This is a genomic window from Goodfellowiella coeruleoviolacea (assembly GCF_024171785.1).
Lineage (GTDB): Bacteria > Actinomycetota > Actinomycetes > Mycobacteriales > Pseudonocardiaceae > Goodfellowiella > Goodfellowiella coeruleoviolacea.
Genome location: NZ_JAMTCK010000003.1, coordinates 455568 through 569295 on the forward strand (window position 1 = coordinate 455568; position 113728 = coordinate 569295).

The window sequence follows — 113728 nt, forward strand, 5'->3', positions numbered from 1 at the left end:
GCTGCCAGGCGTCCGGGCCGAAGGTGGGGGCCAGGTGCTGGGTGTCGAAGAAGGCCAGCAGCGCCTGGGTGGTGCGGGCGTCCCCGCCGGCCAGGTGCTCGGCCGCGGCCCGCCAGGTGCGCTGGGCGTCGTAGTCCTGGTCGTTCCAGGCGAAGGAGGCCGCGCCGAACTCGGCGACCTTGCTGGCCGACGCCTGGTTCATCGGGTTGATCACCAGTCCGGTCAGCTCGTCGTGCAGGCCGGGTTCCCGCTTGTCGTAGGGGGCGAGCAGCAGCCGGCCGGTGGTCTGACCGTAGTCGTTGACGGGATAATTATCCCAGACGAACACCTTGCGGCCCCACACCGCGTGCGCCTGGCTGGCCTGCTCGACCGTGATCGACGGCGGCACCACGTCGGTTCCGGTCCACTGCACCACGATCCTCGGGTCCAGGCCGGTGCGCAGCGCCGTCTTGTACGGGGAGTCCTTCAGGTCGGAGTACTCGGTGGGCACCATCTGCAACGGCCGGGTGTCGGCGTGGGTGTCCAGGAAGTCGTGCTGCACGGTGTTGAGCAGGTCGGTCTGGGCCTGGCCGGCGGCACCGGCGGAGGCGGCGCCGTAGCGCTGGCGGTCGGATTCGCAGTTCCAGGTGGTGTAGCTGATGTCGTCCAGCGAGATGTAGAAGCTGCGCACGCCGATCGCGTACACCGACTCCAGTTTGTCGGTCAGCGCCTTGAGGTCGTCCGGGTCGGTGTAGCAGATGGACAGTCCGGGGGCGAGGGCGAAGGTGAACCGGACGTGGTTGTCCCGCGCGGTGCGCACCAACTCGGCGAGCTGGTCGAGCTGGTCGGCGGGGTAGGCGTCGCGCCACCGGTCGCGCAGGTAGGTGTCGTCCTTGGGGGTGTAGACGTAGGTGTTCATCTTCAGCCGGCCGTAGGTGGCCAGCTGGTCGAGCCGGGCGGCGTGCGACCACGGCGCGCCGTAGAAGCCCTCGATGGTGCCGCGCAGCGCCATCAGCGGGTAGTCCACAATGGACACGGCGGCGATCCGGTGGTCGCCGACGAGTTGGCGCAGGGTCTGGGCGGCGTAGTAGACCCCGTCGGCGTCCACCCCGGCCAGCACGGCCAGGCCCCGGCCGGCCGACTGTCTGCTGGCCAGCGCGTAGCCCTCGGCGCGGCCCGCGTCGACCGCACTGCCGCCGGCCGCGCGCAGCGCCTGGGCCACGGCGGCCTGGTCGGTGGTGCCGACCACCACGGTCAGCCCTGCCCCGCCCGCGTTCGGGCCGGCCGGGCCACCCAGCTCGGTTGAGTCGGCCAGGTCGGTGAAGCGCACCTCGCTGGCGCCGGCCGCGGTCAGGCTCTGCCGCACCAGGTCCCGGGTCGGCTGGTCCACCCCGGTGCCGACCAGCACCTGGACCCGGCCCCGCACGGTGACCGGGGCGCCGTTGGCGGTCATCCGCTGGGGCGTGGGGGTGACGACCGGCAGGCCGGCCGCGATGGTGGTGTCGGCGCTGCCCGAATCGGTGCTGACCGGATCGGTGCTGACCGGATCGGCACTGGCCGAGTCGGCGCTGACCGGATCAGTGCTGGCCGGGCTCGCCGTGGCGGGCAGGGCGACACCGAGCACGGCCGTCGCCGAGGCGAGCACCGAACAGACCGCGGTTGACCAGCGGGGACGGGTCTTCCTTCGCATTGCGTGACCTCCCGAGCAGGATCGCGTGCCCGCCAGCTTGGTCTAGACCAAGCGAGCCTGACAAGGGATGGCCAGCAAGCCGCGGTGGCCGATCTGGTCCGATCGGCCCCGCGCTCACGTGCGGTATTCCAGGTGGGAAGGGCTACTTGGGGCGGGGTGCGGCCGGCCCGAGCACGCTCAGCGCGGCCAGCCACGCCGAGCCGGTGGACGCGTCGGTGACCGTGTGCACCTCGCCGGGGCAGCGGGCGGCCAGTTCGACGCGCAGCCGGTCGCCCACCGGGTTGCCGGGCTCGACCAGGCTGCCGACCAGCACCACCGGGGTGTCCTCGCCGGGCGTGCGCGCGGCCAGCGCGGTGTCGGCGAGCAGTTGGGCGGCCCGCGTCACGATCGCCTCGGCCGCCGGGTCGCCGGCCAGCACGGCCGCGCTGACCAGCGGGGCGAACCGGGCGAGCCGGATCGGTGCCTCGGCGTTGACCGCGGTGATCAGCCGCTTCCAGGAGGTCTCGCGCTCGGCCGGGGGCAGGTCGGCCACGCGGGTGGTCATGTCCAGTGCCTGCCCCAGTACCGACCAGGCCAGTTCCCCCAGTTCGCCACTGGTCGCGCCGCCCTCGCCGGGTGCGGTGCCGGTCGTGGCCGGGGCGGGCAGCAGCGCGGCCAGGGTCGCCCGCACGGCCTCGCGGCCCAGCCAGAACGCCGAGCCCTCGTCGCCGAGCAGCCAGCCGTAGCCGCCGACCGAGCCCACCATCTGGCGGTCCTCGATCCGGGCCGCGATCGACCCGGTGCCGGCGACCAGCACGGTGCCGCTCGGCGCGGGCGTTCCCGCGGCGAAGGCGGCCTCGCAGTCGGTGACCACCCGCAGGGGGCAGCGCAGACCGGCGGCGCGCCAGGCCGACTCGAACAGGTCGGCCACGGCCGGGTCGGTGAGCTTGCTCGACCCGGCCATGCCGAGCACGCCCGCGCTGATGCCGGCCGGGTCGATCTCGTCCAGCGCCGCGCACAGCGCCTGCCGGATCTGGTCGGCGGCCTGCTCCGGGGGATGGGAGTTGGGGTTGGCGCCGCCGGCCCGGCCCACGCCCAACCGGCGCCCGCCCGGGTCGAGCACCACCGCCCGAGTTGAGGTTCCGCCCGCGTCCAGTCCCACCACGAATCCACCGTCGATGCTCGCCACGGGCCTGAGTATGGCCAGAGCCGGCCAGCCAGGGGCAGGGGTGGGCGCTGAACGGCCCGGGCTGATCGCCGGTCGGTGCCCGAGCACTGGCTGTGACGTTCGTCACTCTGGGCTGGTCCAGTGTGAGGCGAGACACTGGAATCTCGGTTAGTCATCCGATCACAGGCCGAAGCGGGGCGGCCAGATTGCTGGACTTCCGCGTTGATCGCAGCTATACATCCGATGTCTTGGTTGTGTTGTGTCACTGTGAACCGTTGATCAACGCGGCTCAACAGCGAGGAGGAAGACGCCGTGCAATTACTGCGCCTCGGAGCCGTCGGTGCCGAGCAACCCGCCGTCCGCACCGCTGATGGCACCGTCTTCGATCTGCGGCCCCTCACCGAGGACATCACCGGCGCCTTTCTCGCCGACAACGGCATCGCCCGGGTCCGCGCCGCACTGGACGCCGGTGACCTGCCCGTGCTCGCCGATCCCGGCGACGGATCGGGTCAGCGCCTGGGCGCGCCGCTGGCCAACCCCGGCAAGATCGTGTGCATCGGGCTGAACTACCGCGACCACGCCGAGGAGACCGGCGCGGACCTGCCCACCGAGCCGGTGCTGTTCCTGAAGACACCGGACACCGTGGTCGGCCCCCACGACGAGGTGCTGGTGCCGCGCGGCTCGGTCAAGACCGACTGGGAGGTCGAACTCGGGGTCGTCATCGGCCGCACCGCGCGCTACCTGGACTCGGCCGAGGCCGCCCTCGACCACGTGGCCGGCTACGTGATCTGCCACGACGTGTCCGAACGCGCCTTCCAGGCCGAGCGCGGCGGCACCTGGGACAAGGGCAAGAACTGCGAGACGTTCAACCCGATGGGCCCCTACCTGGTGCCGGCCGAGGACGTGGCCGACCCGCAGCGGCTGGGCCTGCGGCTGTGGGTCAACGGCGAGATCAGGCAGAACTCCAGCACCGCGCAGATGATCTTCCCGGTGGCCGAGATCATCCGGTACCTGAGCCAGTTCATGGTGCTCCGCCCCGGTGACGTGATCAACACCGGCACACCGGCCGGGGTGGCCCTCGGCCAGCCGGAGCCCAAGCCCTACCTACGCGCGGGAGATGTCGTGGAACTCGAAATCGACGGACTCGGTCGGCAGCGCCAGACGTTCGGGCAGGCCTGAGATGGCCCACATCACCGGCGTCGACGTGCTCGACGTCCGCTTCCCCACCTCGCGCGAGCTGGACGGCTCCGACGCGATGAACCCCGACCCCGACTACTCGGCCGCCTACGTGGTGCTGCGCACCGACGAGGGCCCGGACGGCCACGGCCTGGCCTTCACCATCGGCCGGGGCAACGACGTGCAGGCCGCCGCCATCCACGCGCTGGCCCCGCACCTGGTCGGCCGGCCGGCCCCGGTGGACGCGACCGCGCTGGCCGCGCTGTCCAGCGACCTGGTCGGCGACTCGCAGCTGCGCTGGCTCGGCCCGGAGAAGGGCGTCATGCACATGGCCATCGGCGCGGTGGTCAACGCCGCCTGGGACCTGGCCGCCCGCACCGCCGGCCTGCCGCTGTGGCGGTTCCTGGCCACCATGACGCCCGAGGAGATCGTCGGGCTGGTCGACTTCAGGTACCTGTCCGACGTGCTCACCCGGGACGAGGCACTGGACATCCTGCGCGCCGCCGAACCGGGCCGGGCCGGGCGGATCGAGCACCTGCTCGCCAACGGCTACCCGGCCTACACCACCTCACCGGGCTGGCTGGGCTACTCCGACGAGAAGCTGGCCACCCTGGCCGGCCAGGCCGTGGCCGACGGCTTCACCATGATCAAGCTCAAGGTCGGCGGCGACCTCGACGACGACATCCGCCGGATGAAGCTGGCCAGGCAGGTCGTCGGCGACTCGGTGCGCATCGCCGTGGACGCCAACCAGCGCTGGGACGTGGACACGGCCGTGCGGTGGATGACCGCGCTCGCCCCCTACCAGCCCTACTGGATCGAGGAACCCACCTCGCCCGACGACGTGCTCGGCCACCAGGCCATCGCCGAGGCCATCCGGCCGATCAAGGTCGCCACCGGCGAGCACGTGCAGAACCGGGTGATCTTCAAGCAGCTGCTCCAGGCCGGCGCCATCGACGTGCTGCAGATCGACGCCTGCCGGGTCGGCGGCGTCAACGAGAACGTGGCGATCCTGTTGCTGGCCAAGAAGTTCGGCGTCCCGGTGTGCCCGCACGCCGGCGGGGTCGGGCTGTGCGAACTGGTCCAGCACCTGGCCATGTTCGACTACGTCTCGGTGTCGGCCAGCACCGAGAACCGGGTCGTCGAGTGGGTCGACCACCTGCACGAGCAGTTCGTCGACCCGGCGGTGGTGCGCGACGGCCACTACCTGGCCCCGACCGCGCCCGGGTTCTCCGCGCGGTTCACCGACGACACCCTGGCCAACTACCGCTACCCGGACGGTCCAGTGTGGACGGAACAGAACGCGGAGGGGCGATGACGGCCACGGGTGAGACGGCCGCGAGCACACCGGGCGCGGCCAGCGCGCGCGACTTCGCCGGGCTGGTGGCCCTGGTCACCGGTGGCGCGTCCGGCATCGGCCACACCACGGCCGCGCTGCTCGCCGCGCGCGGCGCCAGCGTGGCCTGCCTGGACGTCAACGCCGACCGGGTGAGCGCCCCACTGGTGGGCATCACCTGCGACGTCACCGACGACGCCAGCGTCCGCGCGGCCGTGGCCGCGGTGGTGGAGCGGTTCGGCCGGCTGGACATCGTGGTCAACAACGCCGGGATCGGCGCACAGGGCGACGTGGCCGCCAACGACGACGCCGAGTGGGCGCGGGTGCTGGACGTGAACGTGGTCGGCATGGCCAGGGTGACCAGGGCGGCCCTGCCGCACCTGCGGCGCTCACCGGCGGCGGCCGTGGTCAACACCTGCTCGATCGCGGCGTGGGCCGGGCTGCCCCAGCGCGCGCTGTACTCGGCCAGCAAGGGCGCGGTGTACGCGCTGACCCTGGCCATGGCCGCCGACCACGTGCGGGAGGGCATCCGGGTGAACGCGGTCGCCCCGGGCACGGTGGACACCCCGTGGGTGGGCCGGCTGCTCGACGCGGCCGACGACCCGGCGGCCGAGCGGGCCGCGCTGGAGGCGAGGCAGCCCCTCGGTCGGCTGGTGGCCGCGGACGAGGTGGCCGCGGCCATCGCCTACCTGGCCAGCCCGGCCGCCGCGTCGACCACGGGCACGGTGCTCGGCGTGGACGGCGGCATGCACGGCCTGCGGATTCGGCCGCGGTAGCAGGGGCGGGAGCTGGAGGAACGCGGATCGGTCGGGTTGTCGGGCGGGAGCTGGAGGGACGCGGATCGGCCGACCTGTCGGGTGAGAGCTGGAGGAACGCGGATCGGCCGGTGTGTCGGCCGGGAGCTGGAGGGACACCGTTCGGCCGGTGTGCCGGGCGGAGAGCTGGAGGGACACCGTTCGGCCGGTTCGCCGGGCGAGAGCACGAGATCACCGAATCGAGGAACGAGATGAAGCGTCGCAGCATCCTCACCGCCGCGGTCTGCCTGGCGCTCGCCGGCACGCTCTCGGCCTGCGGTGGCGGAGCCGGTGCCGGCAACGGCAGCGGGGTCGGGCCGATCGGCATCGACTTCCCGCGGGCCGACACCGACTTCTGGAACTCCTACAACACCTACGTGCCCAAGTTCGGCACCGAGTTGGGCATCAACCTGATGCAGCCGACCAACTCGCAGAACGACGTGGCCAAGCTGGTCGCCAACGTGCAGGCGATGACCAGCCAGGGTGCCAAGGCCGTGGTGATGGCGCCGCAGGACACCGGCGCGATCGCCACCACCCTGCAGCAGTTGGAGCAGAAGAACATCCCGGTGGTCAGCGTGGACACCCGCCCGGACAAGGGCAAGACCTACATGGTGGTCCGGGCCGACAACCGCGCCTACGGCGAGCAGTCGTGCAGGTTCCTCGGTGAGAAGCTCGGCGGGCAGGGCAAGGTCGTCGAGTTCCAGGGCTCGCTGTCCTCGGTGAACGGGCGAGACCGGTCCGAGGCGTTCGAGGCGTGCATGAAGCAGAACTACCCGGGCATCACCGTGTTCGCCGAACCCACCGACTGGGAGGGCGCCAAGGCCGCGGCGGCCCTGCAGACCCGGCTCACCCAGCACCCCGACATCAAGGGCATCTACATGCAGGCCGGCGGCGCGTTCCTGGCGCCCACCCTGCAGGTGTTGAAGTCCACCAACCACCTGCTGCCGGCGGACGACCCGAACCACATCGTGATCGTGTCCAACGACGGCATCCCCCAGGAGTACGAGTCGATCCGCAAGGGCGAGATCGACGCCACCATGTCCCAGCCCGCCGACGGGTACGCCAGGTGGGCGCTGTACTACGCCAAGGCCGCGGTGGAGGGCAGGACGTTCAGCCCCGGCCCGACCGACCACGACAGCACCATCGTGGACGTGGGTGGCGGCCGCCTGGAGGACCAGCTGCCCACCCCGCTGGTGACCAAGGACAACGTGGACGACCCCAACCTGTGGGGCAACCAGGTGGGCAAGTGATGAGCACCGCCACCGACCTGCCCCCGGCCGCGGGCGTCCGGTTGGCCGTCCAGGCGCACGGCATCACCAAGCGCTACGGGAGGACCGTGGCGCTCAACCAGGCCAAGATATCCATTGTGGACGGTCAGACGCACGGGCTGGTCGGCCGCAACGGCGCGGGAAAGTCCACTTTGGTCTCGATCCTCACCGGGTTGCAGGCGCCGGACGAGGGCACGGTGGCCTTCGGCGGCGAGCCGGCGCCGCCACTGGGCGACCGGGACGCCTGGCGCGGCCGGGTGGCCTGCGTCTACCAGAAGTCCACCATCATCCCCGCGCTCACCGTGGCCGAGAACCTGTTCATCAACCGGCAGTCGCTGACCGGCGGCTCGCTGATCAACTGGGGCCGGATGCGCCGCAGGGCCGGTGACCTGCTCGCCGAGTACGGGGTGCTGGTGGACCCGGCCAGGCCGGCCGCGGAACTGACCGTGGAGCAGCGGCAGCTGGTGGAGATCGCCAGGGCACTGTCGTTCGGCGCCCGGTTCATCATCCTGGACGAGCCCACCGCCCAGCTCGACGCCGCCGCCATCGACCGGCTGTTCGCCCGGATCAGGGCACTCCAGCACGCCGGGGTGACGTTCCTGTTCATCTCGCACCACCTGCGGGAGGTCTACGAGATCTGCCAGACCGTCACCGTGTTCCGCGACGCCAGGCACATCCTGACCAGCCCGGTCGCCGACCTGTCCCAGGACCGGCTGGTCGACGCCATGACCGGGGAGGCGGTCGGGCTGCGCCAGGTCGCCGACCGCCCGGCCGTGCCCGACTCGGCGCCCGCAGTGCTCGCGGTCAGCGGGCTCGGTCTGGCCGACCAGTTCACCGACGTCGACCTCACCGTGCGGCGGGGCGAGGTGGTGGGCCTGGCCGGCTCGGCGAGCAGCGGCAAGGTCGCGGTGGGCGAGGCCGTGGTCGGCCTGCGCCGGCCGGACACCGGGGAGGTGCGGGTGGCCGGGCAGCTGATCCGGCCTGGCAGCGTGCCGCACGCGCTGGCCGGCGGCATCGGGTTCGTGCCGGAGGACCGGCACAGGGAGGGCCTGGTGCCGCTGCTGAGCGTGGCCGAGAACGGCACCATGACCATCGCCGACCGGTTCGGCAGGTTCGGGGCGATCGCGCCAGGACGCCGCCGCGCCGCCGCCCAGCGGTTCATCACCGACCTGGCCGTCAAGACCGACGGGCCGGACCAGCCGGTGGCCGGGCTGTCCGGCGGCAACCAGCAGAAGGTGGTGATGGCCAGGGCACTGGCCAACGACCCGGTGGTGCTGGTGCTGATCAACCCGACCGCCGGGGTGGACGTGCGCTCCAAGGAGACCCTGCTCGACGTGGTCGACCAGGCCGCGGCCAGCGGCACCGCGGTGGTGATCGTCTCCGACGAGTTGGACGACCTGCGCCCGTGCGACCGGGTGCTGGTGATGTCCCACGGCCGCGTGGTGCGCACCGTGGCCAGGGGGTGGACGGACAACGAGCTGGTGGCCGCCATCGAGGGCATGACCGCCCAGTCGGCAGGCCAGCCAGGTGGGGGTTCCGACGCGGGTTCGGGCGGGAGTCCGGCCGGGGCCGCGGACGTGAACGTGGACGCGGACGTGAGTGCGGACGAGAGTTCGGGTGAGAACAGTGGTGTCTGAAACGCCGATCCAGGCCACCGCCGGCCCAGCCAGGCAGCGACTGTCCCTCGGCCGGTTCCGCGATCTCGCGCTGGTGCCGGCGATCCTGGTGCTGATCGTGGTCGGCGCACTGGTCGACCCGGTGTTCCTGAGCAGCGCCAACCTGATCAACGTGTTGCAGCAGCAGACCGAGTTGAGCCTGCTGGTGCTGGCCGAGTCGCTGATCCTGATCGCCGGCAAGTTCGACCTGTCCCTGGAGTCCACGGTCGGGCTGGCGCCGGCGCTGTCCGTGGCGCTGATCATCCCGGCGGCCAGTCACGGCCTCGGCACGGAACTGCCGGCGTGGACGGCGGTGCCGATCTGCCTGCTGATCGGCATGGCGGTCGGCGCGTTCAACGGGTTCCTGATCCTCAAGCTCAAGCTGTCCGCGTTCATCGTCACGCTGGGCATGCTGATCGTGTTGCGCGGCCTGCAGATCGGGTTCACCGGCGGCCAGAACCTGTTCGACCTGCCGTTGTCGTTCACCTACCTGGGCAGCGCGCAGTGGCTGGGCCTGCCCGCGTCGGTGTGGCTCGCGGTGGTCGCGTTCGCGCTGGGCATCGTGCTGCTGGCCTACTTCCGGCAGGGGCGCGCGCTGTACGCGATCGGCGGCAACGTGGACGCGGCCAGGGCGGCCGGCATCCGCACGGACCGGGTGGTGTGGACCGTGCTGGTGCTCGGCGGGCTGATCGCCGCGCTGGCCGGCCTGCTGATGACCGGGCGGCTGGGTTCGGTGGCCGCGGCCCAGGGACAGAACATGATCTTCACCGTGTTCGCGGCCGCGGTGATCGGCGGGGTCAGCATGGACGGCGGCAAGGGCACGCTGTTCGGCGCGCTGTGCGGCGTGCTGGTGCTCGGCCTGATCCAGAACATCCTGACCCTGGGCGGCGTGTCGGCCCAGTGGATCCAGGCCATCTACGGCGTGATCATCCTGGTCGCGCTGATGCTGGCCCGGCTGACCAGCGGAAAGGCGCAGGATTGACGGACCGGGAGCGGGGCGGGGACCGGGACTGCGACTGGGACCGGGAGTGGGGTCGGGGCCGGGGCGGCGACCGGGGCGGGGACCGCGGCCGGCGCTGGGGGCGGGGACGAACCCGGGGCCAGGGGCGGGCCGTGGTGCCGCGGGATCGTGGGTGGGGCTGGTGACGGCTCCCCTGGGCACACCCCCACCCGCCCTGGGGGGCGACCCCGCGACCAGCCTATCCACCCCCACCCCCACCGGCCAGGGTTCGCCGTGCGGCTGTGGACAACCCCGGTGCCTGTGGACAAGTCGGTCACCGATCGGGTGAAAAACACCGGGCGGGGCCTCGGCTGTGCTAGCAGCCGCGCTGCCGGCGAACCGCGCCACCGCCCCGGCACACCACCGACCAGCAATCCACCAGGGAGGAACGGCCAGTGGAGACCGTCGCGCTGCACACCAGGCTCAAGCCGGGCCGGGAAACCGACTACGACCGGGTCCACGCGCGCATCCCGGTCGAACTGGACGAGGCGCTGCGCGCGGCCGGGGTGCGGTCCTGGCGGATCTGGCGCAGCGGCCAGGACCTGTTCCACGTGGTCGAGTGCGACGACTACGCGCGGATGCGCCAACACCTGCGGGACCACCCGGCGAACGTGCCCTGGCAGGCCACCATGGCCGACCTGCTCGACGTGGCCGACGACTACTCCGGCAGCCGGCCCGACGTGAAGCTCGTCTGGGAACTGCCGTGACCGGCCGCCGGGACCACGGCACCAAGGAGGCACACCAGTGACCAGTTCGGGCGGTCAACCCCGGCGCACCCGGCTCGGGCGGTCCTCGGTCGAGGTCACCGCGCTCGGCCTGGGCACCGCGCCGATCGGCAACCTCTACCACGAAGTGTCCGATGTGGACGCGCAGCAGGCGGTGGCCGAGGCGTGGGCGGCCGGCGTCCGCTACTTCGACACCGCTCCGCACTACGGCCTGGGCCTGGCCGAACGGCGCCTCGGCGCGGCACTGGCCGGCCTGCCCAGGGCCGAGTACGTGGTGTCCACCAAGGTCGGCCGGCTGCTGGAACCCGCCAACCCTCCCGACCCCGGCGCCCCGGCCAGCCGCGACGACCTGGCCGGCGGTGGGTTTGCCGTGCCGTCGGCCGCCCGCCGGGTCTGGGACTTCAGCGCGGCCGGGGTGCGGCGCTCGCTGGCCGACTCGCTGGACCGGCTCGGGCTGGACCGGGTGGACGTGGTGCTGCTGCACGACCCGGACGACCACTGGGCGCAGGCCGCTGGCGAGGGTTTTCCCGCCCTGGCCGAACTGCGCGACCAGGGCGTGGTCGGCGCGATCGGCGTGGGCATGAACCAGTGGCGGATGCCGGCCCGGTTCGTCCGGGAGACCGACATCGACGTGGTGATGCTCGCCGGTCGGCACACCCTGCTGGAGCAGACCGCGCTGGCCGAGTTCCTGCCGCTGTGCCTGGAGCGCGGCGTGTCCGTGCTGGCCGCGGGCGTGTTCAACTCCGGGCTGCTGGCCAGCCCCGAGGTGCCGGACAACGCCAAGTACGACTACGCCGACGCCCCGCCCGAACTGGTGGCCAGGGCGCGGCGGATCGCCGAGGTGTGCGCCCGGCACGGGGTCACCCTGCCCGGCGCGGCCATCCAGTTCCCGCTGGGGCACCCGGCGGTCGCGGCCGTGGTGATGGGCTGCCAGGACGGCGAGCAGGTCCGGCGGAACGTGGACCTGTTCACCGAACCGGTACCGGCGGAGCTGTGGGCGGACCTGCGCGCCGAGGGACTGCTCGACCCGGACGCGCCCGTGCCCACGACCACTGCGCCCACGACCACTGCGCCCACGACCACTGCGCCCACGACCACCGCGCCCACGACCACCGCGCCCCCTGACCCGCCGACCCCCTGACCTGCCGCCCCCTGAGCCCGACCCGCCGACCCGCGCAAGACCCACCGAACCCGCACGACCCGTTGACCCGCCGCGGACCCGCGCTGGGAAGGAGACCGGGATGGTTGTTGACGCCCACCACCACGTCTGGGATCTCACCGTTCGCGATCAGCCCTGGATCACCGGCGAGCGGATGGCCCCGATCCGGCGCGACTTCGGCGTCGCCGACCTGGCGCCGCTGGCCGAGCGGGCCGGAGTCAGCGCCACCGTGCTGGTGCAGACCGTCTGCGTGCCCGAGGAGACCCCGGAGTTCCTGGCGCTCGCCGAGGACAGCGAGCTGATCGCCGCGGTGGTCGGCTGGACCGACCTGGCCGCGCCCTCGGTGGTGGACGACCTGGCGGCGTTGCGCGGGGCCAGGGGCGGCGGGTGGCTGCGCGGCATCCGCCACCAGGTGCAGAGCGAACCCGATCCGGAGTGGCTGTGCCGGCCGGAGGTCCGGGGCGGCCTGGCCGCGGTGGGCGCGGCCGGCCTGGTCTACGAACTGCTGACGCTGCCGCACCAGCTGCCGGCCGCGATCCGGACCGCGGCGGCCCTGCCCGACGTGCCCTTCGTGCTCGACCACTGCGCCAAGCCGCCGGTCGCCACCGGTGAGCTGGAGCCGTGGGCGAGCCGGATCCGGGAGCTGGCCAGGCACGACAACGTGACCTGCAAGCTGTCCGGCCTGGTCACCGAGGCGGACTGGGCGTCGTGGCGGGTGGCCGACCTGCGCCCCTACGTCGAGGTGGTGCTGGCCGCGTTCGGTCCGGACCGGTTGATGTTCGGCTCGGACTGGCCGGTCTGCCTGCTGGCCGCCGACTACCCGCGGGTGCTGGCCGCCGCGACCGAACTCACCGACGCGCTCAGCCCGGCCGAGCGCCAGGCCGTGTTCGCCGACACCGCGCGCCGCGTCTACCGGCTCGACCGAGCCAGCGGACGCGCTGGCTGACCGGGGTCACCGGTCGGACTCGGCGGTCCTGACCGTCCACAATGGATGGTAGGTCGGGGAAGCACGGCCAGGGCGGTGATCGGTGGCCCGGGCCTGTCATCCCGCCCGCCGTGTCGCGCGGTTATGCTCGCGCCGACAACCAGAAACCGTTCTGGTCAGCGCCAGGTTGGTGGTGGAGCGTGCTGACCGGGCCCACCCGTGCGCGGGCACCGCACCTCCTCGTCCGCTGACGGCGCGGTGGTGACCCGCTCCGGCGCGGGTGGTCTCCGATCGGAAGGAACCACCACCGTGGACAACGTCATCGACCCGAGGGCCATCGTGGCCGAGCGGGAGAACCAGGCGATTCTCGACGCGTTCGTCGACCGGCTCCGGCACGACCTGGCCGAGCAGCACCCCGACGTGGACTTCGCGGCCCTGCTCGTCGCGGTTCGGCTGCGGGCCGAGCGCATCGAACGCGACTGCGAGCAGCTGGCCGTGGACGAACTCGGCGCGCTCACCGTGCGGCTGACCGCGTTCGTCGCCGCGACCTACCGCGTGCTGTGCGAACAGTCGACCGACACACCAGGTGAACCGCTGGGCGAACCGCTGGGCGGACGACTGACGGCGGCCGAGGCCGAGCCCCTGGTGAGCGCCGCGTTCCTGGAACCCATGCGGGAACCGGTGCGCCAGGGCACCAGGGCCGCACTGGACACCGCCGAGGACCCGTTCGCGGTCATGGTGTCCGTGGCCAAGCAGCGCGAGCACGGCTACTTCGGCGGCGCGTTCACGTTCGTCCGCTCGGCCGACGACGACCAGCGCTACCACACCGACGTGCACCGGTGCGGCTACCTGGCGGTGCTCACCGCCGGCGGCGCGGCCGAACTCGGCCCGGTGTTCTGCCGGTTCGACGCGGCCTGGATCGACGCCATCGACCCGGAGCGGCACGGCTTCCGCTTCGACCGGCCGACCACGCTGGCACTGGGCGGGCGCAGCTGTCCGTTCCACTTCACCCGCGTCCGCCAGGCCCACCAGCCCGACCGGACCGCCGAGTAACCCCGGACCGACCTGGCCTGGGGTGACTCAGGCCAGGTCGGACAGCCACTGCTCCACGCCGGCCACGTGCACGGTCGACCAGGAGCGGGCCAGTTCGGGCTGGTGGGCGGCCAGCGCGGAGACGATCGCCCGGTGCTCGGCCACGGTCCGCTCCACCGCGCTGGCCTGGGTGATGCCCCGCCAGATCCGCACCCGCACGGTGGGGCCGGCCAGGGTGTCCAGCAGGCGGGCCAGGTAGCTGTTGCCCGAGGCGTGCGCGATGCCGCGGTGGAACTCCAGGTCGTGCTCGACCAGCTCCTCCACCGACCCGGCGGACTCGGCCGACTGGCACAGCGCCAGCAGCGCGTCGATCTCCTCGGGCTGGATGCGCTGCGCGGCCATGGCGGCGGCGGCCGGCTCCAGGATGCGGCGGACCTGGAGCACCTCCAGCACCGACTCGTCCCCCCGGTGCAGCTCCAGAACGAAGGAGAGGGCCCCGAGCAGGTCGTCCGCGCGCAGGCTGGACACGTAGGTGCCGTCGCCCTGGCGCACGTCCAGCACTCGGACCAGGGACAGCGCCTTGACGGCCTCGCGCAGCGAGTTGCGCGACAGGCCGAGCCGTTCGGCCAGGTCGGCCTCCCTGGGCAGCCGGTCACCCGGTTTGAGTTCGCCGGAGACGATCATCTCCTTGACGCGCAGGATCGCGTCGTCCGTGACAGCCACTCCACCCTCGACTCGTCGGCTAGACCTCGGATGTTTGTCTCCAGTATGCGACAGCGGGCAATCGCGGACTGCTCCAGCGGCGCGTCCGCTCCGCTGTCACCCAACAGTGGGTGAACTGGGTCACGAGCAGACCCGATGTCTCCACCTGTCTGGGGGAATTCTGGCCGTAAATCGATTTCACGCAGGCGTTGCGGCTGGTCGGAAGTTGCGCGCTGCTCCATTCGGCGTAGTGTTGTTGGTGCCCGCTTCACCCCGCCCCCTCGGTGGAGCGGGTTTTCTCATGCCCGCACCCGGAGGCTCCCGCCCAGCCCGGGACGCCCAGCCCAGGACGCCAGCCGCGCCAGGCGCTCAGGTCACTGTGCGCACCGGCCACCGCGCCGACCGACGACTACGCCGACCGACGACTACGCCAACCGGCCCTTGTGGCATCCCGTCGAACCAGAAGGATCTGCGGTGAAGGCGGCGACCGGGCCCACGTCAGCACCTCGCGGCGTGGGCCCGGTCGTGTGCTCGCACCCGATCGCAGGAGGAACGACCCGATGGGATCTTCTGGCAGACGCCGGCTGCTCGGCGCCGCACTGGCCCTGGCGCTGGGCGCAGCCCTGCCCGCCGCGGTGCCGTCGGCGGCCGTGGCCCAACCCGCCGACGGCACCGCGTGCGCCTGGCAGGTGACCGCTCTGCCGGTGCCAGCCGGCAGCGGCGGCGTCGTGGTCACCGGCGAGGCCACGGACGCGCTGGTCGTCGGGTACGCCACGATCAACAGGGTGACCCGAGGGGTGATCTGGCGGAACGGCGTGCCGGAGGTGATGCCGGAGTTCGCGGACGGGAGTGAGAACCTGCCGCAGGACATCAACAGCTCCGGCGTGGTCGTGGGGTTCCGGCGGACCACCACCAGCACCTCGCCCTGGCAGTACGTCGACCGGGCCTACCGGTACCAGGACGGCGTGTACCACTTCCTCCCGGGCTACGCGAGCAAGATCGTCGCGAGCCGGGCGGTGGCCATCAACGAGGCCGGTGACGTCGTCGGGATCGTCAAGCCCTACACCGACACGGGCGCGGCCTACACCAAGAGCGTGTTCTGGCCGGCCAGTGCGCCGAACACCTTCCAGGTGATCGACGCCTACTCGGCCCACGACGACGCCCCACTCGGCATCGACGACCAGGGACGGGTGCTGTTCCGCGACGTGCTGTGGGGACCCAACCAGATCGACCTGCCGCTGAGCGGGACCAGGGACGGTGCTGCCGCGCGGGTGTACTCGGCCGGCCGCATCGTCGGGTGGCAGCAGGGGGACGACGACACCATGCACGTGGTGGAGTGGGACCAGAGCGGTGAGATCAGCCGGGTCCTCCCGGGCGACGGCTATCCCGACGCGGTGAACGCGGCCGGCACGATCGCGGGAGTGGCCGCCGATCCCGAGACCGGCAGGTACCGCCCCGCGCTCTGGCGGGACGGGCAGTTCGCCGGCTTCATCTCCGACCCGCGGCCCGACATCATCGTCGGCCTCACCGACGACGAGGTCGTCATCGGCGACTACGTCGCCAACACCACGACCGGGACGCGCGTTCCCGCGCTGTGGCGCTGCAGTTGACCACGCTGACCACGCTGGCCGCGGGGCGCGGGGCGCGCCAGCCGGGCATCCGTCCTGGTGGCGCGCCCCGCCGGCCTCAGCGGGTGCGGGTGACCTTGCGCAGGCCGCGCGGGTGGTCCGGGTCGCCGCCTCGGGCCAGGGCCAGGCCCAGGGCCAGCCGCTGGATCGGCAGCACCTCCAGGATCGGGGCCACCTCCTCGGCGCTCTCGGCCACGTCCAGCCGCAGCGCGGCCGAGGCCCTGGCCGCCGCCGAGCCCACGGCCAGCACGTCGGCGCCGCGCTCGTGCACCACGTCCAGCACCTCGCGCATGGCCGCCCCGCCCTTGCCGGCGCTGGTCACGGCCAGCACGGCGGTCTCCGCGTCCACCGCGGCCACCGGGCCGTGCAGCAGGTCGGCGCCGCTGTAGGCGCGGGCGGCCAGGTAGCTGGTCTCGGCGAGCTTGAGCGCGGCCTCGGCGGCGGTGGCCGACGAGTAGCCGCGGCCGGTGGTGATCACCCGCTCCACGAACCGGTAGCGGCGCACCGCCTCGGCCACCTGGTCGGCCGACCCGGACAGGGTGGTCTCGGCCAGCGCGCCGATGTCGGCCACGTGCTCGGCCGTGCCCTCGCGCACCGCGTCGACCAGCAGGTACAGCGCGAGCAGGGTGGCGCTGTAGGTCTTGGTGGCGGCCACGGCCAGCTCCCGGCCGGCACCGATGTCCACGGCCAGTTCGGCGGCCTCGTTGAGCGGTGAGCCCGGGGTGTTGGTGACCGCCACGGTCAGCGCGCCCCGGCGCCGCGCCGACTCGGTGACCTCGATCAGGTCCGGGGAGCCGCCGCTCTGGCTCACCGAGACCAGCAGCACGTCGGCCAGGTCGGGCTCGGCCCCGTACAGCGTGGTGGTGGACGGCGACACCAGGCCGGCCGGCAGTTGCAGCAGCACCTCGATCAGGTACTTGGCGTACAGCGCGGCGTGGTCGCTGGAGCCGCGGGCGGCCAGCAGGGCGAACCGGGGTCGCCGCTGGCGCACCCGCTCGGCCACCTCGACGATCTCCGACCGCCGGCCGACCAGCCTGGCCAGCACCTCGGGCTGTTCGGCCACCTCGGCGGCCATGTGCCGGCCGGGCTCGGGGCGGTGGTCACCAGGCTGTTCGGTGTCGGCCGAGCCGGTGTCGGCCTGGTCGGTGCCGGCCCGGTCAGGGCCAGCCTGGTCGGGGCCGGTCGGGCCGGGGGTCTCAGTCATCGCGGTCCCTCCAGGAGCGCTCACGCGGCACGCCGGCGGCGGCACGCGCGTCACACGGTCGGCGCGGTCGCCTCGGCGATCCGTTCGGCGGCGGCGCGCAGGCACACACGAGCGCCACCGTGGGTGTCGACTCGGGCGGCCACGCCCAGGTCAGGTCCTGGCACGCCGGTCTCCACGTGCACCAGGTCTAGACCAATCGTAGCGAGTGCGGTGACCGCGCCGCGAACCCAGTCGTGCCGGTGGGCGTCCCGGGTGACCAGCACCACCGGCCGCCCCGCCGCGCGTGCGGCGATCTGCTCGGCGGTGATCCCGGTGGTGGTCAGCACCTGGGTGCCGGGCACCAGCTCGGCCAGGTGCGGGCCGAGGCCCCACGGCACGTCGCCGGCGGCCATCGACGGGGGCACGGCCATGTCCACCACCAGGGGCGGCCCGGCCAGTGCCAGCTCGCCGCGGACCCGGACGGCGGCCCGCGCGGCCCGCAGCCCCAGTTCGGGGTCCACCCCGGCGGCCCCACCCGCCCCGGCAGCCGCGTCCACGCCGGCCGAGGCGGCGGGCCGGCGGTGCAGCGCGGCCACCCGGGTGGCCGCCTCGGCCAACCGCGACTCGGGCAGCCGGCCGGACCGCACCGCGGCCACCACCGCGTCGGCCAGCTGGTCCACCTCGGCGCCGGTCAGCAGCACGCTGCCCACGCACAGCGCGTCCACCCCGGCGGCCAGCGCGCCCACCGCCGCCCGCGCCAGCCCGGCGACACCACCCGGCCCGCACACCGCCTTCATGTCCAGCGCGTCACTGATCACCGTGCCGGTGAAGCCCAGCTCGTCGCGCAGCACCCGCAGCGCCACCGGGTTGAGCGTGGCCGGCAGCGGACCCCACTCCGGCACCACCAGGTGCCCGGTCATCACCAGGTCCACCCCGGCCCGCACGGCCGAGGCGAACGGCACCAGCTCCACCGCGCGCAGCTCGGCGTCGGTGCGGGGGAGCACCGCCAGGTTGTGGTGCGAGTCGGTGGTGGACGCGCCGTGGCCGGGGAAGTGCTTGGCGCACGCGCTCACCCCGGCCGCCTGCGTGCCGCGCACGAACGCGGCCACGTGCGCGGCGGCGCGGTGCGGGTCGGAGCCGAACGAGCGCACCCCGTTGGCCGGGTCGTCCAGGGTGAGCACCAGGTCGGCCGGTGGGGCGAGGTTGACGGTGACGCCGCAGTCGGCCAGCCGCGCGCCCACGGCGCCGGCCACCCGCTCGGTCAGCGCCACGTCGTCGGCCACGGACAGCGCGTAGTTGCCCGGCACCGCCGACCCGCGCCCGGCGTCCAGCCGGGTCACGTCGCCGCCCTCCTCGTCGATGGCCACCACCAGCTCGCCGCGCACCGCGCGCAGCCCCGAGGTCAGCTCGGCGACCTGGCCGTCGTCGGCCACGTTGCGGCCGAACAGCACCACCCCGCCCAGCCCGGCCTCGATCGCGCGCGGCAGCCAGTCCGGCACGGTGTGCCCGGCGAACCCGGGCAGCAGCACGGCCGTGGCCAGCCCGCGCAGTGATTTGTCCACAGTGGACACTGGGCTACCCCTTCACGGCCCCGGCGGCGACCCCGCCGACCAGGTTGCGTTGCACGATCAGGAAGAACGCCAGCACCGGCAGGGTGAACAGGGTGGAGGCGGCCATGGTGCCACCCCAGTCCGTGCCGAACTGGTCGGAGAAGGAGGCCAGCCACACCGGCAGGGTGTAGTTGTCCTGGTCGCGCATGAACACGAACGCGTAGATGAACTCGTTCCACGCGGTGATGAAGCCGAACACCGAGGTGGCCACCAGGCCGGGGCCGAGCAGCGGCAGGGTCACCCGGCGGAACGCCGCCCACCGGCCGCAGCCGTCCACCATGGCCGCCTCCTCCAGGTCCACCGGGATGCCGGCGACGAACCCGCGCAGCGTCCACGCGGTGAACGGCAGGGTGGCGGCGAAGTAGACCAGCAGCAGCGACGGCAGCTGGTTGAGCAGGCCGAGGTCGCGCATCATCAGGTACATCGGGATGAGCAGGGCCTCCAGCGGGGCCATCTGCGCCACCAGCACCAGCAGCAGGAACCCCTTGCGGCCCCGGAAGCGCAACCGGGCCAGCGGGACCGCCGCGAGCAGCCCGGCCACCAGCGAGAACGCCACCGCGCCCAGGGTGACCACCAGGCTGTTGCCCACGTTGGTCAGGAAGTTCGGCTTGGTGATCGCGTCGACGAAGTGCTGCAGGGTGAGCCCCAGCGGCACCAGGTCGTAGGAGCTGGTGATGATCTGCCCGGTCGGCTTGAACGCCGTGCTGATCATCCAGTAGGTGGGGAACAGGAACAGCAGCGCCACCACCACGCCGACCACGGAGACCACGGTCTTCTTGGCTCTCACAGGTCAACCTCCCGGGAGCGCACCAGCAGCCGGATGTACTGCGCGGTGAGCACGAACAGCACGACGATCATGAGCACGCTCACCGCGGCGGCCAGCCCGAAGTGCTTGGCGGAGATGCCGTTGAGGTACTGCAGCACCGACAGCGTGGTGCTGCCGCCGTCCGGGCCGCCCTGGCGCATCGCCCAGACCTGGGTGAACAGCTTGAAGTCCCACAGGATCGACAGGAACGTGCACACCGTCAGGATCGGGCGCAGCGCCGGCCAGGTCACCGCGCGGAAGCTCTGCCAGGAGTTGGCGCCGTCGATGCCGGCCGCCTCGTAGAGGTCGCCGGGCACCGCGAGCAGCCCCGCGTACATGGTGAACGCGGTGAACGGGATGCCCTGCCAGGCCACCACCACGACGATCACGGTCAGGGTGCTGAGCCCCGAGGTGAACCAGGAGTAGCCGGCGAAGCCGTCGAAACCGAACAGCACCAGGGTCTTGTTCAGGATGCCGAAGTTCGGGTCGAAGATCCACTGGAAGGTGGTGGTGGCCGCCAGGTTGGGCATCGCCCAGGCGAGCACCAGGCTGAGCTGGAGCAGCACCCGCACCGCCGGCGGGACGTGCCGCATGAGCAGGGCGACCAGCAGCCCGCCCAGCACGATCGAGGCGACGCAGCCCGCGGTGAACAGCAGGGTGCGCAGGGTGATCTCCCAGAACCCGGGGTCGCTGATGATCTCGACGTAGTTGTCGAACCCGACCCAGACCACCTGGCCGCGCATCAGCTCGCCGAGGTCGAGCTTGCGCACGCTGGTCAGCAGCACGGACAGCACCGGCCATCCGAGCAGGGCGAGGATGCCGAGCACCGCCGGCGCGAGCAGCAGGTAGGGCAGCATGCGCTGCCCGGTGGACTGCTGCCCGCGCCGGCGGGTCGGGGCCGCGCCGGCAGTGGAACGCGGCGCCGGCGGGGTGTTCCCCGCCGACACCGCGGTGTTCGTCGTCGCGGTCATCGCGCTACTTGGCCAGCGCCTTGGTCAGCGCGTCGTTGGCGTCCTTGGTGGCCTGCGGCACGGTCTTGGCGCCGGTCAGCACCGCCGTCAGCATGTCCTTGAGCGGGTTCTGCCCGGCCTCGATGGACGCCCACGCCGGGGTCACCGGGGTGGCCTTGCCGCCGGCGGTGGCCTTGGCCATGGCGGCGCTGACCGGGTCGCCCGCCAGCGCGGTGGTGTCCTTGTCCGCACCGGGCACGAAGCCGCCCTTGGCCAGCTGGGTCTGGTACTTGTCGCTGGTCAGCAGCTTCAGCCAGTCCTTGGCCGCGTCCACGTGCGCGGCGCTGGCCGGGATGGCCAGGTTGGAGCCGCCGAGGAAGACCGGCGCGGTCTTGCCGGCGTCCTTGGACGGGATCGGGAACGCCGAGGTCTTCTCCTTCAGCGACGGGTCGGTCTTGACCGCGGTGGCCAGCTCACCGGGCATGCCGATCCACATGCCGACCTTGCCGGCCGCGTACACGTCGGCCTGCTGCGGGTGGGCCTCGTCGTTGTCCTTGGGCGCGGTCGTGCCGGACGCCTCGACCAGCTGCTTGTAGAACTCCACCCCGGCCTGGGCCTGCGGGGTGTCCAGCGCGCCCGTGTAGGAGCCGCCGGAGCCGGTGGCCAGGTCACCGCCCTGGTCCCAGATGAACGAGGTCAGCGCGTACCAGTACTGGCCGGGCAGGTAGAGCGGCTGGAAGTCGGGGTCGGCCGCGTTGGCCGCCTTCAGCTTGGCGATCGCGTCCAGCCACTCGGCGTTGCTGGTCGGGGTGGCGGTGATGCCGGCGGCCTGGAACAGGTCGGTGCGGTAGAGCACGACCCGGTTGGCCGCGTAGAACGGGATGCCGTACTGCTTGCCGTTCCACTTGCCCGCCTCGGCCAGGCCGGGAATCCACTTGTCCTGGTTGAAGTCCTTGGCCGAGTCGGTCAGGTCGGTCAAGGTGTCCTGCGAGGAGAACTGCGGGTTCTGGGTGTTGCCCAGCTCGATGATGTCCGGGGGGTTGTCACTGGTCAGCGAGGTGGTCAGCTTGTCCTGGATGCCGTTCCAGGCCTGCACCTCGTACTTGACCTTGACGCCCGGGTGGGCGGCCTCGAACTCCTGGTTCAGGGCGCTGATCATCTCTTCGGACGCGGACCCGTCCATCAGCCAGACGGTGAGGGTGCCGCCCTCGGCCGAGTTCCCGCCGCCCCCGCTGGTGCCGCAGGCGGCGACGCCCAGTGTTGCCGCGGCTGTGGCCGCGAGCGCCACTCTTGTCCAACGCTTCACAGTACTTCCGACCTTTCCCCAGGTAGAACCGGTGGCCGGGACTCGACAGGCGAGTCGAGTCCCGACCGCTGACACCCCCGACCAGCGGATGCGGCCCACACCGCGCTGCCCGAACCCGGCCAGCGGCGCGGGCCTGACATGCGACGAGGACCGCCCGGACGGGTCTCACAAGTGGTGTAGACCAATGTGATGCAGCGTGGTTCGCGCCACACGCCGTGTCAAGACGGTTGCGAAGTCGTTGTTAAGTCATCGGAGGTGTCGTGGTCGGGGCATAAGGGGGTGCGATCGCACAACCCGCCGTTGACAAGGCATCCTGGTACTGGGGACTGCCGAGGAGGAGGCCATGCTCAAGGCAACGCCGGGTGCCGGTGTGGACACGAGCGTCAAAGTGCGGGTGCAGCGCGAACCCAAGTACTGGGGACTCAAGCGACACCTGCTGGACCTGCTGCGCGCCATGCCGCCCGGGTCCCCGATACCGACCGAGCGCTCACTGGCCGCCGAGTTCGACGTCTCCCGCACCACCGTGCGCCAGGCCCTGGCCGAACTGACCGTGGAGGGCCGGCTGCTGCGGGTGCAGGGCAAGGGCACCTTCGCGGCCGAACCCAAGGTCGCGCAACGCCTCCAGCTCAGCTCCTACACCGAGGACATGCGCGCCCAGGGCCGCCAGCCCTCGTCGCGGCTGCTCGACTCCACCGAACAGCCGGCCGAGGCCGAACTGGCCCGGCTGCTCGCGGTGCGCCCCGGCGCCAAGGTGCTGCGGCTGCAACGGCTGCGCCTGGCCGACGGCGAGCCCATGGCCATCGAGACCACCCACCTGCCGCTCGGCCGGTTCCGCGGCCTGCGCCGCTACATCGGCGCCGGCGGTTCCCTCTACCAGGTGCTGCGGGAACGCTTCGGGGTGGAGCTGGGGCACGCCGAGGAGACCATCGAGACCGCGTTGGCCAGCCCGCAGGAGGCCGAACTGCTCGGCGCGGACGTGGGCCTGCCCATGCTGCTGCTGTCCCGGCACTCCTTCGACGTGCAGGGCCGGCCGGTGGAGTGGGTGCGCTCGGTCTACCGGGGCGACCGCTACAAGTTCGTGGCCAGCCTCAACCGCCCCTAAGGCACTCGCGGTCCGTCCGGTCCGCCCGGTCCGTCCGCCTCACCGGGCCGGTCCGGGCCGGCCACCCGAGCCGAACCCGGACACCACCTGGTCGATGCGCGCGGCCAGCGCCACGTCCGGCGCGGTCACCGCGCCGCGCTGGGTGCTGAGCGTGAACCGCACCCAGCCCCGGCCCCGCTCGACGTGCGCGTGGTCGTTGAACTCCCGGGCCGCCACCCGCTGCACCCGGTTGACCAGTGGCGTCAACCGGTCGTCCGGCAGGGACACGGTGCGTGAGATCGCGCTGCGGTCCCCGGTCCACCCGGTCAGCCGGCGCAGCGCCGCGGCCACGTCCGCGTCGGAGAGCCGGGTCGGCACATCCGGCCGCGTGCTCTCCGCCAGCCAGGCCGGCTGCCCGGCCGGGGCGAGCACGTCCAGCAGGTCCGTGCTCAACTGGTCGCGCAGCTGGTCGACCAGGTCCGGCTGTTCCTCGCGCAGCACGCCCAGCACGGCCTGACCGAGGTAGCGGGCCCGCTCCGGCGTGGTGTGCAGCCGCTGGCCGATCTCGACCAGCAGGTCCTCGCCGTGCCGCCGCTCCCGCTGCCCCGGCACCTCCACGGCCGGGGCCAGCAGCCCGGGCAGCCGCTCGGCCACCCGGTGCCGGTCCGCGGGCGCCAGGCAGTGCGCCAGGGTGGTCAACACCACCGAGGTGGCGGCGCGGGCCCGTGCGGTGCTGTCCAGCGCGGCCCGTCCGCGGACCGTCTCCACGAGGTGTTGGTAGCGCACGGCGGGACCTCCTAACCCCGTTCGCCCACCGGGGGTACCCGCTCGGCCAACCCGCTATGCCGACCCGCTGTGCCGGCCGACCCGCTGTGCCGACCCGCTGTGCTGGCCGACCCGGTGGGTGCACCGGGACGTCAGCCGGCGGCGCGCAGCGGGAACGTGAGCCCCTCGGGGCTGACCAGCCGGGCGACGCGGCGGCCGTCCTGGTCGGTCCACACGAGACGGTCCGGTCCGTGTTCCCGGACCCGGGCGGCCACCTCGTGCGGGTCGGCGACGGTGACGGCGAGTTCCCACCGCGGGGCGGACCCGGCCGGGCCGGGCGACGCGACGATGTCGGCCGCGTCCAGCACGGCACCGAGCACGTGCCGGTAGAAGTGCCGCGCCCGGTGCGGGTCGGGACAGGCGAGGACCATGCGGGCGGGTCCGCCCACCAGGCCGGGCGGCAGGCGCCAGCCGGTGAACTCCCGTGCCTGCCACAGCGAGACGGCCGCGCCGACCGGGTCGACCAGGGTCGCCATCCGGCCCTGGTCACCCGCGTCGAAGGGCGGGACCACCAGCCGCGCGCCGGCTGCCTCGGCCGCCTCGGCGCGCCGGTCCACGTCGTCCACGGCCAGGTAGTAGGCGATGTGGGCCGGGGTGTCGGGCGGGTAGACCGGGTCGGCCAGGTCGCTCACGCCGCCGATCCGGTGTTGGGCGAGGAAGACCGCGGTGGCGCGCCGCCAGTCCGCCTCGGCCACGGCGAACCGCCAGTCCAGCGCCGCGGTGAGGAACGCGGCGGTGCCGGCGACGTCCCGGGTCTTGAGGTCCATCCAGCAGAACTCGCCACCCGCACCCAACCGGGTCGTCATCGCGCCGCTCCTCCTGGTCCGCTGCCGGGATCCCCGGTTGATACCGACATCCGGACGAAACGGGCAAACCGTTTTTCGGATCGGCCCGACCGGCCCCCGGGTCAGTGGTTGCCCGGCGGGACCGGCGCACCCGACGAACCGCGCAGGAAGTCCAGGTCGACACCGGTGTCGGCCTGGGTGACGTGCTCGACGTACAGCCGCACCCAGCCCCGGTCGGCGGCGGGCTCCGGCGGGGTCCACCCGGCCCGCCGCCGGGCCAGCTCATCCGGGGACACCGCCAGGTGCAGCCGCCGCGCCGGCACGTCCAGCTCGATCCAGTCGCCGTCGCGCACCAGGGCCAGCGGCCCGCCCACGGCCGACTCCGGGGCCACGTGCAGCACCACCGTGCCGAACGCGGTGCCGCTCATCCGGCCGTCGGAGATGCGCACCGCGTCGTCGACACCCGCGTCCAGCAGACGTTTGGGCAGACCGAAGTTGCCCACCTCGGGCATGCCCGGGTAGCCGCGCGGCCCCACCCCGGTCAGCACGAACACGGTGTCGGCGTCGCAGTCCACGGTGTCGATGCGGGCGTGCAGGTCCGCGACGCCGTGGAACACCACGGCCCGGCCGCCGTGGCGCAGCAGCCGGGGCGTGGCCGCCGCCGGCTTGATCAGGGCGCCGTCCGGGGCCAGGTTGCCGCGCAGCACCGCGAGGCCGGCGTCCGGCCGCAGCGGGTCGTCGACCGGGCGGATCACCTCCCGGTCGAACACCTCGGCGTCGGCGATGTTCTCGGCCAGGGTGCGGCCGGTGACCGTGGGCACGTCCGGGTGGGGCAGCAGCGGCCCCAGTTCGCGCAGCACCGCGGGCAGGCCGCCCGCGTAGCAGAAGTCCTCCATCAGGAACCGGCCGGCCGGCATCAGGTCGACCAGCAGCGGGATCGAGCAGCCCAGCCGGTCCAGGTCGGCCAGGGTGAACGGGATGCCCAGCCGGCCGGCCACGGCCAGCAGGTGCACGGCGAAGTTGGTGGAGCCGCCGATCGCGGAGTTGACCACCACGGCGTTCTCCAGCGCCCGCCTGGTGACCACATCGGACAGTCGGACGTTCTCCCGCACCAGTTCCACCGCGCGGATGCCGGACAGGTGGGCCAGGGCGCGGCGCCGCGAGTCCACCGCGGGCAGCGCGGCCATGCCGGGCAGGGTCAGCCCCAGCGACTCGGCCCAGCAGGCCATGGTGGAGGCGGTGCCCATGGTGTTGCAGTGGCCGGCCGAGCGGGACATGCACGCCTCGGTGGCGCGGAACTCCTCGGCCGACATGGCCCCGGTCCGCCGCGCGTCCGCGAACCGCCACACGTCCGTGCCCGAGCCGAGCTGGCGGCCCCGGTAGCGGCCGTTGAGCATGGCGCCGCCGTTGACCACGATGGTGGGCAGGTCCACGCTGGCCGCGCCCATCAGCAGCGCGGGCGTGGTCTTGTCGCAGCCGGTGAGCAGCACGACGCCGTCCAGCGGGTTGGCCCGCAGGGTCTCCTCGACGTCCATCGACACCAGGTTGCGGAACAGCATGGTGGTCGGCCGCATCAGGATCTCGCCCAGCGAGGTCACCGGGAACTCCATGGGCAGCCCGCCCGCCTCGTACACGCCGCGCTTGACGTGCTCGGCGATGTCGCGCAGGTGGGCGTTGCACGGGGTGAGGTCGCTGGCCGTCTGGCAGATGCCGATGACCGGGCGGCCGTCGAAGGAGTGGTCGGGGTGGCCCTGGTTGCGCAGCCAGGAGCGGTGCACGAAGCCGAGCACGTCGTCGCCGCCGAACCACTCGTGGCTGCGCAGCCGGGGCCGGGTGGCGCCGGTGCCGGGGTCGGTGGCGGGTGCCGCGGTGGCCGGCGGGACGGGCGTCGTCGATTCGTCCATGGCGCGACGCTAACCCGGAAACTATTGTCACCACAACAACTTCGGTTCCCGGCTCGCCGGTCGGCAATGCGGGACGGAAAGAACACCATCGGGGCGGTCCAACACCACGGCTGCCCGAATGCGCAACACCGAAAACTACCGCCCAGAAATGCGGGAATGCCCCGATCGGAGGTTGTTTTCCGACGCTTTGTCGCCCGATCGTGGATATGGCGGAGTTAACCGGTCCAGGCATTAATCTGGTGTCCCCACCACCCGAGGAGTGCGCAGCATGCCGGTCTGGCACGGATATGTCGAGTTCCGCGAAATCCAGGACGTGAAGGGGACGAGCGTGCGCGCCCTGCGGGCCGAGCGGCTCAGCCGCACCCCCGACGTGGTCCTGACCAGCCCGGACGAGGTGGCCGCCTGGATCACCGCGCAACGCGTGGTGCGGCGCAGGGAAGCCGACGGCTTCGCCGAGTCCTACAACGCGTGCAGCGACGACCGCCCGAGCATCAACCGGTCCCTGGCGCGACAGGGCCGCAGCGTGTACGCGTCCGTCCGGCTGTCCCGGCACAAGAGCGCCTACCTGGCCGCGGAGGTGGTCCCGCGGTAGGCGGGAAGAGGGGACGAGCCGTGGCCCGGCGAAATCGCGTGCAACCCGGTGAGGGGTGTCCAGCGCCGGAAGCCAAGAAAGGCGGACACCAGTACCGCGAGGTGAACGGCGTCTGGCGGTGCCGGTTCTGCGGAAAGCTGTTGACCTGATCGCCTGCCCCCACCGCCCAGCGCGCCGTTGTCCGCCCGCGTCGGGAAGAACACGCTGACCAGTGGGTGGAATCCGTGAGTTGCGGCGCGCCCTGGCGCGGAGCACGGTGGATCAATGGGCGAGGACGCGACCGGGCGTGAGCCGGTGCGCTGGGCGAGCGCGCGGGCCAGGGGGGTGCTGGCCGCGACCGTCATCGGGTCGGGCATGGCCATGCTGGACGGGACCGTGGTCAACGTGGCGCTGCCCCGGATCGGCGCCGAACTGGCCGTGGGCGTGGCCGGCCTGCAGTGGATCCTCAACGGCTACCTGCTCGCGCTGGCCTCGCTGATCCTGCTGGCCGGTTCGCTGGGCGACCGCTACGGGCGGCGGCGCACGTTCCGGTTCGGGGTGATCTGGTTCGGGGTGTGCTCGCTGCTGTGCGGGCTGGCGCCGAACATCGAGCTGCTGGTGGCCGCGCGGGTGCTCCAGGGCGTGGGCGCGGCCCTGCTCACCCCGGGGTCGCTGGCGATCCTGCAGACCAGCTTCGGCGAGCGCGACCGGGCCAGGGCGATCGGCGCGTGGTCCGGCCTGTCCGGGATCACCACCGCGGTCGGGCCGCTGGTCGGCGGCCTGCTGGTGCAGGTGTGGTCGTGGCGGCTGGCGTTCCTGGTCAACCTGCCGCTTGCCGCGCTGTGCGTCTGGCTGACCAGCAGGCACGTGCCGGAGAGCTGGGCGGGGGACGGGAGCGGGAAGCTCGACGTGGTGGGCGCGGTGCTCGGCACGGTCGGGCTCGCCGGGATCACCGCCGCGCTGGTGACCGCGGCCGACGCCGGGCCGGTGCTGGTGGCGGCGCTGGCCGCGGTCGGGGTGGCCGCGCTGGTGGCGTTCGTGGTGCGGCAGGTGCGCACCGACCGCCCGCTGGTGCCGCCGGCGTTGTTCGCCGACCGCACGTTCTGCCTGGCCAACGGGCTGACCCTGCTGGTCTACGCGGCCCTGGGCGGGGTGTTGCTGCTGCTGGTCCTGCAGTTGCAGATCGCCATGCACTACTCGCCAACGGCGGCCGGCATCGCCGGGCTGCCGATCACCGTGCTGATGCTGGTGCTGTCCGCCCAGTCGGGCAGGTGGGCGCAGCGCATCGGGCCGCGCTGGCAGCTGGTGATCGGCCCGCTGCTGATCGCCGGCGGCATGCTGCTGCTGCGCCGGGCCGTGCCCGGGGCCGACTACGCCACGGGCGTGCTGCCCGGCCTGGTCCTGTTCGGGCTGGGCCTGGCCACGGTGGTCGCACCGGTCACCGCGACCGCGCTGGCCGCCGCCCCGGACGAGCAGGCCGGCGTGGCCTCCGGGGTGAACAACGCGGTGGCCAGGACCGGCAGCCTGCTGGCCGTCTCGGTGCTGCCCCTGCTCGCCGGGCTGGGCGGCACCCGGTACGCCGACCCGGTCGCGCTCACCGAGGGCTGGCGGCTGGCCCTGGTGATCTGCGCGGCAGCGGCCGCGCTGGGCGGGCTGCTCGGCCTGGGGGTGGACAACGCGGTGCTGGGTCGGGCGCCGGCCAAGCCGCGCACCGAACCGCGGCCCGGTGCCACCGCGCCGCATCCCGGCGAGTGCGTGTACTGCGGGGTCGAGGGGCCGCCGACGCACGTTCGCCCGTTCGCCGGACCCCGACCCGGTTGATCAACGGGCGCCCGGCGCCGTGGGTGTCCATAGTGGACCGACAGGAAGGCGTTGTCGGCCGCGGCGGGGGACATGGGTGCGGAGCAGGAGTCGGACCGGGCCACCACCGAGCGCCGGCCCGGGATGGGGATCAAGCCGGTCAGCCTGGTGACCGGGGCGCTGGCGGCGGTGACCGCCGCGGTGGTCGGCGCGCAGCTCGGGGTGGAGGGCACGATCTGGGGCGCGGGCGTGGGCAGCGTGGTGAGTTCCCTGGGGGCCACGCTCTACCAGTACTCCTGGCAGCGCACCCGCGACTCGGTCCGGGACAGCGACTGGTACCGGACGCGTGAACAGCCAGGGGAACAGGCCGGCCGACCGGCCGGGCCCTCGGCGCGGGACCAGCGGGGAGACCGGCGGCGGGTGCCGCTCCGGGCTGGCCGGCGGCCGCCCTGGCTGGTGTTCGTGCTGCTCAGCGTGGCGGTGTTCGTCGTCGGCATGGCCGTGGTGACCGGGATCGAGCTGGCCAGGGGCCGCCCGCTGGGTGGCGGCGACAGCGGCACCACGATCGGCACGGTCACCCGCGGATACGTCGAGCAGCAGCCGACCGAGACGCCACCGACCACCACCAGCGACACCGAACCGGCCCGGCCCACGACCACCACCGGTCACCCGGGGCTGCCCGAACCCAGCGGCACCGGCACGCTCCGGCCGAGCGCGCCCAGCCAGCCCGGTTCGTCGACGAGTTCCCCCGCCCCGGGATCGGGCGAGCGGCACGGCACACCGGCTCCGCAACCGCAGCCGCAACCGCCGCCGTCGCTGGAACCCGAACCGTCCCGGACACCGCCGACGAGCTGACGCACCACGATCCACAGAGGACTGTTGTGGGTTCCTGGTTAAGTTGATCTCCTTGCGGGACAAGGAAACATGATCAACTGTGCGGAGCGAACCATACCGTCGCAAGTGGACCGATGCGGCCGCGCGTGGTGGTTCTCACTCCGGCCCAACCCGGGGAGCGTCCGACCCGTCATCTCCGTTGACACCACGGTGGAACAGCGGCGGCAACGGGAGCGGCGGCAACGGCAGGGGATATGGGCAGCGAGGAGAAGGCCGCGCGGCAGCGCAGGATCGACATCAAGCCAACCCAGGTGATCGCCGGGGCGCTGGCGGCGGTGGCCGCCGCGGTGCTCGGTTCCCAGCTCGGCGTGGCCGGCACCGTGGTGGGCGCGGCCATGGCCAGTGTGATCAGCACGGTGGGCACGACCCTGCTCCAGCACTCCATCGACCGCACCAGGGCCACGGTCCGCCAGGTGAGCGGGAAGGCCGGGGCGGCCGGCGACGCGCACCCGGCCGGGCACGGCGCGTCGACCCGGACCGCGGTGGTGGACCGGCCGCCGGCGGTGGTGTCACCTCGGCACATGTCCGGTGATCTCAGCGCCCCGGACGCCCCGGACGCCCCGGACGCCCCCGGCGGCGCCCCCGCGCCAGTGCGGCGGCGGGCCTGGGTGCCGGTGGCCGTGGTCAGCGCGCTGGTGTTCGTGGTCGGCATGCTGGTGGTCACCGGCGTCGAGTGGATGCGCGGCCAGCCGCTGGCCGGCGGTCAGGGCACCACGCTCAGCCGACTCACCGGCGGTTCCCCGCAGCAGCCCGCCACCCCGGGGCCCGCCACCGGGTCCACGCAGGGGCCGGGTTCGGGGGCGGACCCGCAGCGGCAGGACACCGAATCCGCGGCGCCGACCACCGGCACGACCACACCGACCACCACCGGGCCGACCACCGCCGGGTCGACCGCCACGGGGCCGACCACCGCTGGGCCGTCCACCACCGGGGCTGGGGCCGCGACCACGGGTGAGCCCACCACGCCGGCCTCGACCGACGCGGGAGAGCCGGAGCGGCAGCGGCCGACGACCGGCCAGCAGCCCACCGAACCGGGCACGGGCAACGGCGCAGGAGTTGGTCCGGACCAGGCCGCGCCCCCCGAGCGGATCAACCCGCTTCGCTCGAACGGCGGGTGACTGCGGTGCGTGCGCGCGACGTGGTTGCGCTGCGCTGATCACCCGAGGCGTGATCGTCACCATTTTGGGCGTGTTAACGGTCAATCGCTACAGACCGCATTTGTTTTACGGTGATATATGACACACTCGATTCCTCGGTGGTCATCTCCGTTATAGACAACTCCTCGGTAACTGACTGCACGTGGACGCACACGCTGGTCTGAACGACCGAAGGGAGGGCGCATGGAGTTCGCGGTCGAGTCACACGCGAGCCGCTCCCCACGCGTTCCCACCTCGTCGCCGGCGGTGCCCTGCTGGTTCCTGAACGCCCTGCCCGCGCTGCCCGTTCACCTGCCCGCGCGCCGGCCGCTGCGAAGACCAGCCAGACCCACTGCTCAGCGCTGATCACGCGGCTGATCACGCGTTAAGCGGTGGGGCGACCCCTGCCGCCGCCCCACCACCCGTCCCCCTAGAACTCCCGAGAGCTGTCCCTGCAACAGGCTCCCGGGTTCCCTGCACCCAACATGAGGGAGACGATCAGATGAACCGCATGCGTGCGGCCCGTCTCGTCGGCGCTGTCCTGGTGGCCACCGGAGCGGCCATCACCGTCAGCGTACCGGCGACGGCGCAGCCCACGACGGGCTCGTCCACCAACACCTCGCTCGCCCCCCAGGTCCTGGCCGCGCTCCAGCGCGACCTGGGGCTGACCAGCGAGCAGGTCACCGCGCGGTTGACCAGCGAGGCCAGGGCGACCGAGGCCGAGCAACTGCTGCGCGGCACGCTCGGCGGACTGTTCGGCGGCGCCTGGTACGACGCCGGGCTCGGCCGGCTGGTGGTCGGCGTGACCGACCCGGCCAAGGCCGACCAGGTCCGCGCGGCCGGTGCCGAGCCCACCGTGGTCCGGCACTCGCTGAGCCGGCTCAGCGACGCCAAGGCCGCACTGGACAGGGCGGGCGCGCCGAAGTCGGTCACCGGCTGGTACGTGGACGCCGCCAGCAACAGCGTGGTGGTCAAGGTCAACCGGAACACCCGGGACGCGGCCACCGACACCTTCCTGGCCACGGCGCGGACCCTGACCGACGCCGTGCGGGTGGTCGAGGTGGACCAGGCTCCCCGGCTGCTGGCCGACCTGCGCGGCGGCGACGCCTGGTACATCGGCACCAGCGGCCGGTGCTCGGTCGGGTTCAACGCGGTGGGCGCGGACGGCGGCGAGTACTTCGTCACCGCCGGCCACTGCACCGAGGGCGGTGGCACGGCCTACGGTCCGGACCAGCGCACCCCACTGGGCGCGATCAGCGAGAGCACCTTCGGCGCTGGTGGCGACTACGGCAAGGTCGACGTGACCGCCACCGGCTGGAACCTGCTGGGCGAGGTGAGCGGCTACGACAGCGCGGACGTGACCGTGGCCGGCTCCACCGAGGCGCCGGTGGGCGCGTCGATCTGCCGGTCGGGCTCCACGACCGGGTGGCACTGCGGGACGGTGGAGTCCAAGGACGAGACCGTGCAGTACGCGGAGGGCGCGGTCGAGGGGCTCACCCAGACCGACGTGTGCGCCGAGCCCGGTGACTCGGGCGGGTCCTGGATCAGCGACGACCAGGCCCAGGGCGTGACCTCGGGTGGCTCCGGCGACTGCACCTCCGGCGGCACCACCTACTTCCAGCCGATCAACGAGGCGCTCAGCGCCTACGACCTGGAGCTGGTCACCGGCTGACCGGTTCCCGGCCGGCACCACCACCGGCCTGCTCCACCAGGTGGGTGAAACCCTGCTAGCCCACCTGTGCCAGGTGCCCCCGGGCTGTCACACCGCCCGGGGGCACCTCCCTGTTTCCGGGCCCGCTCCGGAGCGGGTCACTCGGCCAGGTGCACATCCCCGTGCGGCCCGTCGACCTCGGCCGCGGCCAGCAGGGCGGGCACCAGGCCGGGGAACCGGGCGTCGAGATCGGCCTGGCGCAGGCGGACGAAGCAGCGGGTGCCCTCCTGGCGCGTCCAGGTGAGGCCCGCGTCCCGCAGCACCCTGAGGTGGTGGCTGAGCGTGGACTTGGCCACGGGGGCCCGCAGCTCGCTCCAGGCGCGCTCCTGGCCGTCGGAGAGCAGGCGGACCAGGCCCAGTCGGATGGGGTCACCGAGTGCGGCGAGCAGTCGGGTCAGGCTGATCGCGGGGGTATCGGGGTGAACGGGCTGGCGCACACCCCATGATAACTTCGTTCTAAGTTCATCGAACATCGAACACACTGGGGGTGGCCTGTGTCGGCCGACGTGAATCCGACGACCAGCGACCTGACCGACCGCGCCGTGATCGTCACCGGCGCCGGCTCCGGCATCGGCCGGGCCACCGCCCTGGCGTTCGCCCTGGCCGGCGCGCGGGTCCTGGGCGTGGGACGGCGGCCCGACGCGCTGGCCGCCACGGCCGAACAGCACCCGGCCATCGCGGCCTTCCCGGCCGACCTGCGCGCCGAGGACAGCGCCGAGGCGGTCATCGCCGCCGCGGTGCGGCGGTGGGGGCGGGTCGACGTGGTGGTGAACAACGCCGGGGTGACCCTGCCGCTGCCGCTGGCCGAGGTCACCGCCGCCCAGATCGCCGACCTGATGGCCGTCAACGTGACCGCGCCCAGCCTGCTCGCCCGCGCCGCACTGCCGTGGCTGACCGACACCCGGGGCGCGATCGTCAACGTGTCCAGCACGTTCGGCCACCGGCCGGCCGCGGGCGTGGCGCACTACGCGGCGTCCAAGGCCGCGCTGGAGCAGCTGACCCGGAGCTGGGCACTGGAACTGGCTCCGCACCGCATCCGGGTCAACGCGGTCGCGCCCGGCCCCACGGAGAGCGAGGCCCTGGCCGCCGCCGGCCTGTCGCCCGCCGAGGTCGACCAGGTCAAGCGGGCCGAGGCCGCCCGCATCCCCCTGGGCCGCCGAGGGGAGCCGGCCGAGGTGGCCACCTGGATCGTGCGGCTGGCCGATCCGCGCGCCACCTGGCTGACCGGCCAGGTGCTCACCGTGGACGGCGGCTTCGAACTGGCCTGAGCCAGCCCTGGCACCGCGCACCGCGGCCCGTCGCACCCGGAATTCCCTCGGACGTGGTCACCAACAATCCGATCGAGGGTTTTTATGCCACTTCTGGGTGAACCAGTCTTCGGCTCGTTTGGTTTTCGCGGTTCCAGTCGGCACGGTTCATGACCGACAGCGCGGTCGGCGATATCCGCACCGGTCGGCACAATTGTCCTTCCCAACAGATCACCCCCCCCGGCAGAAAGCGGTTTCGGCATCGCTGGTCCGTGACGGACATGTCCGATCCGTGTCGGCCAGCGGTGGTCCTGGCTGCGACCTGCGGCGGGGGAGCCAACAACAACGGGAAGGTTGTCCATCGGTGTTGCAGATCCCACTTGTCGAGCTGGACATCGAGCCCGGCCACGTCGTCGAATGGCGGCCGTACTCCAAGAAGATGCACAACGCGGGCGATCCGGCGCCACCGCACGGAATCGCCTCCTACAACCAGGAAAAGCATTTCGCCGTGGCGCTGGAGGCGCGCAGCGCGAACGATTCGTTCGGTTCCTACATCGCGGTCACCTTCGAGATATCCGGCCCGCCCGACCGCGCGGCGATCGAGGCCGCGCTGCTGCACTTCATCCGCCGCCACGAGGTGCTGCGCTGCGAGTTCCGGCCCCTCGGGGAGAACCTGGCCTGCGACGCCTTCGAACCGGACGACATCGCGCTCGAACCCGTCGACCTGGGGCCGGTCGACTCGGCCAGCGAGCTGCGCGCCTACCTGGCCGACTGCTTCGAGAAGAACGTGGACGCGCTGTCCTGGCCGCCGCTGGTCATGGGCGTGGTGACCAGGCCGGAGTCCGCCACGGTGTACCTCGCGTTCGACCACATCGTGCTGGACGGGGTGTCCACGCCGATCGCGGTGCACGACATCGCCACCGCGTACGCGATGTTCACCGGGGGACAGCGGGTCGTGCTGCCCGAGGTGGGCAGCTACGTCGACTTCAGCCGGGAGGAGCGCCGGCGCACCGCGGCCATGGACGTCGACGACAGCCGACTCGACTACTGGAAGGGGTTCATGGCGCGCAACGGCGGGTTCTTCCCGTCGTTCCCGCTGGACCTCGGGATCGAGCCGGGCGGCATGTACCCCACGGTCAACGACGCGGCGACGCTGCTGGGCGCCGCCGAGGTCGACGCGCTGGAGGGCCGGTGCCGCGCGGTGGGCGGCAAGCTGTTCATGGCGGTGCTGGCGGCGGTCGGGGTCTCGCTGCGCAAGGAGGGCGGGCCGGACGTCTACCGGGGACTCATGCCGATCAGCGAACGCGGCGACGGCTGTTACGCCGGTGCCGTGGGGTGGTTCGTCAACACGCTGCCGATCGAACTCCGCGTGGCGGAGGACCAGGACTTCGCCGAGGTCATGGCCGGTGCCCAGGTGGCGACCGCGGAAATGCTGCGGCACACCGACGTGCCCTTCGTCAAGGCGTGGCACCTGCTCGCCCCGCAGTACGCCCGGCTCCGCTCCTGGCCGTTCGCGGTGAACTTCCTGTCCTACCTGGACTTCCGCAAGGCGCTCGGTGCCGAGCACCACCTCAGGTGGAAGGCCAGGATGCACATCTGGTCGTCCCACAGCAACGGCATGTGCTTCTGGTTCCACCGCACCGACACCGGGCTGCACCTGAACACCGTCTACGCGGACACGCCCCAGGCGCGGCGGACCCGGGCCGCGTTCGGGCGGACCCTGGCGCGGACGATCGCGAACATGGCCCACTCCGGCACGTTCTGACCCGCGCTGGTCACCGCTGATCACTGCTGAACGCCGCTGAGCATCGCTGACCCGCACCGGCCGGCCAGCCGGCGCGGGTCAGCCGACCAGGGCCTGGAGCAGGTCGCGCAGGGCTTCCTGCTGGTCGGGGGTGAGCGGGGTCAGCGGTGAGCGGTCGTCCAGGTGCCTGAGCACGGTGGCGCGCCGGCGCCGGCCCTGCGGGGTGAGCACGATCTGCTTGGCCCGCCGGTCGGTCGGGTGCGGCTGGCGCTGCACCAGGCCCTGCTGTTCGAGCCGGTCGAGCACGAACGTGGCGTTCGAGGCCTCGCAGGACATCCGGTTGGCCAGTTCCCGCGCGGTGATCGGCTCGGACAGTTCGCGGAGCGCCACCACCTGGCTGGCGGTGAGGCCGAGTTCGTCGGCGACCCGCCGCACGTGGCTGTCCAGCCGCTGGGCGAACTGGTGGACCAGCTTGCACACGTCGCGGTCGATCCCACCGTTGGTCGCCGGGTCCCGCTCTGCTGGCATGCCCCGAGTGTAGTGGCGCGGATGCTTCGATTCATGGTAGTTCTAGTTCGTATCATTCGAACTCGAATTACTATGACTCGAACCAGTGTGCTCCTGGGGGTTCCGGTTGCCGCTTCCCGTCCTCTCCCTCATGCTCGTCGTCTTCAGCCTCACCACCGGCGAGTTCCTGATCGCCGGCATCCTGCCGGACGTGGCCGCCGACCTGGCCGTGTCCGTCTCCGCCGCCGGCCTGCTGACCACCGCCTACGCCGTGGGCATGATCGTGGGCGGCCCGGTGGTCACCGCGCTGACCGCCCGGCGGGCCCGCAAGCCGCTCATCGTCGGACTGGTCGCCGTGTCACTGGTCGGCAACCTCGGGTCGGCGCTGGCCCCGAACTACCCGGTGCTGCTGGTGGCGCGATGGGTCGCCGGCCTGGTCGTGGCCACGTTCTTCGCCGTCGCGATCGCCACCGCCGTCGGCATGGCGCCCGAGGGCAAACAGGCCAGCACCGTCGCCAAGGTGACGCTGGGCATGAACCTCGGCATCGTGCTCGGCACGCCGCTGGGCACCGCGGTCGGCCACACCCTCGGCTGGCGGGCCAGCTTCGCCGCGGTCGCCGCGGTCAGCGCCGTCGCCCTGCTGCTGGTGCTGCGGTTCCTGCCGGCCCAACCGGCCGCGGCCACCGGGCCGGTCCGCGCGGAACTGCGCGTGTTCACCAGCCCGGCGCTGTGGTGGGCGATCGCCCTCACCGCGGTCGGCAACGTCGGCGTGGTGATGGTCTTCACCTACATCGCCCCACTGCTCACCGAGGTCAGCGGGTTCAGCGCCACCGCGATCCCGGTGCTGCTGCTGGTCTACGGCGCCGGGGCGGTGCTGGGCAACTTCCTCGGCGGGTGGCTGGCCGACCGCGCGCTGCTGCCCTCGCTCGTCGGCCTGCTCGCCGTGCTCGTCGCCGTGCTGGCGCTGTTCTGGCTGGTCAGCCCCTACCAGGTGGGTGCGGCGGTGCTGACCTTCGGGCTCGGCGTGCTGGCGTTCGCGATCATCCCCGGCATGCAGACCCGGGTGCTGGCCACGGCCGGCGCCGCGCCCACCCTGGCCGTGGCGGTCAACGCGTCCGGCTTCCAGCTCGCCGCCGCGTTCGCCGGCTGGCTGGGCGGCTGGGTGATCGGCGACGGCCCAGGGCCGAGGGCGGTCGCCCTGGTGGCCGCGCTGCTCACGGTGGTCGGCCTCGGCATCGCCGGACACGCCCTGCGCCAGGACCGCCAGCCGGTCACCAGCGCGTGACGCGCCGGCCGAGCACCACGCGAACAGGAGGGAAGACAATGAACTGGCCAACCGGAACCACGCTGGCCGGCAAGGTGGCCCTGGTGACCGGCGGATCGCGCGGCATCGGCGCGGCGACCGTCCGCGCACTGGCCGCCCAGGGCGCCGCGGTGGCGCTCAGCTACGCCGACTCCGCCGACCGGGCCGAGGCCCTGGCGGCCGACCTGCGCCACGCGGGCACGCAGGCCACCGCCTACCGCGCCGACCAGGCCGACCCCCGCCAGGTCAGCGACCTGGTGCAGGCGGTCGCGGCGGACTTCGGCCGGCTCGACATCCTGGTCAACAACGCGGCCACCTACGTCACCGGCCGGGTCGACGACGCCGAACCGGACCTCGCCCGACTCGACCGGCAGCTCGCGGTCAACGTCGGCGGCGTCACCGCGGCCGTGCGGGCCGCCGCCCGCGTCCTGGGCCCTGGCGGCCGGATCATCACGGTGGGGTCCATGCAGGCCAGCAGGGCCGGCTTCGCCGGAGTCGCCGACTACGCCGCGACCAAGGCCGCGATCATCGGCTACACCAGGGGCGCGGCCAGGGACCTTGGGCCCCGCGGCATCACCGTCAACGTGGTCCAGCCCGGCTCGGTCGCCACCGACATGAACCCGCCGGACGGGCCGTTCGCCGACGTCCAGCGCGCGGCCAACGCCGTGGGCCGGTTCGGCCGCCCGGAGGAGATCGCCGCCGGGATCGTGTTCCTGGCCGGGCCGGCGGCGTCCTTCATCACCGGCGCCGTCCTGGACATCGACGGCGGCTACCTGGCCTGAGCAGCGCCGTCGCCCTGAGCCAGCGCGTCCGCGAGCCGCCTGGCCGCCGCCCGCGGGTCCGCGGCCTCGGTGATGGCCCGGACCACCACGATCCGGCTGGCACCGGCCGCGCGCACCTCGGGCAGCCGGTCGTGGTCGATGCCACCGATGGCGAACCAGGGCCGGTCCGGTGCGGCCGCGGCCGTGGACCGCACCAGGTCCAGGCCGGGCGCGGGCCGGCCCGGCTTGGTCGGCGTCGGCCAGCACGGGCCCACGCAGAAGTAGTCCACGCCCGGCTCGCGCGCGGCGGCCTGCGCCTGGGCCGGGTCGTGCGTGGACCGGCCGATCACCACGTGCTCACCGAGAATCCGCCGGGCCACCGGCACCGGCAGGTCGTCCTGGCCCAGGTGCAGCACGTCGGCCTGGGCGGCCAGGGCCACGTCCGCCCGGTCGTTCACGGCCAGCAGCGCGCCGTGTCGCTCGCAGGCCGCGGCGATCACCTCCAGGGCGGCCAGCTCCTGCCTGGCCTCCAGCGGCGCGCCGCCGGTCTTGTCGCGCAACTGCACGACGTCCACGCCCCCGGCCAGTGCCGCGTCCACGAACTCGGCCAAGTCGCCCCGGTCCGCGCGGGCGTCGGTGCAGAGGTAGAGCCGGGCGGTGGCGAGCCGCTGCCTGATCTGGTTCCCGTCAAGTCCTGGCACAGCCGCAGACCGTAGTCCGCCGGCGTGCGCTACGGTGGAGCCCGGTCCGCACGGGAGCCTGGGGGAACCAGGCTGAGAGGAGACTTGACCAGTCTCGACCGTCGAACCTGATCCGGGTCATGCCGGCGCAGGGAGCGTGATGTGTCGTTGGGAACGGTTGCCGTCGTGGGTGGCGGAGTCATCGGTCAGTCCGTGGCGTGGCGCGCGGCCACGGCCGGGCACCGGGTCAGCCTGGTCGATCCGGCGCCGGGCTCGGGCGCGTCCCGGGTGGCCGGCGGCATGCTCGCGCCACTGTCCGAGGCGTGGCCCGGCGAGGAGGACCTGCTCGACCTCGGCCGCGCCGCACTGGCCCACTGGCCCCGGTTCGCCGCGCGCCTGACCGCGGCCACCGGAGGTGATCCGGGCCTGCGCACCGAGGGCACGGTGCTGGTCGGCCTGGACAGCGCGGACCGGGCCGAACTGGACCGGCTCGCCGAGCACCTGGCCGGCCTCGGGCACGCACCGGAGAAGCTGACCGGCCGGCAGGTGCGCGCGCTGGAGCCGGGCATTGGTCCAGAGGTCCGAAGTGGACTGCTGCTGGCCGAGGACCTGTCCGTGGACAACCGGGCGGTGCTGGCGGAACTGGCCGAGGCGGGCCGGCGCGCCGGGGTCGAAGCGGTTGCCGGACGCGCCGTGGCCGTGCGGGGCAACAGGATTCGGCTCGCTGACGGCTCCACAGTGGACGCTGATGTGGTGGTGCTCGCCTGTGGAGCGTGGAGCGCGGGACTGCATCCCAGCCTGCACGCGGTTCGCCCGGTCAAGGGGGAGGTGCTGCGGCTGCGGGCCCGCCCCAGTGCCCTGCCCCCGCCACAGCGGACGGTGCGGGCCCTGGTCCAGGGCCGGCCCAGCTACCTGGTGCCCAGGGCCGGCGGTGGCCTGGTGCTCGGCGCCACCCAGTACGAGGCCGGCCACGACACCGAGGTGACCGTGGCCGGTGTGCGGGACCTGCTGCGCGACGCCGAGCGGGTGCTGCCGGGCATCGCCGAGTACGCGCTGGTCGAGTGCGCGGCCGGGCTGCGCCCGGGCACCCCGGACAACCTGCCGCTGATCGGCTGGCTGGAACCCGGCCTGGTGGTGGCCACCGGGCACCACCGCAACGGTTTCCTGCTCGCCCCGATCACCGCCGAGGCCGTGCTGGCCCTGCTGGACGACCGGCCGCCACCGGCGCCGGTGCTGGCCGCCGACCCACACCGGTTGGCGTTGACCCGTGAACCACTGTCAGGAGTGAGCCGATGAGGGCACGCGTCAACGGCGTCGAGCGGGACCTGCCCGACGGCGCCACCGTCGCCACCGTGCTCGCCGAGCTGAACGCGCCCCCGTCCGGGGTGGCGGTCGCGCTGGACGGCGCGGTCGTGCCGCGCGCGGCCTGGCCCGACACGGTGCTGACCGAAGGCGCGGTGGTCGAGGTGCTGACCGCGGTACAAGGAGGCTGAGCATGTTCCAGGAGATGTTCCAGGACCCACTGGTGATCGCGGGCCGCGAGTTCGGCTCCCGGCTGGTGATGGGCACCGGGGGCGCGGACAACCTGGCGGTGCTGGAACGGGCGCTGCGCGCCTCGGGCACCGAACTGACCACTGTGGCCATGCGCCGGATGGACGCCTCGGGCGGCCCGGGTGTGCTGGAGTTGTTGCGGCGGCTGGACATCGAGGTGCTGCCGAACACGGCCGGCTGCCGCGGCGCGGACGAGGCCGTGCTCACCGCCCGGCTGGCCAGGGAAGCCCTGGGCACCAACTGGGTCAAGCTGGAGGTCGTCGCCGACGAACGGACCCTGCTGCCCGACCCGGTCGAACTGCTCGACGCCGCCGAACAACTTGTGGACGACGGGTTCGTGGTGCTGCCCTACACCAACGACGACCCGGTGCTGGCGCTGCGGCTGGAGCAGGTCGGCTGCGCCGCGGTGATGCCGCTCGGCTCACCGATCGGCACCGGCCTGGGCATCCGCAACCCGCACAACATCGAGCTGATCGTGTCCAGGGCGAGCGTGCCGGTGGTGCTCGACGCCGGCATCGGCACCGCCTCGGACGCCGCACTGGCCATGGAACTGGGCTGCGCGGCTGTGTTGTTGGCCACCGCGGTGACCAGGGCTGGCGACCCGGAGCGGATGGCCGCGGCGATGCGCGCGGCGGTGACCGGGGGCCGACTGGCCCACCTGGCCGGCCGGATTCCCAAGCGGTTCTGGGCCAAGGCGTCCAGCCCGGAGCTGGACTACGTGGGCTGAGCCGCCACGCCTCCCGGTCCCGGCTGCAGCGGTGCGGGGAAGGGCCGCACCGGGGAACCGGTCGGCTCGGTGTGCGCTCCGCTCCGCGCTCGCTGGTGCTCGCCGCGGTGCCCACCCGCTGTCACCTCGCGGGTGGGCAACAGAACGGCGCCCGCCACCGTCGTTGCCCAGAACACGCGGCATGATGGACAAAAGCGGGATTGGTTTGCTGATGTCGGGGTTGGCACCATCTCGCGCCCCCGTCGGCGAAGGAGGCGATTGCCGTGACGGCCCCAACGACATTCGACGTCCAGGACGCGACCGCGCGGCTCTATCTCGTGATCGGGCGGCTGTCCCGGTTGCTGCGCCGAACCGGGTCGCCGGGGCTGGGGCCGGGCGCGGTGTCCGCGCTGGCCACCCTCGCGCAGGGTGGTCCGATGCGACTCGGTGACCTCGCCGCCAAGGAGGGCGTTGCCCCGCCGACGCTGTCCCGGATCGTGGCCGCGTTGGTGGAATCCGGGTTCGTGCGCCGGGAACCCGACCCGCTGGACGGCCGCGCCTGGCTGGTGAGCCCGACCGAGGAGGGGGAGCGGGTGGTCTCCGGCATGCGCTCCACCCGGGTCCGGGAACTCCAGGCGCGGTTGGAACGCCTGCCCGAGGAGGACCGGCTGGCGCTCATCGCCGCGCTGCCCGCGCTGGAGGTCCTGGTGGCCGAGGACGCCTGACCCGCGGCAGCGGTCAGTGGTCCAGGAGCAGGACGGTCTTGCCGACCGTGCGGCTCTGGCTGCCCACCTCGTGCGCGCTGGCCGCCTGGGTGAGTGGCAGCACGGTGTGCACGTGCACCCGCAGCGTGCCCTGCTCCACCATGGCGGCCAGGGCCCGCAGGCCAGCCTGGTCGGGCTCGACCAGGAAGTCGGTGGCGCGCACGCCGAGGCGGGCCGCCTCCTCGGCGAGCCCGGGCGTCCACGCGCCCTGCGCGCTGACCAGGATGCCGCCGGGCCGGAGCGTGCGCAGGTCGGCAGTGCCGGTGGGACCGCCGAACATCTGGATCACCACGTCGATGTCGTGCACGGCCGTGGCCACGTCCGCAGTGGTGTAGTCGATCACCTCGTCCGCGCCGAGTTCGCGGAGGAAGTCGTGCTTGCCGGCGCTGGCCGTGCCGATCACGTACGCGCCGCGCGCCTTGGCGATCTGCACGGCCAGGTGGCCGACCCCGCCGGCCGCACCGGTCACCAGCACACGCTGGCCCGGTCGCACGTCAGCGGTGTCCACCAGCATCTGCCAGGCACTCAACCCGGCCAGGGGCAGGGCCGCGGCCTCGGTGAAGTCCAGCCCGGCCGGGATACGGCAGAGGTGCCGGGCGGGTGCGGTGACGTACTCGGCGTAGCCGCCGGCCGGATGCGGGAACCGGGGCATGCCGAAGACGGCGTCGCCGGGCGCGAGCGTGGTCACGCCGTAGCCGACCTCGCTGACCACGCCGGCCACGTCCCAGCCGGGGATGAACGGCAGCGTCCTGGTCTGCGGGTAGGCGATGTTGCGGCTGGCGTACCAGTCGATCGGGTTGACACCGGCCGCGTGCACCCTGACCTGCACCTCGGTGGGCAGTGGTTCGGGTCGGTCCACCTCGACCAGGCGCAGCCGCTCCGGCCCGCCCCACTGGTCCACGCGTATCGCGCGCATGGTTGTCGTCATGCGCCCAGAGCTTACATACATACGGGATGTATGTAACTTGTTGGGTTCAATAGGGGGGTGAGCACCACCTCCGCGAGCCGACGCACCCAGCGGGAACGCACCGAAGCGACCACAGCGGCCCTGCTCGGCGCGGCCAGGGAGCTGTTCGCCACCGACGGCTTCGCCCTCACCTCGCTCAACGCGATCTGTGAACGAGCCGGCGTGACACGAGGGGCCTTCTACCACCACTTCTCGAACAAGGAACAGATCTTCCGCGAGGTGTACGCGGTTGAGCAGCACCGGCTGTCCCAAGCCGTCCGGGAGAGCTTCCGGCAGCACAGCGATCCCTGGACCGGGTTGATCGCCGGGTGCCGGGCACTGCTGGAGAAGTCGCTGGAACCGACCGTGTGGCGGCTGACCCTGGTGGAGGCGCCGGCCGCGCTCGGCTGGACCGCCATGCGGGACATCCAGACCGACTGCAAGAACCAGATGCGCACCGGCCTGGCCATGGCCATCGAGGCCGGCTGCATCCCATCGCGCCCGCTGGAGCCGTTGACCTCACTGCTCTACGGGGCCCTCACCGAGAGCGCCCTGGACGTGGTGCACGCCGAGGACACGGCTGCCTGGCTGGAGCAGACCCTGAGCGAGCTGCGGCTACTGCTCGCCGGTCTGGTCGGCCGGATCGAGCCCGGCTGCGCACACACGCGGACCCAGCCGTAGCCGGACCAGGCCCCGAACACAGACCTGCCTGCCCAACCGCGCTGGTTGGACAGGCAGGAACTGAACGCTAACCGGCCCTGGTCACTCGGCCTTGGACTGCTGCTTGAGCGCGGCGCTCTGCGCCACCAGTTCGTCCAGCAGGGCGACGACGTTCTTCTCCTGCGGCTCGCTCGGCGTGAACCGGGAGAAGTTCTCGAAGTCGTCGTCAAAGGTGAGGCTGACCCCGGCCGACACCGCGGTGACCTCCAGGTTGCCCAGCAGCGTGCGCAGCTGCTCGGCGGCCCGGTTGCCGCCACCCACGCCGTAGCTGACGATGCCGGCGGCCTTGTTGGTCCACTCGGCGTAGAGGAAGTCGAGGGCGTTCTTGAGCGAGCCGGGGAAGAAGCCGTTGTACTCCGGGGTCACGAAGACGAACGCGTCAAGACCGGCGATCCGCTTCGCCCACGCCTGGGTGTGCGGCTGGACGTAGTTGCCGGAGCGGGCTGGCTCCGGCTCGTCGAGGTGGGGCAGGGCGTGCTCGGCGATGTCCACGACCTCGAAGGTGGCGTCGGTGCGCCGGGAGCCGATCTCCCGCACCCAGTTGGCCACGTCCTCGGCCTTGCGGCCCGGGCGGGTGGTGCCGACGATGATGCCCACCTTCAGCGTGCTGGCCTGGGTGTCGGTGGCCGATTCGACCGTTGACTGCATGAAAGATCGCCTCTCGGGAAACTCGTGCGGTTTGCCGGACGCCACACGTCCTGGGCGTCCGCTAGCCATGGAACGTGCGTCATCCCGAGAGAATTCCTGATCGCGCGGCCAACCTGGCTCGCTGCGTCGAACGTCACCGGCCCCCGAGCGGGCTCAGTCGCGGACCGCGAGCACGATCTTGCCCTTGGTGCGGTTGGTGAAGCCGAGTTCGTGTGCCTTGCCGGCCTGCTCCAGCGGGAACACCTGGTCCACCACCACCCGCAACTGGTCGCGTTCCACCAGGTCGACCAGGGCCCGCAGCCCGATCAGGTCCGGCTCGACCATGATCGCCGTCGCGCGCACGCCCCGGCGTTCGGCCTCGGCCGCTACCGACTCGGACACCCCGCCGGCGACCCCCACCAGCACACCACCCGGCCGCAGCGTGGCGAGTGTGCGCTGGTGGTCCTCGTCGCCGACCAGGCCAAGCACCACATCCACATCCCGCACGGCTGTGTCGAGTTCACTGGTGGTGTAGTCGACCGCCTGGTCAACGCCGAGTTCGCGGAGGAAGTCGTGCTTGCCGGCGCTGGCCGTGCCGATCACGTACGCGCCGCGCGCCTTGGCGATCTGCACGGCCAGGTGGCCGACCCCACCAGCGGCGGCACTCACCAGGACCCGCTGGCCAGCCCGCACCTTGGCCGCGTCCACCAGGGCCTGCCAGGCGGTCAGCCCGGCCAGAGGCAGTGCGGCGGCCTCGACGAAGCTCAGCTTGGCGGGCTTGCGCACGAACTGCCGGGAGGGCGCGGCCACGTACTCGGCGTAGGCGCCGGGGCGACGCGGGAACAGCGGCATGCCCAGCACCTCGTCACCGGGTGCCAGCATGGGCGACGCGTTGCTGACCTCGACCACCCCGGCCACGTCCCAGCCGGGCACGTAGGGCGGCTGGCCAAAGGCGGTGGCCAGGCCGGCACTGGTCTTCCAGTCCACCGGGTTGACGCCGGCCGCGTGCACCCGGACCAGGACCTCGGTGGCTATGGGCTGAGGCCGGTCGATCTCGGTCAGCTCCAGCCCCTCTGATCCGCCGAAGGCCCGCTGCATGATCGCACGCATGGTGGTGTCGCTCCTTGCTCTGTCCGTCCTGTCTGAGACGGGATTCATCCTCGGAGAGCTGGTAGAAAAGAGCTAGAAGGCACTTTTTTGTAAAGTAGGTACCTCGTGGAAACCACCTTTGACCTGCCGGACGACCATCTCTGGAACGTCTACTTGCGGAACTGCCCGTGCCGGGACGTGCTGGACCTGGTGGCCAACAAGTGGACCGCGCTGGTGCTGGGCGTGCTGCGCAGACGGCCGCACCGCTTTGGCGAGCTGCGCCGCGAGGTCGAGGGCATCAGCCAGAAGATGCTCACCCAGAACCTGCGCAACCTGGAGCGCGACGGGCTGATCTCGCGCACGGTCTACCCGACGACCCCGCCGAGCGTGGAGTACGCGCTCACCGACCTCGGTGCTGAGATCGCCGCGCACCTGGTGACGATCAGCGAGTGGAGCCAGTCCCGCTACGCGCGCATCCGGCAGGCTCGCGCCGCCTACGACCAGCGGATCGCCACCCAACCTCAGCCAGCCTGACCCACCTCGTGGTTCCCGTGGCCACCGGCCTGAGAAGACGGCGGACCGCCCCCGCTGTCCGGATCTCGCCATCTGCTCCCGAGCACCGGCTCGGGCCCGCGGTGGTACTCCCGGCTGCTGGGACTGATCCAGGTGATCGTGCCGTCCTTGGCTCGCCTGGACCGCCACCGGCCACTGTGCTTCAACGCGTGGTGGTGCCGGCACAGCGTGGTCAGGTTGTCCGCGGAGGTGGGGCCGTCCGGGAACGGCACGTGGTGATCCAGGTCGGATTTCGCGGCCGGCCGCAGGCAGCCGATGAACCGGCACGTCTTGTCCCGTGCCCGAACGAAGTTGGCGAGCCTGGTCGGCGGCCGGTAGCTGCGCCGGCCGTAGTCGAGCAGGGCGCCGCTGACCGGGTCGGTGAGCAGCCGTCGCCACGTGCCCTCCGCCGCGATCTCCCGTGCCACCCCTGCGGGGATCAGGCCGTGCCCGGCCAGTTCGCCGGGCTGGTTGTCGGCACCCATCAGCGTGGTCGCGGCCACCGTGACCTGGATCTGGGCGCTGAAACCGCCCTCACCCAGGCACAGGTCCACGAAGGCATCGGCCCGCCGCTGGTCAACCGTCCGGTCATCGCCCGGGGTCCGCGCCTGGCACGCAGCCCTGTCCACTCGGTCGTGGATCGCCATGGCCAGGTGCGCCGGCAGGTGGGCGCGCAGTTCAGCCATGGCGTTGTCCAGGTGCTTGATCCGCACGTTCCGCTTCTGGGCGCACCGCTGGTGCCGCCGCTCCGCTCCCTCGGGATCGACCCGGTGCACTGCTTCCCGAGTGTGCCGGCGCATGATGGCGGCGTTCTCGTGCGGTGCCGTGACCAGGATCTTCTCCTCCACCTGCCGGGTCTGCTCCGGCGTCAGCGGCAGGGTGAGTTCGGACAGCGCCCTGGCCTTGTAGACGTCCAGCCGCCCCGCCCGCACCGCGTCCAACGTCGCTGGCAGACGCTCGACCAGGTCAGCGGCCAGGGACAGTTGCGCGTTGGCATGGCTCTGGTTCCAACGAGCGGCCACGGCAAGCTCCGCAGCGGCGAACTCAGGCTGCGGGTGTCTTCGCTGGTATTCGGCCAAGGTGTGGAGAAGTAAGCCGTTGTGGGCGTTGATGGTCTCGATGCACTCGACAATGCTGTCCAGCAGTGCACCGATTTCCCCCTCGGTGGACATATTTCCAGAGTACGCACCCCAATCCACTCTTTCATCACTCGTTCGAGTGATTCTCTTTTTGTCGAATCAGTCGGGCAGTGGGGTTGGGTCATCCAGCGGTCCCTGACCGCGTGGACGAAAGAACCCGAGCGGGTCGAGAACCGCCGCGCGGCAACCACGCCTCTCGTTCTTGCCCTGGTAACCCACGTTCGACTGCCAGTTGCCGACGCCGGATTCGGGTCGCGAGTGCCACGCTGACCAAGCGCGAAACCGCAGGTAGTAGGCCCGATCTGCTCCTGCTTGCCCACCGTGGGGGTCGAACGTGGCAGCAGGATCGACTGGTCGCGACACCGCGGAGCAGGCGTAGCGCCCGAGTGGGCAACGCATTTCCCGGAGTCGCGAATCCGGCAATCAGCTGATCACCGGAAAACACGCACAGCTGTGCGCCAATGCGCATTTCCCCAATCGAAAACCCCCGCCCTCCCAGGGGGACGAGCCCCGCTCCAGCCTATCCGTGATCGCCAGAGAAACCAGGGGGAGATCACGGCCTGTGGATAACTCGGCAGGCTGTGGATAACTGATTTGACACGTGCGTCCGACTCTGCCACGTGGACGGGGTCAGCCACGCACGGGCGGGCAGACACGGACCCACGCGCACCAAGCGACCAGGCGCGAGGGCGGACCAGCCGAGGGCGGACGAAGCGGAAGCGGACCAGCGGAGGGCGGATCAGTGGGAGCGGACGAAGCGGAGGACGGACCAGCCGAGGGCGGATCAGGCGGAAGCGGACCAGGCGCGAGGGCGGATCAGTGGAGGGCGTCGGCTGGCCCGTCGGGGTTGTCCTTGGGCTTTCCCCGGCCGACGGATCCGGTGAATCCGGTGACGAGCAGCACGGCGGCCCAGATGCCCAGCGGAAAGACGGGGAAGTAGTCCTGCACGGTGCCGTCCAGTACGCACGTCAGCACCCAGATGACGTTCAGGACCACCGCGCCGCCCAGCCAGTTCCGCCAGTGGCGGGCGTACTCGCGCCGCTCCCGGCGCCTGCGCTCGACCGCCTGCTCGGCCCTGATCCGCTCCACCGGGACGGGCAGGTCCCTGGTCAGTTGGGCCAACTCGCCCATGGTCTTGGCGGACATGGCCAGGCCGGTTCGCTGCTCGTACTCGGCGACGTCGAGCCGGCCCTCGGCGAACGCCGTGTCCAGGCGCTCGGTCACCGCCGCCCGGTCGGCGTCGGACGCGCGGATGTCCGGATCGTTGTCCGTCATGGTTTTCCTGCCCCCCAGGGTGCGCCGACCCGCACTGAGCTGGGCCGAAGCCGGAACCAACGGGGACAACTGTATGTCACGGGCGTCCTGGTGAAGCGCCCCGAGATGGGTGGGGTACCGCGTGCTCACCGCCAGCCAGGGCGGTGGCGTGGGCCGGATCCGTGGTGACCGCGGTGGGCGGGCTCGCCGGCAGCGGTGCGCTCCTGGCCTGGGACGAACAGGTCGACAGCAGCACCAGGAGCAGGAACAGGCCGCCCACCAGGGCCAGGCAGCCGTATCCGCTGTCGGCCTGGCGGACCTCCACCCGACCGCCCGGGGGCACGCCCGGGTGCCGCTGGGCGTAGTGGTCGATCTGCCGCTCGGCACCCTGGGACTCGGTGAGCCACGGCGTGCGGTAGTGGCACTCACCGCACCAGTACCGGTAGTTGGCGGACATGGCGGTTCCCTCCTGGCTGGGGAGAAGGAGCGGCCGGGGCGGGCAGCACGCGCCGGGCCCCGGCCGGTTCAGCGGGTCAGGAGTGCTGGAGCCGCCCCATGAGCAGCCCGACGAAGTGGTTCATGTCGGCCTGCAGGCACGGCTCCTGGGCGTGCTTGCCCGTGCAACCGGGCGCCCAGGCGCTGCCGTCGCCGTAGTCGGCGAAGTGGTGGGGGATGCCGGCGGCGGTCAGGTTGGCCGCGGTCACCAGGGCGGTCTGCCGTGCCCGGTTCTCGATCACGGCCTGGACCGGGTTGTCGGTCAGGTCACCGCCGTTGCCCACGTACATGGCCACTCCCATGCCGCGCAGCGACGCCACGTGCTGGGCCGGGCTCTGCGCGTTCCACACCCCGTCCAGTGGCCAGATCGGCGGACCGAAGATCGCGTCGATCCCGACGGTCGGCGTGCCCGAGTCCGGGCTCAGTTCCGTCGCCACGACCGCGGCGCGCTGCTCCTGGCTGAGCAGGTCCAGGCCACCGGAGAAGCTGCCCACGTAGCTGAACAGCTCCGGCCGGTGCTCGGCGTAGTGGAACGCGCCGAAGCCACCCATGGAGTGGCCGGTGATGGCCCGGCCCTCCCGGGTGGGGACGGTCCGCAGGTTGGCGTCGATCAGGGGGATGACCTGGTCCAGGTGGAAGGTCTCCCAGTTCTGCGGACCGAGTGCGCCGGGGTTGACCCAGTTCGAGTACCAGCTGCGGACGCCGTTGGGCGCCACCGTGATCAGCGGTGTGCCCAAGGTCGCCCGCTCGGTGACCCGCTGGTTCCACGCGGTGTTGGGCATGTCCGGGTTGCCGTGCAGGTTGTACAGCACCGGGTAGCGCGTCGCGCCGGAGCCGTCGTAGCCCTCGGGCAGGGTGACCATGATGACGTGCTGGCCCGCCACCTGACCCGGCAGCAGGGTGGGGTTGGGGACCTGGTCGGAGGACACGGAGAAGGTGAAGGTCCGGTGGGTCTCGTCGACCCACGCGGGCTGGCTGACCACGGTGAGTCCGAAATCGTCGGTGAAGTGCGGTGGCGTGGTCGCGGCCGACGCCGGGGCGGCGGCCAGCGCGGTGGCGGCGGTCAGGCCGGCCGCCATGGCGATCCCACGCCACAGCGGGGCCCGGACACCAGTTCTCATGGGTTCGCCCTTTCGTCGATCAACCTCGCCCGTGCGGCGAGCACCGACCGGCGCCGGCGGCGTTGTCGGTGTGCACACGATGGTGTTCGCCCTGGCCAGGGGAACAGGTCAGGAACCGGCAAAATATGTCCGCCCGGCTGCGTAGAGTCAGCCGGAGCGAACACGCCGTGGTGAGAGGCGCTGAGGTGACCAGTCAGATCGGGCCGCTGCTGCGTCAGCTGCGGCGGCAGGCGGGAATGAGCCAGGAACAGCTGGCTGAGGCGGCCGACCTGAGTGTGCGCACCATCCGCAGACTGGAGACCGGCCGGGGCAGCGACACCCGGGTCGGCACACTGCGGCTGCTGGCCGAGGCCCTGGACCTGTCCCCGGCCGACCGCCGGCGCCTGCTGGCCGAAGCCGGTGCCGTGCCCACGTCGGCGGACCCGGCCGAAGACACCACAGCCGAGAACACCACAGCCGAGAACACCACACGCCAGAACACCGCTGCGGAGAGCACTGCGGAGCACCCGCCAGCCGGGGACGGCGCGGCCGGGGGCGAGCGGCCGGGAGGCGTCGGGGCGAGCCCCGCCCCGGTCCGGCCAAGGGGGTTCTCGGCGTCCCGCGACGCGCTGGCCGAAGCCGCCGACGTGCTCGCCCAGGTGGTCAGCGGGCGGCTGCGCCGCGAGGAGGAACAACGCGGGGTGCACGACCCGTTCCCGCTGCCGGTGCGCTGGCAGCCGCTGCCCGAGCAGCTGACCGACGACTCCACCAGAATCCACCGGGGTCGGCGCGTGGCCGCGGCCAAGCCCCTGGACCTGACCGGCGATCTGACCGACATCGTGGCCGTCTACCGCCGCATCCCGTCCGGTCGGCTGGTGGTGCTGGGGCAGGCCGGGTCCGGGAAGACGATCCTGATGCTCCGGTTCACCCTGGACTACCTGGACACCCGCGCGGACACCGACCCGGTTCCGGTGATCTTCAGCCTCGGCTCGTGGGACCCCACGGCCGTCGGGCTGCGGGACTGGCTGATCGACCAGCTGCTGCGCGACCACCCCGACCTGGTCGCCCGGGCCCCCAACGGGTCGACGCTGGCCGCCGCGCTGGTCGAGGCCGGGCACATCCTGCCGGTGCTGGACGGGTTCGACGAGATCGCCGACGACCTGCACGGCGCCGCACTGGACGCGCTCAACGCCACCACGCTGCCGATGCTGGTGACCAGCCGTCCCGCCGAGTACACGGCTGCGGTCGAGGCCGGTGACGTGCTGACCTGGAGCGCCGGCATCAGCCTGACCGGTCTCACCCCGGCCGACCTGGTCGACTACCTGCCGCGCACCACCCGCCGGATCGCCGAGGGCGGTGGCGGCGGCGAAACCCGCTCTCCGTGGGATCCCGTGCTGGACGAGTTGCGCCACCGCCCGGACAGCCAGGCCTGCGCCACGCTCACCGCCGTGCTGAGCACCCCGCTGATGGTGCTGCTCGCGCGCACCGTCTACGGGGCCCCGCCCGGGCGGGATCCGGTCGAGCTGCTGGACACCGCCCGGTTCCCCACGGCGGACGCGCTGGAGGACCACCTGCTGGCCAGCTTCGTGCCGACCGTCTACCGCCCCGAGCCGGCGCGGCCGGCCACCGGCCGCCAGCGCTGTCGGCGGAACTGGGACCCGGACCGCGTCCAGCGCTGGCTGGGCTATCTCGCCCACCACGTGGACCAGTTGGGTGTGCCCGACCTGGCGTGGTGGCGGCTGGGTGACTCGCTGCGCCGCTCCTCGCGCATCCTCGCCGTGGTGCTGGCGTCCACGCTGGTCACCGCCGTGGTGGACTGGCTGGTGCTGGTGCCGCCGAGCACGCTCGGCGTTCCCGGCACGTCTCCGCCCGGTCTGGTCCTGGTGGACGGCCTGCTGGTCGGGCCCGTGGTCGGGCTGGCCTTCGGCCTGGTGTACGGGCTGCTGGTGGTGGTCGGCGGGATCCGGTTCGAGCCGTCCCGGGTGCGGATCCGGCTCAGCGGCGCCCGGCTGGCCGGGGGTGTGCTGGCGCGCACCTACGCCACCCGGTTCGCCGCCGGGGTGTTGGGCGGGTTCGTGGTGGGGCTCGGCTACGAAACCGCCAAGGCCCTGGTGAACGTGGTGTTCTTCGGGTTGCCGCTGACCATCGAGGTCACCCTGGTCGACATGTTCCTGCGCGGACTCATCTTCGGGCCCGCGGCCGGGGCGGTGTTCGGGCTGGTGTCCGTGCTGGAGACACCGCTCAACGCCGACACGGTCACCAGTCCGATCGCCATGCTGGCCACCAACCGCGCCACGGTGTTCCGCCAGATCCTGGTGCTCGTGCCGATGGCGGCGGTCACGATCGGTTTTGGCGGCCGGCTCGTGGTCGACGCCTTCCAGGGGCTGCTGGGCCCGCTGATCTGGGATCTGACCGGGGGGCTGCTGCTGGGTGCCTTGGGTGGACTGGTCGGCACGCTCTCCTACGCCCTCGCCTTCACCGCCTGGGGCCAGTGGGTCGTGCTGGTCCGCTGCTGGATGCCGCTGACCGGCCGACTGCCGTGGGCGGTGACCGCTTTCCTGGACGACGCCTACCACCGCGGTGTGCTGCGCCAGGCCGGTGCGGTCTACCAGTTCCGGCACGCCCGCCTGCAGGACCACCTCAGCCGCGTCCACCAGGAGCGGCACGCCGCGCCCGCGCTGCTCGGGGCCCCTGCGGGCGCGGCGTTGTGACGCGCTGGGCCTCCGGTCACCTCACCGGCAGGTCGCGGTTTCCGGGGTGCAGGAGCTGACCTCGGGGAAGGCCGGGGACGGGCGGTTCAGCAGCGGTTGCGGCGTGCCGCGCAGGTGCAGGTCGAGGAAGGCGCGCAGATAGCGGCGGGTGATCTCGGTCGCCCGGGCACCGGGCAGGTCGGCGCCGGTGTCGACGCCGAGCTGTTCGGCCAGCAGGCCGACGTCGGTGAACGACGCGTGCACTGTGCCGGTGACCAGCAGCCAGCGCTTCCACCCGGTCAGCCGGTTCCAGTCGCGTTGCCAGGTGCCGGCCTCGGACCCGCTGCCCGGGGTGTAGGTGGCCGGCTTGCCCAGGAACATGAACGGGCGGGACAGACCGGTCTCCGGGATCGGGGTGGAGGTGGTGCCGTCGATGTCGACGCCGGCGCGCACCCGGGGGTCGGCGACCATGGTGGTGGCGGTGCTCGCGCCGCCCGCGGAGTGCCCGGCCATGGCGATCCGGTCGGGGTTGATCAGCGCGGCCCCCGGCCACGTCGGCTGCGCGCCGGTCAGCTCGTCGAGCACGAAGGACACGTCGGCGGCCCTGGTCCGGTCCACCTTCTGCCAGAACGCCTCAGTCTTCTCGGGCTCCTCGCAGGCGACACAGGTGGTGACCCGGCCGTCCGGGAACGTCGTGGCGACGTTCTCGTAGGTGTGGTCGACGCCGACCACCACGTAGCCGTGGCTGGCCAGGTCCTCGGCGAGGCCGGTGAGGGTGCTGCGGGGCTTGGTGAAGCCGGGGGAGAGCACGACGAGCGGCAGGCTGTGGGCGCGCCCGGCCGGCGCGGCGTCGCGGATCGCGTGGGTGCGGGTCGTGCTGAGCACGTCGAGCGGCCCGTCGGCCGGGCTGTCCGCCTCCCGCAGCAGCAGCTCCGACTCCGTGGGCGTCATGTACTGGGCCGGTTGCCCGCTCGACGCGTTCGTCGGGTACCACAGCGAGATCATGAGTTCCCGACTGTCCACAGTGGGCAGCCAGGGATCAGGGCGCGAGTCGTCCCGCAGGTGGACGGAGGTGGTGCCGACCGCGTGCCGCCCGGTGGGCGCCAACAGGGACAGCGCGGGTGACGGGTCGGTGGCGGAACGGGCGGTGGGGGTCGCGTCGGCGAGGGCGGGCGCGCCCAGGCAGGCGGAGGCGACGGAGACCGCGGCGAGGAGCGCGGCGGTGCCGGCCGGGCGGCTCGGCCGAGGGGCCCGCGCTGTGCGTGGGGACATGGGTCGTACCGGTCCTTTCGGTGGGAGACGGTCGTGGCGAAACGGTCGTGGCGAAACGGTCGTGGTGAGACGGGTGTGCCTCGGGTTTTCCGGGCAGCACCGAGCGACCCCGGGAACGGGTTTCGGTGCGAGACGTGGTCAGCCGGCCCGGTGGCCGGGGCTGGGTGGTTGTCCGGTGGTGTGCTGGTCTCCTCGGCTGACCAGGCCGGTTTCGTAGGCGGCGATCACCGCTTGGACGCGGTCGCGCAGCCCCAGCTTGGCGAGGATCCGGGCGACGTGGGTTTTCACGGTCGCTTCGGACAGGTGGAGGAACCCGGCGAGTTCGGCGTTGCTCAGCCCCCGGGCCAGCAGCCGGAGGACCTCCAGTTCGCGCGGGGTCAGCGCGGACAGGTCGCGGGGCACCGCGACGGCGGCGGGAGCGGTGAACCGCTCGACCAGGCGGCGGGTGATGGCCGGCGCCAGCAGCGCGTCACCCGCGCGCACCGTGCGGACGGCGGCGACGAGGTGTTCCGGGGTGACGTCCTTGAGCAGGAAGCCGCTGGCGCCGGCGGACAGTGCGGAGTAGACGTAGTGGTCGAGGTCGAACGTGGTCAGGATGACCACCCGGGGCGCGTCCTCGGTGCCGGCGAGGATGTGCCGCGTGGCCGCCAGGCCGTCCAGTTCGGGCATGCGGATGTCCATCAGCACCACGTCGGGCCGGGTGCGGTGGACCACGTCCACGGCTTCGGCGCCGGTGGTGGCCTCGCCGACCACGTCGATGCCGTCGGCGGCGAGGATCATCCGGAAGCCGGTGCGCACCAGCAGCTGGTCGTCGGCGATCACCACCCGGGGCGACGCGGTCACGCCGCCTCCACCGGAATCCGGGCGGTCACCTGGAAACCGCCGGCGGCGCCGGGACCGGCGTGCAGGGTGCCGCCGTAGACGCCCAGTCGCTCGTGCAGGCCGATCAGGCCGCGTCCGTTGCCCCCGGTCGCCTCGGCAGCGGGGTGGCCGCCGGTGTCGGTGACCGCCACCCGGAGCAGGTCGGGCGCGTAGTCGACGGTCACCGAGGCGGCCGCGCCGGCCGCGTGCTTGACCGTGTTGGTCAACGCCTCCTGCACCACCCGGTAGGCGGCCAGTTCGATGCCGGACGGCAGCGGACGGGGGTGGCCGGTCACGGTCAACGTGACCGCGAGGCCGGCGTCGCGCACGCGGGCGACCAGCGCCGCCACCTGGTCCAGGGTCGGTTGTGGCGCGAGGTCCGCGGCCTGGTCGGCGGCCGGGTCGGGGTGGCTGTCCATGGTGAGCAGGCCCATGACGTGACGCAGCTCGGTCATGGCGGCCCGGCCCCCGGCCTCGATCGCGAGCAGCGCCTCGCGCGCCTGGTCGGGTGCCGAGGCCAGCACCTTGCGGGCCGCGCCCGCCTGGATCACCATCACGCTGACGTTGTGCGTCACCACGTCGTGCAGTTCCCGCGCGATGCGGGCCCGCTCGTGCTCGATCGCGCGGCGCAGCGCCTCGGCCTGCTCACGCTCCAAAGTGGACACCCGGACGCGGCCCTCGTCGGTGCGCAGCTTCCAGCCGCGCAGGCCGTGGGCGGCGACCACGATCGGGACCAGGATGAGCAGCGGCGCGTAGGTGTTCGGGACGACGGGCAGCACCGAGTCCCGGACCGTGCCCACCCACAGCACCGCCGCCAGCAGACCCGCCAGCACCGGCAGCCGGTGCGGGCTGTAGGCGGCGGCGCTGTAGGCGGCGATGACGCAGGCGTAGAAGGTGAGCCGGGGCAGGTCGGGCGGCGCCAGCAGGGTCACGCCCAGCACCGTCCACAACACGGCCAGCGGATACCGCCGGCGGAACGCCAGGGCCGCCGCGGCGGTGAACGCCGGGAGCACGGTGGCGGGCCAGTCGGGCGGGGCTGCTGGCTGGGGCGCGGACCCACCACCGGGAAGCCCGGTGGACACCGGGTTGCCCGCCACGCTGACCGCGTACTCGGTCATGACCGCGGCCAGCACCAGTGCCAGCGCCACGTCAAAGGCCCAGTTGGCCCGGGTGGGCCTGGGCAGCGGGCCGGCCGGCCGAGTCAGCGACGCGGTCGCGCCGCGCAGGCGGTCGAGCACCGGTCCGGTCAACACCGCACCATTCTGACCATCGCCTTGGTGTCCGGGCATCAGCCGCGCTGCTGGTTCCGCGTACACCCTCCGCCTACATCGCGAGGATGACCCCGAGCCGGTGGCGCCGGTCGCCGCGCCCGGGACAGCCACTACTCGCAGGCGATGCCGTCGTCGTCGTTGTCGAGGCCGTAGACGTCCTTGCCGATGACCCGGACCGGGCCCTGCACGTAGGCGGGGCCGTTGCCGCTGCCGCCCGCGCAGTCGACGTCTCTGGCCACCGGAACGCAACCGGTGTAGTTGGGGTCGCACTTCGACTGCGCCCTGGTTGTCGTGGTGGCAGGCGGGGCGGCCTTGGTGGGCTGCTTGGCTGCGGTGGTCGGGGTGGTGGTCTTCGGGGTGGTCGTCCTCGGTGCCGGCGGCTGGGTGGTCGGGACGGCGGGTTGGGCGGGCACGGGCACCGTGGTCGGGGTGACCTGGCTGCTGGGCGGTGGCGTGGTCGTCGGCGGTGCGGTGGTTGTCGAGGTGGCCGGGCGCGTTGTGCTGACCGCGGTTGTTGAGGTGCGCAGGTGGGCGGCAGCCGTGGTGGCCGGGGAGTCGTTGGTGCTGTTGACGATCGCGGCGACGACGAAGACACCGGCGACCGCTGCCGCCGCCCAGGCGAACGGGTGCGACGAGGAGGTGTTGCGCGGCGGTGGCGCGGAAACGGTCGGCGTGCCCACCGGAACCCGGGGCGGTGGGGTCACTGCCGGCCTCGGGCGCGCGGGAGGCAGCCCAGGGGACTTGGTCACGCTGGACCTGGCCGCGACGGGCCTGGTCGCGGTGGGCCTGGTCGCAGTGGGCTGGACCGCGGTGGGCCTGGTCGCGGCCGAGGGAGGGGTCTCGGGCAGTGGGATCGGCCCGTCAGCGCGGCGCGGCAGGCGCAGCACGACCTCCAGCTTCTGCGGACCGCGCCGGATCAGCGCCTCGCAGCCGGGCGTGCCGCCAGCCCTGATCACCCGGGTGATCAACGGCGTGTAGCGCTCCGACATCAGGTGGGTCAGCTCGCCAACGCGGCGGCCGTCGAGGCGCACCTCGATCGCGCGCCGGCCCCGGTACTTGCCCGAGCGGATGGTGCACCAGCCCAGCTCCACCGCGACCCGCCGCTCCGACCCCGCGCTCACCTGGTAGCGCCGCAGCACGGCCTGGTGGTGTTCTTCCCTGGTGACGGTGACCGGCACCTCGCCGGCCACCATCGTCAGACCCGTCGACGAGTTCTCCAGCACCACGCCCCCCTGATGCCCGTGCGGACCACACCTCGTTATCCGGGGGCCGGCACCGCCCGTTACGGGTCAGGCCGTTACGGGTCAGGTGAACGCGCTGTCCGGCGGGGTGGGCGCGGCCGCGGGGGCCGCGTCGGTGATCGGTTCCGCCCGGCCGACCAGGCTGCGCAGGTCCGCGCCGGTGACCAGGCGGGCCCGGAACACCGCCGAGGCCGCCCGCCTGGTCAGCTCGGCGACGGGCAGTTCGGCGGCGGACGCGGCCAGCACGAGGTTGCCGAACCGGCGGCCGCGCAGGACCCCGGGGTCGGCCAGCAACAGCACGGAGTCGAACACCTCGGCCGCGGTCGCGACCACCCGCCGGGCAAAGCGCAGCCCGGGGCCGTCGGAGATGTTCACGACGTAGGTCCCGCCCGGCCGCAGCACCCGGGCCACGTCCCGGGTGAACTCCAGGGTGGCCAGGCCGCCCGGCATGGCGGCGCGCTCGAACGCGTCGAGCACGACCAGGTCGGCTGACGCGTCCGGACGGCTGGCCACGCCGGTGCGACCGTCGGTGATCCGCACCCGCAGCCGGGGCACGCCGCGCAGGTCCAGGCGCTCCCGGACGAACTCGATCAGCTCGGCGTCCACGTCGAACACCAGTTGGCTGGACCCGGGGCGGCGCGCGGCGATGTAGCGGGGCAGCGTGCACGCGCCCCCACCGATGTGCAGGGCCCGCAGCGGGCCGTCCGGCAGGCAGTCGATCACGTCGCCGATCCGCCGCACGTAGTCGAAGTCCAGGTACGTGGGGTCGTCGAGGTCCACGTGGGACTGGGCGACGCCGTCCACGCTCAGCAGCCAGCTGTTCGGCCGGTCGAGGTCCCGCATCAGCTCGGCCGTGCCGAACCGCACCTGGCGTTGGTTCGACGTCCTGGCACCGCGTGGCATACCCACAGCGTATGTCGGGCTCACCCCGGCGGAATGTGCTGGCTGCCTCGGCTCTCGCCTGGCTCACGCCAGGCGATCCGCCAGCTCCTCCGGAGCTGTGTTGCCTCGGCTCTCGCCTGGCTCACGCCAGGCGATCCGCCAGCTCCTCCGGAGCTGTGTTGCCTCGGCTCTCGCCTGGCTCACGCCAGGCGATCCGCCAGCTCCTCCGGAGCTGTGTTGCCTCGGCTCTCGCCTGGCTCACGCCAGGCGATCCGCCAGCTCCTCCGGAGCTGTGCTGCCTCAGCTCTCGCCCGGCTCCACCTGGGCCGCCTCCGGTGCCAGGCGCCAGAACGCCGACACCGGCCCGATGCCCGCGCCCAGCGGGTAGGCGTCGTGCACGGCGCGCACCACGAACGCCTTGCCGTAGCGGACCGCCTCGACCATGTCCGCGCCCTTGACCAGGGCGGCCGCCGTGGCTGACGCGAGGGTGTCGCCGCTGCCGTGGGTGTGCTGGGTGGGGAAGCGCGGACCGGGCAGTTCGATGAACTCCCGCCCGTCGTGGAGCAGGTCGACGCAGTCCGGGTCCGTCCACAGGTGACCGCCCTTGACCAGCACCCACTTCGGCCCCAGTGCGTGCAGCAGCTGGGCTGCCCGGCGCTGGTCGGACCGGTCGCGCACGTCGATGCCGGTGAGCAGGCGCACCTCGTCCAGGTTCGGGGTGAGCAGGGTGGCCAGCGGGAACAGTTCGGTGCGCAGCGCGTCCAGCGCGTTCTCCCGCAGCAGCGGGTCGCCGTGCATGGACGCGGCCACCGGGTCGACCACGAACGGGGTCGGCCCGGCACCGCCGATGCCCACGTCCCGGCACGCCTCGGCCACCGCGTGGATGATCTCGGCGCTGGCCAGCATGCCGGTCTTGGCCGCGCCAACGCCGATGTCCTCGGCCACCGACCTGATCTGCCCGGCCACCACGTCCGCCGGGATCTCGGTGAACCCGGTCACGCCCAGCGAGTTCTGCACGGTCACCGCGGTGACCGCGGCCAGGCCGTGCACCCCGCAGGCGAAGAAGGTGCGCAGGTCGGCGGCGAGGCCGGCCCCGCCACCCGAGTCCGTGCCCGCGATGGTGAGCGCGGTCGGGGGCGGGGCCGGCCGGTCGGTCGGTGCGCTCACCGATCCACCACGGGCAGGTAGACCTGGTTGCCGTGGTCGGCGAACTCCTGTGCCTTCAAGCGCATGCCAGCCTCAATCGCGTCCACTGTGGACAGGTTGTGCTCCTCGGCGTACCGCCGAACGTCCTGGGTGATTTTCATGGAACAGAACTTGGGTCCGCACATCGAGCAGAAGTGCGCGGTCTTGGCCGGCTCGGCCGGCAGGGTCTCGTCGTGGAAGGACCGGGCCGTGTCCGGGTCCAGCGACAGGTTGAACTGGTCGGTCCAGCGGAACTCGAAGCGGGCCTTGGACAGCGCGTCGTCCCACTCCTGCGCCCTGGGGTGGCCCTTGGCCAGGTCGGCCGCGTGCGCCGCGATCTTGTAGGTGATCACGCCGGTCTTCACGTCGTCCCGGTTGGGCAGGCCCAGGTGTTCCTTGGGGGTCACGTAGCAGAGCATGGCCGTGCCCGCCCAGCCGATCTGGGCCGCGCCGATGGCCGAGGTGATGTGGTCGTAGCCGGGGGCGATGTCGGTGGCCAGCGGGCCCAGCGTGTAGAAGGGGGCCTCACCGCACCACTCCTCCTCCAGCCGCACGTTCTCGGCGATCTTGTGCATGGGCACGTGGCCGGGCCCCTCGATCATCACCTGCACGTCGTGCGCGCGGGCCAGGTGGGTGAGTTCACCGAGGGTGCGCAGCTCGGCGAACTGCGCCTCGTCGTTGGCGTCCGCGATGGAGCCGGGGCGCAGCCCGTCACCCAGCGAGAACGTCACGTCGTAGCCGCGCAGGATCTCGCACAGCTCCTCGAAGTGCGTGTAGAGGAAGCTCTCCTGGTGGTGGGCCAGGCACCAGGCGGCCATGATCGACCCGCCGCGCGAGACGATGCCGGTGACCCGGCGCGCGGTCAGCGGCACGTAGCGCAGCAGCACGCCGGCGTGCACGGTCATGTAGTCGACGCCCTGCTCGCACTGTTCGATCACGGTGTCCCGGTAGACCTCCCAGGAGAGTTTGACCGGGTCACCGCCCACCTTTTCCAGTGCCTGGTAGATCGGCACCGTGCCGACCGGCACGGGGGAGTTGCGCAGGATCCACTCCCTGGTCTCGTGGATGCGCTTGCCGGTGGACAGGTCCATGATGGTGTCCGCGCCCCACCTGGTCGCCCACACCATCTTGTCCACCTCGTCCTCAATGGACGATGACACGGCCGAGTTGCCGATGTTGGCGTTGATCTTCACCAGGAAGTTCTTGCCGATGATCATGGGTTCGGTCTCGGGGTGGCGGCGGTTGGCCGGGATCACCGCCCGGCCGATGGCCACTTCGGCGCGGACGAACTCGGGGTCCAGGCCCTCCCTGGCCGCGCAGAACCGCATCTCCGGGGTGATGATCCCGGCTTTGGCGCAGGCGAGCTGGGTGACCGCGCCGTTGATCGGCTCCCGGGCGGCGATCCAGTCGGCGCGCAGGCCGGGAAGTCCACTGTGGACGTCGATGGTGGCGTTGGTGTCGGTGTACGGGCCGGAGGTGTCGTACAGGTCGAGGTGTTCGCCGTTGGTCAGCTCCACCCGGCGGAACGGGACCCGCAGGTCGCCGTCGATGTCCCGGTACACCTTGTGGGACCCGCTGATGGGCCCGGTGGTGACACTCGGTCGGATGGTGACGTCGTCAAGGGCCGTCAAGGGAAAATCCCCTCCCTACGCCGGCATTACCCGGTCAGGTTCAGGCGGTCGGCGGCACCGGGTCGCACACACGACACCAGCCGCCCTCTCAGCCCGCTGCGGCGCGAGCTCCCGCGTTAACTTCAGTTGTGTGCTGAACTTGTTCGTCGAGCCCTGAGCGCTGGGTGTCGCGAGCACCGCGCGCTCCAGAGCCGACGATAACCACCGGGCGTGCTCACTGCCAAGAACCAAGCGCTCGGCCCCGGATTCCGGCTACCGTGCACACGTGGCTGATGATCAGCCGTTCCCACCGGGCACGCGGCGGGCCCCACGCCCAGCCGCGCCACTGCCCTGCCCGGCGTGCGGGGATCTCGCCGGCCGGGCTTATCCGCACTGTCCGGGCTGCGCCGAGGCGGTGGACCGGTACTGGCTGCTGGACTGGCAGGCCCTGCTGGCCGAGCGGCGGGTCGAGGCCGGTGGGGTGGCCGAGCGCGAACTGGCCGCGCGGGTGCTGGGCGAGCCGGTCGGCCGGGTGGCGTGGACCTGCGTGGACTGGGCCCTGTGCCTGCTGCGCTGCGCCCAGTGCGGGGCCGAGCTGGGCACCGGCGCGCGGGAGTGCGTGTCCTGCACCATGGCCTCGGACAACCGCTGGGCCTGGCACCACCAGTGCCCGCCGAGCGCGATCACCGCCAACGAGCACAACCTGCGGGTGGCCAGGGAGGCGCTGCGCGCGCCCCACCGCCACCGCGCCACCATCGTCGCGGGCTGGCGGCTGGTCATGCCGTTCCTGCTGGCCGGGGCGGTGGTGACGAACGGCCAGGCGCAGCGGATCAGGGCGCACGTGCTGGCCGAGCGCTACGACGAGCTGGCCGGCTGCCGCAGCTACACGGAGTTGGCCGGGCTGCCCGAACTGCCCTGGCGCCAGCCGTCCTGACCAGGCCGGTCAGCACCAGGCCGGTCAGCACCAGGCCGGTCAGCGTCCCGGTCAGCGCGGGGATCAGTCGGCGAACGGGTCGGGTTCGCTGGCCGGGTCCCAGGACAGGCCGGGCCTGCCCCACTGGTTGTGCTTGAGCATCTTCTTGGCCGCCCGCGCGTGCCGGCCCACCAGCCGGTCCAGGTACAGGTGGCCGTCCAGGTGGTCGGTCTCGTGCTGGAGGCAGCGGGCGAAGAAGCCGGTGCCCTCGACCTCGACGGGTGCGCCGTCCACGTCCTGGCCGGTGACCTTGGCCCACGCCGCCCGGCCGGTGGGGAAGGACTCGCCGGGCACGGACAGGCAGCCCTCGTAGTCGTGGTCCGGGTCGGGCATGCCCTCGGGGATCGCAGCGGTCTCCAGCACGGGGTTGACCACCAGGCCGCGGTGCTGGACGCCCTCGTCGTCCGGGCAGTCGTAGACGAACAGCCGCAGGTCCACGCCGATCTGGTTGGCCGCGAGCCCGACGCCGTTGGCCGCGGCCATGGTCTCGAACATATCCTCGACCAGGTCGCGCAGCCGCTGGTCGAAGGTGTCGACCGGGCGGGTGGGAGTGTGCAGGACCGGGTCACCGACGATCCGGATCGGGTGGACTGCCATGGCTGTTGACCCTACTGGGTCGCCGCCCGTCCCGATCCTCGGGCTGGGCTGTGACCAGCGACAACGTGGTCGCTGGCGGAAAGGCGCTGACGCGCCGGCCAATGGCGAGCGCGGCAGGATGATCACGTGATCTAATGGGGGTCGCGGAATCGCACGGGTGTGGTTCCGGCAACCGCAGGGATCGCCGACCGTGAGGCGAGGAGCCAGATGGACGCCGCAGAGGCGCTGCCACCGGCCGAGGAGCCGGGTGACGGCCTGACCGACCGGGAACGCGCCATCCTGGCGTTCGAGCGCCAGTGGTGGAAGTTCGCCGGCGCCAAGGAACAGGCCATCCGTGAGCTGTTCGACATGTCGGCCACGCGCTACTACCAGGTCCTCAACGGGTTGATCGACAAACAGGAGGCGCTGGCCGCCGACCCGATGTTGATCAAGCGGTTGCGCAAGCAGCGGGCGATCAGGCAGCGGGCCAGGGCCGCCCGGCGACTGGGCATCGAGCCGAAATGAGCCCAGCGGAACCGCCGGGTCAGTCGCGGGCGCGGGTGGCCGGCATCGGTCTGCTCGGGGTGTCCGGGGTCGCGCTGGTGCTCGGGGTGGTGTCGCTGTTCACCGGCGGGTCCAGCCCCGAGGCGGCGCCCACCGCCGCTCCGCCGACCGGGTCCGCGCAGAGCACGGCCAGCACCCAGTCCACCACCGAGGTGGGGTCCAGCGCCCCGCCCGAGTCGTCGACCGCGCCTGCGGGTGGCGAGTCGAGCAGTGCCGCCCAGCCGCCGGCCAGCACCGGCACGTCCACCCCGTCCGACCAGGGTCAGCAGCCCGGCGGGACGCCCACGGGGGCGCAGCCGCCCGGCGGGGTGGCCCAGCCCGGTGACCAGGCGGTGACCGTGCGGGTCTACAACAACAGCACCATCTCCGGCCTGGCCGCCAGGGCGGCCGAGGAGCTGCGGGCCAACGGCTGGCAGGTGGACGACGTGGGCAACTACTCGCAGGGCAAGATCGCCACCACCACCGTCTACTACCGGCCGGGCACCGACGAGGAGGCCCAGGCCCAGCGGCTCGGCGAGCGGTTCCGGGTGCGGGTGGAGCCCCGGTTCGAGGGCATCGAGTCGGCCAGCCCCGGGGTGATCCTCATCGTCACCAACGACTACCAGGGGCCGAAGACCAACAAGTGATCGCGCGGGCCGTGACCGGTGTCAACGGCCGCGCCACCACTCGTCTCCGCCAGCGGTGTTCTCCGACACCGCGTGGCGAGCCGCCGTAACTGGACGTGACGCACGTCACGTCCCGGGCGTGGGTTGGTCAGGGGTCAGCCGCGGGACTCGGCGTAGGCGGCCAGCGCGGCCAGCTGCGCGGGGTCCAGCGACGGCCGCACCGCAGCCCGGGCCGTCTCCAGGTGGGCGGCGGTGACCTCGGCGGCCTCCAGCGACTCGCGCATGGCGGTCAGCGCGGCCTCCCGGACCAGCGCGGCGCAGTCGGCGGCCGAGTAGCCGTCCAGGGTGGCGGCCAGCTCGTCCAGGTCCACGTCCCCGGCCAGCGGCGTGTTCCTGGCCGCCGAACCCAGGATCGCCGCCCTGGCCGCCGCGTCCGGCGGCGGCACGTAGATCAGCCGCTCCAGCCGGCCGGGCCGCAGCAGCGCCGGGTCCACCAGCTCGGGCCGGTTGGTGGCGCCCAGGATCACCACGTCCCGCAGCGGCTCCACCCCGTCGAGTTCGGTGAGCAGCGCGGCCACCACCCGGTCGGCCACCCCGGAGTCGGACGACTGGCCGCGCCGGGGCGCGAGCGCGTCCACCTCGTCGAGGAACACCATGGCTGGGGCGGCCTCGGCGGCGCGCTGGAACAGCTCGCGCACGGCCCGCTCGGACTCGCCGACCCACTTGTCCATCAGCTCGGCGCCCTTGACCGACAACACGTTCAGCCGCCCGCTGCCGGCCAGCGCGCGCACCAGGAACGTCTTGCCGCAGCCCGGCGGGCCGTAGAGCAGCACGCCCCTGGGCGGCTCGACGCCGAGGCGGGCGAAGGAATCCGGGTACTGCAACGGCCACAGCACCGACTCGGTGAGCGCCTGCTTGACCTCGACCATGTCGCCCACGTCGGCCAGGCTGATCCCGCCGGTGCGCAGGTTGTCCGAAGTGGACATCGAAATGGGGCGGACCGTGTCCAGCGCGCCGAGCAGGTCCTGCTGGCCGATGCGCGGCTCGTCGGCCTCGCGCTGGCGCAGCGCCGCCCGCACCGCGGCCTCCCGGCGCAGCGCCACCAGGTCGGCCACCACGAACCCGGGGGTGCGCTCGGCCACCGCACCCAGGTCCACATCGGACTCCACGGGCGCGTCGCGCAGCAGCACCCGCAGCAGTTCGGTGCGGGTGGTCTCGCCGGGCAGGGGCAGGGTCAGCTCCCGGTCGATCAGCTCCGGGTCGCGCAGCCTCGGGTCGACCGACTCGGGGTGGGCGCTGGTGACGACCAGCGCGACCGACGGCGTGCGCATGGCCGCGCGCAGCGTGTCCAGCACCACGGTGGCCACCGGCGGTGGCGTGCTCGCCGGCAGCAGCGCGTCCACGTCGGTCACCAGCAGCACGCACGGCGTGCCCGCGGCGGTGGTCGCCGCCGCCGCGGCCAGGGCGTCGGCCACCCGCTGCGCGGCCGGCCCGGCCTCCAGCACGGCCGCGTTCGGCGCGGCCAGCTCCACCACGTCCGCGCCGATCGCCTTGGCCACCGACCGCACCAGGGTCGCCTTGCCCACGCCCTCGGGCCCGCCGACCAGCACGCCGAGCCGCGCCGCCGCGCCCAGCTTGGCCAGCAGTTCCGGCCGCCGGAAGGTCAGCTCCAGCCACTCGGTCAGCCGCCGGGCCGCGTCCTTGGCGCCCACCAGGTCGGACACGGGCGGGACGGTGGCCGGCTCGGCCGGGCCGGCCACGGCGAGCGGTGCCGGGGGCTGGCCGCCGTCCACCGGCCGGGCCGGGCTGGCCGGGGCGCTGTCGCCGGTGCGCGCGCCGTCCCGCCAACCGACCACTGTGGACGGTTGCACCGCGACCGGGCCGACCGGGTCGGTGGCGGTGATGGTGAGCAGTTCGTTGGTCCAGGTCATGCCGATCGCGCCGGCCAGTTTGCGGCGGGTGGCCGACACGTCCGCGCCGGGCGGCGGGGCCAGGTCCTGGGGCAGCAGGGACACGGCGTCGCCGGTGGTGAGCACCTTGCCGGTGAGCGCCAGCCGCAGCGTCTCCGGGGTGAGCGAGGTGCTGGCCAGCCGCGACCCGGCCACGGTGACCGAGCGGGCCGGCGCCACCGCCACCGGGGTGACCACGATCTCCGCGCCCTCGGTGACACCCACGTTGGACAGGGTCACGTCGTCCACCAGCACCACGCCGGGCGGGCCGGCCGGGTCGCCGGCCGCGGCGAGTGCCGCGCTGACCCGGGAACCGGTCAGCTTGACCGCGTCCCAGGCGCGCAGCCCGAGCGCGTCCATCACCTCGGGGTGCAGCCGGACCACACCCCGCCGGGTGTCCAACGCGGACGGGGACAGGCGTGCCGTCAGTGAGATCACGGCGTCGAGCCTACGGCGTGTTCGAGAAGTCGTCGTTCGTCGCGAGCCGTTCCGGCGATCCTCGGCGGCGGCGGTTTCGCGCGTCCTTCCGCCGGCGTCGTCCGGGGTCGGATCGGTGCGGACGACCACCGTGACGGCCGCGATCACCGGCGGCGCCAGGAACGTCAGCGGCATGTGTGGCCATGAGCTGGATGGTTGACGGTGTCGCCGGGACCCGGATCGCGGCTCACCGTTGGCTGGCCCACCATCACGCGAAGGCCGCGCCGATGGCGTCGCCGATCTCGTTCAGCACGTCGCGCGAGACCTGGACGTCGCGGGTGAAGGACAGGAACGCGTGCGGCACTCCCTCGACCGGTCGGTGCGTCACCGGCACCCCAGCCTCGCGGAGCGCGTCCGCGTACCGGATGCCCTGGTCGCGTAGTGGGTCAAGCTCGGCAGTGACGATGAACGCGGCCGGGAGCCCGGTGAGGTCGTCCGCGCGCAGTGGAGAGACGCGGGGGTCGGCGCCCTCGTCGGGGGTGTTCAGGTAGGCGCCCCAGAACCACTCAAGCCAAGGGCGCGTCAGCAGGGGGCCGGCGGCGTTGTCGTACATCGACGCGCTGTCGTCGAAGCGGTCGGTTGCGGGGTAGGCGAGGGCCTGGAAGGTGACGGTCGGTCCGCCGCGTCGCATCGCTTCCTGCGCGGTGACGGCGGCGAGGTTGCCTCCCGCGCTCTCGCCGAACAGGGCGATGCGCTTCGGGTCGGCGCCGAAGGTGCCCGCGTTCTGCTCGACCCACCGCAGCGCCGCGTAACTGTCTTCGACGGCTCCCGGGAACCGGTGTTCTGGCGCGAGGCGGTAGCCGACGGAGACGACGACGGTCTTCGACCGCGTCGCGACGATCCTGGCGAAGTGGTCCTGGCTGTCGAGGTCGCCGAACACCCAGCCGCCGCCGTGGAAGAACACCGTCACCGGAGCGGGCGAGCCCGTCGGGATCGTCCCGGGGGTGTAGATGCGGATCGGGACGTCGTGGTCGCCGTTGCGGAAGGTCGTGTCGCGAACCTCGCGAACCGGGACGACGTCACCGGCGAACGAGGCGAACGCGAGGCCGGCGGCGCGGTTCTCCGCCACGGTGCGGGTGTTGGGTGCGGGCGCGGGGGTCGCGGCCAAGTCGTCGAGCACGGCCTGGATCTGCGGGTCGAGGGCCATGAGCTTCCCTTTCGCGGGGGCTGGAGCGATCTTGGAATGAACACTCCAACCGTAGGCGGCACGAGATTGGAAAGGCAATTCCAATCTTTGGTAGGTTGGCTCTCATGCAGCCGCACAGTGCCGAGACCCGGGTCAGGGCAGCGAGCACCGAGGGTGGCCGTCGCACGCGGGACCGCATCCTGCGCGCCGCCGCTGAGCTGATGTTCAAGCAGGGCGTCGCCGGCACGAGCATCCCCGACGTGCAACGCCGTGCCCAGGTGAGTGCCTCGCAGATCTATCACTACTTCGGCGACAAGAAGGGCCTCACGGCTGCGGTGATCGAGTACCAGAGCACCGTGAAGCTCGAACAGCAGCGGCCCCTGCTCGACCACCTCGACAGCATCGAGGCACTGCGCGAGTGGTGCGAACGCGCCGCCGTCCGCCTGGACGCGGTGCACTGCGTCGGAGGGTGCGAGATCGGCTCGCTCGCGAGCGAGCTGTCGGACATCGACCCCTCAGCTCGCCTCGGCCTGGCTACGGGATTCGCCGCGTGGCAGGCGGCGATCGAATCCGGGCTGGCTCGGATGCGCGAGCGCGGCGACCTCGGAGCTGACGAGGACGTGTCGGCGCTCGCGGTCGCGCTGCTGGCCGCGATCCAGGGCGGCATGCTCCTCTCGCAGGTGAACCAGGACGCCACCCCGTACCGTCGCGCGGTCAACGTGGTCATCGACCACATCGCGGACCGCGTCGCGGCGGCTCGGGCTTCGCGTCCCGCCGATCGCTGAGCACCGGCCGGCCAGTACCCGCCGACGCGGCGAGAGCACCTACCTCACCAGCAACTGCCTTGCGGCACCAGCCAGCCCAGGTGTTCCGGGCCGGGTGCCCGGCGCGGTTGCCGCCCGACCGCCGGTTCGGCACGGGGGCTTGCCCGACCGGGTTCCGCCGTTCTAGGGTTCAGCCACTTCAACGAGACGCTCTCCAGAAGTGCGCCGCAGTGCGGGAGCGTCCCACCTCGATCGAGGTGCCGGAGGGGCGGCAACGGTTTTTGGCGACCCTTCTCTCCGGAGGCTTCTCATCATGGACATCGGTATTGGTCTGCCCGTTGGCGACCCCGCTGCCCTGCTCGACTGGGCCCGGCGCGCCGAGGCCGGCCCGTTCAGCACGCTCGGCCTGCTCGACCGGCTCGTCTACGACAACCCCGAACCCCTGGTCGCGCTCGCGGTTCTCGCCGGCGCCACGTCCCGCGTCCGCGTGCAGACCGAGGTGTTGCTGGCCCCGCTGCGCGACACCGCCCTGCTCGCCAAGCAGGCCGCCACGCTCGACCGGATGACCGGCGGCCGGCTGGTGCTCGGCCTGGGCATCGGCGGCCGGGCCGACGACCACCAGGTCACCGGCGTTGACCTGCGCACCCGAGGCCGCCGGCTGGACGGGCAGCTGGCGGTGCTGCGCCGCCTCTGGTCCGGTCAGCCGCACGGCGACGGCGTCGGCCCGATCGGCCCCGCGCCGGCCCGGCCCGGCGGCCCCACCGTGCTGTTCGGCGGCTTCCAGCCGGTCGCGCTGGAACGGGTGGCGCGCTGGGGTGACGGGTTCCTCGCCGCGGCGCCGCCGTCCTGGGCGGGCGGCCTGTTCGACACCGTGCGCGGGTTCTGGCGGGAGCACGGCCGCGCCGGCCAGCCCCGGATCGTCGCGCAGGTCAACGTCGCGCTCGGCGCGGAAGCGGTGATCGACGACGCCCGCGCCCGGATGGGCGCCTACTACGGGTTCACCGGCCGGGCCGAGGAGATGGTCGCCGGCATGCGCACCACCCCGGCCGAGGTCCGGGCGGCCGTCACCGCGTTCGCCGATCTCGGCGCGGACGAAGTGATCTGCTACTGCTACGGCCTGGACCCGACCCAGGTCGACCGGCTCGCCGACATCGTCTGAGCGCCGAGCAACCCGGGGCCGGCCCGCTCACGCCAGTGGCGCGGCCCCGGGCCCCTCGCGCTCCGGCAACCGGATGAACTTGATCACCATTAGGTCAACGGGTGACGAGGAGAATCCAGCAGCGCTCACAATCAAGCGGGGGGAACGCGGGCATCTCGCGGTTGTGGGCGGGACCCATCGGCGTGGCCTGGGGGGAGGGCGGAGACCGTGCCGCACGGAGCGCAACCCGCTCGGGCGTCGGTTGCCGACCTGTCGGAAGCGCTGGCCAGGATCGCCGAGGACCGTGACTGGACCGCGCTCGAAGCCCTGTGCGACCGGCACATCCTCGCCGCGGCGGGCGACCTCGCCGGTCGGCTGCTCTTCGTGCTCAGCCAGGTGCCGGACGAGGAACTGCGCGCTCGTCCGCGCCTGATGCTCGCGTGGATCAGCGCCTACCACGCGATGAACCAACCCGAAGCCAGCGAACTCAGACCCTATCTGCGCCACTACGCGGAGCTGGGTACCCGCCTGGCGGCGACGATGGACATCCCGGGTGAGACGTCGCTGGCGACCCTGGTCGCGGTCGGCACCGCGGCGATGATCGGCTTGCGCATGCGCGGGGCGAGCGCCGAGGCCGAGGAGCTGGGCGAGCGCCTCACGGCCCGCGCGGCGCAACTCGGCTCGCTGCCCGGTGCCGAGGGGGAACCGCGCCCCGGATGGCTTGCCATGCAACGAGGTCTGACCCGGTCGCTGATGGGCGACTTCCCGGCCGCGGTGGAGTTGTACCGCAAGGCCTACGAGCGCGCGACGGTCGAGCCGGAGACGGCGGCCACCGCCCTCAACGCCGCCGCCAACCTCGCCATGATCTTCGGGCACCTCGGTCACGCTGCCCTCGCCCACCAGTGGCTCGACCGGATGCGTGGCTTCGCGTCCCCCTCCGAGCGGGTCCGGTTCCTGCTCACCGTGGGCGGGACGATCGCCGAGGGCTGGGACGCGCTGGACCGCTACGACGAGGCGAGCCTCGCGGCGTGCCTGGAGATCACCGGGGACGGCACCAGGCAACTGGAGGTCTGGCCCTTCGTGGCGGCGCTGGTGTTCGCACACGGGCTGTACCTCGGCGATCCAGCGACGTCGCTGGCGCAGCTGGGCACGCTCCGGCTCACCCACGCGCCCGCGCTCGTCGAGCAGGGCACCGCCGCCCGGGTGATCCGCCGCGCCCACGTGGAGCTGTTGACCGCCACCGGTCAGGCCACCCGCGCCCTGCGACTGATCAAGGAGGCGGATCCGCAGGCGACGTGGTCGGCGCTGCCGGCCGCCCGGCTCCGCCTGCTCAACGGCGAGTACGAACTGGCCCGCGCGATGGCCTCGCGCACGTCCTGGCACGAGACCACGTCCCGGCGCGACGCCAGGCAGCTGTTGCTGGTCAAGGCGATCGCCGCACTGCGCATGGGCGACCAGGACGAGGCCCGCCGGTCGCTGGCGCTGGTCCGCCACGTGCGCACGGCCGACGAAGTGCTCTCGCTCGCCTCGTTGCCACCGGCCGACCGCGACGAGGTGATCCGGCTGGGCGAGCTTCCGCTGACCGATGCGGCGGCGGAGCGCCTGGCGCGGGCCCGGCCGGTGTTCCCGGAACGCGTGGAACTGGTGGAGCTGACCACCCGGGAGCAGGTCGTCCTCACCCAACTGGACGCCGGCCTGACCATCACCGAGGTCGCGCGCACCCTCGTCGTGTCCGTCAACACCGTGCGCACACAGGTGAAAAGCGCTTACCGCAAGCTGGGCGCGTCCAGCCGCGAGGGCGCGCTCATGCGGGCTTACGAACTCGGCGTGCTCTGAGGCTGGCTCTGCGGCGGGCTCCTGCGCAACGGCGTGGCGTCGTGCGCGGAGGTCACCGCGTCGGGGTGACTCCGGGTGCCGGCTGGACCGGAACGTAGTCCCGGGTGTCGAAGTCGATGACCACGGGCTGCGGCTCGGACGCCACGTCGGCTTGGACCCGGTGCGTGGTGCCGTCCGAGTCGATCCAGTAGCGGACGTTTCCCGCGGTGCTGGGCCTGCCGGCGGCGGCCGGCCCGGACATCACGTCCACCTGGTGGTCGGCCACCTGGTCCGAACCGACCCAGGCGGCGCCGTTCTGCCGCAGCAGTTCGGCGTTGTCCGGCCGGTCGCTGCCCAGGCTGAGCGCGATGAGCAGCGAACTGTCCAGCGAACTGCCGGATGTCTGAAGTGGACGGTGGTGCCAGTCCGATCCGGGCGGCGCTGCCGGCGCCTCCGCCGGGGCGTTCGCCATCGGGTGGACGAACACGGTGCTGGTGCTCCACTGGATCAGGCCGTCGCTGGACGTGTCGCGCCCGGTGCCGTGCACCACTCCGTAACCGAGTTGGGCTCGGTAGTCGACGGACCCGGTGATGACCAACCCGCCGGCGGTGGTCGGCACGGTGATCGTCACCGCCCGGCCGCCCGCCTCGTAGTTGCGAAACCGCGTCATCGCCAGCCGGTTCGCCTCGTCCGAGGTCAACGGGCGCGGACCGGTGGGCGCGGAGCCGGGGCCGATGATCAGGAACGTGGCCACCCCGACCGCGGTGGCCGCCACGACGCCGATGACGCCCAGCACCCAGCGCGGCCGCGACCACCGGCGCCGCGGGAGGCGTTGCTGGGCTCGCATGCTGCGCACGCGGCGGGATGTTAACAGGGGTCACTGATTCACCCCCTGTTTCACCCAATTGTCTGGCACACGGGGAGACGGCGTTCTGGTTGTCTGTGACGGTTCATGACAACTTCAACAAGGGGATAGCGATGAGCCGGACGACCCGGAGACGGATGGGTCCACTGGCGCGGGTGGGGTTGGCTGGTCTGCTGCTGGCAAGCAGCGGGATCACCGGGGCGACGGCTGGGGCAGCCGCCGCGTCGGCGACGGACGGCACGCTGACGGTCCAGGTGTTACGGGACTTCTTCGGCACCGGCGTGATCAACACGACGATGGACGTGCCGCAGCAGGGCATGGACGTCACCGTCGCCGACCGGGAGGGCCACCAGGTCACCGGCGTCACGGATGCCACCGGAAAAGTCGTGGTACCGCCGTCCACCGTGCTGACCGGGGGCCACTACCGCGTCGATGTCACCATTCCGGAGCCCTACAACGGTTATTTGCGAGCGGCGCCGGCCTCGACGGCGACCAATCACTTCGACAGCTTCACCACGTTCGTGGACGTGTCGAACGGCAAGAACGACTCGGTGATCACCGGGGTCTGGAACCCCGCCCACTTCACCCTGCCGGACTCCCGGTACTTCGTGCCGATCCAGCGCGCCGGCAACGGGGAGGACACCCGGGCCCTGGTGGCGTTCGGGCTGAACACCCGCGGTACGTGTCCCGAGGATGTCGCGTGCCCGACCACGCTCGCCACCCAGGCCCAGGTGGGCACGACCTTCGGGCTGGCCTACGACAAGGACCGGCGCCGGCTGTTCCAGAGCGCGTTCGCCCGGCGGCACACCCTGTACGGGCCGGAGGGCGGGGGCGCGATCTACACCGTTCCGGTCACCGGTGGCGGCGCACCGACCCTGTTCGCGACCGTTCCGGGCGCCACGGTGACGCCCCACGACACCGACAACATGCTCAAGGACGGCGGATTCACCAACGCGCCGAGCAAGGAGAGCATCGGCGGCATCGCGCTGTCGGAGGACGGCGCCACGCTGTACGCGGTGAACCTGCTGACCCGAACCCTGGTCAGCTTCGACGCCACCGGGCCCACCGCCTCGGCGCCCACCGCCACGGTGCCGATCCCGGACCCGGGCTGCGCGGTGTCCGACGACTGGCGGCCCTTCTCGGTCGCCGCACACGACAACACCCTGTACGTCGGTGGTGTGTGCAGCGCGGAGAGCACGCAGAACCGCGCGGACCTGAAGGCCGTCGTCTACACCTACGACGGCACGAAGTTCAGCACGGTGCTGACCCAGCCGCTCAACTTCGAGCGCGGCAAGGTCCTCGGTGACGTTGGCGGTCAGAACAACCACTGGAACCCGTGGAAGACCGACCTCGCGACCTGGGACGAACACGACGTGACCAATAACGGCGGGATGATCGATCCGCAGCCGCAACTGGCCAGCCTGGCCTTCGCGCGTGACGGGTCGATGATCCTCGGCTTCCGCGACCGGTTCATGGACGTGGTTGGCTGGGACGGGCTGGACCCGCGGCCGGGCCGCGACACCACGGAACGCGGCTTCTCCGGTGGAGACATCAACATGGCCTGCGCCAACCCCACCGGTGGATACTCCTGGGAAGGCACCGGGAACTGCGCCAACCACGCGAACAAGATCAACAACGGCCAGCAGAGCGGCGGCGTCGTCGAGTACTTCCCTGGCGACTACTTCGCCCCGAGTGGCCCTGCTGAGCGCGGGCCGCACCAGGAATCCGCGCAGGGGTCGGTCGCCTACATCCCGCAGCTGCAATGGGTCATCAGCACGCAGATGGACCCGACCGTCCACGTCGCCACCAACGGGACCGGTTACTACAACATCGCGACCGGTGAGGGGCCGGGCAACAACCCGGCCAAGAACGCCTACGAGTTCGTCGGTCGAAACCCGAACAACGGGTTCGGCAAGGCCGGCGGGCTCGGGGCCATCGCGTACCAGGCGGCGAACGCGCCGATCCAGATCGGCAACCTGGTGTGGTTCGACGGCGACCACAACGGCGTCCAGGACCCGGCGGACGTGCGGCTGCCAGGTGCGACGATCAACCTGCTTGACGCCACCGGCAAGCAGGTCGCCACCACGAAGACCGACGCGGCCGGCGAGTACTACTTCGGCGGTGTCGGCGCCGCCTACGAACTCACCCCGGGCGCGGAGTACACGGTGCAGTTCAACGTCTGCACCGCCGACACCCGCACCGTGCCGAGCCAGCCGCCCGCTACCGAGCTGCGGTTCACGCTCGGGGTGACCGGTAGCGATCGGGTGCACGACTCCAACGTGATCCCACCGACCACCGGGCAGCTGTGCAACGGGTACGCGCGCGTCACCGCGCCGGACCAGCCCGGGGAGGTCGATCACACCATCGACGCCGGCGTGTACATCCCACAGGAAGAGCCGACCACGCCGCCCCCGACGCCGTCCGAACCGCCGACGACCCCGGCCCCGACCACGCCGGCCCCGCCCGCGGCGGCACCACCCGCCAAACAGCCGGGTGGGCTGGCCAACACCGGTGTTTCCGACGGCCTGCCGTGGGTGGCCGGTCTCGGTGTCCTGGTCCTCGGCGCGGGCGCGGCACTCGCGTTCGTGAGCCGGAAGCGCCGCGCGAAGCAGGACTGACAAGAAGCAGCACTGACAAACAGGTCTGCCCGCCCGCGATCCGGAGTTCGCGGGCGGGCAGATTTGTGCGTACCTCTAGCCGGCGGTCTTGCGGGGGGTGCGGGGGCGGCGGGAGCCGCCCTGCTGGCGCCGCAGGCCGAGCTGCCGCCAGCCGCCCCGCCGGCGCACCGCGTTGGTCAGGCCGGTGGCCTCCACCGCGTGCCTGGACTGGTCCACCGGCTGCGGGGGAGTGGTCCGGCGGGGCAGGCGCACCGCGCGCATGGCCGCGCCGGCCACCCGGCCGGGCAGCGGCTGCCGCAACCCGAGCCGGCGGGCGGCCACGCCGTGCGCCCGGCGGATCGCCCTGCGGTCGCGGGGCGGCACCGCCCACGCCTCGGGGTGCTTGGCCAGCCAGCGGTAGCGGCGCACCGCGAACGGCAGGTGCACCAGGTAGACGATCATGGCCACGGCCAGCGCGACCAGCGGGTAGGTGATCACGGCCGCGGCGAGCAGGCCGACCAGCACCAGCAGCGGGGCCACCGCCCTGGGCGGCACCTTGATGGTCTTCACCGACAACGTGGGGATGCGGCTGATCAGCAGGGCGGCGATGGCGACCGTCCACACCATCACCACCCACTGCGAGGACCACCAGCCGTCCCCGCCGAGCTGACGGCTGAGGATCAGCGGCAGCAGCACCAGCAGGCCACCGGCCGGGGCGGGCACGCCGACGAAGAACTCCTTGGCGTACGGCGGCTGCTCGGTGTCGAGCAGGGTGTTGAACCGGGCCAGGCGCAGGATCATGCACACCGCGAAGATCAGCGCGGCCACCCAGCCGATCCGGTTGCCCTCCAGCTTCCACACGTAGACCACCAGGGCCGGCGCCACACCGAAGGAGATCGCGTCGGACAGCGAGTCCAGTTCCGCGCCCATCTTGCTGGTGGCGTCCAGCAGCCGGGCGATCCGCCCGTCCAGCCCGTCCAGCACCGCGGCGATGGCGATCGCGGCGATGGCGGCGGCGTGGTGGCCGCTCAGCGCGAACTGCACCGCGGACAGGCCCGCGCACATGGCGAGCACGGTGATCGCGTTGGGCAGGATGCGTACCCCTGGCACGGTGTGCGCCACGGCTCAGTCCTCCGTACTGACAGTGCTGCCAGCGAGTTCGGCGAGCACGGTCTCGCCGCCGATGGTGCGCTGGCCCGGCTCGACCAGCACCCGGCTGCCCAGCGGCACGTAGAGGTCCACCCGGGAGCCGAACCGGATCAGCCCGTAGGTCTGGCCGGCGCTGACCGTGTCGCCCTCGGCCACCTCGCAGACGATCCGGCGGGCGATCAGCCCGGCGATCTGCACCACGACCAGCTCGTGACCCTCGGTGGTGCGCAGCAACAGCGCGTTGCGCTCGTTGTCCTCGCTGGCCTTGTCCAGGTCGGCGGACAGGAACTTGCCCGGCCGGTAGCGGACGCGCTCCACCTGCCCGGCGGCGGGGGTCCGCTGCACGTGCACGTCGAAGATGGACAGGAACACGCTGATCCGCAGCATCCGGCCGGCGGGCAGGCCCAGCTCGGCGGGCGGCTCGGCCTCGACCACCTGGGAGACCGTGCCGTCGGCCGGGGCCACGGCGATGTCCGCTCGCTCGGGTGTCACCCGCTTGGGCTCCCGGAAGAACCACGCGCACCACGCGGTGAGCAGCGCGCCGAGCAGCCCGGCCCGGCGGGAGAGGCGGCGCAGCAGCAGGGTGCCCACGGCCGCGCCGAGCACGAACGGCCGTCCGGCCGGGTGCATCGGGGGCACGACGCCCTTCACCAGGTCGACGAAGTGGGCCAGGGCACCGTCGCGCTGCCCTGGCTGACGTAGATCGGCGCTCATGTCGTCGGAAATCCGTGCTTCTCGTTGGTGGGGCGGTGGTTCCTCCGCGGGACCCACCACACGCTACGCGAGCCGTGCCCCGGCGTGACCGGCCCGTGTGCTACCCGACTGTGGTCGGGATACCCGGTCCGGCCCGGACCACGCGGCGCGGGATGACCGCAACCTGAACGGACTGACCTGGTCACGGACTGTCGCGAACAGGCCATCCGTCCCTCCCCGTCTGCCTGGTTTCCCTCGACCGATCGGGTGGTCCGGGGGTGGCGCAGATCATAGGGCCGCGTCGGGTCGGTTGTCTCGAACTTCTTCCGGCTGGGTGGGTTGGCGGCTGGGTCCCGGTGATCGCAGCATGTCGACGCGGATGACAGCCAACTGCGGAACAGAGACATCGGATCTCGTCAACACGCTCGCGGTGTTCACCGGCATCGTGGTGATCAATACGTGATTCCGGCTCAGCTGCTGCGCATTGGTTGAGTCCGGGGGTGTGTACCGACCCGCAGTGCGGTCGCGCGCCCGCGGTCACCGTCAGGATTTCTGGACTGGCCACACAGGCTCGGGCATCAGCCGGACAAGGTGACCAGCAATGGTGTGATTGATTGCAGTACGAGCAAGCTGTATCTAGGGGTGGAAACCTATCTCTACCGCGAGACGGCGCCAGGTAGCGGGTAATACGAACTGGTTGCGGAAAATGAGGCGGTAAACAACCCTGGGTAGGGTGAAGGGTCCGGTTCTCGTCGAGTTGTGTCTGTTGCTGAAGGATTGTCCGGAGCGGTTGGACAGCCTGACCGACACTGATTTCTATCATCAGATCACGTTCGCGAACTCGCTGCAGCACTCGCGCGCGCAGTTTCTTCCGCAAGCGGCGCCAGAACTGGACGAGGTTGCTGTGGCAGTGTTGGACCGGCTGTCCCGGAGCGAGTTCGCGGACGCCTCGCTCCAGCCGCGGCAGGCGTGGTTTTCCACGAGTGGAACGTTGCCTCGGGTAGTGGTGGTTTCTGATGTGTCGTCAGCTTTCGCGCCGGCGGACAAGCCAGTGGGTGCGCTGTGGACAGCGTCCTTCCTGCCTGATGGCACCAGTGCTTGGCAGCGGCGTGAGTGGGCCGAGTTCGGTACCAGCAGGAATCTCTACGCTGTGACCTTTGACCTTGCCCAGGCCAAAATCTTCACGATTGACTCCCTTGAAGACTTCGAACAATTGATTCACGCATACCCCAGGCCGGCGCCGGACGGCCGGGTGCTCGTGCGGTGGACGGCCGTTGCCGACGACTTCGACGCGGTGCACCTGACCGCTCGCGGACTTCTCACCGCGCACAACATCCCCCTCGCCACACCGGACGGGATCGCGACGCTGGCTGGCTGGGACGCCGAGTCCACCGCCTGGCTGCGCCTTCCGCCGGTCAAGGCGGTGTCCCGGTGCGGCCCCCAGGCCGAGTGAGGCTCCAGGACCCTGTCCTGCAGCATGCGGCCGCCGGGGTCAGTCAGTGGCCGTGGGTGTCGAGTCGGGCGAGCGCGGCGGCGCTCGGGCTGCCCGGTTCCGCCGTGTACAGCACCAACTGGAGGTCGCTGCCGGGCAGCAGCAGGAGCTGGCGCTCCAACTCCAGCTCGCCCAGCCGGGGGTGGTGCAGGCGCTTGCGCAGCGTCGGCACGGGGCGCACGTCGTGGTCGCGCCAGCCGGCGGCGAAGTCCGGGCTGTGCGCGGCCAGCTCGTTGACCAGCTCGCCGAGGACCCGGTCGGCGGGGTAGCGGGCGCTGGCCGCGCGCAGCTGGGCGGCGGACTGCCGGACGAACTCGCCTTCCGCACCCACCGGGGCCGAGCAGAGGGTCCCGCCCAGCCGCACCGACAGCCGCATGGCGTTGCGCTCCTCCGGAGCCAGCCGCCCGAAGTCGGTGATCAACGCGGCCGCCGCGCTGTTCCAGGCCACGATGTCCTGCCGCTCGTCGACCAGGTAGGCGGGGATCGACCCGAGCCGGTCCAGCAGCCGGCGGGTCTCGGCGGGCACCGGCCGCCGGTCGGTGTTCGTGTCGGGTGGGATCTGCCCGGCCAGCCGCGCCAGGTGTTCGCGCTCGGCGGGGGTGAGCCGCAGCGCCGTACCCAGCGCGGCCAGCACCTCCGGGGACGGGCGCGGCGCGCGGGCCTGCTCCAGCCGCTCGTAGTAGTTGACCGACACGCCGGCCAGTGCGGCGACCTCCTCCCGCCGCAGCCCCGGGGTGCGCCGGGCACGTCGGCCCGGCGGGTGGGTGGCGGCGGCCGGCACCTGGTCCGGGCGCAGCGCGTCCCGCCTGCGGCGGAGGAAGTCGGCCAGTTCTGCCCTGCTCATCCCGTCGATGGTGGCACGGGGTGCCCGGCCCAACCACGGACTGGCGGTCCGGGGCTCAGCCGTCAGTTCCCCGCCGGCGGGCCCGCGACCAGCCTGGAATCCACACCCCGATGCACGCTGGAGGAACACCATGCCGCGCACTCCTGAGGAGACGATGCGCCGACTGCTGGAGCTGATGCTGGCCAAGGACATGGACGCGGTCGCCGACCTGTGGGCGGAAGACGGCACCGCCGAGTTCCCGTTCGCCACCGGGGCCGCGCCGCGCCGGCTGGTCGGGCGGGAGGAGGTCCGCGGCTACCTGGCCGGCTTCCCGCAGGTGTACGACGTGCGGGAGATCCCCGCGATCACCGTGCACCACACCCAACGGCCGGACACCGCAGTGGTGGAGTACCACGCGACCGGCCACTCGGTGCGCACCGGCACGCCCTACCGGATGGACTACATCGTGGTGATCACCGTCCGGGACGGCCTGATCACCCACTTCCGGGACTACTGGAACCCGCTGGCCAACGCCACGGCCGCCGGGACGCTGCCCGAACTGCTCGACGCGCTGCGCGAGGAGGCCACCCGATGACCGGGGTGCTGGTGACCGGTGGCACCGGCAGGACCGGGAGCGCGCTGGTGGAACTGCTGCGCGGCAGCGGCGTGCTGGTCCGGGTGGCCAGCCGCCACCCGTCCGCGACCGACCCGGACGCGGTCCGGTTCGACTGGGCTGACCCGGCCACGCACCCGGCCGCGCTGCGCGGGGTGGACCGGGTTTTCCTGGTGCCTCCGGTGGAGAGCGTGGATCCGCTGCCGCTGGTCGATCCGTTCCTGGCCGAGGCGCGGCGCCTCGGCGTGCGTCGGGTGGTGCTGCTCGGCTCCGCCATCGTGCTGCCCAACGCGCCCAGCGCGCTGGAGATGGCCGCGCGGGTGCGGGCCCAGCCCGGGTGGGTCGTGCTGCGCGCGTCCGGGTTCATGCAGAACTTCCTGCGCCCCCACCCGGTCGGCGAGCGGATTCGGCGGGACGGCGAGATCCGCACCGCCGCCGGTGCCGGCCGGGTGGGGTGGATCGACGCGCGGGACATCGCGGCCGCCGCGGCCGCCCTGCTGGCCGACCCCGGGGCGGCGCCCGGCGACCAGCGCGACTACCTGCTCACCGGGCCGAAGGCGTTGAGCTACCAGGACGCGGCGGCGACCATCACCGCCCACACCGGTCGGCCGGTCCGGGTGGTGCCGATCGGCGTCGACGAGCAGGCGGCCCACTACCGGGCCGCGGGCGCGTCCGCCGAGTTCGCGGCCGCCATCGCCGCGGTGGAGGACGGCATCAGAGCTGGTCGGGAGGACCGGGTCAGCACCGCGGTACTGGACCTGACCGGCCGGCCACCCCGCACCTTCGCCGAGTTCGTCCAGGAGCACGCCACCGAGTGGGCGGAGGACGACCTGCCTGAGCGCGGATCGGCCCGGTGACGGCCCGCGCCCGGCCGAGGACCGGGCGCCGCGCGGTGGCGCAGCTCATAGCGGTCGCCGGGACCGGTCGCGCCGGTGTTCCCGCAGGTGGGCGGGCTGGGGTGGGCTTAGCCCCACCCCGGCCCGGGGTGGTCGACCCATCGCCGGCCCGGCCTGGGCTGCCTAGCGTTCTCCCTGCTCACAACGCTTGACCCGGCTTGGAGAACGGAATCGACATGGACGGTCCACGACACGCCCCGAACAGCCACCCGACCCAGCAGGCCGAGGCGGTGCGCCTGGTGTCGGTGCGCAAGACCTATGGTGCGGCGGACAACCCGGTCGTCGCGCTGAACAACGTGACCGTGGGGCTGCCGGCGGGCACGTTCACCGCCGTGATGGGTCCGTCCGGCTCCGGCAAGAGCACCTTCCTGCACTGCGCGGCCGGGCTGGACCAGCCGACCAGCGGCCGGGTGTTCATCGACGGCGCCGAACTGACCGGCGGCGACGAGACCGCGCTGACCAAGTTCCGCCGCCAGCGCGTCGGTTTCGTCTTCCAGCAGTTCAACCTGCTGCCCACGCTGACCGCGCTGCAGAACGTGGCGCTGCCGCTGCGGCTGGCCGGCCGCCGGGTGGACCTGCGGCACTGCCGGGCCGTGCTGGCCAGCGTGGGCCTGGCCGAGCGGGCCGACCACCTGCCGGCCGAGCTGTCCGGCGGCCAGCAGCAGCGCGTGGCCATCGCCAGGGCGATCGCCGCGCAGCCGCGGGTGATCTTCGCGGACGAGCCGACCGGCGCGCTGGACACCACCGCCGCCCGGGACGTGCTCGGTCTGCTGCGCCAGTCGGTCCGCCAGGGCGGGCAGACCATCGTCATGGTCACCCACGACCCGGTGGCCGCCTCCTACGCGGACGCGGTGCTGTTCCTGGCCGACGGCCAGCTCGTCGGCAGCCTCACCCGGCCCACCGCCGACGCGGTCGCCCAGCGGATGGCCCGGCTCAGCGACGAGGTCGCCCGGCGCCACCAGGTCGCGGTGGGGGTCTGAGCCGTGCTGCTGCTCTCCCTGCGGTCACTGCGGCGCCAGCCGGCCCGGTTCGCGGCCAGCCTGCTCGCCACCTTCCTCGGCGCCACCATCCTGATGAGCTTCGCCTCGCTGCTGGACACCCGCGTGGCCGGCGCGGTCGACCCGGACAGCGCCAAGACGCTGGTGCTGATGGCCAGCGTGGTCGGCGGCTGGGGCCTGGTGATCGTGCTGTTCGCCGTGCTGTCCACGCTCAGCCTGCTGGTCAGCCAGCGCGCCGCGGAGATGGCGCTGCTCAAGAGCATCGGCGCGACCCCGGCGCAGATCGGGCTGATGGTCGTGGGCGAGGCACTGGCCGTGGCGGCCGTGGGCGCGCTGGCCGCGATCCTGCCGGCCGACCTCGGTGGCGGCCTGGTGGTGCACCTGCTGCACAACACCGGCCAGCTGGCCCCGGACGTGACGCACCGCTTCGGGGCGATCGCGATCTGCCTGGGCTTCGGCATCACCCTGGTGGCGGCCGGCGTGGCCGCGGTGCTCGCCGCGCGCCGCACCACCCGCACCAACGCCAGGGACGCGCTGCTGGTCGCCGCCACCGGTCAGCGGCCAGTGCCCCGGGCCCGGATCATCTCCGGGGTGGTGTTCCTGGTGGCCGGCCTGAGCTGCGGCATCACCACGGCGGTCGCGCTGCGCGGCGGGGGCGTGGAGACCATGGCCGTTGGCGCGCAGGGCGCGATCTTCGCGGCCATCGGGTTCGCGCTGCTGGCCCCGGTGCTGCTGCGCGCGGTGATCGCCGTGCTGGCCGGCCCGCTGCGGGTGCTGCCCGGCGTCAGCGGCTACCTGACCGAGCGCAACGTGCGGGGCCAGCTGCAGAAGATGGCCGGCGCGGTGGTGCCGATCATCCTGTTCACCGGCATCAGCACCGGCACCCTGTACATGCAGGAGATCGAGAACTCCGCCAAGGCGATGACCGGGGCGGTGCAGACCGTGGCCGACCGCAACACCGAGACGTTGAACCTGGTCGTCGTGGGCATGCTCGCGGTGTTCGCCGGCATCATGGTGATCAACACCCTGGTCGCCGCCACCACGTTCCGCCGCCGCGAGTTCGGCCAGCAGCGGCTGATCGGCGCGACCCCGCCGCAGGTGCTGCGCATGGTGGGCCTGGAGGGCGCGGTGCTGGTGTTCACCGGCGTGCTGCTCGGCTCGCTGGCCGCCACCGTGACCGTGTTCCCGTACAGCGTCGCCAAGCTCGGGACGTTCGCGCCCGACACGTCGATCGCGCTCTACCTGGCCGTGGTGCTCGCCGCCGTGGCGCTGACCCTGGGCTCCAGCGTGGGCACGGCCCGCCGGGTGATCCGCACCCCGGCCGTCGCCGCCGCCACCACCCGGATCTGAAACCCCGACCCTGAACCTCGACGCCGCACCTAGACGGGCCACGCCAGGAACGCGCTGTCCCTGGCGTGGCCGTTGCTCGTGCTCGCGGGTGCGCCGCGTCAGCAGTTGTCCTCGCCGTGCCGGCGCCACGGGTCGACCTCCGCGCCACCCAACTCGACGATGATCCCCAGCGGCCGCCAGGGGTTGAGCGACGCGCCGCCCAGCTCGATCACGTAGCCACGTTCCTTGGACTTGCGCATGACCTTCTCCTCACCGTGGGGGAGCGGCTGGGGCCCGCCCGCTCGTGGCACCGACGCTAGAGGAGATCAGCCGGCCCCAGCTACGGCCAAAGGTGGCGAACCACCGCCAGCACCGGCCGGCCAGACACCAGGCGGCGTCACCGCGGTTGCCCAGCTGTCGCCTCCTCGGTCACCTCGGGGTGCCGCACCACCAACACCGTGATGTCGTCGCCGCTGCGGGCGCGCGCCGTTTTCAGCAGCACCTCAGCGGCGTCCTGTGGGCTGGGGTGCGCGGCGAGGACGTCGGTCATCTCGTCGTCGGACACCCGCAGCAGGCCATCCGATGCCAGTACCAGGACGGGGCAGCGCACGGTGACGGTGTCGATGCCGCCCTGGTCCACCCGCGCGACGCCGTTCATCAGCTGGTGGTCGTGCTGGCGCGCGATCTCCTCGGGCTCACCCTCGTCGCGGAGGAGCTGGCCATTGGTGTGCGGTCGGGTGAGTCGCCAGGCTTCGCCGTCCTGGTGGGCGTGGGCGGTGCAGTCGCCCGCCCACGCGATCCGCCAGAGTTCGCCCGGCTCGGCGACGGCGACCACGATCGCCCCGGACGGGCTCGGCAGCTCCACCTCGGGGTCGGCGCAGAGGTCGGACGCCGCCACGATCCCGTGCACCGCGCTGCGGCGTGCGGCCACCCGGACGGCCACCTCCGCGGCCACGTCGGCGAACCTGGCGACCTCGTCGCTCGTGCCGGTGCCGTCGACCACGGCCACGGCCAACCGGTCGTGGAACACGTGGTGCGCGAACGCGTCGCAGTTGAGCGCGCGGCGCGGGCCGGCCTCGGTCGCGGAGCCGATGACGACGCCTGTCTCGTTGATCATGCTGCCGCATCCTCCTCGGTTGCCGGCCGTGCCGGTGCCGTCCGCCACCCGGGTGGGTGGCCCCCGCGGCAGCACGCGGCACTTCGCCTGATCAGCCCAGGTCCACCGGTTGCGCGTCCGGCGTCACCGTGAACCGCCACGCCGCCAGCGGCGGCCGGCCCCTGGCGTCCCACCACCGGTACGCGGCCTCGACCTCGTCCCACAGCCGGCGCGGGCCGTGCTGGCGCACCTCATACCGGCCGCCCAGATCCGGCTGGCCGCCGCGCGGTGCGGGTGCGATGCTCGCCCAGCTCGCCGACACCGTGTCGACCAGCCACGCGACACCAGGGCGCTCGTCGGTCTTCTCCCACACCGTGAACCGGCATTGAGGGACCGCCACAGCGACCGCCCACCGGGGATCGTCCAACAACAGCACCGGCCACGGCGGCGTCTCGGTGTGGGTGAGATCCGCCGCCGGATCGTCCCACCGCTTCCGCGTCCACCGCGATGAGCGCCGCTGGGCGCGCAACTCCATGAACCCCACACGCAACGGCACCGGCCGGCCGACAGCGGTGCCGTCGCCGCCGACCTCGAACCGCACCAGCGGCCCGGTGGTCAGGTCGGCCCGCATGGGCGCGAGGATCACCCCACCCGGCCGGGTTTGCTCGACCCACGCGTACGGCACCTGTCCAATTCGGACTGATGCCGTGGCGATCACCCGGTCGTAGGGAGCGCGCTCGGGGCACCCGACAGCGCCATCCCCGGTCACCACCCGCACGGGATGACCAGCCGCCACCAACCGCCGTCGCGCCTGATCGGCCAGCACAGGGTCAACCTCGATGCTGGTCACAGCGTTATCGCCGAGCCGGTGAGCGAGGAGCGCGGCGTTGTACCCGGTACCGGTGCCGATCTCCAACACCCGGTGCCCCTCGTGCACGTCGAGTGCGTCGAGCATCCCGACCACCACGCTGGGCTGCGAGGCTGAGCAGGTCGGGAGGTACCCGACCGCCGGCCACACCGTGGCGCCGTCGTCGTACTGGGTGACGATCGGCCGGTCTGAGTAGACCGCCTCGGTCCACTGCTCGGGGGCGGCGTCGCGGTCAATGGGAACGCACTGCACGCTGTCGTCGTCGGCCACGTCAGCCCATGCCTGGGCGGGCACGTAGTCGGCCCGGTCGACGCCACGCAGCGAAGGCAGCCAGGCGGCCGGCACGGAGCCAGCCGCCTGGAGGTGAGCCACCAAGGTCATTTCGACTCCGGCTCGAAGGTGCTCGGGTCCAGCGTCTCCCCGGTCAGCGGGGTCTGCTTGTCGTCGATGATGCTCCGCTTGCCGTCGTCCTCGACCTCGTCGTCCGGCTCCTGCTCGTCGGCCATGCCGTTTTTTCCTTCCGAGACGCGGTTGTGGTGGACCCTGGCGAGGTGGGCCAGGGAGGCTCAAGGGGCGTTCACACGATCCGGCGAACTGATGGGTCAGCACCCGTAGAAGAAGACCAACCACAGGGCGCTCAGCCAGAGGAGCAGGCCGAGGAAGAACCACCAGGTCGGGTCGTCGTAGTCGCGCCGGTCCCGCCACTTCCGCCGCAGGTACCGGAGGTGTTTCCGCAACGCGCGTGGGCCCCCGCGCTGGCGGAGCGGTCTCACGGCGGCCCCCACGTCATCGGCAGCAGCCGCACCGGCGCGGTGCTGGTGGTGCCGGTGACCGGCCGCTGCGACCGGGACGACGTGCGCGTCCACTCCTGATCCCGGGCGCCGCCGAGGACGACCGCCGCGAGCGACAGGAGCAGGACGAAGAGCAGGATCACGCGCTGCGTCACGGCACCTGCCCCTCCAGCCCGGGCCCGTGCTCGGTCATCCCGGCTCCCCGTCGCGCTTGCCGGACAGGACCGTGTCCATCGCCCGCGTGGTCACCTCGTCGCAGGCCAGGCACATCGGGACGGCGATCAGGGCTGTGGTCCGCTCGCGCGGCACGCTGTACCGGCAGACGCCGACCGCCTCCAACGTGCGCACCCGCTCGTCGTTGACCTGTGCGGTGGGGAACGCGTGGCACTGGCCGTCCGGGCACAGGCGCCACTGGTGGGGCAGTTCCTTCACGTGTCCGCCACCTCCGCAGCCAGCACGGACTTCGCCGCGTCCAGGCAGTGACCGCAGTGGTGCGCCGGCACCACCTGCGTGACCGCGTCGGACAGGCCGTGCCCGCACAGCGCCCGGTACGACCGCCCCGTGCCCACGTCGTTGGCGGCGATGACGTGCGCCGCACCGTCCACACTGGACCGACGCAGCACGTACCGCGGCTCGTCACCGGATTCCGTTGGCGTGGTGAGGTAACAGGCGCCGCACCAGGTGGTGTTCTCCCGCGTGGGGCGCGGGTACATCGTGATCAGCGTGTCGGCCAGGCGGATGCCGCAGACGCTCCGGTGGAACCCGGGCGTGTCCGGCTGCCAGGCGTGCACCTGCGGCGTGACGAACGGGGAGTGCCCGTAGGCCAGGGTGCTGGTCATCGCCGCCCCCAGACGCTCGACTCGGGGCGGCACGCCTGAACCCGGAAGTACGCGCACCCGCAGGGCGCCGGCCGGCAGGTGATGATCCCGAACACCCGGCCGCGCCGCGCCAACCACCACCGCCGCAATCGGCCCCGGCGGGTCGCCAGGTAGCGGGCCAGGGCGGCTGTGGCCTGGTCGTGAGTGGGGTAGGTGCGCCGTGTCGCCGTCACGCTGCTGCCTCCTGTCCACAGTGGACTTGATTAGTCGGGACGTGGCCGAGGGGCAGGCCGGCCATCGCCAGTACCCGACCGGAACCCGGGGCGGTGGGCTCGGTCGGAGCATCGTGTGGCCGCGCCGAGACGTGGCGCGGCTGTCGGTTGGTGGGGCGGTCGTCCAGCGGAAATGTGGTGATCAGGTGGAGCCACAGGCCGCCGAGGACTGCGAAGGCCACCAGGCCGAGCGCGAGGAACACGAGCAGTGCGGTCACGTCCACCACCACCTCTGTCGGGGCGGGCAGCGGGACGAGAGCCGAAGCCGTCTCAACCGTCCCGCCGCCCGGGATCGCCCCGGCGCGTGGGGCGATGGCTGGGGCCGCGTGGGCGTGATCTGGGAACCGCGCGGCCATCACCCAACCCATCGGGAGCCGGGCGAGCTACTGGGAGCGGCGAGGGGTGCGACCGCCGGCCCTCACCGCTCGCCTGCCTTCAGCTGTGAGGACAGAGGCAGGCAGTTGGCCAGCACTCCGGCCGCGCTCACCAACTGCCGCAACGGTAGCGCAGGAAATTCCTGCGGACATTCCTTCGATCGGGGGAAACTCGTGGCGACTTTCCCCGGGCACACTGGGCCGCGTTCCAACTCACTTCGAAGGAGCATGTGATGGCCAGACGCCCCGGGCCCACTATCCGCCGATGGCAGCTTGGCGGCGAACTACGCCGTCACCGGGAAGCGGCTGGAGTGTCCGCCCGCAGGGCTGCCGCGGAACTGGAGACTACGCCGTCTACGTTGAGCAAGATCGAGGGCGGCAAGCAATCGATCAAAAGCCTGTACGTGAAACTTCTGGCGCCGTTGTATGGACTGTCGCTTGAAGAGCGGGAGCGGTTGCTGGCGTTGGCCGAGGAGGCGAACCAGCCTGGCTGGTGGACGACGTACGGAAAAGCCGTGCCGGACTGGGTCAAGCTGTACTTCGGATACGAGAGCGACGCGAGCCAACTGCGCACGTACGAGTCGGAGCTTGTTCCAGGCCTCCTTCAGACTGCCGACTATGTGCGTGCCATCGCCAAGGCAAATCGTCCTGACAGCACCGAGTCGGACTTGGAGACCTCCGTCAATCTGCGCCGTGCGCGGCAACAGCGTATGACGAGTGATGACGCGCCGGATCTGCACGTGGTGGTCAACGAGGCTGTCCTGCACCGGGAAGTCGGTGGCCCTGCGGTGATGCGGGATCAGTTGCGGCACCTGATCAAGACTTCAGAGTCCGAGCACGTAACGATTCAAGTACTCCCGTTCCGGGCTGGTGCTCATCCTGCGATGACCGCTCCATTCACCCTGCTCGGCTTCGACTACCCAGGGATGACCACGGTGTATCTGGAGAACGGTCGAGGTGCCCTCTACCTGGACAGCCGCCCGGACTTGGCGAGGTACGAGTGGATGTTTGACCAGCTCTGTCAGGCTGCGCTCTCAGCGAAGGACAGCACTGCCCTGATGGATACTTTGAGCCGCAAGCTGTGAGGGCAGGAGCAGAGAGGGGCCGGCAATGAACCCGGACCTGGCAGGGGCGATTTGGCGTAAGTCCAGCCGTAGCGGTGGAGAGAACGGCCAGTGTGTCGAGCTGGCGCACGGTGACAGCGTCGCCGGCGTCCGTGACTCGAAGAACCCGGGCGGCCCGGTCCTGACCTTCGGGCAGGCCGAGCTGACCCGGTTCCTCACCGCAGTGAAGTCCGGCCGCCTGCACGGCTGACCGCCGGTAGACAGATGCCCCGCCCAGGACTCCTCTGGGCGGGGCATCCTCCTCTTCGAGGACGGCCCTCGGCTCGTTGGTGGTCCAGCCAGGGAGGAGAACTATGGCTTTCGATCAGTTCGCACACGCTGCATGGCGTAAATCGAGCCGTAGCGGGAACAGTGGTGGCCAGTGTGTCGAATTGGCGCACGCTGCCGAGGTGGTGGGCATCCGCGACTCGAAGAACCAGGCCGGTCCGGTCTTGGTCTTCGGGCAGGCGGAGTTGACCAGGTTCCTCGACGCGGTGAAGGCCGGCCGGCTGCACGGCTGACCGCCGGTAGGCAGGCGCCCCGCTCAGGATTTCGGCGGGCTCTAGCGATCCCCGCAACACCCTGGAGTTCAGGGAGTTGCGGGGATCGTGGATTTCGCGGAGCTGAGGGCGAGGTTTTTCGAGGCGCTGGACCGGGAGAGCGGCAGCATCTCGGGCTGCCCGGGAGGTCGGGGTGAACCCTGCCACGGCGGATGCGTGGGCGCGGAAGGCCGGGGTACGCGGGCGGGGAAGTCGGGCACGTCTTGGCCTCCGGGGCAGGCGGAGTACGACCGGCTTCGTGCGGCCGGGGTACGGCGGCGGGAGGCTGCTGCGCAGGTCGGGGCCCACGAGCGCACTGCCCAGGACTGGGATCGCGGCATCCGGCAGATCGGTCACGCGCACCTACACCCCGACGGGCGCAGGATCAACTACACAACGGGCAAGACCACCATCGACACAGTCGGGTTGCCGAGAGCCACCAGGATGCGCCACCGAGACTTGGCCGACCGGGCGGCCGGTGCGCCAGTTGCGGTAGGGGCTAGAACCGGCTGGAGCCGGCCAGGGTGTCTGCGCCACGATTGAGACAGTCCGTAACGGAGTGTGATGAAATGGCCACTCTCCTCGTAGGATGGAAGGTGACGGCGTGGAGCAGTTGTGGCGAACGTTCGGCAACCTCATACCGATCGTATTGATCGTTACCCCGATGTTGGTAGTTGGTTGGTGGGCGTTGGCGGTTCGGCGGAGGGGGCGTCAGGCGGCAGTTCAGGCGTACTGGACTTCCGGTCTTGACATTCTTATCGCTCTATTTACCTTGCCTGTTCTTTATCTGGTATTCGTTCCGATACCAGGAGGGGTAAATAATATTAGCTTGGTCCCTGGTTCTGAAGTCGCCAAGGCCTTCACGTACTCGTCGGAGGCTGCGGTAATGCAAATTCTAGGGAATCTGGTTCTGCTGACGCCGCTTGGTTTCCTCGTTCCTCTACGGACGGCAAGAATGCGGAGTCTAACGCGCGTTATTCTCGGTGCGGCGCTCGTTTCGATTGCCATTGAAATCCTGCAAGCCGTTTTGGGAATTGGAAGGATTTCAACGGTTGACGATGTAATTCTGAATACTATAGGAGCATTCGTGGGTGCGCTTCTGGCGTTGCTTTGCCTGAAGTTGATAGGTGTGCGCGCGAACGAGAATCCCGTTCGGGCAACACGTAGTGAGGGTGATTGATGAGTGGTGGTTTCGAGACGAAGGCGCGCTCACTCCTGAGCGCGCCTTCGTTGACGAGTTCTTCAGATCACGGGTAGTAGGTGGTGCCAGAAGTTGTACGATTTGGGGTGAGTCCGAAGTAACTCGAAGAAATCACAAAATAGTACGCGTCGTGTTCGACGTTATCCCAACGGACGGTGCCACCGTTGGCGCAACTAACCCGCTGCGTCTCGCCCCATTGCTGGTCGATAGGAGCTTCGTACCATAGGCTGACAGCGAAAGTCTCATTGGGGAAGCAGCCTCCGCCGCGGTTGAACACAATCCTATGGGTACCGTTGTACGGCGTGCTATAGTGGCGTGATTCTAGGCGAGCATTGAATTCGGCGGTCCAGTCGAAGTGATTCTCTAATGCGCCGATGTCTTGCCTGGTCTCACCATAACTGAATCTCTGACCGGTGCTGTCAACGATGGTCGTCCAGTGATCGTCGTCGGGGGTGACACGATCGCTGGCTGAAGCAGGGGATGCCGCGACGCTGAAGAGTGTCAATACGCCGAAGATGGCGGCAATTAACCTTCGGGTGGCCATCGGAATTCCTCTCTATTACTTGGTTATCTCGTCGATTTTCAACGAGGCCGCCGATTAGAAAACCATGGCCCGATGACGCGATCAGCCCCCAAAGGCATGTGAGCACTGTCACGATACTTCACGCGGATGGTCGCAGTGGTTACTTATCGTATGCTAATCGCATGTTTAGTTTTAGGGTTCACTCACTAAACCAGATTTAGCTGATTGCGAGTTAGGGCGAGATTTCTATGGTTGGACTAGTGAAGGATGGTGCACTTAGTGGATCCGATTACTCCGACTGATTTAGTTGATTGTTAGTCGTGAGTTACTGCCAAATTTCACCCGATAGTTGGACTGTGGCAGGGCTCGGGTCGGCGAGAAAACAACGCGCCGCCCACGGCTGTTGGATCTAAGTCTGTACAAATGCGTTGCCGCGCGGCCCTGTCCGTGTGGAGGTGACCGACCATGCCCGTGATGCCCGCTGACGGCACACCTCTGGGCTAGCTGGCGTCCGTGACTCCAAAAAGGCGGGTGACCGTCAGGCAGGCCGGATTGACCCGGTTCCTGGCCGCGGTGAGGGCAGGCTGCCTCGACGGCTGACTGACTGGCAAGCAGATGCCCTGCCCAAGACTTCTCTGGGTGGGGCATCGTCGTCGTTGCGGGTAGATACGACCCAACTGGCGGGTTTGGGCGGTGGTTCCCCGTAGGGCGATGAGGTTTCTGAGTCGGCGCGGGGGGGCTAAGTCGTGGATCAGGCCACCGTGGGCATCTCGTCGCCGAGACGATGCTGTGCCCACGCCACAGCTACCTCAACCAGCCGAGCACTGTGTGGCTTCGGGTTCGTGCGGCGCATGTGCTCCCACACGCCGGCGACCGTGACGGCGAACGCCGTCACCGCCGAGTCTGAGGCGTCGCGCCAGGCCGGGATCTGCTCGGCCCATCGCTCCGCCTGGTGTGGCTCGTGTCCAGCCTCGATCAGCCGGAGCACGAGGAAGGCGGCATCGACCCACGCCGCGCCCTTGCGTGCCCACGCCCAGTCGATCACCCGGGCCTGCCCGCCGATGAGGATGTTCAGCGGGTGCAGGTCGGTGTGCAGGAGGCTGTCGCCGTCGATCAGGTCGAGATTCCGCGACTCCCACCGGACGAAGTGTTCGAGGTTCGACCGTATCCACGGTGACAGGTCGTCCGGTGGGTTCGCGGCGAGCCGGTGCCAGGCGAGTAGTTGCCGCCAGTGTTCGGCCAGGCGTGCCACGCGGACCGGCGGGCACGGGTTCAGTTCTTCGCTGAGCACGGACACGGCCGCCGCCACAGTGTCCAAGTCAGCTGAGCCTGGTGACAGGTCGGGATGACGCCCGGGCGCGTGCTCGAAACCGAGCAGCAACCAGCCGTCCGTCTCGATCCGCCAGTGCAGCCGTGGTGCGAGGCGCGGTAGCCAGGGATTCACCTCAGCCTCATTGTGGTGCATCCACGCTTTACGGCTACCGGTTCGCGTGCCCTTGCAGAACACGATTTGGTCGGTGCCGTGCAGCGTGGCCGCGAAATCGGAATTGATTCCCGCGGACGGGTACCCCACTTCGCGAATCGCACCGCAACGGGACCGCACCTCCCGGCGAACCTGGAGGGGTAGCTCTTCCCACTGGCAATGCACGCGTGATCCTTGGTTCTACTTGAGGGCGGAATGGGTGGGGGATCGTCGTGACAGCCGCTCTGACAGCCGTGGCAGTCTCCTGTCGCGGCAGCCTGCCACAGTTGCATGTCAACAACGAAGCCGGCGGCTCGGATTGCGTCGATGGTGTGACGCAACTGCTGACCCCTCTCCCCGCCCTGGGGCTCGTCGGTCGGCACGTGGTGGATGAACCGGCCGGCGACCCGCTGGCAGAACTCGGCGTAGTCCCTGGAGTGATGATCGGTCAGGTCTACCGTCTGAATGCAATCATCGGTATGCCAGGTGTCTACCTACCACCGGATTGTTGACGCGTTGTGGTTGCTCGCGCTTGAGGGCGAAGATGCCCCGGGCGTTGCTCACCGAGGTGGCAAGGTGGTGGTCCGCTCTGGGCTCGCGTTGAGGTGCCGGGTAGAAGGCAATTGCCCCGCCTGATGAAGCTTGTGGACCGATGAGGTCGTTGCCACCAAGTAGCGGTTGTCGTCTGCGCACTCGACGTAGACGTTGCGATCCCTTGTGGGGCGATGAGGTGGTTGCCGCCTGCGGTTGATGTAGCCAGCCAGGCTCTGGGCAGAGTTGCGATCCCTTGCGGGGCGATGAGGTGGTTGCCGCTCTCCTACAACATACGAGCGTTTTGCTCGGAAGTGTTGCGATCCCTTGCGGGGCGATGAGGTGGTTGCCGCCCTGGGCGATCAGGGACAACGGGCCGATCGTCCTGGCGACGAGTGGGATGTTCTCAGAAGTTGGGACGACACGCCATGTCCGGCTTCGGAACCTCCCGGCGTGTTGTACGACGCTCGGGGTTCCGAAGCACGCCGCACGCCCCTGGTCAGAAGGCTGGCCGGCGGGCCCGTGCCTCCCCCGACGAAGCACGGACCGCCGGCCGCCGACTGTGGTCCACCGCGGGCTTGCGCTGGGCGGACGTTTGGGATCGGGACGGCGATCAGGTCTGGCGGCCCGACCGGCGGGCCGGGTTCGGCTGATCACCTTGGGATGGGTGCACGAAGGCGGTCACCCTCACTGGATCAAGTGTAACCGTGATCACAAGCCGTGATCAATGCTCAACTGTGAGCAATCGGTCACACAACGTCAGCAAGATCCCCATTACCTACCCGATCGTGAAGTTGTATATACAGTTTCCCGGCTCACCGTGATGGCGGCAACTCGGCGCGTGACCGGATTCCCCGCCGCCCCTCAGCCGGTCAGTCCGCGAGCACCAGCACGGCGACCTCGTCGCCCTCGGCCAGCTCGGTGACCTCCTCCGGCACCTCGATCAGGCAGTTGGCCAGCGCCATCGCCGACAGCAGGTGCGAGCCGGGCCCACCGACCGGCGTCACCACCCGACCGGACGCCGGGTCGTACACGCCGCGCCGGTACTGGGTGCGCCCCGCCGGTGACGTGATGCCCTGGCTCAGCGTCGCCCGCACCCGGGGCCGGTCCACCCGTTCGTGGCCGAGCGCTGCCAGCAGCGCCGGTCGGACGAACAACTCGAACGACACCAGCGAACTCACCGGATTACCCGGCAGGGTGATCACCGGAACCCCTTGGTAGCGGCCCGCCCCCTGCGGTCCGCCCGGCTGCACCGCCACCTTCGTGAACGTGACACCCCGATCCGCCAACGCGTCCTTGACCACCTCGTAGGCGCCCGCGCTCACCCCGCCCGAGGTCAGCACCAGGTCCACGTGCGCCAGCCTCGGCTCCAGCGCGGCGTGGAAGGCCGCCACCTCGTCGGGCACGAACCGCAGCAGCTCGGCCTCACCGCCGGCCGCGCGCACCGCCGCCGCCAGCATGGTCCCGTTGGACTCGTAGATCTGCCCTGGCAGCAGCGGCTGGCCCGGCTCGACCAGTTCGCTGCCGGTGGACAGCACCAGCACCCTGGGCCGTCGCCGCACCGGCAGCTCGGTCCGGCCGATCGCGGCGGCCAGGCCCAGTTGGGCCGCGCCCAGCGCGGTGCCGGCGACCAGCACCCGGTCGCCGGCGGCCACGTCACTGGCGGCGCGGCGCACGTTGCTGTTCTGGGCCACCGCGCGGAACAACCGGACCCGCTCGGTGCCGCCGTCGGTCAGCTCCACCTGGATCACCGCGTCCGCGCCCGGCGGCAGCGGCGCGCCGGTCATGATCCGGTGCGCGGTGCCGGCTTCCAGCGGGACCAGGTCGGTGCGGCCGGCCGGGATGTCCTCGGCCACCGGCAGTTCCACCGGGTTGTCCTGGTCGGCGCCGGCCAGGTCGGCGGCGCGCACGGCGTAGCCGTCCATCGCCGAGTTGTCGAACGGTGGCAACGAGATCGGCGACACCAGGTCCTCGGCCAGGACCAGGCCGAGGCAGTCGGTCAGCGGCAGTCGGACGACCGGCGTCCGCTCGACCAGGGCGGCGACCCTGGCCCGGTGCTCGGCCACGCTGATCGGCCGGCGGAGTGGCTGATCGCGCAAATTCGGCAGATCACGCGAGTTCTCAGGCAAATTAGGCAAGTTCGGCACGGCTGCATCCTGCCCCGCACCGGTCCGGCACCACGCCCACTGGCGCGTTCACCACATCGCACCAGCATCGTCCCCGGCGTCACCGAACCGCGTGACAGACTGCCCCGGCTGGCAGGTCCGCTGACTACGGAGGGGAATCTCGTGCAGGTCCGCACTCGCCACACGCCTGCCTACGGGGTCGCCAGGCTGGTCCTGGCGCCCGCGGAGCCGGTGCAGGTGGAGTCGGGGGCGATGCTCTCGACCAGTTACGGGGTTGGCGTGGCCGGCAAGGGCGGCGCGGCAAGAGGACTGGGCCGGGTGGGCAAGGGCGCGGTCGTGTTCACCGCGCCCCCGCAGGGCGGCTGGGTCGACGTCGCCGGCCAGTTACCCGGCGACGTCCACGTGCTGGAGCTGGACGGCACCACCGGCTGGTGCGTGGCCAGGAGCGCCTGGCTGGCCTCGGCCAGCACGATCGCGCTGGACCAGCAGGCGCCACCGCTGCGCGCGCTGTTCGGCGGGGACCACGGTTTCCTCAACCACCTGCACGGTCACGGCTCCTCGGTGCTGACCTGTTACGGCGCGCTGGACGTGGTCGCGCTGGACGCCGGCGAGCTGGTGACGGTGGACAGCGGGCACGTGCTCGCCTTCCCGGACACGGTGCGCGCGCGCCTGCGAGCGTTGCGCCAAGGGGGTGAACAGTCCGTGCGGACCGGTGACGGACTGGTCTTCGACTTCGCCGGTCCCGGCCTGGTGCTGACCCAGACGCGCAACCCTCGAGGGCTGGTCAACTGGTTGCAGGCCAACGGACTCGCTACCCGTGCGTGATCAACATCTCGGTTGCTGACCCACCTGGGCGTCCCACATCAAGGGAGTGGCACGGGGCCGCTTTTTCGGTAGCGTGACGAACGCTCCAAGCGGCGCCCAGGGCGCCGTGCGCGACATCTGCAAGGAGGACGCCGGTGGCTGTCGGCACGGTCAAGTGGTTCAACTCGGAGAAGGGGTACGGCTTCATCGCCGCCGACGGCGGGCCGGACGTCTTCGTCCACTACTCGGCCATCCAGATGGACGGCTTCCGCACCCTCGCCGAGGGCGATCGGGTTGAGTTCGAGGTCCAGGCGGGTCGGGACGGCCGTAGTCAGGCCGCGGACGTTCGGAAGGTCTGACCAGCTCCAGCCGGTTCCGCCGGCGGGCCGCCAGAACCCGCCGGCGGCCGGGTGGTGGTGTGGCAGTCGAGTGGTTCTGCTGGCTGCTGTGGCACAACCGCCCGCATCCGGAAATCTCTTGGCGTTAGGCTGCGCCTCGTGTCGGAGGATCTCACTGGACGGCGGCTCGGCCACTACCGGATCGACGGGGTGCTCGGCCGGGGCGGGATGAGCGTGATGTACCGCGCCACCGACGTCCGGTTGGGCCGCAAGGTCGCGCTCAAGGTCATCGGCGAACACCTGACCGAGGACCCGGAGTTTCGCGAGCGGTTCGTGGACGAGGCGCGCAACACCTCGGCGATCGACCACGCGAACGTGGTGCCGCTGTACGACTTCGGTGAGGTCGACGGCCTGCTCTACATCGCCATGCGGCTGGTCGACGGCTCCGACCTGGCCAGTCTGATCAAGCGCGGTCCGTTGGCCCCGCCCCGGGCGCTGGCCCTGCTCGGCCAGGTCGCCGAGGCGTTGGACATGCTGCACGGCCACGGCCTGGTGCACCTGGACGTCAAGCCGGCCAACGTGCTGGTCACCTCCAGGGAGTCCACCACCGAGCACGTCTACCTGGCCGACTTCGGCCTGACCCGGCGCGGGGCCACCGGTCACCGCACCCGCACCGGCGACTTCCTCGGCTCGCCCACCTACGCCGCGCCCGAGCACCTGCGCGGTGAGCCGGTGGACGGCCGCACGGACGCGTACTCGTTAGCGTGCATGGTGTTCGCCTGCCTCACCGGCCGGCCGCCCTACCAGGGCAAGGTGCCCGAGGTGATCCAGGGTCACCTGGCCGCCGAGGCGCCGGCGGTGTCCGCGCTGGTGAACCTGCCGCCGGCCATCGACGACGTGGTGCGCAGGGGCATGGCCAAGGACCCGGGCCAGCGCTACGCCAACTGCCGCGAGCTGATCTCGGCCGCCAGGGCCGCGCTCACCCAGCCGGCGGCCCGGCCGGGCCAGCCGGTGGCGCAGCCGTCCCGCGACCAGGCCGGCCAGCAGGTGGTGGGACCGCCGACCGGTCCGCACGGCTTCGGCCAGCCCGGGTTCGCCCAGCGGCAGCCCGAGCCGGGGCGCCCCGGCGGCTACCAGCCCGCGACCGGACCCAACCAGCAGCCGGCCGGCTACTCGTCCTCGTCCATGTCCGAGCCGGTGCGGCTGCGCCCGCCGGCCCCGGCCGGGACGAGCGCGTTCACCGGCAACCGTCCCAAGGGCGATTCCGCCAACTGGGTGATTCCGGTCAGCGTGGGCGCGGTGGCGCTGGCGTTGATCGTGCTGCTCGTCGTGCTGCTCACCGGTTGAGCCGGACCGCTGGGCCGGACCCGTTCGGCCGGGCGCGCGGGGGTCGATCAGCGACCCGGCCGCGCGTCCGGCCCGGTCACGCCGTCGGCGGTCACTCCGTTGGCGCGCTGTTGGCGCGGGCGTTGCCGTGCCGTCGTCTCCCCGTCGTCGTCCCGTCCGTTCCCCCGTCCGGACGGGCTACCCGCTGACCTGGTCTTCTTGCACTCTCCCGTGTCGAGTGCTAAACACAATCTGGCACTCGGCGAGTTCGAGTGCCAGTGTGGACGACGACAGCCACATGTGAGGCTGGGACGGTGAGATCGGCGCCGGAGAACTCCGGAGCTGATCGTCCGTCGCGGGCACCGAGCCTGGCCGAAGCACCGTGTTCCGCTGTGGGCGTCTGCTCGCAGTGGCCCCATCCAGACAGGCGGAGGAACACACCGCAATGGCCAAGATGATCGCGTTCGACGAGGACGCCCGCCGCGGTCTTGAGCGCGGCATGAACACCCTCGCCGACGCCGTCAAGGTGACGCTCGGCCCGAAGGGCCGCAATGTCGTGCTCGAGAAGAAGTGGGGCGCGCCGACCATCACCAACGACGGCGTCTCCATCGCCAAGGAGATCGAGCTCGAGGACCCGTGGGAGAAGATCGGGGCCGAGCTGGTCAAGGAAGTTGCCAAGAAGACCGACGACGTCGCTGGTGACGGCACCACCACCGCCACCGTGCTGGCCCAGGCGCTGGTCCGCGAGGGCCTGCGCAACGTGGCCGCCGGCGCCAACCCGCTCGGCCTCAAGCGCGGCATCGAGAAGGCCACCGAGGCCGTCACCGAGCAGCTCCTGAAGACGGCCAAGGAGGTCGAGACCAAGGAGCAGATCGCCGCCACCGCGTCGATCTCGGCCGGCGACACCACCATCGGCGAGCTGATCGCCGAGGCGATGGACAAGGTCGGCAAGGAAGGCGTCATCACCGTCGAGGAGAGCAACACCCTCGGTCTTGAGCTGGAGCTCACCGAAGGTATGCGCTTCGACAAGGGCTACATCTCCGGCTACTTCGTGACCGACCCCGACCGCCAGGAGGCGGTGCTGGAGGACCCGTACATCCTCCTGTACGGCTCGAAGATCTCCTCGGTCAAGGACCTGCTCCCGCTGCTGGAGAAGGTCATGCAGGCCGGCAAGCCGCTGCTGATCATCGCCGAGGACGTCGAGGGCGAGGCCCTGGCCACCCTGGTCGTCAACAAGATCCGCGGCACCTTCAAGTCCGTGGCCGTGAAGGCTCCTGGCTTCGGTGACCGCCGCAAGGCGATCCTGCAGGACATCGCGATCCTGACCGGCGGCCAGGTCATCACCGAGGACGTGGGCCTGAAGCTGGAGAACGCCGACCTGTCCCTGCTGGGCAAGGCCCGCAAGGTCGTCGTGACCCGCGACGAGACCACCGTGGTCGAGGGCGCTGGCGACCCCGACCAGATCCAGGGCCGGGTCAACCAGATCCGCGCTGAGATCGAGAAGAGCGACTCCGACTACGACCGCGAGAAGCTGCAGGAGCGCCTGGCCAAGCTGGCCGGTGGCGTGGCCGTCATCAAGGCCGGTGCCGCCACCGAGGTCGAGCTGAAGGAGCGCAAGCACCGCATCGAGGACGCGGTGCGCAACGCCAAGGCCGCCGTGGAGGAGGGCATCGTCGCCGGTGGTGGCGTGGCTCTGCTGCAGGCCGCCGAGGCCGCCTTCGGCGGGCTGGGCCTGGAGGGCGACGAGGCCACTGGCGCCAACATCGTCCGCGTGGCCCTGGAGGCTCCGCTCAAGCAGATCGCCATCAACGCCGGCCTTGAGGGCGGCGTCGTGGTGGAGAAGGTGAAGAGCCTGCCCACCGGCCACGGCCTGAACGCGGCCACCGGCAAGTACGAGGACCTGCTCGCCGCTGGCGTGCCGGACCCGACCAAGGTGACCCGCTCGGCCCTGCAGAACGCGGCGTCGATCGCGGCTCTGTTCCTCACCACCGAGGCCGTCGTGGCCGACAAGCCGGAGAAGGCCGCTGCCGCTCCGGCCGCTCCGGACGCTGGTGGCATGGACTTCTGATCCATGTCGCTCAGCCGAGACTGAGCGGTGGCGGTCCACGCCGGGGGCACCTGCCCCGGCCGGTCCCGGCGGGGGTCTCACCCCGGCTGGTTCCGGCGGGGCCCCGTGCCCCGGCTGGCCGACCGCCGTCGCCGGTCGAGACGGCTGTTCGCCACGAAAGGGCGGTCCCGCACCCGCGGGGCCGCCCTTCGCGTTCGTCCGGGGTCGGCGTCGCACCCGGTTCTGTCAGACCCGGCGGTTAGCCTCGGGCCGTGGCTCTACCGCGAGAAGTGCGCGAACAGTTCCTGGCGGAACCGCATGTCGGTGCGTTGTCGGTGGTCGAGCGGCCGGACCGGGCGCCGCTGACGGTCCCCATCTGGTACCAGTACACGCCCGGCGGAGAGCTGTGGGTGCGCACACCGCCCGACTCGCGCAAGACCCGCGCGATCCGCGCGGCCGGCCGGTTCAGCCTGATGGTGCAGCGGACCACGCCGACGGTCCGCTACGTGTCGGTGGAAGGGCCGGTGACCAGGACCGAGCCGTGCACCGACGAGCGGTCGCTGGAGATGGCCACGCGGTACCTGCCGCCGGAGGCGGCCGCCGGCTTCGTGGAGTACGAGCGGACACAGTTCGGCGAGCACATCATCGTCTACATGCGGCCGGAACACTGGCTGTCCGCCGACCTGGGCGCGGGCTGATCAGGTGCGGCCGGCCGGTTGTTCCCGGGAGCGCGGGCGGTCGGTTCACCGCGCCACCGGGAGACACCGGGCCCGGCCGGGCTAGCCGCCGGAGCCGAAGCAGACGAACGGGCGGCGCAGCGGGTCGGCGGCGGTGGACTCGGCCAGCGCCTGGGCCATGCCCGCCCCGGTGGCCAGCCGGGCGTGGAACTGCTGCATGGTCTCGGCGGCGGCCTGGTCGCCCACCCGGCTGACCGCCGCGACCACCGTGTGCGAGCCGCTGGCCAGCAGCGCCCCGGCGAACCCGAGTGCCTCGTCGCCGGGCCGGATGTGGCTCAGCGCCAGCTCACACGCGGCCAGCACCACCCGGCGCGGTGGACGCCGCAGCCGCGCGATGTCATGGGCGAACAGCGGCCCGTCCACCAGTTCGAGCCGGGAGAACAACGCGTTGTCCGGCTGGTGCGCGCCGTGCGCGGCCAAGTGCGCCAGTTCGGCGCCGTCCAGCAGGGCGAGCACGTTCGCGCTGACCGCCTGGTCGGCGTCCAGGAACCGGGCGGCCGGGTAGGTGCGGCGCAACCCGCGCACCTCACCCACCCCGCCGGTCAGGCCCGGCCCGCCGACCAGCACCACGTGCCCGGAGCCGGTGGCGCGCTGGTTGTCGTTCTCCGCGGTCAGCCACGCGGTGGCCGAGGGCACCACGACCACCGGCCGGCCGCGCAGCGAGGGCAGCACCCCCCACGGCACCGCGTACAGCGACCCGGTGGGCACCACGACCAGTTCCCGCTCCCCGACCGTGGGCAGCAGCGGGCGCACCAGCAGCTCGTCCAGCAGTTCGGCCCGGCGGCGCGCGGACCGGGCGATGGTCTGGGCCAGCAGGTCGGGCAGGTGGTCCGGGGCCAGCACGTCCAGGTCGGCGTGCAGCTGCCTGGCCACCTCCTCCACGGTCTGGCTGGCCGAGCCCAGCCGCACCAGCGTGGTCCGGCCGGCCGCCACCACCACCGCGCTCAGCGACTCGTCCTGGCCGGTGAAGCTGACCAGGGCCCGCTCACCGAGCTGGGCGACCACGTCGGCCAGCTCGCACACCGGTCGGGGCCGGCCCCACTGACTGGTGTGCCAGCCCAGCCGGGTCACCTCCCGCTGGAGCACGTCGTAGCGGGCCTCCAGCTCGGCAACGGCCCGACCGTCCAATCTGGACTGCTGCACCACCCGGCCGAGCGAGCGCATCTCGGCCACCCGCTCGGCCAGCAGCGGATCGTCAATGCTGGGCTGGGGTTCGTACCGGTACACCTGGGCGCGGGTGCGCTCCAGCCAGGCGAACAGCTGCCGGGCGTCGGTCTCGGTCTCGGCGTCGGCCAGCACCAGCCGCACGGCCAGCTCGCCGAGTTCCCGCCCGTGCACGGCCGTGCCGCACAACAGGTCCAGCCCGCCCATCCGGTCCCGCACCTGGCCCAGCTCATCAAGGCCGGACCTGGCCTCGGACAGCGCGCGCTGGCGGTCCCCACTGGTCAACGACAGTTCGGCGCGGCAGAGCCGGAGCAGCATCCGGTGGTCGATCGGGGTGACCTCGGTCGGCTTGGGCACCTGGCGCACCAGGCTGCCGGCCTCGGCGGCGGCGCCCCGGCGCACGGCCAGCCGCACCGCGAGCATCCGTGCCATGGCCGCCTCGTCGGTCAGGCCCACCGCGCTCAGCCGCTCGGCCAGCCGTGCGGCCTTGGACTGGGCGGCCCTGGACTGGGCGGCTTTCGACCGGGGGGCTTTGGCCTGGCTGGCTTTGGCCTGGGCGGCTTTGGACTGGACGGCCTTGGACTGGGCCGCCACCGAGGGCACGCCGTTGGACAGCGCCACCGCGGCCTCGGCGCGCATCTTCGTCAACGCGGCGACCTCGCTCCACGACTCGCTGCCCCGACGCCGGAACCGCCGCTGTGCCGCCGAGGCCAACCGCCTGGCCAGCTCCAGATCGCCCTGCAACAGCGCGGCGGCCGCCCGGATCACCTCGGCCTCGGCCAGGTCCTGGCCGACCTTGTGCCTGCGCAGTTCCGGCAGCGCCTCGTCCAGCTGCTCGGCCGCCTCGTCCGGCAGCCCCGCGGTCAGCAGGGCCCTGGCCTGGTCGATCTGCAGCCTGGGCACCAGGCCGGGGGCGAGTTCGCGGAACGCCCGCTCGGTCTCCTCGTAGTGGCGCAGCGCCGTGGGCACGTCACCGACCAGCAGCGCGATGTCGCCGAGGTTGTGCTGGGCCTTCGCCCTGAGCAGCGGTAGCTGGTGTGTTTCCGCCAGCAGCATGGTGCGGTGCATGTCCTGCTCCGCCAGGGCCGGCTTGCCGTAGGCGATGTAGGTCAGCCCGCGGTTCATCACGTTGGCGGTCAACACCGAGGCGTCGCACGCGCCGCTGCCCAGCGCGTGTTCGAGCAGTGGAATCGCCTGGTTGAACAGGTCCAACGACTCGGCTGTCTGGCCGGCGCGGTGCAGCAGGAGCGCCCGCTGACAGCCGACGACCCCCTCCATGTGCGCCCGTTGCGGTCCCTGCAACTCGGCGAACAGCAGTTGGGCTGTGTCGAGGTGGGGCAGACCGTCGCTGACGGAACCAGTCTCCGCCTCCGCGTACGCCAGGGTGATCAATACCCTGATGCGCACGATGCGCACCTCGTTGCTCGCCGGGGCGACAGGCAGCGCCTGTAGTGCCCGTCGCAGCAACCGCGCCGCTTCAGCGGGGCGGCCGGCGGAGGCAACGGAGAATGCCTGCTTGTGCAGCTTCACCGCGGTGTCGGTGTCGCTGACGGACGTGTCATCGCTGTGTGTGGCGGCCTGTTCGGGCGCGCTTGTGCCAGCGAGTGGAGGACGTGGCTGGGGCACCTCTCAATGGCAACACACCGGAAGTGGGTGAGGTGCCCACTAGGCGGGGGAAGTGCTGGGCCGAACGGGTTACCTTCGGTCCGTTTTGCTCTGGCTACTCAGCGTGCCGACGCTAGAGCATCAGGGTCGGTGTGACGATCGTGCGGCTGGGCTCACCGTGCACGCTCTCCAGGTGTACCAGGATCTGCGTGGTGCCGGCGGGGACGTCGGCCAGCACGAACCGGCCGCCGTCATCGGCCTGCGTGGTGGTCGAGTCGTGGTCGGAGACGCGCACCTCAACGGTGTGCTGTCCGGGTGGGACGAGCCAGCCGTCGATTCTGTGCCGACCTCCGGTCGGCGTGAAGCTCACCATGACCGTGAGGTGATCCACGGTGAAGGTCACGGTCCCGGGCCGGTCACCTCTCACTCCGGCGAATGAGCCGGCCCGCTCCCACCTGGCCACCTCAACGTCCAGGTTCTCCAAGGCGATGGCGAACTGGACGCGCTCCACCAGATCCGCTGGCGGCGCGTCCAACACGTGCACCAAGCGGTCGAGGCCGGCGGAGATGGCGGTGTCCTGCCACCTGTAGTCGTCATCGCGCGGGTCGACGTCGGTCACCGCGATCCTCCTTCCGAGTCCAGTTGTGCACGCAGCGAGTCCAGGCAACGCCCCCTGGTGGGACCAATGCTGCCGCGCGGCATGGCGAGCGATTCGGCCACTGCGCGGTAGTCGGCTCGGCCATTGAAAACAGTCAGTCTCAGTAGTTCCTGGCACCGGTGGGTCAGTCGGGAGAAGGCCGCCCACAACCGCTTGTCCCGGTCGACGCGCACCGCCTCGTCCTCGGGCAGCCAGCTCTCGGTGGGCAGTTGCTCGGCCAGTTCGGCCGACAGCGGGACCTGGTTGCGGTTGGCCCGCCAACTGCGCTGTGCCTCGTGCCGGGTGGTCACGACCAGCCAGCCGACCAGCGCGCGCGGCTCCTGGAGCCGGTCCAGGTGGCGGAGCAACGCCAGCCAGACGGTCTGCACCACGTCCTCCGCGGTGGGGCGGTCCAGACCGTTGCCCCTGGCCACGTGCCAGACCACGGGGCTGAGTTCGGCCACCAGGATGTTGAGGGCCTGGCGGTCACCCGCCCGCGCCGCCACCAGGCAGGCCGCGTGCCGATCCGTGCCTTCCAGCCCCTCCCACGGCGGACTTGTCTCCGTCGTGCGCAGTTCGCTCACCCAATCACCTCCGGCTTGGGTCCTCCTGGGTCGGGGCCTCATTCGAAACAAGATGAGCCGGATGGACCACACCGGATACCAAAGACACTCGAATGGAGTAGTGCTGCTGTGAACGTGCCAGCACGGCGGTCAGCACGTCCGCCGGTGCCGGCGCTGACGCGGCCGGTCGACCACCCCGCGAGGCCGACCGACCGCGCTGCTTCCGCCCCCAGTACCGCGACGCCCCGGTCAGTTGGTCACCTCTCGGTCGGCGGTCGCGGTCGTCCTGGTCGGGGTGGGGCCGTTGGTCTGGTGCGACCCGCCCGGCTCCGCCGGCACCCCGCCGCCGGTGCCACCCCCGGTGCCGTCCCCGGCCCCGAGCGTGGCCGCGGTCCCGATGTCACCCCCCACACCCACCAGCCGGACGACGTTGAACGGCTTGACCGTCTCGGGAACGGTCTCGCTGTCGGTCCGGCGCAGGTTCTCGGAACTCACGTGCTTTCCCCCTAGCTTGTCGAGCTGGCCCCTCGGGCCGGTCACTGCACAAGAGACGCCAGCCGCGGGCCAGATACATGCGTCGTGGATCGGGTTGTCCCTTGTGGTCGTACTCACCTCTGACGCGCGTCAGGCCGGATCGGCTCCCGGTGGCCCGGTTTTTCTTCCGTCGGGCCAAGAAGCGCGTCGGCCACCGATGTGGACGGTGTCGCTGAGTGATCATTCGATGACGGGCGCGACTGTCTACGTGTGACCGTCCACAAACGGCAGACGGGCGCGGGGCGCGCATGACTGCTGGTCCGGGCCGATCGGGTGGGCGCGCGTGGCGGTCCCGAATCGGGCTCGGACGAAGATCGGATGAAAGCCGCGAACAGCGTAACTCAAATGGGCTAATGGGGTGCGGTGTTTTCGCGGAATCGGGTGATGGGGCGGGGTGATTCGGGCCGGCGGTCGGCCAAGATCATCAATGTGGAATGGGGGTGCCGGCGTCTGGTGTGACGTCAGGCCGGCCTGTCAGACATGACGGTGGGCAGGGATTGACGAATTGTGTTCACGGATGCGTAAATTCGAGTACTGCTGTTCGGTGCTGATCAGTGGGGAGGAATCCGATGCGTCGCTTCTCGTCACTGCTCATCGCCGCGGCGGTGTCGCTGGTGCCGTTCTCGGTCGCCGCGTCCCCGGGCACGGCCGAGGCCGCGGCCGAGCCGGTGCGGACCACCGCCGATCCCCTGGGCGAGCTGGCCAGGACCCCGCCCATGGGTTGGAACTCGTGGAACCGATTCGGTTGCGACATCAATGAAAGCCTCATCCGGCAGACCGCCGACGCCCTGGTCAGCTCCGGCATGCGCGACGCCGGCTACACCTACGTCAACATCGACGACTGCTGGGCCGCGCCCGAACGCGATCCGCAGACCAAGCGGCTGCTGCCGCACCCGGAGCGCTTTCCCAGTGGAATCGCGGCACTGGCCGACTACGTGCACGCCAAGGGCCTGAAACTCGGCATCTACACCAGCGCGGGCACGCAGACCTGCGCCCGGTCCATGCCGGGTGCGCTGGACCACGAGGAGATCGACGCGCAGTCCTTCGCCGACTGGGGCGTCGACTACCTCAAGTACGACAACTGCAACAACCAGGGCCGCCCCGCTGTTGAGCGGTACCAGGCCATGTCCGACGCGCTGCGCAAAACCGGCCGGCCGATCGTGTTCGCACTGTGCGAATGGGGCGAGAACAAACCGTGGGAGGGCTGGGGCGACCAGGTGGGCGGGCACCTGTGGCGCACCACCGGCGACATCAGCGACTCCTGGTCCAGCATGACCGGCATCCTCGACCAGCAGGTCGGCCTGGTGGAGTACAGCCACCCCAACGGCTGGAACGACCCGGACATGCTGGAGGTCGGCAACGGCGGCATGACCGACACCGAGTACCGCGCCCACTTCTCGCTGTGGGCGCTGCTCAACGCGCCCCTGCTGGCCGGCAACGACCTGCGCTCGATGACCGACCAGACCAGACAGATCCTGCTCAACCGGGAACTGATCGCGGTGAACCAGGACTGGGGCGGCATCCAGGGCTACCAGGCGCGCGACGACGGTGACGTGGAGGTGTGGGCCAAGCCCATGTCGGACGGGTCGGTCGCGGTGGTCCTGTTCAACCGGGGCACCACCACCGCGACCGTGACCACCACCACCGCCGAGGTGGGGCTGAGCAAGCGCGGCCCGTACCGGGTGCGCGACCTGTGGACCGGGCAGCAGGCGCAGAGCGACGGCACGCTGCGCGCCGCCGTGCCCGCGCACGGGGCCGTGGCCTACCGGGTGTCGGTGGACCGGCACGGGGTGCTGGCGCCGCTGACCACGCTGGGCCTCGGCCTGCCGAACCTGGCCGAGGTGAACAAGCCGGTCACCGTGGACACCACCCTGTACAACGACGGCCGCACCCCGCTGTACCAGGCGCGGATGCGGATCGAGCCGCCGAAGGGCTGGGCCGTCGACGGCAACGGCGGCGCGTGGACGGCGCTGGTGCGGCCCGGCCAGGAGTGGCGGGTCACCTGGCGGCTGCGGCCCACCGCCGACCAGTCACCCGGACAGCTGGCCATCGCCGCGACAGCGAACTTCGCCGGCATCGGCGGACCGCAGAGCCGGTCGGTGAGCGGTTCGGTGCAACTGGTCGCGCCACCGCCGGCCGGAACCACCGCGGTGTCCGCACTCCAGTTCGTGACCAGCAGCAACGGCTGGGGGCCGGTGGAGCGGGACCGCAGCAACGGCGAGCGGGACGCCGGTGACGGCCGGCCGATCAGCATCGCCGGCACCGGTTACGCCACCGGGCTGGGCGTGCACGCCACCTCGTCGGTGCTGCTCTACCTGGGCGGCGGGTGTTCGGCGCTGCACGCCGAAGTCGGTGTCGACGACGAGGTGGGCACCGCGGGCAGTGTGGCCTTCCAGGTGCGCGGCGACGGCCGGCAGCTCGCCGAGTCCGGCATCCGCACCGGCGGTCAGCCCGCCGTGGCGCTGGACGTGCCGCTGACCGGCGTGTCCCAGCTGGAGCTGGTGGTCACCGACGGCGGCGACGGCATCACCTCGGACCACGCCGACTGGGCGGACACCACGGTTACCTGCTGACCTGATCAGGCCTCTTCCGGCACCACGATCCAGCAGATGAGGTAGAGCAGCGCGCCGGTGCCGAAGCCGAAGAGGGTGGCGGCCACCAGCACCACCCGCAGGATGGCGGCGTCGATCCCGAAGAGCCGGGCGGCGCCACCGCACACGCCGGCGAGCATCCGTTCGGTGCGGCTCCGGCGGAACTTCTTGACCTTGCCGGTGACCTCGTTGACCACGTTGTTCGTCATGCCTCAAGACTGGTCCGCGGCGGCGGCCGGCGCCTCGGGGAACAACCCTGGTGCTACCCGGATTCGTCCCGGAGACCGGCTCGGTCCTCGGTCCCCGGCTGGTCGGCGGTCCTGGTGAAGATGCGGTCGAGCTGGTGGTCGATCAGGGCCAGGGCCCGGTCGCCGGGGCACTGCCCGAGCAGGACGCTCGACTGCAGGCCGTCGGCCCCGGCCACCAGGAACGCGGCCTCGGCCGTGGCGTCGACGTGCGCGGGCACCTGGCCCAGCTCCTGCCCCTGCCTGATCAGGTCGGCGACCAGGTTCTCCAGCCCGTGCGGCGCGTCGCGGGCGACCGCGGCGAGGGCGGGTTCGGTGAGGAAGGGCACGAAGTACGCCGCGTACACCAGGTGCCGGTTGCGCCGTTCCTCGTCCAGCGGGAGCAGTTCCAGCAGCACGCCGCGCACGATCGCGCGCACCCCGGGTGCCTCGCCGAGCGCCGCCAGGCGTTGCCTGGCCCGCTGCTCGGCGTCGGCGTTGAGGATCTCCAGCGCGCCGAGCAGCAGCTGGTCCCGGGTGCCGAAGTAGTACTGCAACAGCCGGGCGGACACCCCGGCCTCGGCCGCGACCTGGCGCAGCGTGACGTGTTCCAGTCCGCCCGTGGTGGCCAGCCGCCACACGGCCGCCGCGATCTGCCGGCGCCGCTGGTCGTGGTCCACCTGTCGGGGCATGCCGTTCGTCCTCCGCAACCTCGCGATGTCACCGCGTTGTGGTGCGATCGTACCAACAAGCTGTTATGGTGCGATCGAACCACAAAGAGGGGAGCAACGGATGAACAAGTACACGGCCTGGCAGATCGTGGGCATGGTCCTGCTGGCACTGGGCGCACAGGGCGCCATCCGGCTGCTGATCGACCACGGCCACGCCGGGCTGCTCAGCTGGCTGCCCGGCGGGTTCGCGGTGTGGCTGAGCTGCTACGTGGTGGTCACCGTGGTCGGCGGGGTCCTGGCCGGCTGGGCGGCTGGCAAGGCCAAGCCGGCGGAGCGGGACAGGTGACCGGCTGGCGGGGTGTGGCCGCGCTGGCCGGTGCGGTGGTGGTCCTGGTGGCCTGCGGCGCACCGGTCGGTGCCGGAGACCAGCCGCACCCCGACCCGGTGGTCCGCACGGCGTCGGGTGAACTCCGTGGCGCCGAACAGGACGGCGTGCGCCGGTTCCGGGGCATCCCGTACGCCGCGCCACCGGTCGGGGAGCTGCGCTGGCAGCCGCCGCAGCCGGTGCGCCCCTGGCCGGACCAGCGCGATGCCACCGCGTCCGGCCCGGCGTGCGTGCAACCGGAGGCGCCGGACATGCCCGAGGGCACCCCGCACAGCGAGGACTGCCTGACCCTGGACGTGACCACGCCCGCCGAGCCGGGCGCCGGACGGCCGGTGTTGGTGTGGCTGCCCGGTGGCGGGTTCATCACCGGTGCCGGTTCGATCTACGACCCGGCGCGGCTGGTGCGGGCCGGCGAGATCGTGGTGGTGACGGTCAACTACCGGCTGGGCGTGTTCGGCTTCTTCGCCCACCCGGAACTCGGCGAGACCAGCAACTTCGGGCTGCTCGACCAGGTGGCGGCGCTGGAGTGGGTGCGCGCCAACATCGCCGCGTTCGGCGGCGACCCCGGCCGGGTCACGCTCGGGGGAGTGTCGGCCGGCGCGATGAGCGCGTGCACCCTGATGACCGCGCCGGCGGCCGCCGGCCTGTTCCACCAGGCGATCGTCCACAGTGGATCGTGCGGGACCAGTCACCCGGCCGGCGCGATCGGCGAGGGCGTTGACGCGATCTCGTCCTGGCACCCGATCAGCACGATCCAGCGCAACGGCCAGGCCCTGGCCGGGCAGCTGTCCTGCGCCGACCTGGCCTGCCTGCGCGCCAAGCCCGCCGAGGAACTGCTGCCGCACACCGGCCAGTTCCCGCTGATCGCCTACGGCACCAGCCTCGTGCCGGAGGAGCCGGCCGCGGTGTTCGCCGCCGGCCGGCAGGCGGGCGTGCCGCTGTTGCAGGGCACCACCCACGACGAGCACGTCGAGTTCGTCCTGGCCGCCTACCCCGGGGGCATCACCGCCGACAGGTACTCGGCCATGCTGCGCACCGCGTTCGGGCCGCGCGCGCCGGACGTGGAACAGCGGTACCCGGTGGATGAGTTCCCCTCACCCGCGGCGGCGGCCAGCCGGGTGTTCACCGACCGCGACTGGATCTGCCCGTCCTGGAAGTCCGGTCTGGACCAGGCCCGGAAGGCGGCCACCTACGCCTGGGTCTTCACCGACCCGTCCGCGCCCACGCCGAGTGGGCAGCCCCTGCCCGAGCACGTCCGGCCCGCGACCGCGCACGGTGGTGACGCCTCCTACCTGTTCGACTTCCCGAACGGGCCCGCGCTCACCTCGGCCCAGCGGCCCCTGGCCGACCAGCTGGTGGGCTACTGGAGCCGGTTCGTCCGGACCGGCGACCCCAACGGCGCGGGCAGCCCGGTCTGGCCCCGGCTCGACGCCGGCAACCCCGACGCCAGTAACACCGACACCGGGAACGCCGCGCTGGAACTGACCCAGGACGGCGCGCGGCCGATCGACGTGGCCGCGACCCACCACTGTGGACTGTGGTTCTGACGCCTCATCCGGCTCGCGGTTCGTGCCCGGCCGGCTGGGACAGGGCGGCGAGCGCGGCTCCGGCCGCGGCCACCAGGGCGATCAGGGCCCGGCGCCGGCCCGGCGGGGTCACGACGTGGCTGGTGTCGCGGTCAGGTCGCGTTGCAGCAGCAGCGTGTCGACCCAGCGGCCGTGCTTGTGGCCGACGCCGCGCAGCCGGCCCACCTCGGTGAAGCCGAGCGCCCGGTGCAGGGCCAGGGTGGCGTGGTGGCTGCCGGTGTCGGCGATGACCGCGATCACCTGGCGGACGCCGGCCCGGGCGCACTCGGCGAGCAGCGCGTCACCCAGCAGTCGACCCAGCCCCCGGCCGGTCCACTGAGGCGCCAGGTAGATGGTGTCCTCCACGGAGTACCGGTAGGCGGTCTTCGGCCGCCACGGGCTGGCGTAGGTGTAGCCGGCGACCTGCCCGTCGACCTCGGCCACCAGGAACGGCAGGCCGCGCGCGGTGAAGTCGGCCAGCCGCTGCCGCCACGCGGACACCGGCGGCGGCTGCTCGTCGAAGGTGATCACCGTGGTGGTGACGTAGTGGGCGTAGATGTCGGCCACCGCCACCAGGTCGTCGGCGGTGGCGGCGCGGACGAGGACGTCGTCGCTGGGCATGCTGATCTCCGGATTTTCTCTATAGTGAAACTGATTGATATTATAGAGAAATGCTTGATCTGGAGGAACTGGGTCGGCGGGTGCAGTCGCTGCGCGTCCGGCGCGGCCTCACGTTGCAGGCGCTGGCGGAGGCCGCCTCGGTCAGCGTCAGCATGCTGTCCTCGGTGGAACGCGGGCAGAAGGCGCCCACCGTCGTGGTGCTGGGCCGGATCGCCGACGGCCTGGGCGTGTCCCTGGCGAGCCTGGTCGCCACGCCCGAGGCGGACCGGGTGATCCTGCGGCGCGCCGCCGAGCAGGACGTGGTGGACGAGCCGGAGGGGTGGCGGCGGGTCATCCTGTCGCCGGTCGTGCCCGGGGTGAACTTCGAGTGGATCCGCTCGACCCTGCCGCCGCACTGCGACGCCGGCTGGTTCCCGGCCTACGCGCCCGGCTCGCACGAGTACATCGCGGTGGAGTCGGGCCGGGTGCGGCTCACCCTGGGCCACCCCGGGCAGCGCGCCGAGCCCGTTGACCTGGCCGCCGGCGACTCCCTCTACCTCGCCAGGGACACCCCGCTCAACTACGCCAACGTCACCGACGAGCCGTGCAGCTACTACGTGGCCGCGCTGATCATGCGGCCACGTCTGCCCGGCCGCCGCGCCGGCGGCCACTGACGCCCGGTGACCTGGTGACTGCGCGGTGACGTGACCGGGGGAACAATTCAGGCGTGGGCCAGCGTTGTCAGACAACTGACGGGCTGGGGCAGACAGACTGCCCGATCAGCTCGACACCGCTGGGAAACGAGAGGTGCCGTCGTGCGTGAGGTGCTCGCCCAACTCGTCACCCGAGTCGCCAACGGCGAAACGGTCGGCCTGGGGACGGTGGTCGGCACGTTCCGCTCCGCGCCCCGCGCGCCCGGTGCGGCCATGCTGGTCGCCGCGGACGGCACGGTGTCCGGCAGCGTGTCCGGCGGCTGCGTGGAAGGCGCCGTGTACGAGCTGGCGCAACAGGTCATGGCGGATGACACGCCGGTGTTGCAGCGCTACGGGGTCAGCGACGACGACGCGTTCGCGGTCGGTCTGACCTGTGGCGGCATCATCGACGTCTACGTGGAGCGCGTTGACGCGGCCGGGTTCCCCGAGCTGCCCGAGCTGGCCGCGTCCATCGCCGCGGACGAGCCGGTGGCCGTGGCCACCGTGGTCGAACACCCCGACCCCGACCGGCTGGGTCGGCGCCTGGTGGTCTGGCCCGACCGGGTGGCCGGCGCGCTGGGCAGCGACCGGGCCGACGACGCGGTCACCGCGGACGCCCGGGGCATGCTGGCCGGCGGCCGGGTCGGGCTGCTGCACTACGGACCGGACGGGCAGCGCCGCGGCGAGGGCATGACCGTGTTCGTGAACTCCTTCGAGCCGCCGCCGCGCATGCTGGTGTTCGGCGCCATCGACTTCGCCGCGGCCATGGCCCGGCTCGGCGCCTACCTCGGTTACCGGGTCACCGTGTGCGACGCCCGGCCGGTGTTCGCCACCGCCGCCCGGTTCCCGGACGCCGACGAGGTGGTGGTGGACTGGCCGCACCGCTACCTGGCCGCCGAGGCCGAGGCCGGCCGGCTGGACCGGCGCACCGTGGTCACCGTGCTCACCCACGACCCCAAGTTCGACGTGCCCCTGCTGGAGGCGGCCCTGCGGCTGGACCTCGGCTACGTCGGGGCGATGGGGTCCAGGCGCACGCACGCCGACCGGCTGGCCCGGCTGCGGGAGAACGGCGTGACCGAGGCCCAGCTGGCCCGGCTGTCCTCCCCGATCGGCCTCGACCTCGGCGCGCGCACCCCGGAGGAGACCGCGGTGTCCATCGCCGCCGAGATCATCGCGCTGCGCTGGGGCGGGGCCGGCGACCGGCTCAGCCTGGTGGACGGCCCCATCCACCACGAGGAGGCCCAGCCCGCGTGGCTGAGTGAGTGACGCGGGGGCTGCGCGCGGTGGCTGGGGAGTGTCGAACCACGTCGTTCTGTGGGTGATTTTCACTCGATCAGGGCATGGGAGGATGGCCCGGGCATCACTCGGGGTGCCTTGTCGCGGGTGGAACTGAGCAGTCACAACGGCGTGGGGAGTGGGCATGCGGCGATTAGCCGGTGGGTTGTTCGCGCTGGTGGTGCTGGCGGCGGGCTGTTCCGGTGACCCGGCCGGCCAGGACCCGACCACCGCGGCGAAGCTGGCGAACACCCAGCCGTCCGCGTCCTCGGCCGCGGCGAGCACCCGGTCGTTCACCGTGGCCGCGTCCGGTGACGTGCTGATCCACCCCGCGCTGACCGACCAGGCCACCGAGGACGGCGCCGGCGAACGCGACTACCGGCCGCTGCTGGCCGGGGTCAAACCGGTGATCTCCGGTGCCGACCTGGCCATCTGCCACCTTGAGGTGCCACTGGCCGACAAGGGCGGGCCGTTCCGGGGCTACCCGTCGTTCAGCGCCCCGCCCGAGGTGGCCGACGCGCTGCTGGACACCGGCTACGACAGCTGCTCGACCGCCTCCAACCACACCCTCGACCAGGGCGAGAAGGGCATCACCCGCACCCTGGACAAGCTGGACGAGGTGGGCATCAAGCACACCGGCTCGGCCCGCACCGAGCAGGAGGCCGAGACCCCGCTGGTGCTCGACGTGCACGGGGTCAAGGTCGGCCAGGTCTCGTTCACCTTCGGGTTCAACGGCATCGAACGGCCGGCCGGCAAGCCGTGGGTGGCCAACCAGCTCGACGCCCAGGACGTGATCAGCGCGGCCAAGGCGGCGCGCGCGGCCGGCGCCCAGGTGGTGATCGCCAGCCTGCACTGGGGCACCGAGTACCAGCACGAGGTGACCGCCGAGCAGAAGCGGATCGCCCAGCAGGTGCTCGCCGACCCGGCGGTGGACCTGATCATCGGCCACCACGCGCACGTGGTGCAGCCGTTCGACAAGGTCAACGGCAAGTGGGTGGCCTACGGGCTGGGCAACCACGTGGCCAAGCACGAGGAGCCGAGGGGCACCACCGAGGAGGGCGTGATCGCCCGGTTCCGGTTCACCCAGGACGCCAAGGGCGGCTGGAGCGTGGATCAGGCCGAGTACTTCCCGACCCTGATCGACCTGGGACCGCCGATCCGGCTGGTGCTGCCGGCCGAGGGCGGCGGCTCCCGGCAGGACAAGGCGCTCAGCCGCACCGAGCAGGTCGTGCTCAGCCGGGACGCCGACGAGCAGGGCCTGACCAGGGGCAAGCCGTAGCCCGCGGCTGACCGGCACTGCCGCGCGATCGCCGCGGGATTCCGCGGAACAGGCGTGGGAGCGCGCGCACCTGGGTATGCCCGGATCATGGTGACCAGCGTGCGCGAGACAGAACGCAAGTACGAGGCGCCGACCGGGGTCGCCCTGCCCACCTGGGACGGCCTGCCGGGCGTGGCCGGGGTCAGCGGACCGGACGAGGTGCTGCTGGACGCCGAGTACCACGACACCGAGGACCTCCGGCTGGCCAGGGCCGGCGTGACGCTGCGCCGGCGCACCGGCGGCGAGGACGCCGGGTGGCACCTCAAACTGCCCGCCGGCGCCGACACCCGTGACGAGCTGGGCGTGCCCCTGGGGCCGGAGCACCAGCGGCCGCCCGAGGAGCTGACCAGCCTGGTGCGGGCGCGCACCCGGGGCGCGCGGCTGCTGCCGGTGGCCCGGATCGCCACCCGGCGCTCCCGCTGGCGGCTCACCGGTGACACCGGCCAACTCCTCGCCGAGGTGGTGGCCGACCAGGTCACCGCGTCCGTCCTGAGTGGACCGTCCAAACAGGACGAGTGGCGCGAGGTCGAGGTGG

111 protein-coding genes, 1 pseudogene and 2 riboswitches (2 of these 114 only partly in view) are annotated in these 113728 nt (G+C 71.9%); of the genes and pseudogenes, 58 read left to right on the forward strand and 54 right to left on the reverse strand.

The window, feature by feature from the left end; genetic code table 11:
• Both LX83_RS08135 and LX83_RS08140 read right to left on the reverse strand, forming a co-directional pair.
• Positions 1-1669, reverse strand: the 5' portion of a protein-coding gene (locus tag LX83_RS08135) for a beta-N-acetylhexosaminidase family protein (RefSeq protein ID WP_253768841.1). It extends 416 nt beyond the left edge of the window; the window shows 1669 of its 2085 coding nt (coding positions 1-1669); its start codon is at positions 1667-1669; its stop codon lies beyond the left edge, outside the window.
• Positions 1670-1811: 142 nt separating this feature from the next.
• Complete coding sequence (locus tag LX83_RS08140) at positions 1812-2837, reverse strand: N-acetylglucosamine kinase (protein WP_407649506.1); 1026 nt, start codon at positions 2835-2837, stop codon at positions 1812-1814.
• A 291-nt stretch (positions 2838-3128) separates the two neighbouring features.
• Here LX83_RS08140 and LX83_RS08145 point away from each other — a divergent pair, with 291 nt between their 5' ends.
• From LX83_RS08145 to LX83_RS38370, 10 genes are all read left to right on the forward strand, one after another.
• Positions 3129-3995 carry a fumarylacetoacetate hydrolase family protein gene (locus LX83_RS08145; RefSeq protein WP_253768843.1) on the forward strand — a complete coding sequence of 289 codons (867 nt, stop codon included), beginning with the start codon at positions 3129-3131 and terminating at the stop codon, positions 3993-3995.
• A gap of 1 nt (position 3996) precedes the next feature.
• On the forward strand, positions 3997-5307 hold the full coding sequence (locus LX83_RS08150) for an enolase C-terminal domain-like protein (RefSeq protein ID WP_253768845.1): 1311 nt from the start codon (positions 3997-3999) through the stop codon (positions 5305-5307).
• Positions 5304-6101 carry an SDR family NAD(P)-dependent oxidoreductase gene (locus LX83_RS08155; RefSeq protein WP_253768847.1) on the forward strand — a complete coding sequence of 266 codons (798 nt, stop codon included), beginning with the start codon at positions 5304-5306 and terminating at the stop codon, positions 6099-6101. Before LX83_RS08150 ends, LX83_RS08155 begins: the two co-directional genes overlap by 4 nt.
• Before the next feature lie 230 nt (positions 6102-6331).
• On the forward strand, positions 6332-7369 hold the full coding sequence (locus LX83_RS08160) for a sugar ABC transporter substrate-binding protein (RefSeq protein WP_253768850.1): 1038 nt from the start codon (positions 6332-6334) through the stop codon (positions 7367-7369).
• Positions 7369-9024: a sugar ABC transporter ATP-binding protein gene (locus tag LX83_RS08165; RefSeq protein ID WP_253768852.1), complete on the forward strand. Its 1656-nt coding sequence runs from the start codon at positions 7369-7371 to the stop codon at positions 9022-9024. Before LX83_RS08160 ends, LX83_RS08165 begins: the two co-directional genes overlap by 1 nt.
• Positions 9017-10024 carry an ABC transporter permease gene (locus tag LX83_RS08170; protein ID WP_253768854.1) on the forward strand — a complete coding sequence of 336 codons (1008 nt, stop codon included), beginning with the start codon at positions 9017-9019 and terminating at the stop codon, positions 10022-10024. Before LX83_RS08165 ends, LX83_RS08170 begins: the two co-directional genes overlap by 8 nt.
• A 413-nt stretch (positions 10025-10437) precedes the next feature.
• Positions 10438-10749 carry an L-rhamnose mutarotase gene (locus LX83_RS08175; RefSeq protein ID WP_253768856.1) on the forward strand — a complete coding sequence of 104 codons (312 nt, stop codon included), beginning with the start codon at positions 10438-10440 and terminating at the stop codon, positions 10747-10749.
• A gap of 37 nt (positions 10750-10786) precedes the next feature.
• Positions 10787-11908 carry an aldo/keto reductase gene (locus LX83_RS08180; protein WP_253768858.1) on the forward strand — a complete coding sequence of 374 codons (1122 nt, stop codon included), beginning with the start codon at positions 10787-10789 and terminating at the stop codon, positions 11906-11908.
• A gap of 100 nt (positions 11909-12008) precedes the next feature.
• Positions 12009-12872: an amidohydrolase family protein gene (locus tag LX83_RS08185; RefSeq protein WP_253768860.1), complete on the forward strand. Its 864-nt coding sequence runs from the start codon at positions 12009-12011 to the stop codon at positions 12870-12872.
• Positions 12873-13160: 288 nt separating this feature from the next.
• Positions 13161-13904: an L-2-amino-thiazoline-4-carboxylic acid hydrolase gene (locus tag LX83_RS38370; protein WP_253768862.1), complete on the forward strand. Its 744-nt coding sequence runs from the start codon at positions 13161-13163 to the stop codon at positions 13902-13904.
• A gap of 27 nt (positions 13905-13931) precedes the next feature.
• Here LX83_RS38370 and LX83_RS08195 read toward each other — a convergent pair whose 3' ends face one another.
• Positions 13932-14606, reverse strand: coding sequence for a FadR/GntR family transcriptional regulator (locus LX83_RS08195; RefSeq protein WP_253768864.1), 675 nt, complete (start codon positions 14604-14606; stop codon positions 13932-13934).
• A 539-nt stretch (positions 14607-15145) separates the two neighbouring features.
• Between LX83_RS08195 and LX83_RS08200 the strand changes: the two genes are divergently transcribed.
• A complete protein-coding gene (locus LX83_RS08200; protein ID WP_253768866.1) occupies positions 15146-16195 on the forward strand; it encodes a hypothetical protein in 1050 nt (349 codons plus the stop codon).
• 76 nt (positions 16196-16271) lie between these two features.
• Here the strand turns inward: LX83_RS08200 and LX83_RS08205 are convergent, their stop codons facing one another.
• The 5 genes from LX83_RS08205 to LX83_RS08225 all read right to left on the reverse strand — a co-directional run bounded on the left by LX83_RS08205 (position 16272) and on the right by LX83_RS08225 (position 22067).
• Positions 16272-17288, reverse strand: a complete 1017-nt coding sequence (locus LX83_RS08205) for an SIS domain-containing protein (protein ID WP_253769153.1) — start codon at positions 17286-17288, stop codon at positions 16272-16274.
• Between the two features lie 179 nt (positions 17289-17467).
• Positions 17468-18967: a glycoside hydrolase family 3 N-terminal domain-containing protein gene (locus tag LX83_RS08210; protein ID WP_253768868.1), complete on the reverse strand. Its 1500-nt coding sequence runs from the start codon at positions 18965-18967 to the stop codon at positions 17468-17470.
• 4 nt (positions 18968-18971) lie between these two features.
• Complete coding sequence (locus LX83_RS08215) at positions 18972-19793, reverse strand: carbohydrate ABC transporter permease (protein WP_253768870.1); 822 nt, start codon at positions 19791-19793, stop codon at positions 18972-18974.
• On the reverse strand, positions 19790-20782 hold the full coding sequence (locus LX83_RS08220; RefSeq protein ID WP_253768872.1) for a carbohydrate ABC transporter permease: 993 nt from the start codon (positions 20780-20782) through the stop codon (positions 19790-19792). The genes LX83_RS08215 and LX83_RS08220 overlap by 4 nt, the downstream gene beginning before the upstream one ends.
• Positions 20783-20786: 4 nt before the next feature.
• Positions 20787-22067 (reverse strand): extracellular solute-binding protein, encoded by a 1281-nt coding sequence (locus LX83_RS08225; RefSeq protein ID WP_253768874.1) that lies wholly within the window; start codon positions 22065-22067, stop codon positions 20787-20789.
• Positions 22068-22410: 343 nt separating this feature from the next.
• On the opposite strand from LX83_RS08225, the gene LX83_RS08230 reads away from it, so the two are divergent.
• Entirely contained in the window at positions 22411-23169 is a 759-nt protein-coding gene (locus LX83_RS08230; protein WP_253768876.1) for a GntR family transcriptional regulator, read from the forward strand.
• A 39-nt stretch (positions 23170-23208) separates the two neighbouring features.
• On the opposite strand, the gene LX83_RS08235 is transcribed toward LX83_RS08230, so the two are convergent.
• The 3 genes from LX83_RS08235 to LX83_RS08245 form a co-directional block, all read right to left on the reverse strand.
• Positions 23209-23934: a DUF2267 domain-containing protein gene (locus LX83_RS08235; RefSeq protein WP_253768878.1), complete on the reverse strand. Its 726-nt coding sequence runs from the start codon at positions 23932-23934 to the stop codon at positions 23209-23211.
• A gap of 131 nt (positions 23935-24065) precedes the next feature.
• Complete coding sequence (locus LX83_RS08240; protein ID WP_253768880.1) at positions 24066-24779, reverse strand: VOC family protein; 714 nt, start codon at positions 24777-24779, stop codon at positions 24066-24068.
• A gap of 101 nt (positions 24780-24880) precedes the next feature.
• Positions 24881-26662, reverse strand: a complete 1782-nt coding sequence (locus tag LX83_RS08245; RefSeq protein ID WP_253768882.1) for an IlvD/Edd family dehydratase — start codon at positions 26660-26662, stop codon at positions 24881-24883.
• 268 nt (positions 26663-26930) lie between these two features.
• On the opposite strand from LX83_RS08245, the gene LX83_RS08250 reads away from it, so the two are divergent.
• The 5 genes from LX83_RS08250 (at position 26931) to LX83_RS08270 (ending at position 32735) form a co-directional block, all read left to right on the forward strand.
• Positions 26931-27254 (forward strand): hypothetical protein, encoded by a 324-nt coding sequence (locus LX83_RS08250; RefSeq protein WP_253768884.1) that lies wholly within the window; start codon positions 26931-26933, stop codon positions 27252-27254.
• Positions 27255-27518: 264 nt separating this feature from the next.
• Positions 27519-29054, forward strand: coding sequence for an MFS transporter (locus LX83_RS08255; RefSeq protein WP_253768886.1), 1536 nt, complete (start codon positions 27519-27521; stop codon positions 29052-29054).
• 72 nt (positions 29055-29126) lie between these two features.
• Entirely contained in the window at positions 29127-29888 is a 762-nt protein-coding gene (locus tag LX83_RS08260) for a hypothetical protein (RefSeq protein WP_253768888.1), read from the forward strand.
• Positions 29889-30121: 233 nt separating this feature from the next.
• Entirely contained in the window at positions 30122-31045 is a 924-nt protein-coding gene (locus LX83_RS08265) for a hypothetical protein (protein WP_253768890.1), read from the forward strand.
• Positions 31046-31565: 520 nt separating this feature from the next.
• Entirely contained in the window at positions 31566-32735 is a 1170-nt protein-coding gene (locus tag LX83_RS08270; protein WP_253768891.1) for a S1 family peptidase, read from the forward strand.
• A gap of 137 nt (positions 32736-32872) precedes the next feature.
• On the opposite strand, the gene LX83_RS08275 is transcribed toward LX83_RS08270, so the two are convergent.
• Complete coding sequence (locus LX83_RS08275) at positions 32873-33211, reverse strand: ArsR/SmtB family transcription factor (RefSeq protein WP_253768893.1); 339 nt, start codon at positions 33209-33211, stop codon at positions 32873-32875.
• A 57-nt stretch (positions 33212-33268) separates the two neighbouring features.
• On the opposite strand from LX83_RS08275, the gene LX83_RS08280 reads away from it, so the two are divergent.
• Both LX83_RS08280 and LX83_RS08285 read left to right on the forward strand, forming a co-directional pair.
• Positions 33269-34042, forward strand: a complete 774-nt coding sequence (locus LX83_RS08280; RefSeq protein ID WP_253768895.1) for an SDR family NAD(P)-dependent oxidoreductase — start codon at positions 33269-33271, stop codon at positions 34040-34042.
• A gap of 343 nt (positions 34043-34385) precedes the next feature.
• Positions 34386-35786 carry a condensation domain-containing protein gene (locus tag LX83_RS08285; protein WP_253768897.1) on the forward strand — a complete coding sequence of 467 codons (1401 nt, stop codon included), beginning with the start codon at positions 34386-34388 and terminating at the stop codon, positions 35784-35786.
• A gap of 78 nt (positions 35787-35864) precedes the next feature.
• Here the strand turns inward: LX83_RS08285 and LX83_RS08290 are convergent, their stop codons facing one another.
• The gene (locus LX83_RS08290; protein WP_253768899.1) at positions 35865-36293 is read right to left on the reverse strand and encodes a MarR family winged helix-turn-helix transcriptional regulator; all 429 of its coding nucleotides are present in this window, start codon (positions 36291-36293) and stop codon (positions 35865-35867) included.
• A 130-nt stretch (positions 36294-36423) separates the two neighbouring features.
• Between LX83_RS08290 and LX83_RS08295 the strand changes: the two genes are divergently transcribed.
• Together LX83_RS08295 and LX83_RS08300 are read left to right on the forward strand one after the other, a co-directional pair.
• Positions 36424-37557 carry an MFS transporter gene (locus LX83_RS08295; RefSeq protein WP_253768901.1) on the forward strand — a complete coding sequence of 378 codons (1134 nt, stop codon included), beginning with the start codon at positions 36424-36426 and terminating at the stop codon, positions 37555-37557.
• Positions 37558-37595: 38 nt separating this feature from the next.
• Positions 37596-38357 carry an SDR family NAD(P)-dependent oxidoreductase gene (locus LX83_RS08300; protein ID WP_253768903.1) on the forward strand — a complete coding sequence of 254 codons (762 nt, stop codon included), beginning with the start codon at positions 37596-37598 and terminating at the stop codon, positions 38355-38357.
• On the opposite strand, the gene thiE is transcribed toward LX83_RS08300, so the two are convergent.
• Entirely contained in the window at positions 38345-39037 is a 693-nt protein-coding gene (gene thiE, locus LX83_RS08305) for a thiamine phosphate synthase (protein ID WP_253768905.1), read from the reverse strand. The two genes, LX83_RS08300 and thiE, sit on opposite strands and share 13 nt — an antisense overlap.
• Positions 39038-39077: 40 nt before the next feature.
• Positions 39078-39188, forward strand: a riboswitch (TPP riboswitch).
• On the opposite strand from thiE, the gene thiO reads away from it, so the two are divergent.
• The 4 genes from thiO (at position 39179) to LX83_RS08325 (ending at position 41998) form a co-directional block, all read left to right on the forward strand.
• Positions 39179-40312, forward strand: coding sequence for a glycine oxidase ThiO (gene thiO, locus LX83_RS08310; protein WP_407649507.1), 1134 nt, complete (start codon positions 39179-39181; stop codon positions 40310-40312). It overlaps the preceding riboswitch by 10 nt.
• A complete protein-coding gene (gene thiS, locus LX83_RS08315; protein ID WP_253768909.1) occupies positions 40309-40509 on the forward strand; it encodes a sulfur carrier protein ThiS in 201 nt (66 codons plus the stop codon). Before thiO ends, thiS begins: the two co-directional genes overlap by 4 nt.
• 2 nt (positions 40510-40511) lie before the next feature.
• Positions 40512-41294 (forward strand): thiazole synthase, encoded by a 783-nt coding sequence (gene thiG / locus LX83_RS08320; protein ID WP_301327771.1) that lies wholly within the window; start codon positions 40512-40514, stop codon positions 41292-41294.
• A gap of 263 nt (positions 41295-41557) precedes the next feature.
• Positions 41558-41998, forward strand: coding sequence for a MarR family winged helix-turn-helix transcriptional regulator (locus tag LX83_RS08325; protein WP_253768911.1), 441 nt, complete (start codon positions 41558-41560; stop codon positions 41996-41998).
• Between the two features lie 13 nt (positions 41999-42011).
• Here the strand turns inward: LX83_RS08325 and LX83_RS08330 are convergent, their stop codons facing one another.
• Positions 42012-42965 (reverse strand): NADP-dependent oxidoreductase, encoded by a 954-nt coding sequence (locus LX83_RS08330; RefSeq protein ID WP_253768913.1) that lies wholly within the window; start codon positions 42963-42965, stop codon positions 42012-42014.
• Between the two features lie 57 nt (positions 42966-43022).
• Between LX83_RS08330 and LX83_RS08335 the strand changes: the two genes are divergently transcribed.
• Positions 43023-43664, forward strand: coding sequence for a TetR/AcrR family transcriptional regulator (locus tag LX83_RS08335; RefSeq protein ID WP_253768915.1), 642 nt, complete (start codon positions 43023-43025; stop codon positions 43662-43664).
• 81 nt (positions 43665-43745) lie between these two features.
• Here the strand turns inward: LX83_RS08335 and LX83_RS08340 are convergent, their stop codons facing one another.
• Both LX83_RS08340 and LX83_RS08345 read right to left on the reverse strand, forming a co-directional pair.
• Positions 43746-44351 (reverse strand): NADPH-dependent FMN reductase, encoded by a 606-nt coding sequence (locus tag LX83_RS08340; RefSeq protein ID WP_253768917.1) that lies wholly within the window; start codon positions 44349-44351, stop codon positions 43746-43748.
• 153 nt (positions 44352-44504) lie between these two features.
• Positions 44505-45440, reverse strand: a complete 936-nt coding sequence (locus LX83_RS08345) for an NADP-dependent oxidoreductase (RefSeq protein WP_253768919.1) — start codon at positions 45438-45440, stop codon at positions 44505-44507.
• Positions 45441-45545: 105 nt separating this feature from the next.
• Here LX83_RS08345 and LX83_RS08350 point away from each other — a divergent pair, with 105 nt between their 5' ends.
• Entirely contained in the window at positions 45546-45953 is a 408-nt protein-coding gene (locus tag LX83_RS08350; RefSeq protein ID WP_253768921.1) for a winged helix-turn-helix transcriptional regulator, read from the forward strand.
• On the opposite strand, the gene LX83_RS08355 is transcribed toward LX83_RS08350, so the two are convergent.
• From LX83_RS08355 to LX83_RS08370, 4 genes are all read right to left on the reverse strand, one after another.
• Positions 45941-47143, reverse strand: coding sequence for an HNH endonuclease signature motif containing protein (locus tag LX83_RS08355; protein ID WP_253768923.1), 1203 nt, complete (start codon positions 47141-47143; stop codon positions 45941-45943). The two genes, LX83_RS08350 and LX83_RS08355, sit on opposite strands and share 13 nt — an antisense overlap.
• Before the next feature lie 783 nt (positions 47144-47926).
• The gene (locus tag LX83_RS08360) at positions 47927-48385 is read right to left on the reverse strand and encodes a DUF1707 SHOCT-like domain-containing protein (RefSeq protein WP_253768926.1); all 459 of its coding nucleotides are present in this window, start codon (positions 48383-48385) and stop codon (positions 47927-47929) included.
• A 76-nt stretch (positions 48386-48461) separates the two neighbouring features.
• Complete coding sequence (locus LX83_RS08365) at positions 48462-48821, reverse strand: hypothetical protein (RefSeq protein ID WP_253768928.1); 360 nt, start codon at positions 48819-48821, stop codon at positions 48462-48464.
• Between the two features lie 76 nt (positions 48822-48897).
• Positions 48898-49980, reverse strand: a complete 1083-nt coding sequence (locus LX83_RS08370) for an alpha/beta hydrolase (RefSeq protein WP_253768930.1) — start codon at positions 49978-49980, stop codon at positions 48898-48900.
• Positions 49981-50165: 185 nt separating this feature from the next.
• Here LX83_RS08370 and LX83_RS08375 point away from each other — a divergent pair, with 185 nt between their 5' ends.
• Positions 50166-52670, forward strand: coding sequence for a helix-turn-helix domain-containing protein (locus tag LX83_RS08375; RefSeq protein ID WP_253768932.1), 2505 nt, complete (start codon positions 50166-50168; stop codon positions 52668-52670).
• Between the two features lie 21 nt (positions 52671-52691).
• Here the strand turns inward: LX83_RS08375 and LX83_RS08380 are convergent, their stop codons facing one another.
• From LX83_RS08380 to thiC, 7 genes are all read right to left on the reverse strand, one after another.
• Positions 52692-53921 (reverse strand): alpha/beta hydrolase family protein, encoded by a 1230-nt coding sequence (locus LX83_RS08380; protein ID WP_253768934.1) that lies wholly within the window; start codon positions 53919-53921, stop codon positions 52692-52694.
• A 138-nt stretch (positions 53922-54059) separates the two neighbouring features.
• Positions 54060-54764, reverse strand: coding sequence for a response regulator transcription factor (locus LX83_RS08385; protein ID WP_308203933.1), 705 nt, complete (start codon positions 54762-54764; stop codon positions 54060-54062).
• Entirely contained in the window at positions 54761-56035 is a 1275-nt protein-coding gene (locus LX83_RS08390) for a sensor histidine kinase (protein ID WP_253768936.1), read from the reverse strand. The genes LX83_RS08385 and LX83_RS08390 overlap by 4 nt, the downstream gene beginning before the upstream one ends.
• A gap of 128 nt (positions 56036-56163) precedes the next feature.
• Positions 56164-57279, reverse strand: coding sequence for a hypothetical protein (locus tag LX83_RS08395; RefSeq protein WP_253768938.1), 1116 nt, complete (start codon positions 57277-57279; stop codon positions 56164-56166).
• A gap of 78 nt (positions 57280-57357) precedes the next feature.
• Entirely contained in the window at positions 57358-58197 is an 840-nt protein-coding gene (locus LX83_RS08400) for a spermidine synthase (RefSeq protein WP_253768940.1), read from the reverse strand.
• Between the two features lie 279 nt (positions 58198-58476).
• Positions 58477-59343 (reverse strand): bifunctional hydroxymethylpyrimidine kinase/phosphomethylpyrimidine kinase, encoded by an 867-nt coding sequence (gene thiD, locus LX83_RS08405; RefSeq protein ID WP_253768942.1) that lies wholly within the window; start codon positions 59341-59343, stop codon positions 58477-58479.
• Positions 59340-60992 (reverse strand): phosphomethylpyrimidine synthase ThiC, encoded by a 1653-nt coding sequence (gene thiC, locus LX83_RS08410; RefSeq protein ID WP_253768944.1) that lies wholly within the window; start codon positions 60990-60992, stop codon positions 59340-59342. Before thiC ends, thiD begins: the two co-directional genes overlap by 4 nt.
• Positions 60988-61117: riboswitch (TPP riboswitch) on the reverse strand. It overlaps the preceding gene by 5 nt.
• Positions 61118-61257: 140 nt before the next feature.
• Here thiC and LX83_RS08415 point away from each other — a divergent pair.
• The gene (locus LX83_RS08415; RefSeq protein ID WP_253768946.1) at positions 61258-61905 is read left to right on the forward strand and encodes a hypothetical protein; all 648 of its coding nucleotides are present in this window, start codon (positions 61258-61260) and stop codon (positions 61903-61905) included.
• A gap of 63 nt (positions 61906-61968) precedes the next feature.
• Here LX83_RS08415 and LX83_RS08420 read toward each other — a convergent pair whose 3' ends face one another.
• The gene (locus LX83_RS08420) at positions 61969-62541 is read right to left on the reverse strand and encodes a peptide deformylase (RefSeq protein ID WP_253768948.1); all 573 of its coding nucleotides are present in this window, start codon (positions 62539-62541) and stop codon (positions 61969-61971) included.
• Between the two features lie 207 nt (positions 62542-62748).
• Here LX83_RS08420 and LX83_RS08425 point away from each other — a divergent pair, with 207 nt between their 5' ends.
• Both LX83_RS08425 and LX83_RS08430 read left to right on the forward strand, forming a co-directional pair.
• On the forward strand, positions 62749-63045 hold the full coding sequence (locus LX83_RS08425; RefSeq protein ID WP_253768950.1) for a DUF3263 domain-containing protein: 297 nt from the start codon (positions 62749-62751) through the stop codon (positions 63043-63045).
• Positions 63042-63710: a LytR C-terminal domain-containing protein gene (locus LX83_RS08430; RefSeq protein ID WP_253768952.1), complete on the forward strand. Its 669-nt coding sequence runs from the start codon at positions 63042-63044 to the stop codon at positions 63708-63710. The genes LX83_RS08425 and LX83_RS08430 overlap by 4 nt, the downstream gene beginning before the upstream one ends.
• 134 nt (positions 63711-63844) lie before the next feature.
• Here LX83_RS08430 and LX83_RS08435 read toward each other — a convergent pair whose 3' ends face one another.
• Positions 63845-66076, reverse strand: coding sequence for an AAA family ATPase (locus tag LX83_RS08435; protein ID WP_253768954.1), 2232 nt, complete (start codon positions 66074-66076; stop codon positions 63845-63847).
• A gap of 247 nt (positions 66077-66323) precedes the next feature.
• Positions 66324-67262, reverse strand: coding sequence for an alpha/beta hydrolase (locus tag LX83_RS08440; protein WP_253768956.1), 939 nt, complete (start codon positions 67260-67262; stop codon positions 66324-66326).
• 104 nt (positions 67263-67366) lie between these two features.
• Here LX83_RS08440 and LX83_RS08445 point away from each other — a divergent pair, with 104 nt between their 5' ends.
• The 3 genes from LX83_RS08445 to LX83_RS08455 all read left to right on the forward strand — a co-directional run bounded on the left by LX83_RS08445 (position 67367) and on the right by LX83_RS08455 (position 70979).
• The gene (locus LX83_RS08445) at positions 67367-68026 is read left to right on the forward strand and encodes a TetR/AcrR family transcriptional regulator (RefSeq protein ID WP_253768958.1); all 660 of its coding nucleotides are present in this window, start codon (positions 67367-67369) and stop codon (positions 68024-68026) included.
• 292 nt (positions 68027-68318) lie between these two features.
• Positions 68319-69164 (forward strand): LLM class flavin-dependent oxidoreductase, encoded by an 846-nt coding sequence (locus LX83_RS08450; protein WP_253768960.1) that lies wholly within the window; start codon positions 68319-68321, stop codon positions 69162-69164.
• Positions 69165-69371: 207 nt separating this feature from the next.
• Positions 69372-70979 (forward strand): LuxR C-terminal-related transcriptional regulator, encoded by a 1608-nt coding sequence (locus LX83_RS08455; RefSeq protein ID WP_253768962.1) that lies wholly within the window; start codon positions 69372-69374, stop codon positions 70977-70979.
• A gap of 52 nt (positions 70980-71031) precedes the next feature.
• Here LX83_RS08455 and LX83_RS08460 read toward each other — a convergent pair whose 3' ends face one another.
• Positions 71032-71805 (reverse strand): hypothetical protein, encoded by a 774-nt coding sequence (locus tag LX83_RS08460; RefSeq protein WP_253769160.1) that lies wholly within the window; start codon positions 71803-71805, stop codon positions 71032-71034.
• Positions 71806-71822: 17 nt separating this feature from the next.
• Here LX83_RS08460 and LX83_RS08465 point away from each other — a divergent pair, with 17 nt between their 5' ends.
• Complete coding sequence (locus LX83_RS08465; RefSeq protein ID WP_253768964.1) at positions 71823-74441, forward strand: SdrD B-like domain-containing protein; 2619 nt, start codon at positions 71823-71825, stop codon at positions 74439-74441.
• Positions 74442-74516: 75 nt separating this feature from the next.
• Here the strand turns inward: LX83_RS08465 and pssA are convergent, their stop codons facing one another.
• Positions 74517-75485, reverse strand: coding sequence for a CDP-diacylglycerol--serine O-phosphatidyltransferase (gene pssA / locus LX83_RS08470; RefSeq protein ID WP_407649513.1), 969 nt, complete (start codon positions 75483-75485; stop codon positions 74517-74519).
• Between the two features lie 60 nt (positions 75486-75545).
• Positions 75546-76283 carry a phosphatidylserine decarboxylase gene (locus LX83_RS08475; RefSeq protein WP_253768968.1) on the reverse strand — a complete coding sequence of 246 codons (738 nt, stop codon included), beginning with the start codon at positions 76281-76283 and terminating at the stop codon, positions 75546-75548.
• A gap of 712 nt (positions 76284-76995) precedes the next feature.
• Here LX83_RS08475 and LX83_RS08480 point away from each other — a divergent pair.
• A complete protein-coding gene (locus tag LX83_RS08480; protein WP_253768970.1) occupies positions 76996-77715 on the forward strand; it encodes a hypothetical protein in 720 nt (239 codons plus the stop codon).
• 43 nt (positions 77716-77758) lie between these two features.
• Here the strand turns inward: LX83_RS08480 and LX83_RS08485 are convergent, their stop codons facing one another.
• Positions 77759-78598: a helix-turn-helix transcriptional regulator gene (locus LX83_RS08485; RefSeq protein WP_253768972.1), complete on the reverse strand. Its 840-nt coding sequence runs from the start codon at positions 78596-78598 to the stop codon at positions 77759-77761.
• 130 nt (positions 78599-78728) lie between these two features.
• On the opposite strand from LX83_RS08485, the gene LX83_RS08490 reads away from it, so the two are divergent.
• From LX83_RS08490 to LX83_RS08505, 4 genes are all read left to right on the forward strand, one after another.
• Entirely contained in the window at positions 78729-79172 is a 444-nt protein-coding gene (locus LX83_RS08490) for a nuclear transport factor 2 family protein (RefSeq protein WP_253768974.1), read from the forward strand.
• Positions 79169-80047: an NAD(P)H-binding protein gene (locus tag LX83_RS08495; protein WP_253768976.1), complete on the forward strand. Its 879-nt coding sequence runs from the start codon at positions 79169-79171 to the stop codon at positions 80045-80047. Before LX83_RS08490 ends, LX83_RS08495 begins: the two co-directional genes overlap by 4 nt.
• A 215-nt stretch (positions 80048-80262) precedes the next feature.
• A complete protein-coding gene (locus LX83_RS08500; protein ID WP_253768978.1) occupies positions 80263-81066 on the forward strand; it encodes an ABC transporter ATP-binding protein in 804 nt (267 codons plus the stop codon).
• 3 nt (positions 81067-81069) lie between these two features.
• The gene (locus LX83_RS08505; RefSeq protein ID WP_253768980.1) at positions 81070-82434 is read left to right on the forward strand and encodes an FtsX-like permease family protein; all 1365 of its coding nucleotides are present in this window, start codon (positions 81070-81072) and stop codon (positions 82432-82434) included.
• 98 nt (positions 82435-82532) lie between these two features.
• On the opposite strand, the gene LX83_RS08510 is transcribed toward LX83_RS08505, so the two are convergent.
• From LX83_RS08510 to LX83_RS08540, 9 genes are all read right to left on the reverse strand, one after another.
• The gene (locus LX83_RS08510; RefSeq protein WP_253768982.1) at positions 82533-82673 is read right to left on the reverse strand and encodes a hypothetical protein; all 141 of its coding nucleotides are present in this window, start codon (positions 82671-82673) and stop codon (positions 82533-82535) included.
• A 137-nt stretch (positions 82674-82810) separates the two neighbouring features.
• Positions 82811-83530 (reverse strand): PP2C family protein-serine/threonine phosphatase, encoded by a 720-nt coding sequence (locus LX83_RS08515; protein ID WP_253768984.1) that lies wholly within the window; start codon positions 83528-83530, stop codon positions 82811-82813.
• Positions 83531-83621: 91 nt separating this feature from the next.
• Entirely contained in the window at positions 83622-84758 is a 1137-nt protein-coding gene (locus LX83_RS08520) for a methyltransferase domain-containing protein (RefSeq protein ID WP_253768986.1), read from the reverse strand.
• A complete protein-coding gene (locus tag LX83_RS37730) occupies positions 84755-84883 on the reverse strand; it encodes a hypothetical protein (protein ID WP_301327773.1) in 129 nt (42 codons plus the stop codon). Before LX83_RS37730 ends, LX83_RS08520 begins: the two co-directional genes overlap by 4 nt.
• 96 nt (positions 84884-84979) lie before the next feature.
• A complete protein-coding gene (locus LX83_RS37735; RefSeq protein WP_301327774.1) occupies positions 84980-85114 on the reverse strand; it encodes a hypothetical protein in 135 nt (44 codons plus the stop codon).
• A 32-nt stretch (positions 85115-85146) separates the two neighbouring features.
• Positions 85147-85323: a hypothetical protein gene (locus LX83_RS08525; protein WP_253768988.1), complete on the reverse strand. Its 177-nt coding sequence runs from the start codon at positions 85321-85323 to the stop codon at positions 85147-85149.
• Positions 85324-85357: 34 nt separating this feature from the next.
• The gene (locus LX83_RS08530) at positions 85358-85600 is read right to left on the reverse strand and encodes a hypothetical protein (RefSeq protein WP_253768990.1); all 243 of its coding nucleotides are present in this window, start codon (positions 85598-85600) and stop codon (positions 85358-85360) included.
• Positions 85597-86007: a hypothetical protein gene (locus tag LX83_RS08535; protein ID WP_253768992.1), complete on the reverse strand. Its 411-nt coding sequence runs from the start codon at positions 86005-86007 to the stop codon at positions 85597-85599. The genes LX83_RS08530 and LX83_RS08535 overlap by 4 nt, the downstream gene beginning before the upstream one ends.
• A gap of 208 nt (positions 86008-86215) precedes the next feature.
• Positions 86216-86485 (reverse strand): hypothetical protein, encoded by a 270-nt coding sequence (locus LX83_RS08540; RefSeq protein ID WP_253768994.1) that lies wholly within the window; start codon positions 86483-86485, stop codon positions 86216-86218.
• Positions 86486-86865: 380 nt separating this feature from the next.
• Between LX83_RS08540 and LX83_RS08545 the strand changes: the two genes are divergently transcribed.
• The 5 genes and pseudogenes from LX83_RS08545 to LX83_RS08565 all read left to right on the forward strand — a co-directional run bounded on the left by LX83_RS08545 (position 86866) and on the right by LX83_RS08565 (position 89454).
• Entirely contained in the window at positions 86866-87717 is an 852-nt protein-coding gene (locus LX83_RS08545; RefSeq protein ID WP_253768996.1) for a helix-turn-helix domain-containing protein, read from the forward strand.
• A 25-nt stretch (positions 87718-87742) separates the two neighbouring features.
• Entirely contained in the window at positions 87743-87946 is a 204-nt protein-coding gene (locus LX83_RS08550; protein ID WP_253768998.1) for a DUF397 domain-containing protein, read from the forward strand.
• Positions 87947-88049: 103 nt separating this feature from the next.
• Complete coding sequence (locus LX83_RS37740) at positions 88050-88256, forward strand: DUF397 domain-containing protein (protein ID WP_301327775.1); 207 nt, start codon at positions 88050-88052, stop codon at positions 88254-88256.
• Between the two features lie 288 nt (positions 88257-88544).
• A pseudogene (locus LX83_RS38880) lies at positions 88545-88688 on the forward strand (IS30 family transposase); the annotation flags it as partial.
• 190 nt (positions 88689-88878) lie between these two features.
• On the forward strand, positions 88879-89454 hold the full coding sequence (locus LX83_RS08565) for a VanZ family protein (protein WP_253769002.1): 576 nt from the start codon (positions 88879-88881) through the stop codon (positions 89452-89454).
• Between the two features lie 67 nt (positions 89455-89521).
• On the opposite strand, the gene LX83_RS08570 is transcribed toward LX83_RS08565, so the two are convergent.
• Positions 89522-90019, reverse strand: a complete 498-nt coding sequence (locus LX83_RS08570; RefSeq protein ID WP_253769004.1) for a hypothetical protein — start codon at positions 90017-90019, stop codon at positions 89522-89524.
• Positions 90020-90749: 730 nt separating this feature from the next.
• On the reverse strand, positions 90750-91571 hold the full coding sequence (locus tag LX83_RS08575; protein WP_253769006.1) for an aminoglycoside phosphotransferase family protein: 822 nt from the start codon (positions 91569-91571) through the stop codon (positions 90750-90752).
• 176 nt (positions 91572-91747) lie between these two features.
• Between LX83_RS08575 and LX83_RS08580 the strand changes: the two genes are divergently transcribed.
• A complete protein-coding gene (locus LX83_RS08580) occupies positions 91748-91972 on the forward strand; it encodes a hypothetical protein (protein WP_253769008.1) in 225 nt (74 codons plus the stop codon).
• 891 nt (positions 91973-92863) lie between these two features.
• Here LX83_RS08580 and moeA read toward each other — a convergent pair.
• Positions 92864-94090, reverse strand: coding sequence for a molybdopterin molybdotransferase MoeA (gene moeA / locus LX83_RS08585; RefSeq protein WP_253769011.1), 1227 nt, complete (start codon positions 94088-94090; stop codon positions 92864-92866).
• Positions 94091-94279: 189 nt separating this feature from the next.
• On the opposite strand from moeA, the gene LX83_RS08590 reads away from it, so the two are divergent.
• The 5 genes from LX83_RS08590 (at position 94280) to LX83_RS08610 (ending at position 99330) form a co-directional block, all read left to right on the forward strand.
• Complete coding sequence (locus tag LX83_RS08590) at positions 94280-94942, forward strand: AIM24 family protein (protein ID WP_253769013.1); 663 nt, start codon at positions 94280-94282, stop codon at positions 94940-94942.
• 134 nt (positions 94943-95076) lie between these two features.
• On the forward strand, positions 95077-95280 hold the full coding sequence (locus tag LX83_RS08595; protein WP_253769015.1) for a cold-shock protein: 204 nt from the start codon (positions 95077-95079) through the stop codon (positions 95278-95280).
• Positions 95281-95418: 138 nt separating this feature from the next.
• A complete protein-coding gene (locus LX83_RS08600) occupies positions 95419-96606 on the forward strand; it encodes a protein kinase domain-containing protein (RefSeq protein WP_253769017.1) in 1188 nt (395 codons plus the stop codon).
• 424 nt (positions 96607-97030) lie between these two features.
• A complete protein-coding gene (gene groL, locus LX83_RS08605) occupies positions 97031-98653 on the forward strand; it encodes a chaperonin GroEL (protein ID WP_253769019.1) in 1623 nt (540 codons plus the stop codon).
• Positions 98654-98904: 251 nt separating this feature from the next.
• The gene (locus LX83_RS08610) at positions 98905-99330 is read left to right on the forward strand and encodes a pyridoxamine 5'-phosphate oxidase family protein (protein ID WP_253769021.1); all 426 of its coding nucleotides are present in this window, start codon (positions 98905-98907) and stop codon (positions 99328-99330) included.
• Between the two features lie 81 nt (positions 99331-99411).
• Here the strand turns inward: LX83_RS08610 and LX83_RS08615 are convergent, their stop codons facing one another.
• The 4 genes from LX83_RS08615 to LX83_RS08630 all read right to left on the reverse strand — a co-directional run bounded on the left by LX83_RS08615 (position 99412) and on the right by LX83_RS08630 (position 103833).
• Positions 99412-102063, reverse strand: coding sequence for a CHAT domain-containing protein (locus tag LX83_RS08615; RefSeq protein ID WP_407649508.1), 2652 nt, complete (start codon positions 102061-102063; stop codon positions 99412-99414).
• Positions 102064-102271: 208 nt separating this feature from the next.
• Entirely contained in the window at positions 102272-102757 is a 486-nt protein-coding gene (locus tag LX83_RS08620; protein WP_407649509.1) for a carboxypeptidase regulatory-like domain-containing protein, read from the reverse strand.
• Complete coding sequence (locus LX83_RS08625) at positions 102754-103359, reverse strand: RNA polymerase sigma factor (protein WP_253769025.1); 606 nt, start codon at positions 103357-103359, stop codon at positions 102754-102756. Before LX83_RS08625 ends, LX83_RS08620 begins: the two co-directional genes overlap by 4 nt.
• Positions 103360-103587: 228 nt before the next feature.
• Entirely contained in the window at positions 103588-103833 is a 246-nt protein-coding gene (locus LX83_RS08630) for a hypothetical protein (RefSeq protein ID WP_253769027.1), read from the reverse strand.
• A gap of 608 nt (positions 103834-104441) precedes the next feature.
• Here LX83_RS08630 and LX83_RS08635 point away from each other — a divergent pair.
• On the forward strand, positions 104442-106445 hold the full coding sequence (locus LX83_RS08635; RefSeq protein WP_253769029.1) for an NPCBM/NEW2 domain-containing protein: 2004 nt from the start codon (positions 104442-104444) through the stop codon (positions 106443-106445).
• Between the two features lie 5 nt (positions 106446-106450).
• On the opposite strand, the gene LX83_RS08640 is transcribed toward LX83_RS08635, so the two are convergent.
• Complete coding sequence (locus LX83_RS08640) at positions 106451-106672, reverse strand: PspC domain-containing protein (RefSeq protein WP_253769031.1); 222 nt, start codon at positions 106670-106672, stop codon at positions 106451-106453.
• 53 nt (positions 106673-106725) lie between these two features.
• Positions 106726-107379, reverse strand: a complete 654-nt coding sequence (locus tag LX83_RS08645; protein WP_253769032.1) for a TetR/AcrR family transcriptional regulator — start codon at positions 107377-107379, stop codon at positions 106726-106728.
• Between the two features lie 100 nt (positions 107380-107479).
• On the opposite strand from LX83_RS08645, the gene LX83_RS08650 reads away from it, so the two are divergent.
• Positions 107480-107704, forward strand: coding sequence for a hypothetical protein (locus LX83_RS08650; RefSeq protein ID WP_253769033.1), 225 nt, complete (start codon positions 107480-107482; stop codon positions 107702-107704).
• Positions 107701-109290, forward strand: a complete 1590-nt coding sequence (locus LX83_RS08655) for a carboxylesterase/lipase family protein (protein ID WP_253769034.1) — start codon at positions 107701-107703, stop codon at positions 109288-109290. The genes LX83_RS08650 and LX83_RS08655 overlap by 4 nt, the downstream gene beginning before the upstream one ends.
• Before the next feature lie 108 nt (positions 109291-109398).
• Here LX83_RS08655 and LX83_RS08660 read toward each other — a convergent pair whose 3' ends face one another.
• Positions 109399-109929 carry a GNAT family N-acetyltransferase gene (locus LX83_RS08660; RefSeq protein WP_253769035.1) on the reverse strand — a complete coding sequence of 177 codons (531 nt, stop codon included), beginning with the start codon at positions 109927-109929 and terminating at the stop codon, positions 109399-109401.
• A gap of 50 nt (positions 109930-109979) precedes the next feature.
• Here LX83_RS08660 and LX83_RS08665 point away from each other — a divergent pair, with 50 nt between their 5' ends.
• The 4 genes from LX83_RS08665 to LX83_RS08680 form a co-directional block, all read left to right on the forward strand.
• Complete coding sequence (locus LX83_RS08665) at positions 109980-110582, forward strand: helix-turn-helix domain-containing protein (protein ID WP_253769036.1); 603 nt, start codon at positions 109980-109982, stop codon at positions 110580-110582.
• A 141-nt stretch (positions 110583-110723) separates the two neighbouring features.
• Entirely contained in the window at positions 110724-111866 is a 1143-nt protein-coding gene (locus LX83_RS08670) for an XdhC family protein (RefSeq protein ID WP_253769037.1), read from the forward strand.
• A 154-nt stretch (positions 111867-112020) separates the two neighbouring features.
• Positions 112021-113154 carry a CapA family protein gene (locus tag LX83_RS08675; RefSeq protein ID WP_253769039.1) on the forward strand — a complete coding sequence of 378 codons (1134 nt, stop codon included), beginning with the start codon at positions 112021-112023 and terminating at the stop codon, positions 113152-113154.
• 99 nt (positions 113155-113253) lie between these two features.
• Positions 113254-113728 carry the start of a CYTH and CHAD domain-containing protein gene (locus LX83_RS08680; RefSeq protein WP_253769042.1) on the forward strand. 1043 nt of this gene lie beyond the right edge of the window, so 475 of the gene's 1518 nt are visible here — the first part of the coding sequence; it begins with the start codon at positions 113254-113256; the stop codon falls past the right edge of the window.

Excerpts from the sequence above, each read along its gene's own strand:
- LX83_RS08445 (WP_253768958.1), top strand. The coding sequence starts at position 67,367 with ATGCAGCCGCACAGTGCCGAGACCCGGGTCAGGGCAGCGAGCACCGAG.
- LX83_RS08640 (WP_253769031.1), bottom strand. The coding sequence starts at position 106,672 with ATGACGAACAACGTGGTCAACGAGGTCACCGGCAAGGTCAAGAAGTTC.
- LX83_RS08165 (WP_253768852.1), top strand. The coding sequence starts at position 7,369 with ATGAGCACCGCCACCGACCTGCCCCCGGCCGCGGGCGTCCGGTTGGCC.
- LX83_RS08635 (WP_253769029.1), top strand. The coding sequence starts at position 104,442 with ATGCGTCGCTTCTCGTCACTGCTCATCGCCGCGGCGGTGTCGCTGGTG.
- LX83_RS08360 (WP_253768926.1), bottom strand. The coding sequence starts at position 48,385 with ATGACGGACAACGATCCGGACATCCGCGCGTCCGACGCCGACCGGGCG.
- LX83_RS08345 (WP_253768919.1), bottom strand. The coding sequence starts at position 45,440 with ATGCGTGCGATCATGCAGCGGGCCTTCGGCGGATCAGAGGGGCTGGAG.
- LX83_RS08665 (WP_253769036.1), top strand. The coding sequence starts at position 109,980 with ATGCTTGATCTGGAGGAACTGGGTCGGCGGGTGCAGTCGCTGCGCGTC.
- LX83_RS08380 (WP_253768934.1), bottom strand. The coding sequence starts at position 53,921 with ATGTCCCCACGCACAGCGCGGGCCCCTCGGCCGAGCCGCCCGGCCGGC.
- LX83_RS08490 (WP_253768974.1), top strand. The coding sequence starts at position 78,729 with ATGCCGCGCACTCCTGAGGAGACGATGCGCCGACTGCTGGAGCTGATG.
- LX83_RS08460 (WP_253769160.1), bottom strand. The coding sequence starts at position 71,805 with ATGCGAGCCCAGCAACGCCTCCCGCGGCGCCGGTGGTCGCGGCCGCGC.
- LX83_RS08510 (WP_253768982.1), bottom strand. The coding sequence starts at position 82,673 with ATGCGCAAGTCCAAGGAACGTGGCTACGTGATCGAGCTGGGCGGCGCG.
- LX83_RS08420 (WP_253768948.1), bottom strand. The coding sequence starts at position 62,541 with ATGGCAGTCCACCCGATCCGGATCGTCGGTGACCCGGTCCTGCACACT.
- LX83_RS08240 (WP_253768880.1), bottom strand. The coding sequence starts at position 24,779 with ATGACGACCCGGTTGGGTGCGGGTGGCGAGTTCTGCTGGATGGACCTC.
- LX83_RS08300 (WP_253768903.1), top strand. The coding sequence starts at position 37,596 with ATGAACTGGCCAACCGGAACCACGCTGGCCGGCAAGGTGGCCCTGGTG.
- LX83_RS08450 (WP_253768960.1), top strand. The coding sequence starts at position 68,319 with ATGGACATCGGTATTGGTCTGCCCGTTGGCGACCCCGCTGCCCTGCTC.
- LX83_RS08425 (WP_253768950.1), top strand. The coding sequence starts at position 62,749 with ATGGACGCCGCAGAGGCGCTGCCACCGGCCGAGGAGCCGGGTGACGGC.
- LX83_RS08645 (WP_253769032.1), bottom strand. The coding sequence starts at position 107,379 with ATGCCCCGACAGGTGGACCACGACCAGCGGCGCCGGCAGATCGCGGCG.
- pssA (WP_407649513.1), bottom strand. The coding sequence starts at position 75,485 with ATGTGCGCGGGCCTGTCCGCGGTGCAGTTCGCGCTGAGCGGCCACCAC.
- groL (WP_253769019.1), top strand. The coding sequence starts at position 97,031 with ATGGCCAAGATGATCGCGTTCGACGAGGACGCCCGCCGCGGTCTTGAG.
- LX83_RS08550 (WP_253768998.1), top strand. The coding sequence starts at position 87,743 with ATGAACCCGGACCTGGCAGGGGCGATTTGGCGTAAGTCCAGCCGTAGC.
- thiG (WP_301327771.1), top strand. The coding sequence starts at position 40,512 with ATGTTCCAGGAGATGTTCCAGGACCCACTGGTGATCGCGGGCCGCGAG.
- LX83_RS08355 (WP_253768923.1), bottom strand. The coding sequence starts at position 47,143 with ATGTCCACCGAGGGGGAAATCGGTGCACTGCTGGACAGCATTGTCGAG.
- LX83_RS08400 (WP_253768940.1), bottom strand. The coding sequence starts at position 58,197 with ATGCCACGCGGTGCCAGGACGTCGAACCAACGCCAGGTGCGGTTCGGC.
- LX83_RS08520 (WP_253768986.1), bottom strand. The coding sequence starts at position 84,758 with ATGACCTTGGTGGCTCACCTCCAGGCGGCTGGCTCCGTGCCGGCCGCC.
- LX83_RS08440 (WP_253768956.1), bottom strand. The coding sequence starts at position 67,262 with ATGGCCCTCGACCCGCAGATCCAGGCCGTGCTCGACGACTTGGCCGCG.
- LX83_RS08330 (WP_253768913.1), bottom strand. The coding sequence starts at position 42,965 with ATGACGACAACCATGCGCGCGATACGCGTGGACCAGTGGGGCGGGCCG.
- LX83_RS08365 (WP_253768928.1), bottom strand. The coding sequence starts at position 48,821 with ATGTCCGCCAACTACCGGTACTGGTGCGGTGAGTGCCACTACCGCACG.
- LX83_RS08155 (WP_253768847.1), top strand. The coding sequence starts at position 5,304 with ATGACGGCCACGGGTGAGACGGCCGCGAGCACACCGGGCGCGGCCAGC.
- LX83_RS08270 (WP_253768891.1), top strand. The coding sequence starts at position 31,566 with ATGAACCGCATGCGTGCGGCCCGTCTCGTCGGCGCTGTCCTGGTGGCC.
- LX83_RS37740 (WP_301327775.1), top strand. The coding sequence starts at position 88,050 with ATGGCTTTCGATCAGTTCGCACACGCTGCATGGCGTAAATCGAGCCGT.
- LX83_RS08500 (WP_253768978.1), top strand. The coding sequence starts at position 80,263 with ATGGACGGTCCACGACACGCCCCGAACAGCCACCCGACCCAGCAGGCC.
- LX83_RS08220 (WP_253768872.1), bottom strand. The coding sequence starts at position 20,782 with ATGACCGCGACGACGAACACCGCGGTGTCGGCGGGGAACACCCCGCCG.
- LX83_RS08430 (WP_253768952.1), top strand. The coding sequence starts at position 63,042 with ATGAGCCCAGCGGAACCGCCGGGTCAGTCGCGGGCGCGGGTGGCCGGC.
- LX83_RS08675 (WP_253769039.1), top strand. The coding sequence starts at position 112,021 with ATGCGGCGATTAGCCGGTGGGTTGTTCGCGCTGGTGGTGCTGGCGGCG.
- LX83_RS08535 (WP_253768992.1), bottom strand. The coding sequence starts at position 86,007 with ATGACCAGCACCCTGGCCTACGGGCACTCCCCGTTCGTCACGCCGCAG.
- LX83_RS08160 (WP_253768850.1), top strand. The coding sequence starts at position 6,332 with ATGAAGCGTCGCAGCATCCTCACCGCCGCGGTCTGCCTGGCGCTCGCC.
- LX83_RS08255 (WP_253768886.1), top strand. The coding sequence starts at position 27,519 with ATGGGCGAGGACGCGACCGGGCGTGAGCCGGTGCGCTGGGCGAGCGCG.
- LX83_RS08250 (WP_253768884.1), top strand. The coding sequence starts at position 26,931 with ATGCCGGTCTGGCACGGATATGTCGAGTTCCGCGAAATCCAGGACGTG.
- LX83_RS08475 (WP_253768968.1), bottom strand. The coding sequence starts at position 76,283 with ATGAGCGCCGATCTACGTCAGCCAGGGCAGCGCGACGGTGCCCTGGCC.
- LX83_RS08150 (WP_253768845.1), top strand. The coding sequence starts at position 3,997 with ATGGCCCACATCACCGGCGTCGACGTGCTCGACGTCCGCTTCCCCACC.
- LX83_RS08295 (WP_253768901.1), top strand. The coding sequence starts at position 36,424 with ATGCTCGTCGTCTTCAGCCTCACCACCGGCGAGTTCCTGATCGCCGGC.
- LX83_RS37730 (WP_301327773.1), bottom strand. The coding sequence starts at position 84,883 with ATGGCCGACGAGCAGGAGCCGGACGACGAGGTCGAGGACGACGGCAAG.
- LX83_RS08570 (WP_253769004.1), bottom strand. The coding sequence starts at position 90,019 with ATGGCCACCCGAAGGTTAATTGCCGCCATCTTCGGCGTATTGACACTC.
- LX83_RS08260 (WP_253768888.1), top strand. The coding sequence starts at position 29,127 with ATGGGTGCGGAGCAGGAGTCGGACCGGGCCACCACCGAGCGCCGGCCC.
- LX83_RS08245 (WP_253768882.1), bottom strand. The coding sequence starts at position 26,662 with ATGGACGAATCGACGACGCCCGTCCCGCCGGCCACCGCGGCACCCGCC.
- LX83_RS08185 (WP_253768860.1), top strand. The coding sequence starts at position 12,009 with ATGGTTGTTGACGCCCACCACCACGTCTGGGATCTCACCGTTCGCGAT.
- LX83_RS08200 (WP_253768866.1), top strand. The coding sequence starts at position 15,146 with ATGGGATCTTCTGGCAGACGCCGGCTGCTCGGCGCCGCACTGGCCCTG.
- LX83_RS08515 (WP_253768984.1), bottom strand. The coding sequence starts at position 83,530 with ATGATCAACGAGACAGGCGTCGTCATCGGCTCCGCGACCGAGGCCGGC.
- LX83_RS08660 (WP_253769035.1), bottom strand. The coding sequence starts at position 109,929 with ATGCCCAGCGACGACGTCCTCGTCCGCGCCGCCACCGCCGACGACCTG.
- LX83_RS08495 (WP_253768976.1), top strand. The coding sequence starts at position 79,169 with ATGACCGGGGTGCTGGTGACCGGTGGCACCGGCAGGACCGGGAGCGCG.
- LX83_RS08265 (WP_253768890.1), top strand. The coding sequence starts at position 30,122 with ATGGGCAGCGAGGAGAAGGCCGCGCGGCAGCGCAGGATCGACATCAAG.
- LX83_RS08650 (WP_253769033.1), top strand. The coding sequence starts at position 107,480 with ATGAACAAGTACACGGCCTGGCAGATCGTGGGCATGGTCCTGCTGGCA.
- LX83_RS08485 (WP_253768972.1), bottom strand. The coding sequence starts at position 78,598 with ATGAGCAGGGCAGAACTGGCCGACTTCCTCCGCCGCAGGCGGGACGCG.
- LX83_RS08205 (WP_253769153.1), bottom strand. The coding sequence starts at position 17,288 with ATGGCCGCCGAGGTGGCCGAACAGCCCGAGGTGCTGGCCAGGCTGGTC.
- thiS (WP_253768909.1), top strand. The coding sequence starts at position 40,309 with ATGAGGGCACGCGTCAACGGCGTCGAGCGGGACCTGCCCGACGGCGCC.
- LX83_RS08230 (WP_253768876.1), top strand. The coding sequence starts at position 22,411 with ATGCTCAAGGCAACGCCGGGTGCCGGTGTGGACACGAGCGTCAAAGTG.
- LX83_RS08370 (WP_253768930.1), bottom strand. The coding sequence starts at position 49,980 with ATGAGAACTGGTGTCCGGGCCCCGCTGTGGCGTGGGATCGCCATGGCG.
- LX83_RS08465 (WP_253768964.1), top strand. The coding sequence starts at position 71,823 with ATGTTAACAGGGGTCACTGATTCACCCCCTGTTTCACCCAATTGTCTG.
- LX83_RS08290 (WP_253768899.1), bottom strand. The coding sequence starts at position 36,293 with ATGCCAGCAGAGCGGGACCCGGCGACCAACGGTGGGATCGACCGCGAC.
- LX83_RS08545 (WP_253768996.1), top strand. The coding sequence starts at position 86,866 with ATGGCCAGACGCCCCGGGCCCACTATCCGCCGATGGCAGCTTGGCGGC.
- LX83_RS08340 (WP_253768917.1), bottom strand. The coding sequence starts at position 44,351 with ATGCAGTCAACGGTCGAATCGGCCACCGACACCCAGGCCAGCACGCTG.